106 protein-coding genes (2 of these 106 only partly in view) are annotated in these 115,343 nt (G+C 52.0%); 38 read left to right on the forward strand and 68 right to left on the reverse strand.

The genetic code is table 11. From position 1 onward, the window contains the following. The 3 genes from murU to speD form a co-directional block, all read left to right on the forward strand. A protein-coding gene (gene murU / locus J4377_RS14005) for an N-acetylmuramate alpha-1-phosphate uridylyltransferase MurU (RefSeq protein WP_253486002.1) crosses the window boundary here: on the forward strand, positions 1-278 show its 3' end. It extends 400 nt beyond the left edge of the window; 278 of the gene's 678 nt are visible here — the last part of the coding sequence; the start codon falls outside the window, past its left edge; the stop codon is at positions 276-278. A 70-nt stretch (positions 279-348) separates the two neighbouring features. Then, positions 349-768, forward strand: a complete 420-nt coding sequence (locus J4377_RS14010; RefSeq protein WP_038477634.1) for an OsmC family protein — start codon at positions 349-351, stop codon at positions 766-768. A 234-nt stretch (positions 769-1,002) separates the two neighbouring features. After that, positions 1,003-1,797 (forward strand): adenosylmethionine decarboxylase, encoded by a 795-nt coding sequence (gene speD, locus J4377_RS14015; protein WP_030073826.1) that lies wholly within the window; start codon positions 1,003-1,005, stop codon positions 1,795-1,797. Positions 1,798-1,871: 74 nt separating this feature from the next. Here speD and lpxL read toward each other — a convergent pair whose 3' ends face one another. The 12 genes from lpxL to J4377_RS14075 form a co-directional block, all read right to left on the reverse strand. Beyond that, positions 1,872-2,786 (reverse strand): LpxL/LpxP family Kdo(2)-lipid IV(A) lauroyl/palmitoleoyl acyltransferase, encoded by a 915-nt coding sequence (gene lpxL / locus J4377_RS14020; protein WP_120386441.1) that lies wholly within the window; start codon positions 2,784-2,786, stop codon positions 1,872-1,874. Positions 2,787-2,798: 12 nt separating this feature from the next. Then, positions 2,799-3,899 carry an alanine racemase gene (alr, locus tag J4377_RS14025; protein ID WP_038477645.1) on the reverse strand — a complete coding sequence of 367 codons (1,101 nt, stop codon included), beginning with the start codon at positions 3,897-3,899 and terminating at the stop codon, positions 2,799-2,801. 120 nt (positions 3,900-4,019) lie between these two features. Next, on the reverse strand, positions 4,020-4,991 hold the full coding sequence (gene rpoS, locus J4377_RS14030; protein ID WP_038477648.1) for an RNA polymerase sigma factor RpoS: 972 nt from the start codon (positions 4,989-4,991) through the stop codon (positions 4,020-4,022). Between the two features lie 154 nt (positions 4,992-5,145). Then, on the reverse strand, positions 5,146-6,255 hold the full coding sequence (locus J4377_RS14035; protein ID WP_253486003.1) for a peptidoglycan DD-metalloendopeptidase family protein: 1,110 nt from the start codon (positions 6,253-6,255) through the stop codon (positions 5,146-5,148). Between the two features lie 7 nt (positions 6,256-6,262). After that, positions 6,263-7,234 carry a DUF368 domain-containing protein gene (locus tag J4377_RS14040; protein WP_120386438.1) on the reverse strand — a complete coding sequence of 324 codons (972 nt, stop codon included), beginning with the start codon at positions 7,232-7,234 and terminating at the stop codon, positions 6,263-6,265. Beyond that, on the reverse strand, positions 7,231-7,908 hold the full coding sequence (locus tag J4377_RS14045) for a protein-L-isoaspartate(D-aspartate) O-methyltransferase (protein ID WP_095604000.1): 678 nt from the start codon (positions 7,906-7,908) through the stop codon (positions 7,231-7,233). The genes J4377_RS14040 and J4377_RS14045 overlap by 4 nt, the downstream gene beginning before the upstream one ends. Continuing rightward, positions 7,895-8,641 (reverse strand): 5'/3'-nucleotidase SurE, encoded by a 747-nt coding sequence (surE, locus tag J4377_RS14050; RefSeq protein ID WP_089039633.1) that lies wholly within the window; start codon positions 8,639-8,641, stop codon positions 7,895-7,897. Before surE ends, J4377_RS14045 begins: the two co-directional genes overlap by 14 nt. A 50-nt stretch (positions 8,642-8,691) precedes the next feature. After that, the gene (truD, locus tag J4377_RS14055) at positions 8,692-9,732 is read right to left on the reverse strand and encodes a tRNA pseudouridine(13) synthase TruD (protein ID WP_253486004.1); all 1,041 of its coding nucleotides are present in this window, start codon (positions 9,730-9,732) and stop codon (positions 8,692-8,694) included. Next, positions 9,725-10,213, reverse strand: a complete 489-nt coding sequence (gene ispF, locus J4377_RS14060; protein WP_038477666.1) for a 2-C-methyl-D-erythritol 2,4-cyclodiphosphate synthase — start codon at positions 10,211-10,213, stop codon at positions 9,725-9,727. Before ispF ends, truD begins: the two co-directional genes overlap by 8 nt. Further along, complete coding sequence (ispD, locus tag J4377_RS14065; protein WP_253486005.1) at positions 10,213-10,929, reverse strand: 2-C-methyl-D-erythritol 4-phosphate cytidylyltransferase; 717 nt, start codon at positions 10,927-10,929, stop codon at positions 10,213-10,215. The genes ispF and ispD overlap by 1 nt, the downstream gene beginning before the upstream one ends. Then, positions 10,926-11,279 carry a cell division protein FtsB gene (gene ftsB, locus J4377_RS14070; RefSeq protein ID WP_038477672.1) on the reverse strand — a complete coding sequence of 118 codons (354 nt, stop codon included), beginning with the start codon at positions 11,277-11,279 and terminating at the stop codon, positions 10,926-10,928. Before ftsB ends, ispD begins: the two co-directional genes overlap by 4 nt. 100 nt (positions 11,280-11,379) lie before the next feature. Next, the gene (locus tag J4377_RS14075; protein ID WP_038477675.1) at positions 11,380-12,528 is read right to left on the reverse strand and encodes a GNAT family N-acetyltransferase; all 1,149 of its coding nucleotides are present in this window, start codon (positions 12,526-12,528) and stop codon (positions 11,380-11,382) included. 160 nt (positions 12,529-12,688) lie between these two features. Between J4377_RS14075 and J4377_RS14080 the strand changes: the two genes are divergently transcribed. From J4377_RS14080 to J4377_RS14095, 4 genes are all read left to right on the forward strand, one after another. Continuing rightward, on the forward strand, positions 12,689-14,044 hold the full coding sequence (locus J4377_RS14080; protein ID WP_038477678.1) for an aldehyde dehydrogenase family protein: 1,356 nt from the start codon (positions 12,689-12,691) through the stop codon (positions 14,042-14,044). A 98-nt stretch (positions 14,045-14,142) separates the two neighbouring features. Next, entirely contained in the window at positions 14,143-16,755 is a 2,613-nt protein-coding gene (locus J4377_RS14085) for an ATP-binding protein (RefSeq protein ID WP_038477681.1), read from the forward strand. Continuing rightward, positions 16,752-18,521 carry an EAL domain-containing protein gene (locus tag J4377_RS14090; RefSeq protein ID WP_038477684.1) on the forward strand — a complete coding sequence of 590 codons (1,770 nt, stop codon included), beginning with the start codon at positions 16,752-16,754 and terminating at the stop codon, positions 18,519-18,521. The genes J4377_RS14085 and J4377_RS14090 overlap by 4 nt, the downstream gene beginning before the upstream one ends. Continuing rightward, entirely contained in the window at positions 18,511-19,374 is an 864-nt protein-coding gene (locus J4377_RS14095; RefSeq protein WP_038477687.1) for a MurR/RpiR family transcriptional regulator, read from the forward strand. The genes J4377_RS14090 and J4377_RS14095 overlap by 11 nt, the downstream gene beginning before the upstream one ends. 32 nt (positions 19,375-19,406) lie before the next feature. Here J4377_RS14095 and J4377_RS14100 read toward each other — a convergent pair whose 3' ends face one another. Together J4377_RS14100 and J4377_RS14105 are read right to left on the reverse strand one after the other, a co-directional pair. Then, positions 19,407-19,766, reverse strand: coding sequence for a RidA family protein (locus J4377_RS14100; RefSeq protein ID WP_038477690.1), 360 nt, complete (start codon positions 19,764-19,766; stop codon positions 19,407-19,409). A 71-nt stretch (positions 19,767-19,837) separates the two neighbouring features. Continuing rightward, the gene (locus tag J4377_RS14105) at positions 19,838-20,323 is read right to left on the reverse strand and encodes an Lrp/AsnC family transcriptional regulator (protein WP_038477693.1); all 486 of its coding nucleotides are present in this window, start codon (positions 20,321-20,323) and stop codon (positions 19,838-19,840) included. Between the two features lie 218 nt (positions 20,324-20,541). On the opposite strand from J4377_RS14105, the gene J4377_RS14110 reads away from it, so the two are divergent. Then, complete coding sequence (locus J4377_RS14110; protein ID WP_120386435.1) at positions 20,542-22,233, forward strand: 2-isopropylmalate synthase; 1,692 nt, start codon at positions 20,542-20,544, stop codon at positions 22,231-22,233. A gap of 11 nt (positions 22,234-22,244) precedes the next feature. Here J4377_RS14110 and J4377_RS14115 read toward each other — a convergent pair whose 3' ends face one another. Beyond that, positions 22,245-23,099, reverse strand: a complete 855-nt coding sequence (locus tag J4377_RS14115; protein WP_253486006.1) for a universal stress protein — start codon at positions 23,097-23,099, stop codon at positions 22,245-22,247. A gap of 169 nt (positions 23,100-23,268) precedes the next feature. On the opposite strand from J4377_RS14115, the gene crcB (J4377_RS14120) reads away from it, so the two are divergent. Genes crcB (J4377_RS14120) through J4377_RS14130 form a run of 3 tightly spaced genes read left to right on the forward strand, consistent with a single transcriptional unit; the run spans position 23,269 to position 25,026 of the window. Beyond that, positions 23,269-23,655, forward strand: a complete 387-nt coding sequence (gene crcB, locus J4377_RS14120) for a fluoride efflux transporter CrcB (protein WP_038477702.1) — start codon at positions 23,269-23,271, stop codon at positions 23,653-23,655. After that, entirely contained in the window at positions 23,652-24,038 is a 387-nt protein-coding gene (gene crcB, locus J4377_RS14125) for a fluoride efflux transporter CrcB (RefSeq protein ID WP_120386432.1), read from the forward strand. The genes crcB (J4377_RS14120) and crcB (J4377_RS14125) overlap by 4 nt, the downstream gene beginning before the upstream one ends. 13 nt (positions 24,039-24,051) lie before the next feature. Continuing rightward, the gene (locus J4377_RS14130; RefSeq protein ID WP_253486007.1) at positions 24,052-25,026 is read left to right on the forward strand and encodes an arsenic resistance protein; all 975 of its coding nucleotides are present in this window, start codon (positions 24,052-24,054) and stop codon (positions 25,024-25,026) included. 50 nt (positions 25,027-25,076) lie between these two features. Here J4377_RS14130 and J4377_RS14135 read toward each other — a convergent pair whose 3' ends face one another. Together J4377_RS14135 and J4377_RS14140 are read right to left on the reverse strand one after the other, a co-directional pair. Further along, complete coding sequence (locus tag J4377_RS14135) at positions 25,077-25,934, reverse strand: universal stress protein (protein WP_038477710.1); 858 nt, start codon at positions 25,932-25,934, stop codon at positions 25,077-25,079. A gap of 19 nt (positions 25,935-25,953) precedes the next feature. Next, positions 25,954-27,444, reverse strand: coding sequence for a SulP family inorganic anion transporter (locus tag J4377_RS14140; protein WP_253486008.1), 1,491 nt, complete (start codon positions 27,442-27,444; stop codon positions 25,954-25,956). Between the two features lie 543 nt (positions 27,445-27,987). Here J4377_RS14140 and J4377_RS14145 point away from each other — a divergent pair. The 5 genes from J4377_RS14145 to J4377_RS14165 all read left to right on the forward strand — a co-directional run bounded on the left by J4377_RS14145 (position 27,988) and on the right by J4377_RS14165 (position 31,958). Continuing rightward, positions 27,988-29,001 (forward strand): isocitrate dehydrogenase, encoded by a 1,014-nt coding sequence (locus J4377_RS14145; RefSeq protein WP_038486203.1) that lies wholly within the window; start codon positions 27,988-27,990, stop codon positions 28,999-29,001. 97 nt (positions 29,002-29,098) lie between these two features. Continuing rightward, positions 29,099-29,668 carry a sigma-70 family RNA polymerase sigma factor gene (locus tag J4377_RS14150; protein ID WP_038477716.1) on the forward strand — a complete coding sequence of 190 codons (570 nt, stop codon included), beginning with the start codon at positions 29,099-29,101 and terminating at the stop codon, positions 29,666-29,668. Positions 29,669-29,686: 18 nt separating this feature from the next. After that, entirely contained in the window at positions 29,687-29,896 is a 210-nt protein-coding gene (locus tag J4377_RS14155; protein WP_301271699.1) for a zf-HC2 domain-containing protein, read from the forward strand. Further along, positions 29,883-30,566: a DUF3047 domain-containing protein gene (locus tag J4377_RS14160; RefSeq protein WP_038477722.1), complete on the forward strand. Its 684-nt coding sequence runs from the start codon at positions 29,883-29,885 to the stop codon at positions 30,564-30,566. The genes J4377_RS14155 and J4377_RS14160 overlap by 14 nt, the downstream gene beginning before the upstream one ends. A gap of 123 nt (positions 30,567-30,689) precedes the next feature. Then, the gene (locus tag J4377_RS14165; protein ID WP_038477725.1) at positions 30,690-31,958 is read left to right on the forward strand and encodes a PAS domain-containing methyl-accepting chemotaxis protein; all 1,269 of its coding nucleotides are present in this window, start codon (positions 30,690-30,692) and stop codon (positions 31,956-31,958) included. 63 nt (positions 31,959-32,021) lie between these two features. On the opposite strand, the gene J4377_RS14170 is transcribed toward J4377_RS14165, so the two are convergent. The 5 genes from J4377_RS14170 to dksA all read right to left on the reverse strand — a co-directional run bounded on the left by J4377_RS14170 (position 32,022) and on the right by dksA (position 36,442). Then, the gene (locus J4377_RS14170; protein WP_198348938.1) at positions 32,022-32,672 is read right to left on the reverse strand and encodes a peroxiredoxin; all 651 of its coding nucleotides are present in this window, start codon (positions 32,670-32,672) and stop codon (positions 32,022-32,024) included. Between the two features lie 102 nt (positions 32,673-32,774). Next, the gene (locus J4377_RS14175; RefSeq protein ID WP_253486009.1) at positions 32,775-33,812 is read right to left on the reverse strand and encodes a CNNM domain-containing protein; all 1,038 of its coding nucleotides are present in this window, start codon (positions 33,810-33,812) and stop codon (positions 32,775-32,777) included. 130 nt (positions 33,813-33,942) lie between these two features. Continuing rightward, complete coding sequence (gene folE2, locus J4377_RS14180; RefSeq protein ID WP_253486010.1) at positions 33,943-34,827, reverse strand: GTP cyclohydrolase FolE2; 885 nt, start codon at positions 34,825-34,827, stop codon at positions 33,943-33,945. Further along, entirely contained in the window at positions 34,827-35,957 is a 1,131-nt protein-coding gene (locus J4377_RS14185; protein ID WP_095604017.1) for a GTP-binding protein, read from the reverse strand. Before J4377_RS14185 ends, folE2 begins: the two co-directional genes overlap by 1 nt. After that, positions 35,957-36,442, reverse strand: a complete 486-nt coding sequence (dksA, locus tag J4377_RS14190) for an RNA polymerase-binding protein DksA (RefSeq protein WP_084183588.1) — start codon at positions 36,440-36,442, stop codon at positions 35,957-35,959. The genes J4377_RS14185 and dksA overlap by 1 nt, the downstream gene beginning before the upstream one ends. A gap of 104 nt (positions 36,443-36,546) precedes the next feature. Here dksA and J4377_RS14195 point away from each other — a divergent pair, with 104 nt between their 5' ends. After that, on the forward strand, positions 36,547-37,206 hold the full coding sequence (locus J4377_RS14195) for a DUF1826 domain-containing protein (protein ID WP_253486011.1): 660 nt from the start codon (positions 36,547-36,549) through the stop codon (positions 37,204-37,206). A 76-nt stretch (positions 37,207-37,282) separates the two neighbouring features. Then, positions 37,283-37,990: an inorganic diphosphatase gene (locus tag J4377_RS14200; protein WP_253486012.1), complete on the forward strand. Its 708-nt coding sequence runs from the start codon at positions 37,283-37,285 to the stop codon at positions 37,988-37,990. Between the two features lie 134 nt (positions 37,991-38,124). Here J4377_RS14200 and J4377_RS14205 read toward each other — a convergent pair whose 3' ends face one another. The 13 genes from J4377_RS14205 to doeA all read right to left on the reverse strand — a co-directional run bounded on the left by J4377_RS14205 (position 38,125) and on the right by doeA (position 53,163). Continuing rightward, a complete protein-coding gene (locus J4377_RS14205; protein WP_095604019.1) occupies positions 38,125-38,736 on the reverse strand; it encodes a LysE family translocator in 612 nt (203 codons plus the stop codon). Between the two features lie 137 nt (positions 38,737-38,873). Further along, positions 38,874-39,341, reverse strand: a complete 468-nt coding sequence (locus J4377_RS14210) for an S-ribosylhomocysteine lyase (protein WP_009721376.1) — start codon at positions 39,339-39,341, stop codon at positions 38,874-38,876. A gap of 54 nt (positions 39,342-39,395) precedes the next feature. After that, entirely contained in the window at positions 39,396-39,743 is a 348-nt protein-coding gene (locus J4377_RS14215) for a putative quinol monooxygenase (RefSeq protein WP_009721375.1), read from the reverse strand. 61 nt (positions 39,744-39,804) lie between these two features. Further along, positions 39,805-40,482, reverse strand: coding sequence for a haloacid dehalogenase type II (locus tag J4377_RS14220; protein WP_038477749.1), 678 nt, complete (start codon positions 40,480-40,482; stop codon positions 39,805-39,807). Positions 40,483-40,613: 131 nt separating this feature from the next. Further along, positions 40,614-42,047, reverse strand: coding sequence for an aspartate aminotransferase family protein (locus J4377_RS14225; protein ID WP_089039660.1), 1,434 nt, complete (start codon positions 42,045-42,047; stop codon positions 40,614-40,616). Between the two features lie 70 nt (positions 42,048-42,117). Next, the gene (locus J4377_RS14230) at positions 42,118-43,614 is read right to left on the reverse strand and encodes an NAD-dependent succinate-semialdehyde dehydrogenase (protein WP_038477754.1); all 1,497 of its coding nucleotides are present in this window, start codon (positions 43,612-43,614) and stop codon (positions 42,118-42,120) included. 248 nt (positions 43,615-43,862) lie between these two features. Further along, a complete protein-coding gene (locus J4377_RS14235; protein WP_198348934.1) occupies positions 43,863-46,640 on the reverse strand; it encodes an aminotransferase class I/II-fold pyridoxal phosphate-dependent enzyme in 2,778 nt (925 codons plus the stop codon). Between the two features lie 63 nt (positions 46,641-46,703). Beyond that, positions 46,704-47,687: a C45 family autoproteolytic acyltransferase/hydolase gene (locus J4377_RS14240; protein ID WP_038486210.1), complete on the reverse strand. Its 984-nt coding sequence runs from the start codon at positions 47,685-47,687 to the stop codon at positions 46,704-46,706. Between the two features lie 56 nt (positions 47,688-47,743). Continuing rightward, positions 47,744-49,216: a biotin carboxylase gene (locus J4377_RS14245; RefSeq protein WP_038477759.1), complete on the reverse strand. Its 1,473-nt coding sequence runs from the start codon at positions 49,214-49,216 to the stop codon at positions 47,744-47,746. 154 nt (positions 49,217-49,370) lie between these two features. Beyond that, a complete protein-coding gene (locus tag J4377_RS14250; RefSeq protein WP_038477761.1) occupies positions 49,371-50,240 on the reverse strand; it encodes a carbon-nitrogen hydrolase family protein in 870 nt (289 codons plus the stop codon). Positions 50,241-50,419: 179 nt separating this feature from the next. After that, positions 50,420-50,896, reverse strand: a complete 477-nt coding sequence (locus J4377_RS14255) for an Lrp/AsnC family transcriptional regulator (RefSeq protein ID WP_038477764.1) — start codon at positions 50,894-50,896, stop codon at positions 50,420-50,422. A gap of 8 nt (positions 50,897-50,904) precedes the next feature. Continuing rightward, a complete protein-coding gene (doeB, locus tag J4377_RS14260) occupies positions 50,905-51,936 on the reverse strand; it encodes a N(2)-acetyl-L-2,4-diaminobutanoate deacetylase DoeB (RefSeq protein WP_038477767.1) in 1,032 nt (343 codons plus the stop codon). 27 nt (positions 51,937-51,963) lie between these two features. Further along, positions 51,964-53,163 carry an ectoine hydrolase DoeA gene (gene doeA / locus J4377_RS14265; protein WP_038477771.1) on the reverse strand — a complete coding sequence of 400 codons (1,200 nt, stop codon included), beginning with the start codon at positions 53,161-53,163 and terminating at the stop codon, positions 51,964-51,966. Positions 53,164-53,385: 222 nt separating this feature from the next. Between doeA and J4377_RS14270 the strand changes: the two genes are divergently transcribed. The 5 genes from J4377_RS14270 to J4377_RS14290 all read left to right on the forward strand — a co-directional run bounded on the left by J4377_RS14270 (position 53,386) and on the right by J4377_RS14290 (position 58,800). Next, a complete protein-coding gene (locus J4377_RS14270) occupies positions 53,386-54,321 on the forward strand; it encodes a glyoxylate/hydroxypyruvate reductase A (protein WP_095604021.1) in 936 nt (311 codons plus the stop codon). A gap of 88 nt (positions 54,322-54,409) precedes the next feature. Then, on the forward strand, positions 54,410-55,144 hold the full coding sequence (locus J4377_RS14275; protein ID WP_095604022.1) for a hypothetical protein: 735 nt from the start codon (positions 54,410-54,412) through the stop codon (positions 55,142-55,144). Next, a complete protein-coding gene (locus J4377_RS14280; RefSeq protein WP_253486013.1) occupies positions 55,145-56,077 on the forward strand; it encodes a lysine exporter LysO family protein in 933 nt (310 codons plus the stop codon). It abuts the gene before it with no gap. A 130-nt stretch (positions 56,078-56,207) separates the two neighbouring features. Continuing rightward, a complete protein-coding gene (locus J4377_RS14285) occupies positions 56,208-57,437 on the forward strand; it encodes a nucleoside recognition domain-containing protein (RefSeq protein ID WP_253486014.1) in 1,230 nt (409 codons plus the stop codon). Positions 57,438-57,567: 130 nt separating this feature from the next. Next, positions 57,568-58,800: a DUF3422 domain-containing protein gene (locus J4377_RS14290; protein ID WP_038477785.1), complete on the forward strand. Its 1,233-nt coding sequence runs from the start codon at positions 57,568-57,570 to the stop codon at positions 58,798-58,800. Positions 58,801-58,811: 11 nt separating this feature from the next. On the opposite strand, the gene J4377_RS14295 is transcribed toward J4377_RS14290, so the two are convergent. From J4377_RS14295 to J4377_RS14305, 3 genes are all read right to left on the reverse strand, one after another. Continuing rightward, positions 58,812-59,822 (reverse strand): asparaginase domain-containing protein, encoded by a 1,011-nt coding sequence (locus tag J4377_RS14295; RefSeq protein ID WP_253486015.1) that lies wholly within the window; start codon positions 59,820-59,822, stop codon positions 58,812-58,814. Positions 59,823-59,861: 39 nt separating this feature from the next. After that, positions 59,862-61,325, reverse strand: a complete 1,464-nt coding sequence (locus J4377_RS14300) for a sodium:alanine symporter family protein (protein WP_038477791.1) — start codon at positions 61,323-61,325, stop codon at positions 59,862-59,864. 257 nt (positions 61,326-61,582) lie between these two features. Next, positions 61,583-63,766: an OsmC domain/YcaO domain-containing protein gene (locus J4377_RS14305; protein WP_253486016.1), complete on the reverse strand. Its 2,184-nt coding sequence runs from the start codon at positions 63,764-63,766 to the stop codon at positions 61,583-61,585. Positions 63,767-63,933: 167 nt separating this feature from the next. On the opposite strand from J4377_RS14305, the gene J4377_RS14310 reads away from it, so the two are divergent. Continuing rightward, positions 63,934-64,737: a helix-turn-helix transcriptional regulator gene (locus J4377_RS14310; protein WP_253486017.1), complete on the forward strand. Its 804-nt coding sequence runs from the start codon at positions 63,934-63,936 to the stop codon at positions 64,735-64,737. Here J4377_RS14310 and J4377_RS14315 read toward each other — a convergent pair. Beyond that, positions 64,734-65,342, reverse strand: coding sequence for a TetR/AcrR family transcriptional regulator (locus J4377_RS14315; RefSeq protein WP_038477800.1), 609 nt, complete (start codon positions 65,340-65,342; stop codon positions 64,734-64,736). The genes J4377_RS14310 and J4377_RS14315 overlap by 4 nt on opposite strands. Positions 65,343-65,560: 218 nt before the next feature. Between J4377_RS14315 and J4377_RS14320 the strand changes: the two genes are divergently transcribed. From J4377_RS14320 to J4377_RS14335, 4 genes are read left to right on the forward strand one after another with little or no spacing between them, the layout of a single operon-like run. After that, on the forward strand, positions 65,561-66,763 hold the full coding sequence (locus J4377_RS14320) for an efflux RND transporter periplasmic adaptor subunit (RefSeq protein WP_253486018.1): 1,203 nt from the start codon (positions 65,561-65,563) through the stop codon (positions 66,761-66,763). Beyond that, positions 66,760-69,858 carry an efflux RND transporter permease subunit gene (locus J4377_RS14325; protein ID WP_253486019.1) on the forward strand — a complete coding sequence of 1,033 codons (3,099 nt, stop codon included), beginning with the start codon at positions 66,760-66,762 and terminating at the stop codon, positions 69,856-69,858. The genes J4377_RS14320 and J4377_RS14325 overlap by 4 nt, the downstream gene beginning before the upstream one ends. Further along, positions 69,858-71,282 carry an ATP-binding protein gene (locus J4377_RS14330; RefSeq protein ID WP_038477808.1) on the forward strand — a complete coding sequence of 475 codons (1,425 nt, stop codon included), beginning with the start codon at positions 69,858-69,860 and terminating at the stop codon, positions 71,280-71,282. The genes J4377_RS14325 and J4377_RS14330 overlap by 1 nt, the downstream gene beginning before the upstream one ends. Positions 71,283-71,298: 16 nt before the next feature. Next, positions 71,299-72,018: a response regulator gene (locus tag J4377_RS14335; RefSeq protein WP_038477812.1), complete on the forward strand. Its 720-nt coding sequence runs from the start codon at positions 71,299-71,301 to the stop codon at positions 72,016-72,018. Between the two features lie 6 nt (positions 72,019-72,024). Here the strand turns inward: J4377_RS14335 and J4377_RS14340 are convergent, their stop codons facing one another. Further along, complete coding sequence (locus J4377_RS14340) at positions 72,025-72,957, reverse strand: alpha/beta hydrolase (protein WP_198348923.1); 933 nt, start codon at positions 72,955-72,957, stop codon at positions 72,025-72,027. A 217-nt stretch (positions 72,958-73,174) separates the two neighbouring features. On the opposite strand from J4377_RS14340, the gene J4377_RS14345 reads away from it, so the two are divergent. The 3 genes from J4377_RS14345 to dauA all read left to right on the forward strand — a co-directional run bounded on the left by J4377_RS14345 (position 73,175) and on the right by dauA (position 77,808). Next, positions 73,175-73,603, forward strand: coding sequence for a hypothetical protein (locus tag J4377_RS14345; protein WP_319618655.1), 429 nt, complete (start codon positions 73,175-73,177; stop codon positions 73,601-73,603). Positions 73,604-73,807: 204 nt separating this feature from the next. Further along, complete coding sequence (gene betT, locus J4377_RS14350) at positions 73,808-75,856, forward strand: choline BCCT transporter BetT (protein ID WP_038477818.1); 2,049 nt, start codon at positions 73,808-73,810, stop codon at positions 75,854-75,856. A 200-nt stretch (positions 75,857-76,056) separates the two neighbouring features. Then, positions 76,057-77,808 (forward strand): C4-dicarboxylic acid transporter DauA, encoded by a 1,752-nt coding sequence (dauA, locus tag J4377_RS14355; protein ID WP_253486020.1) that lies wholly within the window; start codon positions 76,057-76,059, stop codon positions 77,806-77,808. Positions 77,809-77,855: 47 nt separating this feature from the next. Here the strand turns inward: dauA and adhP are convergent, their stop codons facing one another. Continuing rightward, positions 77,856-78,884 carry an alcohol dehydrogenase AdhP gene (gene adhP / locus J4377_RS14360; protein WP_174412708.1) on the reverse strand — a complete coding sequence of 343 codons (1,029 nt, stop codon included), beginning with the start codon at positions 78,882-78,884 and terminating at the stop codon, positions 77,856-77,858. Between the two features lie 121 nt (positions 78,885-79,005). Continuing rightward, on the reverse strand, positions 79,006-80,526 hold the full coding sequence (locus J4377_RS14365; RefSeq protein WP_009721344.1) for an aldehyde dehydrogenase family protein: 1,521 nt from the start codon (positions 80,524-80,526) through the stop codon (positions 79,006-79,008). A 119-nt stretch (positions 80,527-80,645) separates the two neighbouring features. Here J4377_RS14365 and J4377_RS14370 point away from each other — a divergent pair, with 119 nt between their 5' ends. Beyond that, positions 80,646-81,329, forward strand: coding sequence for a response regulator transcription factor (locus J4377_RS14370; protein ID WP_089039695.1), 684 nt, complete (start codon positions 80,646-80,648; stop codon positions 81,327-81,329). A gap of 14 nt (positions 81,330-81,343) precedes the next feature. On the opposite strand, the gene J4377_RS14375 is transcribed toward J4377_RS14370, so the two are convergent. The 11 genes from J4377_RS14375 to J4377_RS14425 form a co-directional block, all read right to left on the reverse strand. Further along, positions 81,344-82,756, reverse strand: coding sequence for a hybrid sensor histidine kinase/response regulator (locus J4377_RS14375; protein ID WP_253486021.1), 1,413 nt, complete (start codon positions 82,754-82,756; stop codon positions 81,344-81,346). After that, positions 82,728-83,915, reverse strand: coding sequence for a nitric oxide-sensing protein NosP (nosP, locus tag J4377_RS14380; protein WP_370687189.1), 1,188 nt, complete (start codon positions 83,913-83,915; stop codon positions 82,728-82,730). Before nosP ends, J4377_RS14375 begins: the two co-directional genes overlap by 29 nt. After that, positions 83,869-86,121 (reverse strand): ATP-binding protein, encoded by a 2,253-nt coding sequence (locus tag J4377_RS14385; RefSeq protein ID WP_253486023.1) that lies wholly within the window; start codon positions 86,119-86,121, stop codon positions 83,869-83,871. The genes nosP and J4377_RS14385 overlap by 47 nt, the downstream gene beginning before the upstream one ends. After that, positions 86,111-86,650, reverse strand: coding sequence for a molybdopterin-dependent oxidoreductase (locus tag J4377_RS14390; RefSeq protein WP_370687205.1), 540 nt, complete (start codon positions 86,648-86,650; stop codon positions 86,111-86,113). Before J4377_RS14390 ends, J4377_RS14385 begins: the two co-directional genes overlap by 11 nt. Before the next feature lie 210 nt (positions 86,651-86,860). Then, on the reverse strand, positions 86,861-87,679 hold the full coding sequence (locus tag J4377_RS14395; protein ID WP_198348919.1) for a DUF2189 domain-containing protein: 819 nt from the start codon (positions 87,677-87,679) through the stop codon (positions 86,861-86,863). A 322-nt stretch (positions 87,680-88,001) separates the two neighbouring features. Further along, a complete protein-coding gene (locus J4377_RS14400; protein WP_038477844.1) occupies positions 88,002-88,430 on the reverse strand; it encodes a universal stress protein in 429 nt (142 codons plus the stop codon). An 11-nt stretch (positions 88,431-88,441) separates the two neighbouring features. Further along, positions 88,442-91,036 (reverse strand): TRAP transporter permease, encoded by a 2,595-nt coding sequence (locus J4377_RS14405; RefSeq protein ID WP_095604039.1) that lies wholly within the window; start codon positions 91,034-91,036, stop codon positions 88,442-88,444. Between the two features lie 137 nt (positions 91,037-91,173). Beyond that, positions 91,174-92,148, reverse strand: coding sequence for a TAXI family TRAP transporter solute-binding subunit (locus J4377_RS14410; protein ID WP_038477850.1), 975 nt, complete (start codon positions 92,146-92,148; stop codon positions 91,174-91,176). 425 nt (positions 92,149-92,573) lie between these two features. Next, the gene (locus tag J4377_RS14415) at positions 92,574-93,875 is read right to left on the reverse strand and encodes a TRAP transporter large permease (protein WP_198348917.1); all 1,302 of its coding nucleotides are present in this window, start codon (positions 93,873-93,875) and stop codon (positions 92,574-92,576) included. Beyond that, positions 93,865-94,344 (reverse strand): TRAP transporter small permease, encoded by a 480-nt coding sequence (locus J4377_RS14420; protein WP_038477856.1) that lies wholly within the window; start codon positions 94,342-94,344, stop codon positions 93,865-93,867. Before J4377_RS14420 ends, J4377_RS14415 begins: the two co-directional genes overlap by 11 nt. 64 nt (positions 94,345-94,408) lie before the next feature. Further along, complete coding sequence (locus J4377_RS14425) at positions 94,409-95,419, reverse strand: DctP family TRAP transporter solute-binding subunit (RefSeq protein WP_120386408.1); 1,011 nt, start codon at positions 95,417-95,419, stop codon at positions 94,409-94,411. 249 nt (positions 95,420-95,668) lie between these two features. Here J4377_RS14425 and J4377_RS14430 point away from each other — a divergent pair, with 249 nt between their 5' ends. Beyond that, positions 95,669-96,535: a DMT family transporter gene (locus J4377_RS14430; RefSeq protein ID WP_038477861.1), complete on the forward strand. Its 867-nt coding sequence runs from the start codon at positions 95,669-95,671 to the stop codon at positions 96,533-96,535. An 18-nt stretch (positions 96,536-96,553) separates the two neighbouring features. Here the strand turns inward: J4377_RS14430 and J4377_RS14435 are convergent, their stop codons facing one another. The 9 genes from J4377_RS14435 to puuE all read right to left on the reverse strand — a co-directional run bounded on the left by J4377_RS14435 (position 96,554) and on the right by puuE (position 104,622). After that, entirely contained in the window at positions 96,554-97,078 is a 525-nt protein-coding gene (locus J4377_RS14435) for a DUF192 domain-containing protein (RefSeq protein WP_038477864.1), read from the reverse strand. Continuing rightward, a complete protein-coding gene (locus tag J4377_RS14440) occupies positions 97,075-98,280 on the reverse strand; it encodes an ABC transporter ATP-binding protein (protein WP_253486025.1) in 1,206 nt (401 codons plus the stop codon). The genes J4377_RS14435 and J4377_RS14440 overlap by 4 nt, the downstream gene beginning before the upstream one ends. Further along, positions 98,273-98,941: a molybdate ABC transporter permease subunit gene (modB, locus tag J4377_RS14445; protein WP_253486026.1), complete on the reverse strand. Its 669-nt coding sequence runs from the start codon at positions 98,939-98,941 to the stop codon at positions 98,273-98,275. The genes J4377_RS14440 and modB overlap by 8 nt, the downstream gene beginning before the upstream one ends. After that, positions 98,941-99,708 carry a molybdate ABC transporter substrate-binding protein gene (gene modA, locus J4377_RS14450; protein WP_198348915.1) on the reverse strand — a complete coding sequence of 256 codons (768 nt, stop codon included), beginning with the start codon at positions 99,706-99,708 and terminating at the stop codon, positions 98,941-98,943. The genes modB and modA overlap by 1 nt, the downstream gene beginning before the upstream one ends. A gap of 3 nt (positions 99,709-99,711) precedes the next feature. Continuing rightward, on the reverse strand, positions 99,712-101,196 hold the full coding sequence (gene pyk / locus J4377_RS14455) for a pyruvate kinase (protein WP_253486027.1): 1,485 nt from the start codon (positions 101,194-101,196) through the stop codon (positions 99,712-99,714). Between the two features lie 97 nt (positions 101,197-101,293). Next, entirely contained in the window at positions 101,294-102,142 is an 849-nt protein-coding gene (locus tag J4377_RS14460; RefSeq protein WP_120386404.1) for a glutathione S-transferase N-terminal domain-containing protein, read from the reverse strand. Between the two features lie 92 nt (positions 102,143-102,234). Further along, entirely contained in the window at positions 102,235-102,726 is a 492-nt protein-coding gene (locus tag J4377_RS14465) for an ureidoglycolate lyase (RefSeq protein WP_038477881.1), read from the reverse strand. Positions 102,727-102,838: 112 nt separating this feature from the next. Then, positions 102,839-103,663, reverse strand: a complete 825-nt coding sequence (locus tag J4377_RS14470) for a bifunctional allantoicase/(S)-ureidoglycine aminohydrolase (protein WP_038477883.1) — start codon at positions 103,661-103,663, stop codon at positions 102,839-102,841. Between the two features lie 11 nt (positions 103,664-103,674). Next, positions 103,675-104,622 carry an allantoinase PuuE gene (gene puuE, locus J4377_RS14475; protein ID WP_038477885.1) on the reverse strand — a complete coding sequence of 316 codons (948 nt, stop codon included), beginning with the start codon at positions 104,620-104,622 and terminating at the stop codon, positions 103,675-103,677. 309 nt (positions 104,623-104,931) lie between these two features. Between puuE and J4377_RS14480 the strand changes: the two genes are divergently transcribed. The 3 genes from J4377_RS14480 to J4377_RS14490 all read left to right on the forward strand — a co-directional run bounded on the left by J4377_RS14480 (position 104,932) and on the right by J4377_RS14490 (position 108,784). Next, positions 104,932-105,687, forward strand: a complete 756-nt coding sequence (locus tag J4377_RS14480) for an aspartate/glutamate racemase family protein (protein ID WP_038477886.1) — start codon at positions 104,932-104,934, stop codon at positions 105,685-105,687. Positions 105,688-105,879: 192 nt separating this feature from the next. After that, a complete protein-coding gene (locus J4377_RS14485) occupies positions 105,880-107,250 on the forward strand; it encodes an NCS1 family transporter (protein ID WP_038477887.1) in 1,371 nt (456 codons plus the stop codon). 67 nt (positions 107,251-107,317) lie between these two features. Further along, positions 107,318-108,784, forward strand: coding sequence for an NCS1 family nucleobase:cation symporter-1 (locus J4377_RS14490; RefSeq protein ID WP_038477890.1), 1,467 nt, complete (start codon positions 107,318-107,320; stop codon positions 108,782-108,784). Between the two features lie 95 nt (positions 108,785-108,879). On the opposite strand, the gene J4377_RS14495 is transcribed toward J4377_RS14490, so the two are convergent. From J4377_RS14495 to uraH, 3 genes are all read right to left on the reverse strand, one after another. Next, positions 108,880-109,596: a GntR family transcriptional regulator gene (locus tag J4377_RS14495; protein ID WP_038477893.1), complete on the reverse strand. Its 717-nt coding sequence runs from the start codon at positions 109,594-109,596 to the stop codon at positions 108,880-108,882. A 14-nt stretch (positions 109,597-109,610) separates the two neighbouring features. Continuing rightward, positions 109,611-110,810, reverse strand: a complete 1,200-nt coding sequence (locus J4377_RS14500; RefSeq protein WP_120386402.1) for a urate hydroxylase PuuD — start codon at positions 110,808-110,810, stop codon at positions 109,611-109,613. 82 nt (positions 110,811-110,892) lie between these two features. After that, positions 110,893-111,246 carry a hydroxyisourate hydrolase gene (gene uraH, locus J4377_RS14505; protein ID WP_120386401.1) on the reverse strand — a complete coding sequence of 118 codons (354 nt, stop codon included), beginning with the start codon at positions 111,244-111,246 and terminating at the stop codon, positions 110,893-110,895. A 138-nt stretch (positions 111,247-111,384) separates the two neighbouring features. On the opposite strand from uraH, the gene uraD reads away from it, so the two are divergent. Beyond that, complete coding sequence (gene uraD / locus J4377_RS14510; RefSeq protein ID WP_120386400.1) at positions 111,385-111,927, forward strand: 2-oxo-4-hydroxy-4-carboxy-5-ureidoimidazoline decarboxylase; 543 nt, start codon at positions 111,385-111,387, stop codon at positions 111,925-111,927. Positions 111,928-112,112: 185 nt separating this feature from the next. On the opposite strand, the gene J4377_RS14515 is transcribed toward uraD, so the two are convergent. The 3 genes from J4377_RS14515 to J4377_RS14525 form a co-directional block, all read right to left on the reverse strand. After that, on the reverse strand, positions 112,113-112,469 hold the full coding sequence (locus J4377_RS14515) for a phasin family protein (RefSeq protein ID WP_038477905.1): 357 nt from the start codon (positions 112,467-112,469) through the stop codon (positions 112,113-112,115). A 180-nt stretch (positions 112,470-112,649) separates the two neighbouring features. Then, entirely contained in the window at positions 112,650-113,339 is a 690-nt protein-coding gene (locus tag J4377_RS14520) for a glutathione binding-like protein (RefSeq protein ID WP_038477908.1), read from the reverse strand. Positions 113,340-113,432: 93 nt separating this feature from the next. Next, positions 113,433-114,125, reverse strand: coding sequence for a glutathione S-transferase family protein (locus J4377_RS14525; protein WP_253486028.1), 693 nt, complete (start codon positions 114,123-114,125; stop codon positions 113,433-113,435). Between the two features lie 453 nt (positions 114,126-114,578). Here J4377_RS14525 and J4377_RS14530 point away from each other — a divergent pair, with 453 nt between their 5' ends. Then, positions 114,579-115,343, forward strand: partial view of an L-lactate permease gene (locus J4377_RS14530; protein WP_095604057.1) — the 5' portion only. It continues 927 nt past the right edge of the window; the window shows 765 of its 1,692 coding nt (coding positions 1-765); it begins with the start codon at positions 114,579-114,581; its stop codon lies off the right edge, out of view.

Here is a 115,343-nt window from a genome sequence, read left to right on the forward strand (position 1 = left end):
CCCACCACCCTACAGGTGATTTTTCCCTTATCAACGGGCGCGTTGGAATGGAAGGCCCTCAGCGTCTTACCTTTGCAGGCATTAGCCTGCTGCACCCGGATCTTCTTGCCGATCAGGCGCCTGGGGCATTTGCCCTGGCACCGCTGCTTAAGCAGGCAATGGCAGACAAGCGGGTCAGTGGTGAACACTTTTCAGGCCACTGGGTAGATGTAGGAACTCCAGAGCGCCTTGAGGCTCTTGAACATCACCTTTTGGCGCAACAGATCAGCAAGCGATGAAAAAGTGCGTCTATCGCTAGAAATGTTATGCTTCGCAACTAACTATAGGTGCCTAGATGAGGAGAGCGACGTGAAAGCACGGGTAAAATGGACAGATGGTCGCCAATTTGTAGCAGAGTCCGGTAGTGGGCACAGCGTCGTTATCGACGGCCCTCCTGATCATGGTGGCCGCAACACCGGCCCTCGCCCAATGGAAATGCTGCTGATGGGCATGGGTAGCTGCACCGCCTTTGACATCTTGAATATTCTTGATAAAGCCCGCGCTGATGTCACCGACTGTATCGCGGAGCTTGACGCAGAGCGCGCTGATGAAGTGCCCTCCGTATTTACCAAAATCCACGTACACTTCGTGGTGACTGGCCGCAACTTAAAAGAGAAGCAGGTACAGCGGGCGGTTGAGCTCTCCGCAGAGAAGTACTGCAGCGCATCTATTATGCTGACACAAGGCGGCGTTGAGATTACCCACTCTTTTGAGATTGTCGACGCTTGAACTACTCGGAGCGCCATCCTTCTCATGTATTAACGACATATGTATTAAAAAAAATAGCGCGGCTGGATGCATACCATGCGCTTGGCGGGCATAATACGCTCGCTTGTTTTTACCCCTACTGCGTAGCAAACAGCCGCTTTGCAGAAAGCGACTACAGCATCACGGTGACAAGTTACTATCGGTTCCGGCGCTGGCTCGTCGGGGTGTCTTCATCTGCCATAGGGAGGTTCGGACGTGTCAGATAATCTCCGACTCCACGGGTTTAATAACCTGACTAGCTCGTTGAGCTTTAACATTTACGACATCTGTTACGCCAAAACCGAAGAGCAGCGTGCGGCTTACATTGATTATATCGATGAGCTTTACAACGCCGAACGTTTGACGCAGATCCTAAAAGACGTCACCAATATTATTGGCGCTCATGTGCTCAATATTGCTCGTCAAGACTATGAGCCCCATGGGGCCAGCGTTACGATTCTGATTGCTGAACACGAGCTGGATGAAGCAAACCCAGAGCAAACTGAACCAGGCCCTGGGCCGCTACCTGAAACAGTCGTGGCACATCTTGATAAAAGCCACGTGACAGTGCACAGCTACCCTGAGTCGCATCCTGACAACGGCATTAGCACCTTTCGATTGGATATTGATGTGTCTACCTGTGGACACATCAGTCCATTGAAAGCACTGAACTACCTAATTCACAGTTTCGACTCTGACATTGTCACCATGGATTATCGGGTTCGTGGCTTTACCCGCGATGTCGATGGTAAAAAGCTGTTTATTGATCACGACATTACCTCGATCCAGGACTACTTGGCAGAAGATACCAAGCACGCCTATCAGATGATCGATGTGAATGTTTATCAAGAGAACATGTTCCACACCAAAATGCTGCTGAAAGACTTCGAACTTGATAACTATCTGTTCGGCACATCGCGCCGCGACATTACATTCGAAGAAGCACGGGACATTGAAAGCCGTCTGCGCAAAGAGATGCTAGAGATTTTCTACTCTCGAAACCTGGACTAACGCCTGCTTTCAACGTTAACGAAAAGCCGTTTTGCTACTAAGCAGAACGGCTTTTTTTTTGTTAACGGATGTCGCTAGTAAACGCTTGGCTCACCTTCCGGACGCGTTTTAAAGCGCCGATGAAGCCATAAGTACTGCTCCGGATACTTACGAATAGCTTGTTCGATAAATTCATTTACCCGAGTAGCGTCGGCCATTTCATCACCGCTTGGGAAGTTATCAAGCGCGGGCAGGCAGGTAATGGTATATGTCTGGTCATCAGGATTGCGGTGGAACATCAATGGCACCACTGGCGCGCCCGTCATTCGGGCGATTTTTGCGGTCAGCCTAATCGTAGCGGCTTGCTGGCCGAACAGTGGCGCAAACACGCTAACATCGCGACCAAAATCCTGATCCGGTGAATACCACACTATGTGACCTGCTTTAATCCTGCGCACAACACCACGCAAGTCATGCCGATCGATCGCTTGGCCAAAAATACGTGAGCGGGCACGAGTCATAAAGCGTTCGAATAAGGGGTTGTTGTGCGGGCGATAAACCACATCAGCAGGGAAAAATAGCGAATGCAGCGCCCCCCCTAAATCCAGTGTGGAGAAGTGAATTCCCACCACCAGTACGCCCTTGCCTTGCGCTTTAGCCCGTGCGAGATGCTCTTGGCCATGATAGGCCACCCGGTGCCGTAACCCTTCTGCGTCACGACACCAACCAGTGGCTGTTTCCACTAAGCCAATACCGTTCGCAATAAAAACCTCTTTTACCAAGCGGCGCTGCTCATCGACACTTTTTTCAGAGAAACAGAGTGCAATATTGGTCGCAGTGATATGACGACGACGTTTCGCAAAGCGCCACGCCAACAGGCCAATTATTTTCCCAACCCACAGCTTAAGCCGCCAGGGCAACCAAGCAACGACATACATTGCTCCAATAGCCAGCCACGTTGACCAATAACGGGGATGCGCGAAAGAGCGCGGATACGTACTTTTAGACATACTGATAACCGTTTAAGCGAAGGCCCCATGGTAGCGGCGCGGCGCTCTTGGCAGCACTCCCGTTAACAGGGTATAGCTGATGGTATCGCAATAGCGTGCTACCTCATCAATGGACAACACGGCACCGTTGCTAGCGGCTCCCCACAGCACCACCTCACTACCGATAGCAGCCCCCGACACGTCGGTGACATCTACGGTTAGCATGTCCATTGAGACCTTGCCGGCAATCGCACAGCGCTGGCCATTCACTAACACCGGGGTGCCGTCTATGGCGTGGCGATCATAACCATCACCATAACCTGCCGCAACGACGGCAATTTTAGAACGCCGAGATGCGCGCCAACGGCCACCGTAGCCAACAGGCTCGCCTTCCTCTAGTTCACGAAGGGCAATAATTTCGGAACGTAAGCTCATCACCGGGCGCAGTTGCCGGGTGATCTCATTGGCGTCTTCCAGCGGGTCACTGCCATACAGCATGACACCAGGGCGATTCCAGTCGCCATGGGCGATTGGCCATGCCAGTGTTGCCGGGGAGTTTGCTAAGCATAGGGGCGCATCAAGCGCTTCTGCCAATGTCGTTAAAGCGGCCATTTGCTGATTAAAGTAGCTGCCCTCACGTGCATCTGCTGTCGCAAAGTGGCTCATCAAATGCAGCGCTGTCACCTGTGGTGCGCTAGCTAACCGCTGCCAAACATCAGGTGCCTCGTCTAGAGAAAAGCCTAAACGATGCATACCGGAATCCACTTTCATCCATACCGGAATAGGTTGACGGGGTGAAAAAGCCAATAAGGCCGCTACCTGCCACTCACTGTGAACGCTGATCCAAAAATTGTGCTGATCAACGAGCGCCAGCTCGTCAGCGGTAAAAATACCTTCAAGCAATACAATAGGTTTTTTAATTCCCCCTTCACGCAGGCTAATCGCTTCTTCTATACAAGCAACAGCAAATGCGGGCACATCAGCTTCTAGAGCACGCGCGCACTCAAGCGCACCATGACCATAAGCGTCCGCTTTAATAACGGCTACCGAGCGACTTTGGGGCGCGCAGCGGCACGCTAGTTGATAGTTATGACGCAGGGCGTCTAAATCAATATGGGCCACCAAGGGGCGCATCACGTTTCTCACTTACACAGTCAATAGTTAACGGTTGATCAACCAATGGGCGTCAAAAACAACGCACCGAGCGATGAACTCGGTGCGTTATGGTCGGTATGACACAACAGCTTACCGCGATTAGCTCTCGAAAATAGCGTTAAGGGAAAGGCCCTGTTTTTCCAATGAGCGGCGCAGTTTCTTTAGTGCTTCTACTTGGATTTGCCTAACACGTTCGCGAGTTAAGCCAATTTCTGCACCAACTTCTTCCAACGTGGCGGACTCATGGCCTCGCAAACCAAAGCGGCGTACAACCACCTCTCGCTGCTTATCACTTAGCTCATCCAACCAGTGGTCTACGTGCTCACGCACATCGCCATCCACTAAGCATGCTTCCGGCCCTAGCACGTCGTCGTCGGTTAAGGTGTCGATTAACGGCTTATCGCTTTCGCCACCCATTGGGTAATCTACCGAGGAGACGCGCTCATTAAGCCCAAGCATCTTCTTAACCGTTTCTACTGGCTTATCGAGATGATCTGCGATCTCTTCTGCAGTGGCTTCATGATCAAGCTTTTGGGTCAGTTCACGCGCTGCACGCAGGTAAATATTTAGCTCTTTAACCACATGGATCGGCAAACGAATGGTGCGCGTTTGATTCATTAGCGCACGCTCAATGGTTTGTCGAATCCACCACGTGGCATAGGTAGAAAAGCGGAACCCTCGCTCAGGGTCAAACTTTTCCACCGCTCGGATTAGCCCAAGGTTACCCTCCTCAATCAAATCAAGCAGTGTAAGCCCCCGATTAAGATAACGCCTGGCAATTTTAACGACCAGGCGAAGGTTAGACTCGATCATCCTTGACCGTCCAAGCGGGTCACCTTTACGCGCTAAACGGCCATAGTAGACTTCTTCTTCCGGCGTTAATAACGGCGAAAAACCAATTTCATTGAGATAGATTTGTGTCGCGTCCAAGCTTTGAGTCGATTGACGCTCATCACGGCTCAACGCTTTTTCAAAGGCGTCTTCTTCCGCGGAGACATCATCGACGCTATCCAGCGCCTCTTCAACAGCGTCCAGGTCAACCTCCTGTAGATCCTTCTCCAGCATACTCATGGTAGTATCCCCCGTTATTTCGCCTAACCGCCATTTAGAAAAGTAAAGGTGGCCGCACTCCCTGTGCACTTACACCATTTTTGTTATATGACGCCCTAACTCTAGCTATTCGGGTACCCCAATCACACCAACTTAAAGGTTCGCTTGGCAATGATTAACGGGACGGCAGATAGTCCAAGGGATTTTGAGGCTGCCCATCACGGCGTACTTCAAAGTGCAGTTTGACACTGTCTGCATCGCTATCCCCCATCGTGGCAATCACTTCTCCTGCTTCAACGACATCATTTTCTTTAACGCTTAAGCTATCATTATGCGCATAAGCACTCAGATACTGATCGTTGTGTTTGAGTAGTATTAAGTTACCGTAACCCCGTACGCCGCTACCCGCATAGACAACGATACCAGGGCCTGCCGCCTTGACAGGTTGCCCCTTTTGCCCGCCGATATCAATCCCAGCGGTGATAGAGCCACCCTGACCAAACTCTCCAGTTACCTGGCCTGATGTTGGCCATTGCCAGTTAACATTATCAACAGGTGTAAACGTGCGTGAGGAGCGGTCAACGCGAGCGGTTTGGCTCGGCTGCTCAGCCTCTGCAGGCGGTGTGGTCACTGCTGGCTCAGGTTCTGGAGTTGGTTCAGGTTTGGGCTCTGGCTTAGGCTCAGCCGTTGGTTCCGGCTCACTCGTAGGCTCTGACTGAGACGCCTCAACAGTAGACGTCGCCTCGGTGTTAGCGGCACTTGCGCTATCAGCCACTTGCTGCGCGGCGGCCACCGACGCTTGCTCAGCAGCTTGCTCAGCAGCTTGCTCAGCACGTTCCGCCCGCTCAGCCGTTAAACGCTGGTTACGCTCAATCGCACTCTCATCGGGCAGCAACCAATCTAGCTGCTGATCGTTACTTGCCACGGAAGTCGCTTGAGGGTTCAGTCCTGTTGCGACAGCGCCCGACGCAGGGCGCTCTGGGGCAGAGGAGCCTGCTGACGGGTTACTTGATGCCGCCGCGCCTTCACGCAGCGCAATGGTTTGGCCTGGGTAAATTTGATAAGGCGCATCAATATTGTTGATTTGCGCCAACTGACGATAATCAAGATTGTGCTGCCATGCGATGCCATAAAGGGTATCGCCTGTTTTAACAGTATATTGAGGTGAGTCTGCTACCGCGCGGCGCGCTTCACTTAAATCACGCACTTGTGGGGTGTTTTGCTGCTGATTGGCGCAGCCGCTGACCGCTAACGCCAATACTGACATGATAAAAACCTTACGCATGGAAACCCTACTCCTTTTCAACGTCGCGCGCGTTTCCTATTGATCTATGTCCGGCATAGTGCACTGCGCGACGGTTTAATAACACCACCAATAGTGCGCCAACCACCATTAGTGCCACAACGCCTACCGTTTGTGCAGATGCACCAGACAATACCGCATAGTCACTAGGCAACAGATAACGATGAGCCAACGGGATCATTTGCCCATCAGGGCCAAGCTGATAACGAACCAGCTCTTTCCACGGCCATAACACGGGTAACGAGCCAACAATAAACCCGAGCAAAAGCTGTAGCGTAGAATCATGATGGCGACGCAGAAGCCACGACAGTAGTCGCGAGAATAACGCCAAACCAACAACGCACCCCATGCCAAAGAGTATGATAATACCGATATCAAAGCTTCGAATAGCCCCTAAAATGGTGCCATAAAGCCCCATCGTAAGCAGCAAGAAGCTACCAGACACTCCTGGCAACAGCATGGCGCTAATAGCAATACAGCCAGCTACCATGACTACCAAAGCTTCATTACCAATAAGTAACACCAGCGGCATCATACCTGGCAGCGACTTAGCCAACAGCAGCCCGCCGACCATCGGCAATAAATACCAAAATTTCCAGCCTCTTCCCGCCTTGGCGACAACAAACCCCGACGCGGCCACCAAGCCGAAGAAAAATCCCTCAATCAGCAGCGGCTGCGCTTCCATTAGCCATAGCGCTATATGAGCCACACTGAAAAGGCTAACCGCAACGCCAAGTAGCAGCGGCACTAGAAAGGCCAAATTCAAATGCTGAGCCAGCGCTAGCCAACCACCACGACGCCAAGCGATGAAGGCGCCGGGGCCAAACTGTTTGATGGTATTAATGAGTTCCTCATAAATACCGGTAATAAATGCGATCGTTCCACCTGAAACACCGGGCACCGCATCGGCTGCCCCCATCCCTGCGCCTTTTAAAAACAGCTCTACAAATCGACGCTTCAATCCACCACTCCTTGCAATAGAGGTACAAAGCGTACGGGTTCGAGCCGACGCTTTTCAAAGGCACTACCAATGCGTTTTATTTGGGTGAGCCATTGGCTACCGTCAGGCTCTTCTAATGGAGCAATGAGTACACCATCATGGCTAAGCTGCTCCAATAGAGCTTCTGGCAGCGTTTGAGCACAAGCGGTTAACAAAATCACATCAAAAGGCGCAGCTTCTTGCCACCCTTCACCACCATCAGCCACTGCCAGCGTCGCTGGGGCATCAAGCCGCCAAAGCCGCTCTGCAGCGCGTTGATGTAATGCATAAATACGTTCGACCGAATAAAGCATTGGCACCAGCCGAGACAGTATCAGCGTTTGATAACCCGAACCGGTCCCCACTTCAAGCACGCGCTTTGGATTAGCCCGTAACACCAGCTCGGTCATGCGCGCAACCGTCAAGGGTTGCGATAGTGTCTGACCAAAACCGATAGGCAGCGCGGTGTCTTCATAGGCACGATGCGCCAGCGCTTCATCAACGAACAAGTGCCTTGGCTCACCTGCCATAATATCGAGCACCCGCGCATCCTGAATACCCTGCTGCTCAAGCCGCTCTACCATGCGATCTCGAGTCCGCTGAGAGGTCATGCCTCGTCCGCGCAGCTCGTTGGGCGAAAGCTCAGGCAAAAGCATCCAACCAGTCCTGCACGTCGCTGCGCGCGGGATGGCGCGTTAAGTCAGTTTGTAGTGGAGTAATTGATACATAACCTGCTTCGATAGCAGAGAAGTCGGTATCTTCACCATCATCGGCGTTAGCCGCCACCGGTGCTATCCAGAAGCGCGTACGACCACGCGGATCTTTTACGGGAACAGGTTTCTCTGCTGGTCCGCGATAGCCTAAGCGGGTCACTCTGACGCCTTTAATTTCTTCCCACGGAACATCTGGCACGTTGACATTCAAGAGTGTGCGGGGTGGCAGTGATAGCTGATCGGCAGCACCGATTAAGCTGGCCGCCACTTTCGCAGCCGTCGCGAAATAGCGCTCACCACACAGCGACATAGCAATGGCAGTCATGCCCAAATTGCGCCCTTCCATGGCAGCCGCCACAGTGCCTGAATAGAGTACGTCATCGCCAAGATTGCTGCCGTGATTAATCCCCGAAATCACCAAGTCAGGACGCTCATCCCAGACGCCGTTCACGCCCAGATAAACACAGTCGGCAGGCGTACCGTCTACGCTATAAAAGCCATTATCTAACGCGGTTAAAGAGAGCGGACGAGAAAGCGTCAGCGAGTTACTGGCGCCGCTGCGGTCTCGATCGGGAGCAACCACACGTAAATTCGCATGGGCGACTAGCGCATCATGAAGTGCCCGCAAGCCCGGTGCATGGACACCATCGTCATTGGAAAGCAGCAGTCGCCGCATTAACGTCTCCTTTATAGATGCCTAGCAAAGATAAGCGCAGGTTGGGCGCATTAAGCAAAATCCGGATGAGCAATTAACTCACTCACCACCGCCGTGGCAAAACTTCCCCGTGGTAAGGCAAATGAGAGTACCACGGCATTAGGTAATATCTCGATACTAGGCGAAATTAACCTTGCTCGCAGCGCCCGATGGGAGCGTTTCACACCGCTTTTCACCAATCCCTCGCACAGCATTGGATGGCACGCTAACAGCCGTTTTTCGTAGTCAGCCACTTGATACTCAGCGAGTTCCCCGACACCCCACAGGGCACCGGTTGGATGAATATCAAGCGCAGCGGCACGACCGATCAGGTCGTCGTCAACGGCATCAACGGTAAACACACTGTGTGTGCCATCCAGCATCAGCATATCGCCCGCTAGCGGCTGGCACCACGTTCCATCCGTCAAACGCTCGCTCAGCAACTCGTTAAACAAGAAGCTACGCGCGGTGGAAAGCATCATGCCTTGGCGATCATCTCGCTTGCGCCAACCTTTAGCTAGAAGAGCTTCTGCACGCTGTAAATTCCGCCCTTCAGGACCAAAACGCTGGGGTCCAAAATAGTTAGGCACACCGTGGCGACAAAGCGCCTCCCAGCGGTCAAAAAAATTCGGATGTTGAAGCGCTTCACCACTAAGCCGCAAGGTAAAGTGGTTCGTGCGATGGACACCGCGTTTGAGTTTTCGGGGATGCCTTGCCTGGGCCAACACAGTAATACCCACTGCCGCTAATGATTCGCTCAAATCACTTGGCGCCTCGCGTCCGGGCAAATGCACGCTTAACCACTGCCGCGTCACTGCGACACGATCCTTCATCCCGGAGTAGCCCACATCTCGAAGTGTGACACCACAAAGGCGGCTGACGCTTTTTACCACATCTAACGTGGTTTGATGGCGCTTTTCAAGACGTAACCACAGGTGCTCACCATGATTTTCAGGCGTAAAGTCCAGCTGCTCGTCGACGACAAAATCTTCTGGCTGAACGCGATAGCAACCTGGACTAGGGGCACCGAACTCGGCATCTAAGCAGCGCTGCCAAGCGGGTAAGTTAAGCATTTAACGCCTCTTGGTGTTCAATCAACACCACTGCCTCAGCGGCGATACCCTCGCCTCGCCCGGTAAACCCAAGCCGTTCAGTCGTCGTGGCTTTAACATTGACCTGCCCAAGGCTAATACCTAAATCTTCAGCGATGACAGCGCGCATCGTATCAATATGCGGCGCCATTTTAGGCGCCTGCGCCATTAACGTAGCATCCAGGTTAACCACACAGAAACCCTCTGCGTGAACCAGTTGAACCACGTGGCGCAATAAATGGCGACTATCTGCGCCAGCCCATGCTGGGTCGGTGTCGGGGAAATGCCGCCCGATATCACCGAGCGCACAGGCACCCAACAGTGCGTCACTGATAGCATGCAGCAACACATCGCCATCCGAGTGGGCAACAAAACCATGTTCGAAAGGCAGCTTAACGCCACCAATCATCAAATGGTCGCCAACGCCAAATCGGTGCACGTCAAATCCGTGGCCAATTCGCATTAACAACTCCTTTCAGATTCAGAGGATTGGGCTACTTGCGACGCCATGATAGCGGCAGCAAGGGCAAGGTCATCAGGATGGGTGATCTTGAGATTATCACGACGCCCACTAATCAGCCTGGGCGCCTGACCAAGCGCTTCAACAGCCGAGGCTTCATCCGTGACCACACAGTGATTAGCGACAGCATATTCAAGGGCGCGCCGCAAAAGCGCATAACGAAAAGCTTGAGGTGTTAACGCGTGCCACAGCCGATCCCGAGGCTCTGTCACGGCGCTTAATTGTTCGGCATTGGCCCGTTTCATGGTGTCAGCAACAGGCATCGCCAAGAGTGCGCCACTTGAGTGCTGCTGAGCAGCGTCATAAAGCGCCAGCAAATCAGATGATGTAATGCAGGGGCGCGCGACGTCATGCACCATCACCATATCGTTTTCTTGCGCTTTTATAGCGTGCAGCGCATTTAAAACACTATCCATTCGCTCCGCGCCACCCGCCACCCGTTGCCACTGGGGAAATGGCACCCATTCAGGCTTGAACCAATGATCATCACTATCCAGGCACAGCAAAAGATGCGCAGTGGGGAAGGCTCGGTGTAGTCGACTAAGTGTATGGGCAAGAATGGGCTTTTCGCCCAGTGGCAGGTACTGCTTAGGCTTATCAGCGCCCATTCGCTTACCTTGCCCAGCGGCGGGCACGATTAGCCACAACGAATGACTCATTCGTTTGTGTCCTCGCTAGGCAAGTTTGGCTGAGTCACTAGCCCTGCATTGATGCCCACTAGCTCTGCTTCAATGGCAACACCCGGCACCCAAAAAAACTGCTCATCGCTACGCACCATGCCCATGTCGCTACGAGCACGCTCTTCAATCGCATCCAGGCCGGTTTTTAGGTCGGTAACTTCAGCCGCTAACCGAGCATTGCGCTCTCTCATCGGCACATTGGCAGCCTCTTGAACGGCAACGCGCTCCTCTACCAGCTGCAAATCCTCCCAGCCACCATTACCTAGCCAAAGTTGGTATTGGAGAAGCCCCAATACAGCAAGCAGCGCAACCGTTAGCCATTTATGCATCACCGCATCCCTTTGTTTAGGCCTGAACGAGGCGCATTATGCCATCATGGGCTATTTCCAGCGAGTCACGCTTTATATAGCTGGCTTTATAAAGCGATTTTCATTTGAACGGTAATGCGTCGGCCGCTGCCTCTCGATAGGCGCTGATATGGGCCCCCTCTTCTTGGCAAAATTGGGCGACTCCAGCCGCTAGGCCTGGGTGTACAAGATAGTGCAGCGAACGTACCCGCTGGGGCGCAAAACCACGCACCAGTTTGTGCTCTCCTTGAGTACCGGGGTCGAACAAAGAGAGCCCCTTTTCCAGACAAAATTCAATGCCTTGGTAGTAGCAGGCTTCGAAATGAAGACAGTCGGCAACCACCTCACTTCCCCAATAGCGGCCGTATAAAGTGCTATTGCCACGAAAATAGAGAGCCGCTGCAACAGGCTGGCCATCCAGCAGCGCCTGAACCAATACAAGCGCCTCAGGCATCGCATGACGTAATCGCTCGAAAAAAACGTCATTTAAGTAGGGAGGCCGTCCCCGCTCGTGGTATGTGATCGTGTAGCAGCGAAAGAAGTGTGCCATCGCTTCTTGAGTAATCGCCTCGCCCTCTAAACGCCGTAGCGTAAAGCCTTGCTCGGCGACCAAGCGACGCTCACGTTTAATCATTTTGCGACGCTTCGACGTAAGGCTCGCCAGGAAGCCTTCAAAATCACCAAAGGTGCGATCTCGCCACTGGAACTGAACGCCTTCTCGCGCAATTAACGCTGGAAACTGGCGCTGCCAGGCATCCACTTCGTCATCTTGTGCAAACAGGAGGTGCCAACTCGATAACGCTTGTTCTTCACAATGGGTTTGCCACGTCGCTGCTAATAACCCGCGAACATCCTCCGCGTTGGCATCATCGGCAATTAAAGTACGCGTACCAGGCACCGGGGTAAAAGGAATGGCACTTAATGCCTTGGGGTAATAATGGCCACCTGCTCGCTCCAGTGCATCGGCCCATCCCCAATCAAACACATACTCACCGTAAGAGTGGTGTTTGCGATACATGGGCAACGCGCCCACTAAGCGGCTATCTTGCCATACGCACAGATGGCAAGGCTCCCAGCCGGTCGCCTCGCAGACAGAGCCGCTGCTTTCTAATGCATGCAAAAACGCGTGTCGTAGGAAAGGCTGGTCGCTACTCACCAGTGCGTCCCATTGGGCGGCATCCACTGCGTCGATAGCAGGTAGCATAATGCATGACAGTGAGCGCGAAAGCATGATGCCTCCCGAGGCATATCGTTTAAATGGTGAAAGTGTGACCTTACCACCAACTAGGCTATCAGTACTTTTGTTGATGCTGTCATTTCTATTTGGAGTGAGGTATTCAAGTAGCAGGACAAACGACTATTGTTATTAAGAATTAACCCAAGGAGCTGCCATGAAACGCGATTTAATGCGCCTGTTGCACACTCAGCTTCATGCGTTTGGCCAAGCGCCCTTCCCCTCATTAAGATTGCGACGAGAGCGCTTAGCTCGCCTTGCACGAATGACTAAGCATCACCAGCGGGAGATTATCCAGGCCATTCAAACTGACTTCGGCAAGCGTAGTGAGACAGAGATACGCTTAGCGGAGATTAACGCGGTGCTGCATGCCATTCGTCATACACGGCGAAACCTATGGCATTGGATGCGCCCATACGCTGCCAACATGCCATGGCGCTTATGGCCCGCCCGCGCCCGCATCGCTCCTCAGCCACTTGGCGTGGTGGGTATTATGTCGCCCTGGAACTACCCATGGAGCTTAGCACTGATGCCCGCTATTGATGCTGTCGCAGCGGGTAATAGCGTCATGATCAAGCCCAGCGAGCACGCCCCCAATACCAGCGCCCTGCTGGCTAAGCTAGTACCGCAGTACTTTACCGATGAAGAAGTATGCGTTGTTGAAGGCGGCCCAGAGATAGCAAAAGCATTTAGCGCACTACCTTTTGATCATCTGGTTTTCACCGGCTCGACGGCGGTGGGCCGCCAAGTTGCACTTGCCGCTGCCGAGCAGTTAACCCCGGTGACGCTTGAACTAGGTGGTAAATCACCCGCTATCGTGGCGAGTGACGCTGATCTGGATCGTGCGGCCGCCTCAATTATATTTGGCAAGGGAATGAATGCCGGCCAGACCTGCATTGCGCCGGATTATGTGCTTGTAGAAAGCCGCCACCTGGAAGCACTTATTCAGGCACTAAGTCGAGCTATCGAACAGCAGCGCCCCAGCGATAAAGAGGCCACAGGCTTTGTCAGCCCCCATCATCAGAAACGCAGTGAACGGCTGATAGCACAAGCGAGAGATCACGGCTGCCGCATCATCGATATCGGGCAACACGCACCAGCGCTCGTTATTGATCCAACTCAAAATCTTGAGCTGATGCAAGAGGAAATTTTTGGCCGTGCACTACCGCTTATCAGCGTTAAAAACATCGACGACGCGATTACCTTTGTGAATACCCGGCCTCACCCACTGGCACTTTATGCCTTCACCGACAATAAGTTGCTGCAAACAACCTTGCGTCACACCACTCGCTCTGGTGCGCTGGTATTTAACGAAACGCTGCTTCATCACGCCGTTCCCTCGCTGCCCTTTGGTGGCGTTGGTGAAAGCGGTATGGGGGCTTATCACGGTCGCCATGGTTTTGAACGATTCAGCCATTTACGAGGTGTTTTTTATCAATCAAAACGGGCCTCTAGCGCACTGATAAGGCCGCCTTATAAACGCTGGCTATTAAAATTACTCAGGATTGGCTAAAGCTTCGCCATTAATACCCGATAATTATTACTATTCGCCGATTAGTTAACGACTTAGTTGAGCGCACTTTTTGAATGAACTATTTTTTGGGACGCACAATGCAAGCCGCAGATTTTCCTGAGAATGAATACCAGCGCTTGGCGGCATTGCACGCTCTCCAGGTGCTTGACACACCCGCTGACGAAGCGTTTGACCGAATCACTCAGCTTGCTTGCGGCCTCTTTGACTTACCTATTGCGCTAGTTTCCCTCGTCGATGCAGAACGACAGTGGTTTAAGTCTCACCAAGGATTGACTACCAGCGAAACCTGCCGAGACCTATCGTTTTGTGCCCACGCGGTGGGGCTTAATGACATGCTGGTCGTCGAAAATGCACTCGATGATCTGCGCTTTGCGGACAATCCCCTCGTCACCGGCCCCCCGCACATTCGCTTTTATGCCGGACAGCCATTACAACTGGCCGATGACCTGCCCGTAGGTACGCTATGTTTAATTGATCGTCAGCCGCGCTCGTTTAGTCAGCGAGACCGAGGCATTTTAAAAAGCTTAGCTGGGCAAGTGGAAGAGCTGCTTCGCCAGCATCAAATACGTAGAGCCCTGGCTCAAACGACGCGCCGCTACGAGGCGCTGTTTAACGAAAGTGCCACCGGCATCGTGCGCATTGACCGCTCTGGTAGCGTGTTAAGTATTAATCCTTTTGCACTAACGATGCTGGGCTATCAGCAACACGAAGTAGTCGGTAACAATGTGTCGATGTTTACACCTGCATCGATCAACGCTCATCACGACAGCTTTCTTGCCAACTTTTTGGCGGGCAGCGAACCCAAGGTGATTGGCCGAGGCCGAGAAGTAGAAGCACTCCATAAAGACGGCCACTTGATACCCGTCCATCTTGCCGTCAACGCCATCCATAATGAGCAGGGAGATGTTGCTGAGTTTCTGGGTATTCTGACCAACTTAACTGATGTTTATAACGCCACACAGCAAATTCATAAAGAGCAAAGCCTGCTTAAAGTGCTTCATCAAGGCATTACGGACTATCAGGCACTAATGTCGGTTGAACAGTTGTGGACGTTTTTAATGGAAGCGCTGCGAGAACTCACTGATAGCGACTACGCCTTGATTGGGGAAGTGCTGCCTACCGATACCACCAATGCTCTCAAGATACATGCTATCACTGACCTCTCCTGGAGCGATGAATCCAGACTTCTGATGGAGCGTCTACGCAGCGGAGATATGACGCTAACCAACCCTAACTCACTCTTAGGGCGTGTCTTTGCCCATGGCGATGTCATCATGACTAACGACGTTTATCGCCATACCAAGCGCGGCGGCTTCCCACCAGGTCACCCTCGCTTAGACAACTACTTAGGCGTGCCGATTTTCAGCGGCGATAGCCTTATTGGCATGTTTGCCATCGCAAATAGTAAACAGCCATTAAACCAGACTCTTTTAGACTGGCTTCAACCTTTTACTGATACCTGCGCGCTACTCATTAACCTCTATCGCCAAATGGCCGAGCGCGAGCAAGTTACCTGCGATTTAGCAACCGCTCGTGATCAGGCAGAGCAAGCTAACAAGGCAAAAAGTGAGTTTCTCTCTTCAATGAGCCATGAATTGCGCACCCCTCTTAATGCGATTATCGGCTTTGCCCAACTGTTAGCAAAAGGCCGTCGTGATCCACTGAGTGAGAAGCAGCAACGCCAAGTAGGGCAAATCGAGAAGAGCGGTCAACACCTGTTAAGCCTGATTAATGAAGTACTTGATTTAGCGAGGATCGAAGCAGGACACATGACGCTTTCATTAGAGCCTATGCTAATCGAAAACGTATTGGATGATGCCTGCACAACGCTGGAAGCCAACATCGGAGCAGCCAATATTACGCTAACGCGTGATTCATTAGCGCTACCCTGCATGGTCATGGCGGATTACACGCGGGTTAAGCAAGTACTGCTTAATTTGCTTTCCAACGCGATTAAATACAATAGAGAAAACGGCACCATCCATGTAAATATTGAGCCGATTGGGAGCGAACTAAAAGTGAGCGTTATCGACTCTGGGCATGGTATTGCGCCAGAGCGCCAGCACGAGCTTTTTGAACCGTTTAACCGCCTGGATGCAGAGCACGGACCGATTGAAGGGACAGGCATTGGGTTAGCCATTACGCGTGAACTGGTAGAGCGGATGAAAGGGCGTCTCGGTGTTGATAGCCAACCAAGCAAAGGCTCCACCTTCTGGTTTACGCTGCCCATTACCGAACACCCTGCCGAACATGAAGCACCGCCTCATAGTAGCGTCGTGGGCACCTCAAGCGGTTCTCCCCGCGCATTCAACCTGCTTTATGTAGAAGATAATCCTGCTAATCAGCGGCTTATGGAAGATATTATTGACGACTTCCCGTCAATACAATTACGTGTCGTGGCAAGCGCTGAACTCAGCTTGGAGATAATGCGTCATTCGCCACCTGATCTCGTCCTAATGGATATCCATCTACCCGGAATGAGTGGTTTTCAAGCGCTCGACATTATGCAAAACGACCCCATGCTAAAGCAGATCGATGTCATAGCGTTATCTGCCAATGCGATGGAGCGAGACTTACATTATGGACTGGCGGCTGGGTTTGCGGACTACCTTACCAAGCCTATTGATATTGACAAATTGACCGTATCGCTAAATCGATTTATTACCATCGCACCAAGGACGGCGCTATGAGTCTGCTCCATAAACACCTCCTCGTGGTGGACGACAACAGTATTAACGTGGAGCTGCTATTGGACCTGCTTGACGACCATGGCTTTGAAAACACGCATGGTATAAGCGATCCACGCAAAGTGCTGGCGCACTGTCAGCAAACGTTGCCAGACCTGATCCTGCTTGATATTCGCATGCCTTACTTGGATGGGTACGCGGTTATCAATCAATTGCAAGCAGAGTTTGGTCACCATATCCCCCCAATTATTATACTCACCGCACAGATTGATGATGAAACGCGTCATCGCTCACTGAGCATGGGTGTGCGCGACTTCGTCACGAAACCGTTCAAACATGATGAGGTGCTACAGCGCATCCGCAATACATTAAGCGTTGAGCACCGTTATCAAATCCGCAATCAACAGGCAGACATACTTGAACGCATGGTGGCAAAGCGTACAAAAGAGCTAGATCGCCAGTCTCGTACCGACCCAATCACCCAACTAGCTAATCGCCGCGCACTGACTCAAATGCTTCGTGAAGCAGCAATGCGAGGCACGGGAACAGGGCTTCTCTTCATTGCGCTGGACCACCTAGACGACGTTATTAAGCTACATGGCTATGGCGTCGCTGATAAATTGATGGTTCATATCAGCCGTCAACTTTCGGCTAAACTCAGTCAGCAATGCCAAATAGGTTTGTGGGGAGGCAGTGAGATACTGGTGATTACTGCTCGCGCCGAACTCGAGGCGTTACGCCACTCCGCGGCGCAGCTATTGAGCTGCTTCGATCAAGACCAAGCGCTGGGCGACCTACTACTGCCTCTAAATGCGCGCATTGGCATTAGCTGGGCGGATGCCCATTTCGATATTGAACGCCTTGTGCATATGGCCGCCTTAGCGTTGCCGCAGAACGGTACGCTGCGCGTTCAATGCTATAACGAAACGCTGGAAGCGCAACAACGCCAGCGCCTGAATCTTCAGCAAGCTATTCGTGGTGCGACCGAACGGGGCGAGATGTCCCTGGCATTTCAACCAAAAGTTTCTCTGGCAACACAGCGTGTTATCGGAGCTGAAGCTCTCCTACGCTGGCACCACCCCGAGCTAGGCCATATTTCCCCAGGGGACTTTATTCCCCTTGCGGAAGCAAGTGGTGATATCCTCTCTATTGGTGAGTGGGTGCTTGAGAAAGCAATGCAGCATATCGTCGAATGGCGAATAAAAGGCCTGCTGGATGATGACTTCCATATTGCGGTGAACGTTGCAGCCCGCCAGTTGGCGCGCAAAGACTTTGCTCAGGCATTGCTTTCCAAGCTGGCTGAGCAAGAGATCCCTGAACGTTTTTTTGCACTGGAAGTTACTGAGTCAGGCTTATTAAGCGATATGCACAACGCACGCACGCAGTTGGCTCAGCTTGCTGAGATGAATATTGCCGTTGCGATCGACGATTTTGGCACTGGTCACTCTTCTCTCGCCTATGTTAAAACACTGCCCTTCTCTACCCTGAAAATAGATCGTGCCTTCGTCATGGATTTAGAGCACGACGCAGTAGACCGTCATTTAGCCCTTACCATTACTCAGCTTGCCCATGCCGTTGGGTGCGACGTAGTGGCAGAAGGTATTGAAACATCTGCCCAGGCGGACTACTTACGTTCTATTGGCTGTGAAGCGGCGCAAGGGTATTACTATGCGCGTCCGCTAACCGCCGACGCATTTTTTACGTGGTGCCTCGAATGGGCACCCAACGCCCAAAAAAATATTGCCATGGAGGCTGTTGATGGCGCATGACCTGCTTGACCGCTTACGCGAACGCTTAGAAGAATTAAACCGCTCAGAACGCAAAGTTGCCAATGTCATCCTGGAGGACCCAGCAGTAGCCACCAGCTTGAGCATTGCAAGCCTTGCCCAAGCGGCCAGCGTCAGCGAGCCTACGGTCAACCGGTTCTGCCGCAACTTCGGCGCCAAAGGCTACCCCGATTTTAAAATCAAACTTGCGCAGAGCCTCGCAGGCGGAACGCCCTATGTGACGCGAGCTGTCGAGCCCGGCGATACGGCAACGCAGTATACCCATAAGATTTTTGGCGCGACGATTGCCGCCCTGGACGAAGCCCAGCGTGAGGTCGATATGGCCGCCGTTGAGCGCATGGTTGATTATCTTACTCAAGCAAAACAGATCCATTTCTTTGGCTTAGGTGCCTCAGGTGCCGTCGCTCAGGATGCTCAGCACAAATTCTTTCGCTTTAACTTGCCCGTCATGGCCTATGTAGATGTGCTGATGCAGCGCATGGTGGCTGCCGCTTGTCATACCGGTGACGTAGTGGTGATTATCTCGTACACAGGCCGCACCAGAGAACTGGTCGATATTGCACGCGTTGCTCGCGAAGCAGGCGCCGTGGTGCTGGGGATCACCGCCCCTAACTCCCCGCTTTCTTTGGAATGTACCTCGACTCTCGAAGTCGCCACCCCCGAGGACACCGACCACTATATGCCCATGACCTCGCGGATGATTCAACTAACGCTGATTGATGCCTTAGCCACTGGGGTTACACTCAGGCGCGGCGAAGATTTCCTACCGCACCTGAAGAAAATCAAAGATAGCCTGCGCGATACCCGCTTTCCTGTGGAAAAGGCAGGTAAGTAATCAGTAAGACAGCTATCGCTGATACGGATACCTTAACTGCTGACGGCAGTGGTAACGGTAATTTCTACTTTTAACTCATCCGCAGGCAACGGCGCGCATACACAGGTGCGTGCCGGTGCATAGCCTTCGGGTACCCAGGCATCCCACACCTCGTTCATTGCAGCAAAATCATTGCCGTCTTTAAGGTAGATTGTCGCACTCAGTAGCTGCTCGCGGCTGGAGCCAATTTCTTTTAGCAAGGCATCAACCCGTGCCAGCATACTCTCGGTTTGCTCCTTAATTCCTTCGTGGCGCGCTTCAGGACCGCTTACCTGACCACACAAATAGGCCACACCTTGATGAATAACGGCACGGCTCATACGGGCTTTTGTATCATGGCGCTGAATTGTCATGGTTCAATCTCCTAGGTAAGACAAAAAAAGCAGTGTAAACCGCCACCGCTTCGTTGCCTATGCCTTCTTAATCAAACGCGCTCCGTAGGCACGGGGCGATGCTCAAAGACTCGTCGCAAAACAAAGCTGGTGTGGGCTCCGGTGACGCCTTCAATACGGTTGATCACGTGCAGTAAAAGGTGCTGATAGTCGTCCATATCCCGCACTAGAATCTTGAGCTGAAAATCTGCCGCTTGGCCGGTGATAATCAAACACTCAATCACGTTGGGGATTTTACGAATATGACGTTCGAAGTTATCAAACCGTTCGGGAGTATGTTGATCCATTGAAATGTGCAGCAACACCATCAGTTGATAGCCTAGCTGCCGCGCATCAACATCGGCCCGATATTGGGTAATTAAGCCGTGCTCCTCTAGCGCACGCACCCGGCGCAAGCAAGGTGAAGGGGAAAGCCCGATGCGCTCGGCTAACTCCTGGTTACTAATCCGCCCTTCCTGCTGTAACACATTCAGAATGTGGCGATCAAAACGATCAAGTTCAAGCGGCACGACAGGCATAACAAGCAGCTCCTACCAATAAAAAATAACAATACGACATTTATTGCCAATTATTGGCGATAAAACCACATTTTCGCAATAACCTTTCGCCTTACTTCAAGTAAACTGTATTGACTGTCACAAGCAGCCCCTACACGGTGCCTTACCCAGACACCTGTTAACGCGGCTTACGCCACAAGCGGCCGCCCAACTAACTCACTGCCTTCAGGAAACTCACCATGTCTGCTTTTGATCATCGCAAATACCGCCCTGCTCCGCGTGTTCCCGCCTTCAACCGCCAATGGCCTGACCGCGACCTAACTCAAGCGCCCATTTGGCTAAGTGAAGACCTACGCGATGGCAATCAGGCGCTATTAGAGCCGATGACGGTTGAGCAAAAGCAGCGCTTTTGGCAGCAGATTATTAAAGTGGGTATTAAAGAAGTGATGGTGGGCTTTCCCTCGGCTAGCCAACCAGACTACGACTTTGTCCGCTGGCTAATTGAAGAAGACCAAATTCCAGACGATGTCACTATTGCGGTACTCGTGCAGTGCCGTGAACACTTAATCGAGAAAACCTTTGCATCGCTGACGGGCGTCAAGCGCGCCATTATTCACCTGTATAACTCCACTTCGACCATCCAGCGCGAGCGGGTGTTTGAGATGGATCGAGATGGCATTACCGATATTGCCGTGCAAGGCGCTACCTGGGTGAAGACCTATGCTGCCCAACACCCAGATGCTGACTGGCGTTTCCAATATTCGCCGGAAAGCTTCTCTAGCACTGAAATCGATTTTTCACTGGCCATCTGCGAAGCCGTGATGGATGTCTGGCAGCCAACGCCTGACAACAAATGCATCCTCAACTTGCCCACCACGGTAGAAGTTGCGGGGCCACATCATCATGCTGACCAGATTGAATACTTTTGCCAGCACATTAGCCGTCGCGACAGCGTGATTATTTCGGTACATACCCACAACGACCGCGGCGGCGCAGTCGCCTCAGCAGAATTGGCACTGTTGGCGGGAGCTGACCGCGTCGAAGGCACGTTACTGGGTAACGGCGAGCGCACCGGCAATATGGACATTGTCACCTTGGCGATGAACCTGTACAGCCAAGGCATCGACCCGCAGCTGGATCTTTCTAACCCGGACGAGATCGTTCAGGTGGTGCATGAGTGTACTGGTATTACTATGCATCCGCGCCATCCCTGGGTTGGCGAGATGGTGTATACCGCGTTTTCTGGCAGCCACCAGGATGCTATTCGTAAATCCCTCAAGCATCAAAAGCCCGACGAGCCGTGGCAAGTGGCTTACCTACCCATTGACCCGCATGATATTGGCCGCGACTACCAAGCCGTTATCCGGGTGAATAGCCAGTCTGGCAAAGGTGGCATGGCCTTTTTGTTGGAGCGAGACTACGGCATTAATTTACCGCGTTGGATGATGCTGGCCCTTGCTCCTTACGTGCAACAAGAGAGCGAACGCCGCAACGGCGAGCTTTCTAGTGAAATCATTCGCCAAGTGATGTTTGATAATTTCACTCAGGATGCGCCACTGGCATTGGCCGATTACCGGCTATCAAAAGGCCAGCACGAGGGAATAGAAATAACCCTTTGGCAAGGCGCTGAAACACTGCGCTTGTCAGGTACCGGCAATGGCGCCATGTCATCCTTCACTGATGCTTGGAAGAAGCATTCAGGCAGCAATGTAGCCATTATTGACTACAGTGAGCACTCCTTGGGTGGCGACAGCGAAGCCAATGCGATTGCCTTTGTGCAGCTGAATATTGATGGACAACGACTTTGCGCCGTGGCCGAAGATAGTGACACCGTTAGCGCATCGCTGAAGGCGCTGCTGTCAGGCATTAATATGGCGCAGGCCACCAAGCAGCATCAGCAGGAAGGTGCGGATGTCGAAGTAGAAGCATAATCTTTCACAAGTCAGCGCAGAATCAGCACCGGCAAATGGGCATTGCGTAGCATGGCGGTCGTCGTGCTGCCAATCAGCAAGTGACGAATACGCGAATGCCCATAGGCACCCATGACCAACAGGTCAATACCGTGCTTCTGCTTATAAGCGCGCAAGGTTTCTTCCACTTCGCCAGCGCGAATTGCGCCTTCAGCGTGGTGGCCAGCAGACTCAAGAACATCAATTGCCCACTCAAGCTGTGATCGATTTTCTGCCGTCTCAGCGCCCACGATCACAGCATGGCAGGCAGCACCTTCAAAGAGCGGGCTTTTGGCCAGCATCTCAATGCCTTTGCGAGCCGTTTTGCTGCCATCAAACGCCATCATCACGTTTTTCGGCTGCGTAAACTGCTTAGGCACCATCAATAGTGGGCGATGCATCTCACGCACAACGCGTTCAAGGTTAGAGCCGAGATGGCCACTGGCTTGATGCGCAGTTTCGCCACGCTTGCCTAGTACCAGTAAGCGCATCTCCTTTTCGTTCTCAACCAAGGTCTCTACCAACGTTCCGTTACGCTGAAGGCAGAGTGGATCAACAATACCGGCTTCGATTGCGCGTGCTTTTGCCGCATCGAGCATATAGCGCCCCTGCTCACGGGCAACTTTCGCGCGCTGTTCTTCAATATCAGAAAGCTTTTCAAGCAGATGCTCTCGGGTCCCTAAACCTAAATTACCGGTTAGATCAGGTTCTGCCACCTGGGCGTGGTTATCGAGGGTATGAATAAAGCTTAATGGCGCACCAAGTGCCTTGGCGGCCCAGACAGCATAATCACAGATACTTTCTGAATACTGAGATCCATCAATAGCGGCGAACACGCGATCAGACATAAAAGCGACTCCTTGAGCGGGTGCGTTAAGATTTTTATTATTCTCACTCTTTTTTACACGAACTTATTGACCAGCGACACCTTAACGCGTTCTTTGTGTTCATCCCTATCGTTATGGGGTAGGTGGTACACTTAGCAGCCTATCAACGCGGCCAGTTAAAGGAGTTACGATGGGGCATGGTATCGCGAGCATGCTACTGGTAGCACTTGGCGGCGCATTGGGCGGCATGGGTCGCTATGCCGTTTCTAACCTTATGGCCCACCTGCTGGGCAAAACCTTCCCCTGGGGTACCTTACTGGTGAATGCCAGCGGTGCGTTTATAGCGGGCGGGCTTCTTGGTTACTACGGCGTGCCAAGCGCACAGCCGCTGTGGCTATTTACTGTTGCAGGCTTGCTAGGTGGCTACACCACCGTTTCTTCATTTAGCTTACAAACTATTGAGCTGTGGCAAAGCGGCCAAGCGCTGCGTGCCGCCTTAAATATTGCCGCTACCCTAGTGCTCGGCATGGTGATGGCCATGCTCGGTTGGCTGTTAGCTAAGGGGTTGTTGCTATGAACTGGCGAGCTTACCTAGCCGTCGGGATTGGTAGCGGGCTTGGCAGTGCACTTCGCTACGGGGTATCTCTCATGTCTTTGGCAGCACTTGGTGGCTATTTCCCCTGGGGCACGCTGCTGGTTAACGTGCTGGGTTCTGGAATCATCGGTTGGATTGCCGCTACCGCCTCACGTTTTCCTAACGGCAAGCTTGCGCACTGGCAGCCGCTGTTAGTGGCCGGTTTTTGCGGCGGCTTTACCACGTTTTCACTCTTTAGCCTGGAAACATTGCACCTTATTCAACAGGGGCTTTCTGGGCTAGCGCTGCTTTATGTACTTATCAGCCTACCGCTTTGGTTACTGGCGGCCTGGCTAGGAGAACGCATAGCGCTTTCTCGTCTATAACCGTAGGTATTTCATGCGCGAGCAGTTAGAGCGACAACAGTCTTGGCTTTACCTGGGATTTATCTGCTTAGGGCTTACGTTGGGTCTGATAGCTCCCTTACTAGCGTCATCACTTGAACAGCTGCTATGGCCGCTCCTCGGCATACTGCTCTACGCCACTTTTACTCAAATACCGCTATTACATATCAAGCAAAGCGTTACCGATAAACGCTTTATGGCAGCGCTGCTGATTGGCAACTTCATTATCATTCCTGCACTACTCGGGGTGTTGGTGCTAGGTCTTTTAGTAGTGGGGCTACCACTTCCCCCACCGGTAATGGCTGGTGTTTTGCTAGTGCTACTGATGCCCTGCACAGACTGGTTTATTACCTTCACGCACTTAGGCAAAGGCGATGCCGCCCGCGCGGTTGCGGCAACGCCACTGCTGCTGCTCATCCAAATGGTCGCATTGCCCGTTTATCTGTGGCTATTTTTAGGCGGCGAGTGGTTTCAGTTAACCTTTTCTACCAACCTTCTCAGCGCATTTGCTGGCTTAATTATGCTTCCTTTGGGATTGGCATGGCTGACGGAGTTTGCTGCCCAGCGCTACCATGTCATTAACCAAGCCTCTGGGTATCTTGGCTATCTACCAATACCGCTACTTGCGCTGGTAGTGCTAGTCATTGCCGCGTCGCAGGTGAATAGCGTGCTAGGGCTTAGCCATGTGCTGTGGCAGGTTGTGTTTATCTTTATTGGCTTTTTAGTCATCGCTGGGTTGTTGGGTAAAACGTTAGGCAGCCTATTCAAACTACCGCCTGCCAGCGCCCGAACACTTGCCTTTAGTTTTGGCACGCGCAATTCGTTTGTCATGTTGCCCATTACGCTTACCCTGCCCAATGGATGGCAAGCCGCGGTAGTAGTTATTGTTTTTCAATCGCTAGTGGAGTTATTTGGCATGATAGCGTTGATACGCTGGGTGCCCGGCAAGCTAATTCCGAGCCAGCTATAAAAAACGCCGGCCCCTTAGCGTGGTGACCGGCGTTAAAGCGTACGTATTGATTAACGCAATATTAGTACCGGAATTCGGCTACCGCGTAACATCGCCGTGGTGGTACTGCCGACCAGCAAGTGGCGAATACGCGAGTGGCCATAAGCGCCCATCACTAGAAGGTCGATCGCATGCTCCTTCTCGTACGCTTGCAAGGTGTCGTCTACCTCACCGGAACGGATGGCGCCTTCGGCTTGGTGGCCAGCATCGCGTAGCGTAGTCAACGCCCAATCAAGCTCGCTGCGATGCTCAGCGGTTTCAGCACCCACAATCAGCACATGGCATTCGGTACCGGTAAATAACGGAGAACGCGCCAGCATCTCCACCCCTTTACGGGCAGTTTTGCTACCGTCAAACGCAATCAGCACCCTTTCAGGCTGCTTAAAGGCTTTGGGCACCATGAGAATTGGGCGATGCATTTCACGCACCACACGCTCAAGGTTTGAACCTAAGTGGCCGCTGGCGTGGTGAGCGGTTTCACCACGCTTGCCTACCACCAACAAACGTATGTCTTTCTCTAGCTCTACCAAGGTTTCGACCAGCGTGCCGTTAAGCTGGCGAATAATGGGATCAGCGACCCCATCTTCTACTGCCCGTGCCTTGGCAGCTTCCAGCATAAGCTTGCCTTGCTCACGGTTTACCTTAGCGCGCTGTTCATCAAGCTCAGAAAGCTCTTTCATCAAGCGCTCGCGGGCACCAAATCTTAGGTTACCCGACAAATTTTGCTCTGCTGGCACATCAGAATGATTATCCACCACATGCACAAAGCTAAGCGGCGCATTTAATGCCAAGCTTGCCCAAGCGGCGTAGTCACAGACGCTTTCTGCATATTGGGAGCCGTCAATCGCGGCGAGTACGTGTTCAGTCATATCGCTCTCCTTGCGGTGGTTAGTGGCCGCCCATTAGCTTTTCAACCGCTTCAGGGTCGTTGTGTACCGCGTAGCGGTCGACGACAGTTGCACTGGCTTCGCTCAAGCCAACCAGCTCCACCTCAGTACCTTCACGACGGAACTTAATCACCACGCGGTCCAGAGCTTGAACGGCGGTAATATCCCAGAAGTGGGCGCGGGAAAGGTTGATAGTGACCTTATCGATGCTCTCTTTAAAATCGAAGGCCGCAATAAAACGCTCAGAAGAGGCAAAGAACACTTGGCCAACCACTTGGTATTCACGCTCTTTACCGGGCTCTACTTCTTTCGAGCCGATATACATGATGTTGCCGACTTTATTAGCAAAGAACATCGCCGCCAGCAGTACACCTACAAAGACACCAATCGCTAAATTGTGCGTCCCCACAGTCACCGCCACTGTGGCTAGCATAACGATATTGGTACTCACCGGATGTTTTTTAAGGTCGCGAATCGACTCCCAGCTAAAGGTGCCAATCGATACCATAATCATCACCGCTACCAGCGCTGCCATAGGAATCTGCGAGACCCAATCCGCGAGGAAGACCACCATCAACAACAGAACAACACCAGCGATAAGCGTTGAGAGCCTAGTCCGGCCACCGGACTTTATGTTGATGACTGACTGACCAATCATTGCACAGCCTGCCATACCGCCCAGTAAACCCGATCCGATATTAGCGATACCCTGACCTTTACACTCACGGTTTTTATCGCTGGGTGTATCCGTTAAGTCATCAACAATAGTGGCTGTCATCATAGATTCAAGAAGGCCCACCACCGCCAGCATGATGGCGTAGGGAAAGATGATCATTAGCGTTTCTAAATTAAGTGGCACGCTAGGCCATAAGAACATTGGCAGTGTATCGGGCAGTTCGCCCATATCACCTACCGTGCGTATATCCATGCCGCTTACCATATACACCCCGGTAAGCACCACGATGCATACCAGAGGAGAAGGAACCGACTTTCCAATCGCCGGCAAGTACGGGAAGAGATAGATAATGCCTAAACCTGCTAGCGTCATGGCATACACATGCCACGTCACATTAGTTAACTCGGGCAGTTGCGCCATGAAGATTAATATCGCTAGCGCATTCACGAACCCGGTGACCACCGAACGGGATACAAAACGCATCAGCTCTGCAAGTTTTAAGTAGCCTGCGATAATTTGTAATACCCCAGTCAATAGCGTGGCCGCCAGTAAGTACTCCAGGCCATGTTCACGAACTAAAGTAACCATCAGTAGCGCCATCGCACCGGTAGCTGCTGAAATCATACCTGGGCGACCACCGGTAAAAGCGATCACTACTGCGATACAAAATGAGGCGTATAGGCCCACTTTTGGATCAACACCAGCAATTATCGAAAATGCAATCGCTTCAGGAATCAGTGCAAGCGCCACGACAATCCCCGCAAGGGTGTCGCCCTTGAGGTTTGAGAGCCAAGATTGTTTAAACTTTTCGTACATGCGAAGGGTCCACGGTTAAGGATTTAAGATTGGCCAAAAGCGCGCAGACAACGCCGCCAAGCATTGGCACGCTGAGGCTGTAGCACTTTTTATTGTGAAGATAAGCTGGCGTTTGGTACCTAAAAAGTCACGTACTGCATGAGATGAGCACGGCTAATTTTAAGTACCACAAAGCAATGACAGCGCGATGAATGCACAGCCATTACCTTAAGGAAGGCAGGAAGCTAGGGCGGAGTCATCAGCCCAGAAAAGATGTGAGTAAATTCAGTCATAAGTAATATTCTGTACGGTTGCAATAAGCAAGATGCGACAAAGCGCAGTATTCTAACAGCATCACAGCCGCATTGCATCTCACGCCACTCTGGTAGCCCACACTGTGATACGCGCTAACACGCCCTCACCTCTACTTAGGCAGGGTGACCTCGCGACTGATTGTGGCGTACCATTGCGCCACCAGAAACGATGACAATTGCCAACGTTTTATGTTGAAGCGGCACACATAGTCACGTGCCGAATATGCCCGCCAAAGAGGAGAAATAGATGATGAGTCAGTCAATTGCGGTGATTAAAGGCGACGGTATCGGCCCAGAAATTATGGATGCAACCCTGCGCGTGCTTGATGCGCTGGAGTGCGGTCTGAATTATGAGTTTATCGATGCTGGCCTGGCGGCGCTTGAAAAACACGGTACGCTGATTCCTCAAGAGTCGCTTGATGCCATCGAGAAGTACGGTATTGCCCTGAAAGGCCCGCTGACCACCCCTATTGGCAAAGGTTTCTCCTCCATCAATGTGCAACTGCGTCGTCATTTTGACTTGTACGCTAACGTGCGCCCTGCGATTAGCTTCCCCGGTACGCGTTCGCGTTACAGCGATATCGATATGATTACCGTGCGGGAAAACACCGAAGGCGCCTACCTCTCTGATGGCCAAGAGATGATTGACGATGGCAATACGGGCATTTCAGTCATCAAGGTAACCCGCCAGGGTTCCGAACGCATTGTGCGCTATGCGTTTGAGCTAGCCAAAAATAACGGCCGTAAGAAAGTCACCGCTGTACATAAAGCTAACATCATTAAAACCAGCTCTGGCCTGTTTTTGGATGTCGCTCGGGAAGTCGCCAAAGAGTATCCCGAGATCGAATTCCAGGAAATGATTGTAGATAACGCCTGCATGCAGCTAGTGATGAATCCGCACCAGTTCGATGTCGTTGTCACCACCAACCTGTTTGGCGATATTCTTTCTGACCTATGTGCAGGGCTAGTTGGCGGATTAGGTCTAGCGCCCGGTGCTAACATCGGCGAAAAGGCTGCTATTTTTGAAGCAGTTCACGGTTCAGCACCGGATATTGCCGGACAAAAAATCGCCAACCCTTGCGCCCTGCTACTAGCAGCCGCCCAAATGCTTGACCATTTAGGCATGAACGAAAAAGGCGACGCGATTCGTCACGGAATTCGCGCGGTGTTGGAGACACGCCGCGATATGGTGACACCCGACATGGGCGGCACCGGAACAACCGATACATTTGCCCAAGCGCTCGTAGAGCACTTAACCGCTTAACTGTTTAGGTGCTTCTCCCGTCACCGCAACGCATCTTACGCGGTGATGGGATCCTTGAGCTTTAAGCCTGACCTTTCTTAGCTTAGGGACGCTCATATTGCCTATCTCCTCACAACAAGCTGCCGAACACTTCAGACATATCCGCCCCCGCCTGCTTGCATTTGCACGCTTGCAGCTTAGGGAGAGTGCTGCCGCTGAAGATGCCGTTCAGGAAACCTTGCTCACCGCGTTTGAAAAAACCAGTTCATTTGAAGGGCGCTCAGAATTTGAAACCTGGGTATTTGGCATCTTGAAATTTAAGATACTTGACCATCTGCGCCAGCAGAAAAAACAGGGGCGCTGGCAGCCGCTAAATGACTCAATCGACGAGGACACGTTAGACCGACTATTCAAATCAAATGGGCATTGGCAGCCCAGCGCCCGCCCGCACGACTGGGGAGAACCTGAGCATATTTTAGAGAATCAACGCTTCTGGCAAGTGTTCGATGCTTGTTTAATAGCGCTACCTGACAGTATCGCACGCGTATTTACCTTACGAGAGCTGATGGGATTATCGACACAGGATATTTGTAAGGAACTCGACATAACAGAAACTAACTGTTGGGTTATCTTACACCGAGCACGGCTAAGGTTAAGAGCCTGTTTGGATAACGGCTGGATTCAGTAGGAGCCAATAAAGATGCTAATGTGCCGTGAAGCAACGCGTTTGATGTCACTTAAACAAGATAGAGCACTCACCTTTCGCGAACGTACTGCACTACGCATACATCTCTCTATGTGCAGCGCCTGCCGCGCCTGTGGCCGCCAATTTGACCTGCTTCACAAAATTGGTGAGCACCACCCTGCTGTACCAAAAAACTCAACAGACAGCGGTAGTCATTATGAGCCTCGCTAGCGCTTTCCCCATCAAAGCAACAGTACTAGCGAGCCTGTTTTTTAGCCCGTTATTGCTCACAACCGCTAGCGGGCAAGAGATACGCTTTACACCTAACCAAATCATGACCTGGCCTACCCGAAGCTTCGAAGGCGAAACACGCTATTCCATTGTTGAGAAATCAGGCCAACGAGTGCTTGAAGCCAATGCTCAGGGCCAGGCCTCTGCACGCTACCTGGAACGCGATATTGACTTAAATGAAACGCCCTACCTTCACTGGTGCTGGCAAGTAGACTCAATCTATCCGGGCGTTGATGAAACTACGAAAGCGGGCGATGACTATCCAGCACGGGTTTATGTGGCGCGTAAGACGGGGATTCTTCCCTGGCAGGTCGAATCGGTTAACTATGTCTGGTCCTCTACCCAACCTCAGGGTGCATCGTGGCCAAATGCCTTTACTGACCGAGCACAACTGATGGCGCTGCAAAGTGGCAATAGCGCGGTTGGGGAGTGGGTGGCAGAAGTACGCGATGTCCGTGCTGACTACCAAGCTCTTTTTGGCAACGCTCCTAGCCAAGTCAACGGTATCGCCTTAATGAGTGATGGTGATAATACAGGCGGCAACGCCACTGCGTGGTTTACCCAACTAGGCTTTTCTAGCCTTAGCACTCCCCCTACATGTCCCCAATAGTCAAATAAGGCTAGCATACTACTTATTTGTACAAAACCATTACAAACAGAGTGCCTTTTATCAAGATCTGATCTACTATCACCCTATTCTCGGTGACAACAGACTAGATTTAAGGGACTACCAATGCTCGCATATTTCGCTTCTGACGCCTTACGTAGCGCCCTAACCCAACATACTGCGTGTATCTATTTTTCATCGGAAGGCATTATCCAAGAGGCTAGTGAGCCGTTTTTAGCCTCTATGGGGTACTTATTAGCTGATATTAAGGGGCAGCATCACCGTATTTTTTGTTTTCCTGAAGAAACGTCTAACCGTCAATATGATGATTTTTGGAAATCACTTGCAGCAGGTGTAAGCCAGCAGGGGCGTTTTCGGCGCATGAACGCACTTGGCGAAGAGGTATGGCTTGAGGCCACCTATTTACCGATCAAGAACCGTCGTGGCAACGTTGTACAAATTTTAAAAGTAGCCACTGACGTGACCAAAGAGCACCAAAACGCCGCTAGCGAACGTTTCATTCTTCAAGCCCTAAATAGCTCAATGGCAGTCATTGAATTCACAACTGACGGTTTTATTCTGGATGCCAATACTAATTTTGAACAAGTAATGGGGTATCCTCTGCACAAACTTCGTGGCGAACATCATCGACTGTTCTGCGATAATGATTTTTACCGAGAACACTCAGATTTCTGGCAACGCTTAAGCCAAGGGGAGTATAAGCAGGGTAAGTTCTTACGCCTAAATGCCAAAGGAGGCGCCGTTTGGCTGGAAGCTACTTATAACCCTATCTTTGATGACGAGGGTAAGGTGGTAAAGGTCGTTAAGTTTGCTACCGATATCACTCAAGCAATGCTGGCAACTGAAGCGGCTAAAGCCACCGTAAGCAGCGCTCAAGCATCGTCTAGCCAAACCGAGCGAATTGCTCAAAATGGGTTAACCCACTTGCAAACGGTGCTTTCCGACTCACAACATGCCGCCCATACGCTCAACGAAGCACAGCAACTAATCACTGCACTAAACCAACAAGCGGAACAGATTAACAAAATTACTGCATCAATCGCGCAAATTGCCAGCCAAACAAACTTGCTTTCATTAAATGCCGCGGTGGAAGCCGCAAGAGCAGGTGAACAGGGCCGTGGATTTGCTGTAGTAGCAAATGAAGTACGCCAATTAGCCAAAGGATCAAGTGAAGCGGTGAGCGAAATCACTCGAGTTCTAAAAGAAAATAATGCACTTGTCGCCCGCACCACTCAGGCAATGCAGCAAGTGGTCAAGCAAGGTGAAAGCAGTCAAACGAGTGTTAAAGAAATAGAGTCAATTGTGAGCGAAATTTTGCAAGGCGCGCAGAATGTTTCTCACTCTATCGAACGACTCTCTTTAGCACCTTCATAAGAAGAAAACTCGCCATGTTCATGGCGAGTTTTTTTAGTCTTAAAACAAGGTAGCGTTAACTTATTAGCGCAATTTCGTTTTACGCAGGTACGGCAGAACAGCGTCAAATTCACCGAACTTCTGCTTGGCATCTTCATTAGACACGCTCGGCGGAATAATAACGTCCTGACCAACTGTCCAGTCAGCAGGCGTTGCAACGCCATGTTTTGCCGTGGCTTGCAGTGCATCCAGCGCACGCAGAATTTCTGCGAAATTACGGCCTACCGTCATCGGGTAGGTCATCGATAGTTTCAACTGCTTATCCGGCCCGATAATGAACACCGAGCGTACCGTTGCGCTATCGGCAGGGGTGCGGCCATCTGGCAGATAAGCATCTTCTGGCAGCATATCGAACAGCTTGGAAACCTTTAGGCCTTCATCAGCAATAATGGGGAAGCCAACCGTATTGCCGCAAACTTTCTCGATATCGCTTGCCCAGCGTTTGTGGTCTTCAACGCCATCCACAGAGACGCCAATGACTTTGGTGCCGCGCTTTTCCCATTCGGGGCTCAGCGTTGCCACTGCGCCGAATTCTGTGGTGCAGACCGGGGTGAAATCTTTAGGATGAGAAAAGAGGATCGCCCAGCTATCGCCGATCCAGTCGTGAAAATGAATCGGGCCTTGGCTAGTTTCTGCTTCGAAATCAGGCACTACCGCATTGATACGTAATGACATCGTTCCTCCTCATTAGGGTCAAGTGACCTTAATACCTTATATGACTTTCAACACCTTCACTATAGAACGTTTAGCGCTATAGCAGTGAAACATTTACTATGCTCAATCCAGCGATTTGACGTCTTTCTCTTCCCGCTTGATGCGCTTTACCCAGCGCTGTTTTGCATAGTGGCGCAAGTTCGCCACACTGTCGGTTTCATCGACAATATCTTGACCTAATATCGTCTCAATGATGTCTTCTAGGGTGATAAGGCCCACAAAGGTGCCGTGTTCATCATAAACCACCCGCATGTGCAGGTGATCCTTTAACATTGATGTAAACACCTGCTCGACATTGTTCGATACGTCGACACTGCCAATCGGATGCATCAGCTCACGCATGGTTTTGGCATCATCGGCGTGATACATATCGGCCTTGTGCACATAACCAAATGCCTGCTCGCCGTTATCCATCACAGGGAAACGAGTGAATGGCATTTTGCCATACAGCTCGTCAAACTCCTTAACCGTCATGTTAGGCAATACCGTTTCACACACAGTACGGGGCGTCATCGCTTTATTAACCGCAATTTCATGCAAATTCAACATGTTAATAATGGTGCGTGACTCATCCGCATCCAACACTTTCTCTTCTAAACCTACCCGCGCCAACACTTTAATTTCATCGCGCAGGTCAACATCATGCTCTGACTTCCCTAAACGGCGCGTAATCTGTTCGGACATCCAGATAAACGGCAGCAACCCAATAATCATTGGGTTCAGTAACCGTGGCAACACCGGTGATAGACCTCGCCAATAGGTAGCACCAATCGTTTTGGGAATGATTTCAGAAAGAATTAAAATCAGCATGGTCATGACGGCCGACACAATGGCAATAGAGGCTTCGCCAAACACGACCGCGGCCTGCGCCCCCACTGCCGTTGCACCGACAGTATGCGCAATGGTGTTAAGCGTTAAGATCGCGGCCAACGGCCGATCAATATTGGTTTTTAGCTTCGTCAGCGCCGCATGAAGCTTGGGATTATCTTCTTTTTGCTTGGCGATATAGCTTGGCGTAATAGACAGCAACGCTGCTTCAAGGATAGAGCACAGAAAAGAGAACGCGATTGAAAGGGTAGCAATCGTGATAAGAAGGAACATGGGAGCTCATAGTGATGGATGATGCATCGTATATAAGGTCACGACTGCTTGGTGTCAATGCGTAAACACATCTTTATTTTCTTACAGCCAGCTAACATCATTTCTCATGAACATTTCTCATGAACATTTCTCACCACTGCCATTCGCATCTCGCTACCGCATCGTGGGCGTGCAAACTTTCAGCATGAACCACCTTCAGCTGGAAGCCTGAAATATCAGCCATCCTTCTAAGCGCTCGATCTAGACGTTTGGCTGCATCTTCGCAGAACATCAGATTCTGACCATTGGCGAGCGCAAATGCCTGCTCATCAATACGTTTAACAGCTGTCTGTAACGCTGTCCCCAGGGCGTTCTCAATACGCTCAATAAGCTCAGCAAGCGGAATAACATCGTTTCCTGCCAGCCGTATGGAACAGTGGGCAACACTGCGCTGACTATGTGGAGTGGCGAGTACCCCTTCCTCGCTGCCTAGCCACGCAAGTACAGCCTGCTTGGTTAAGGGGATCTCTTCAAAATCTTCCACAAACGCTTGCTGGATTAGCTGTCTTGCTAATGCCGCTGAGCAAGGGCAAGTTGAGGAGTAACCAACGGATACGTCTAGCTCTACCTTAAAACCTGACGGTGTGAGCTGGCTGTGCAGTGTAAACGGATAGCCTTTCCAACCTGACAAAGGGCTGATCAGCGCGTCACGTTTAAGTAATACCTCCCCACTGAACGTTAGGTAAGCATTTTCTGATAATGCTTGGTGACTCTCTAAAAAAGCCGCAAGAACACGATGAATTAATGTGGGCGTTAGCGGCTGGTGCTCTAATGCATCCAATGCGGTATACAGCCGTGACATGTGGATACCACGAGCACCAGCCTCCTCAAGGCTAACACCAGCTGACACATTGGCATTCACTTGGTACCCCGCCAGCTGTACCGGCAACGCGATGCCTTCCATCCCAACCCAGGAAAGCGTGCCCGGTAAACGGGCAGGTTGTTGGGCAATATCAGGTAAAGTAAAAGCCGTCATTAAATTGCCTCGTTCGTTGATGAGTTAGCTGATGAGTCAGCTGATGAGTTAAAGGGTGTGAAATAACGATAAAGCTGCGCCACAGTAGCAGGCGCGACATTTTGAGTAATGAAGACAAACCGAGAAATGCGGTCATTAACACACTGCATCGGCAGAGGCGTCGGCGGGTGGAAAATGTGCTGGACGCCGTGCAGTGCGAGCGGTTCATCGCGATCGGTAAGGTGCACAATCGCTTTAATGCGTAGCATTTTCTCGCCCATCAACGACATCAATAGATCCAGCCAGTTTTCCAAAGCCTCTGGAGTAATTAATCCCTCAACGCAAAAACAAAACGCATTGATATTCTCCCCATGACGAGTCAACGTTGGCTGGCTAGTGGGCTGCACAAAAGCAGCGTTACTGTCGCCCTGCTGCTCCCCCTCGTGCTTAACATCTTCAGCGTGGATAACGCTGTAACGTGCTGACTTCAGCCATTGCTCTACCTGGTATCGTTGAGAATCCTGACGAAAAAGCCCTGCACCTACCAACAACTCAGGCGAAAGGTTACCGTTCACTACCTGCCACTGCTCTGCTGCCGGATTGATGGACGCCAGTTGGTTAGCCAGTGGTGTTAGGCGGACTTCGTCGACCAGGTCAGTTTTGGTGATGAGTAATCGGTCTGCTATCGCTATCTGGCGCTGTGACTCACGATGCGCCTGCAACGTTGCCTCACCGTTCGCGGCATCAACACAGCACACCACGCTATCCAACTGGAAACGGTGGGCAAGCCAATGATCGGTCATTAACAGCTGTAAAATAGGGGCGGGATCGGCCAGTCCTGTGGTTTCAATCACAACACGGGAAGGTGCTGGTTTTCCCTCTGCCAACAGCGAATCAATAGCCTGCTTTAGCGTACGGCTTAAGTCCCCCCTCAATGTGCAGCACAAACAGCCGCTGCTCATCTCCACCACCGCTTGCTCATCACTCTGGGTAATCAACTGATGATCTAGCCCAATATCACCAAACTCATTAATTACGATCAGCGTGTTTTGCATTGACGCTTGGCGTACCCAACGATTGAGTAACGTTGTCTTACCGCTCCCTAAAAAACCGGTCAGTACGTTAACCGGTGTCAGCGTGGAGAACTGCATCACTCCCCCCGTGCCTTGCGGAAATGGTGCTCTTTACGCTCCTGGCGCTCCTTTGCCTCAATGCAAAGCTTTGCCGTGGGACGAAAAAGTAGTCGTGGGAGACCAATGGGCTCACCAGTTTCTTCACAGAAGCCGTATTCACCATTTTCGATACGCTGTAAGGCTGCATCAATATTATTGATCAACCGACTTTCACGATCTGCTTGGCGAAGTGACAACCGCAGCTCCTCCTCAAACGAGGCCTGATCAGCCTCGTCGCTATCTCTCTCATGGGAGGCGATAGCCGTTTTCACCTCGTTTAAATGCGCCTCAAGCTCCGCACGTTCGTTCAAAAGCCGCTGACGGAAAAACGCAAGCTGTACGGCATTCATGTACTCGTCTGCTGATGAGGCCAACAGCAAAGCCTCCTCAGCTTTTTTTGCATCTAGGAATTCAGCGCCACTGTCTGCTCTGGCAGTTACTGACTGAGTGATATCGGGTTGCAATGTATAGCCTCCTATTGATAAAAACGTTATAACATAACAAATAGAGCTCTGCGACCTAACCTTTCTCAATGCTAATGCACTGCTAAACGTAACAGGAGACCTACATGCCCACCCCACACTCTCATCAAGCAGCATCCTGGCCGCTACCACAACACGCCGCACGGGATACCGACATCAGCGTGCTTCCGCGTATATTTGAAGAGCAGATTAACATCGCTATTCTGCAACGCGCTCTGCCCGCCGATGTGGCGCTTAGCGCAAACGCACAGAGCCAAACATCGCGAGACTGGAAGTATGCATGGCTTGGCAGTCCTACAGATGACTTTAAAAATGACTTGCGTCGAAAGCTCCCAGAGCCCTCAGCAGGAGATGCGTTGATTGACGATATCGCAACCATTGCTGAAGCCATTGCATTCCTGTTTGATACCGACACTGTTGGCATTCGTCTACGCTTATTAACAGCGGCGATGTGCCCACGTTTTCACTGCGACAACTTGCCGGTACGTTTAGTGACCACCTATGTCGGCCCAGGCAGCGAGTGGTTGCCTGAAAATGCGATTAACCGCGCAGGGCTAGGTGCGCCAACGCCTGATCGCCCCGAGATTATCAACAACCCAAATGCCATTCAGCGTTTGCAGGCTGGTGACATCGCGTTGCTAAAAGGCAGCGGTTGGGTGGGCTGTGAAGAACATGGCTTAGTGCACCGCAGCCCCTCTTTGGAGGCAGGTCAAAAGCGGCTATTGCTAACGATAGACCCCGCTTGACCGACTTACCCCTGTCACTAATTCGTCACTCCCACCTGATAGGGTTTACCGAATTAAATCGCTTACGGGAATGGTCATGCATAACAAACTACTGCTTGCAGGTGTCATAAGCATCTCGATGTTAACCTCTACGGCGCATGCTGAGTCATTAGGCAATCTAGCCTTTTCTGAAACAACGCCCTATACCTCAGACATGACCCTAAAAGATGATTTCACCATTGCCGGTGATGTCGATTTAATGGCGATGGATGCCATTAATAGCAATGGTTATGCCAACGCCATTATCGAAATACCCACAGGCACATCTGCCAAATGGGAAGTGAGCAAAGAAGACCCGAACGCGGTTTATTGGGAATACAAAGACGGCGAGCCGCGCGTTGTAAATTACCTGGGTTATCCCGGCAATTATGGCGCCATCCCGGGTACCGCCTTGCCCAAAGAACTAGGCGGTGACGGTGACCCACTAGATGTCATCGTATTAGGCCAAGCACTACCGCGCGGTGAAGTCGTTGATGTACGTGTTATTGGCGTTTTAAAAATGTTAGACGACGGTGAGCAAGACGACAAACTGGTGGCGGTGCTTACCCAGGATTCACCATTTGCCCATATTGAAAGCATGCAGCAACTCGATAGTGAGTTCCCTGGTGTTAGCCAGATTGTTGATATCTGGTTCGCGAATTACAAAGGCCCTGACGGTGGTATGGAAGGTCTAGGGTTTGAAGACGCCGAGTCTGCATTAGCCGTACTAGAAGCAGCTGCCGAGAATTTTCAAGCCACGCAATAACCTGATCAAATAATACCGTCGTGGTTTAAATCGCTTAAACATCACTGCTCGATTGATAGAGCAGTGATGTTCTATTCTTACCTTCTATGCCTTTCCCCATGTTTAACCATTAGCGCTCGCGGCACTTTTACACTTCACGCTCTTAACGGAAGCGCCGCACCAATGGCTACGAAAATCCCTCCGCAAGTGCGATTAAAGCCGCGGCCTACGCGCTTCAACCAGTGGCGAATTCGGTTAGCCATATTGGCAAGCAGGCCTTCAACCATGCATTCAATAGCCACAAAGGTGCCTGCCAGCACAAAAAACTGCAGGATTAAACTACGTTGTGGGTCGATAAACTGGGGCAGAAACGCACTGAAAAACAGTAGTACTTTAGGGTTGGTAATCGAGGATAACGTACCTTGGCGATACAGATGCCACCCGCTTGCGCGACTAGCCGTTACATCAACGTCCCCATTAATAGGCGGTGAGCGCCACAGCTGAATACCCAACCAAACAAGGTAGGCCCCGCCGACCCATTTCAATACGGTTAGCCAAATCACCGATGACTTGAGCAGTGCACCAATGCCAAATAGGCACAAGGCAATAATCAGGATGAACCCAGTAGCACCACCGGCGATGGTAAAGAGCGTTTTACGGCTGCCATGCAACGCACCATGAGTAAGCGCAAGCAGACCGTTCGGCCCTGGCGAAAGCGATAAGCCTATGCAGGCGACTAGGTATAACAGCCACGTATCCAATAGCATTTTAATGCCCCGCCAGCCAGTGAGTGTGCTTGTGGTGCCAGCATGTCACCGTTATTCGGCGTTTTCCATTGGTTAATGGACTAACACTAAAACGCCCCCAATAAGGAGGCGTATTACCGATATTACGTGCTTACCGTTTAAGCAAATACTTCGGTCCACTCACTGCGCTTAGCCAGCAAGCCTTTGGCTAGCTTTTGGGCACCTTCCAGGCTGTGGCTAGCGGCCCAGCCGCACTGCATCTCATTACAGGCAGGTACTTCCGTGGCAGTCAGCACATCGTTGAGCGTTTGCTCGATAATGCTTAGCACGCCGTCATAATCGTCGTGGTTAATCATCGCGATGTAAAAACCGGTTTGGCAACCCATCGGACTAATATCAACCACTTTATCGGTGTGATTACGCGACATTTCAGCCATCAAGTGCTCCAGGGAGTGCAGCGCGGGCATCTCCATGTGCTCTTTGTTGGGCTGGCAAATACGCAAATCATATTTGTGGATACGGTCGCCATTTTGGCCTTCTTTAATATCGGCCAAACGCACGTAAGGTGCTTTTACCTTGGTATGGTCCAAGTTAAAGCTTTCAACGTTCATTTTCTTTTCAGTCATGTTGGCTCCGTCATCTTGGTACAACACTTACTTATCCTACACCGTTACCGCTTTTTACACCTTGGGAGCGTCGAAATTCCACGGCTCGTCGGTATAAACACACACGTTGGCATCTTCAATATCGCCGTCGGGTGATTCGACGTGCTTAGCGAAAAAATCTTGTATCTCTTTGCGCTGACAGTGGGCTTCAAACTCTTCTCGGCTGGCCCAAATTTCATGAAACACGATCGGGTAGCTGGTGCCCTGGGCAAAAGGATTGTCGATTTGCCGAGTCACAGTGTAGTGAATACAAGCATCTTCGCGATGGGTGTTTGGTTCTAATGATTGCAGCGCTTTAAATACCGCTTCTTCTTTTCCAGCTTTGGGCTTAAAGCTGGCGATACAATAAATTTTTTCCGACATGGTCATATCCTAAGCGGTTAAGTTGGCACCATTATGCGGCTTGTCGGTGTGGGTTAACAACCTAACGGCTCATTCGTTCGGCCAGCATTTCCAAATCTGGCACTGTCATATCCGGCTCTCCACCCCAAGGGTCGAACGGCGCATCAGGGTGGCGGCGCACCCAGGCGCTATGTAAACCTGCATGCGTTGCTCCAATCACATCAAAAGGATTGCTGGAAATCAGCCAGGTATGTTCTGGGCGTGCTTCTAAACGTTCGCGTAAGTAGGCGTATACTGCAGGATCAGGCTTGAAGCGCTTAACGTCATCAACACTTACCACCGCATCCATGTGGTTTTCCACGCCTGCGCGGGCCAGTAGCTTAATTACAGCTTCTTGAGTGCCGTTAGAAAATGCCACACAGCGAATTCCAGCATCACGTAGTTGGTCTAGGGCAGGCACCACATCTGGGAATGCAGGTAACTCCGCATAAACCGCCATTAAGTGGTCATGATCGTTATCAGAAAGACCGGTTTGCATCGCACGATCAGTGAACACTAATGCCTCCCGGATGCACTCCGAAAACGGCACATAAGCCCCCATCAAACCATGGCGAAAGCTGTATTCCAGCTGTTTTTCCCGCCAGCGCTTAGCAAAATCCCCAGCTTTGGCTGCGTCACTTAGGCGGCGCTCCAGCTCAACCGTTACCCCTTGGGTATCAATGAGCGTGCCGTATACATCAAAAGCAAGTACCGGTTGCATGATAACTCCTAGCCTGATGGATCGGATAATGGTGGGAGATAGATGATCTCATGCATTTAGCATAGCTGCCCTCTTCAAAAACAAAAACGCCGCTGCGATAGGCAGCGGCGTTTGGGGAGCGTTAAGCGCTATTAAATCGTAAAGGCGGCTTCTTGCTCACCGGTTTTAAGATCACCGGAACGCACCAGTTCATCAGTCACGCGATCAATGGCGCGTTTGGCGCGACCAATCATTTCGTCAACTTCATCACGGTTAATAGTCAGTGGCGGTGCAAAGCCCAGAATATCGCCTTGTGGCATTGCACGGGCGATCAGGTTTTCTTCCATTGCCGCTGCTGCAACACGCGGGCCAACTTTCAACGCCGGGTCGAAATGCAAGCGCTGTTTGGCGTCTGGCGAGAACTCTAGAGCGGCCATTAGGCCAACGCCGCGCACGTCGCCAAGCAACGGGTGACCTTCAAAGGTAGCCTTGAGCTGCTGCTGGAAGTAGCCGCCAGTTTCAGCAGAGTTACCCACTAGGTTTTCGCGTTCGATAATATCCAAATTGGCAAGGCCAGCGGCACAGCCTAGTGCGTGACCTGAATAGGTCCAGCCATGGCCGATGGGACCAAACTCACCAGTACCCTGCTCAAGCACTTTCCATACTTTGTCGCCAACAATCACGCCAGAAAGCGGCTGGTACGCGCTGGTTAGCCCCTTAGCAATGGTGACCAAATCAGGCTTCATGTTGTAGTGGTGGCTACCGAAGTCCGAACCGGTACGGCCAAAGCCACACACGACCTCGTCGGCTATCAATAGCACGTCATACTTGTTCAGCACTGCTTGAATCGCATCCCAATAGCCTTCTGGCGGCGGTACGATACCACCGGTACCCAGCACCGGCTCACCGATAAATGCTGCGACGGTGTCGGGGCCTTCTTCCAGAATCATTGCCTCTAATTTCTCGGCACAGTAGGCAGAAAACTCAAGTTCTGTCATACCGTGCTGTTCTGCCGCGCGCAGATAGTAGTGCGGCGCTTCAGTGTGGCGAATGGTGTCAATTGGCAGGTCAAAATGGTCGTGGAATGCTTTAAGACCAGTTAGCGAACCAGATGCGATGCCGGAACCGTGGTAACCACGCATACGCGAGATCACTTTTTTCTTCTGCGGACGCCCCAACACGTTGTTGTAGTAACGTACTATTTTGAGCTGTGTTTCATTCGCATCAGAGCCTGACATGCCGTAATACACCTTGGACATGTTCATGCCAGCGATTTTCAGAATACGCTCAGAAAGTTCGATCTGCGGCTCGTTCGAGTGGCCTACATAGGTGTGGTAATAAGAAAGCTCTAGCGCTTGCTTATAGATCGCTTCAGCAACTTCAGTGCGGCCATAGCCAATATTGACGCAGTAAAGGCCCGCAAAGCCGTCGATAAACTCACGGCCATCTTTATCTACGATATTAATACCTTTACCGCCAGTGATAACACGACCTGGCAAATCTCCGTGGGCGAAGTCGCGCAGGTGCGTAGAGGCGTGAAAAGTGACTTTACGGTCGCGTTCGATCAGATCCTGATGCAAGCTCATAACGTTCTCTCTATACAGTCCCTCCCCACCGTGTGGGGAGGATGCTTAAATTAATAAAACCGATTAAATATCAACTTCCCGATACTGAACCTAATGCCCCAAGGCAGTAGTACTTCGTTTCTAAATACTCATCGATACCGGTAGCGCCGCCTTCACGACCAAGGCCGGACTGTTTCACGCCACCAAAAGGTACCGGTGGGCCTGTCATTTTCACGGAGTTGACGCTAACCATGCCATACTCCAACGCCCGCATTAGCTTCCAGATACGACGAATATCATGGGTGTAGATATAGGCCGCTAAGCCGTATTCGGTGTCATTGGCCATTTCAATAACTTCGTCATCGGTACTATAAGCGGTAATACCGGCCACCGGGGCAAAGTTCTCTTCACGCCAGACTTTCATTTGCGGTGTTACATTGGTCAACAGCACTGGCATAAAGAAGTTATCGCCCGGTGCTTGGCTCTGGTCACCAGCAATCATAGTGGCACCTTTGGAAATCGCATCATCAACAATCGATGCTGCTTTTTCGACTGCCTGGCGATGAATCAGCGGGCCAAGGTCAACTTCACCGTGCAATCCGTTACCCACGGTAAGTGCCGCCATACGCTCGGTAAATTGCTCAACGAACTCATCATGGATAGATTCGTGAACCAAAATGCGGTTAGCGGCTAGGCAATCTTGCCCAGCCGTTTGAAACTTGGCCGAGACTGCAGCATAGGCTGCCTCTTTGGGATCCATATCCGGACCAACGATAAACGGCGCATTGCCACCTAATTCCAGCGATAGCCGTTTGACCGTATTTGCGCTCTGCTCAATCAGCAAGCGGCCAACACGGGTGGAGCCAGTGAAAGAGAGCGCTCGGATACGCGGCTCGCTGCACAAAATTTTAGAGACTTCTGCAGGATCACCCAGTACGACGTTAAAAATACCTTCCGGAATCCCTGCTCGCTCGGCAAGCTCCGCCAGCGCCAGCGCAGAGAACGGCGTTTCATTGGCAGGCTTGATGATCACCGGACATCCAGCGGCCAACGCCGCTGCGGCCTTGCGGGTAATCATTGCCAGCGGGAAGTTCCACGGCGTAATCATCGCCGCAATGCCTACCGGCTCTTTAATGGTGCCCAGTGATGCATTAGGAATATGGCTTGGAATGGTTTCACCGTAGGTGCGTTTACCCTCTTCAGCGAACCAACGTACAAAACTGGCACCGTACTCTACTTCGCCACGGGCATCCGGCAGCGGCTTGCCCTGCTCCAACGTCATGATGGTGGCTAGGTCTTCACGATTGGCTTGAATCAAATCGTACCAAGCCAGCAAGCGCTCGCAGCGCTCGTCAGCGCGTAGGGCACGCCACTGTACAAAGGCAGTTTCAGCAGCATCCACGGCAGCGGTAATTTGTTCCGCTTCCAGCAAGGGAATGTGGCCAATGGCTTCATTGGTCGCCGGGTCATACACCGCTTCTTCGCGGCCGCCGTCACCGTGGGTCCATTTACCGTCTACGTAGGCGTACTGCCGGAACAGACGCGGATCTTCCAAGCGCTTAGTGAGCGTGGTCGATAGTGTGGTCATGGGCACCTCCCCAGGTTGCAGCCAGTTACGGTGAAGCCAATCGCTGGCGACAAACCGTTGCACAGAAAAATGTTGCTAAAAAATCGCTATACAGCCCAACGTCTCGATGGGCTGTTTCAGTGTGTCTAGCGTAAGGGAGATACCGCACGAAGTGTTTTTGAAAGCGCCGGATAATTCCGGCGCTTTTTTTGTGAAAGCTACCTTTAAAGTGCTTTTTTTTGGCAGCGCCTCTATTTAATCTGCTGCATTTAACCTGCTGCGGGGTTAATCAAGGCTTCCTCGGTAAACACCACTAGCCCTAACTCCGGCCGATAGCCGTGGATCTCAGTGACATCCAGCGCCTGAAGAAACGCTAAAATTTCTTCGCTGATGACCTGCCCTGGTACTAACACCGGAAATCCTGGCGGATAAGGGATGACAAAACTTGCCGATACAACATCGCGACCGGCACGCATCTGCGCCTGCAACTTGCCATTATCGAAGCGTAAGTACTCAGTATTCTCTTCGTCGTAACTTAGAAAGTAAGCGCAACGAATATCGCCCTGGGGCGTATCGGGATTCGGCCGGAAGGCATCGTGGAAACGACTGAAGTCAGGTAGTGGCGGCAAATCATGATTCAGCGAATGCACCTGATTTTCGATGATTTTGCGCTCAGGACGACTACTGTCTTCCAAGCGATATTCGAACTCTTTCGCCAACTTGATCAGCACATCCAGCAGGTAGGCAATAGAGCCCCGTGTCGTGCCGATATTGGTCATAAACAGTACGGTGTTGCGGGAAGTTTTGTTAATTTGAATACCGTACTTATTCATCAGGTATTCATTTTTGAATGTATCGCCATCAACCCCAGTATTGCCGATGGCAATCGTGACACGGGAAGGGTCAACAACAAACTCGTCTCGCGCCCAGGCTTCCTCCATCTTATTCCAACCCGTCACCGGGTCGTAATAGGACTCTACACCCGACTCGCGATAGGCTTCAGGCACCATGTCGCTATTCTTCAATACGCGGAAATATTTCTGCAGTAATGGGTGGGTGTAGAGCTGTTCGCGGAGCGAAAGCGCCGTCTCTACCTGGGCATGTACCAGTTCGAAACCTTCCATTTCCGCCTGCATTCTTCCCACATCCAGCGATGCCACAATCTGATAGTTGGGCGAAGTAGAAGTGTGAGTCATGTAGGCTTCATGGAAAGAAGCCTCCACTTTCTGACGAAAATCTTGATCCCACACGTGAATCATTGAGCCTTGGCGTAATGAAGTCAGCGTTTTGTGGGTTGAGTGAGTAGCATAGGTGCGAATACGTACTTCATCTGGGTCGGGCATCAGTCGCTGGTCAAGCCATGTAGCGTCATCTTCTGGGTCGAGCTTATCGAACTCGGCTTTCCAAGCCGCATACTCTTCCCGATAACTCTCGCTTCGGTAACGATCGCGCAACGTACGTGCCGCATTCATAGCCGTACGTGGCCGATACGTCGGGTTAAAACCAGCGAAAGCAAACCATGCTTCATCCCAAAGAAAAACCAGATCTGGTTTAATCGCCAAACACTCTTCCATCACTCGGCGCACGTTATAGACGATGCCATCGAAGGTGCAGTTGGTCAGCAACAACATCTTAACTTTGTGCAATTGTCCGGAACGCTTGTAGGACAGCAGCGTTTTCTTGATTTCATGCAGCGGCACCGCACCGTACATGGAATAATCATCAAGCGGATAGGAGTCTAAATAACTGACATGTGCACCGGCTAAAACCATGCCGTAATGATGCGACTTGTGGCAGTCACGATCGATCAACACGATGTCTCGCGGCTTAATTAGCGCCTGCACCACAATCTTATTGGCAGTGGACGTACCATTAGTCACAAAGAAGCTACGACGAGCTCCAAAGGCGCGGGCAGCATACTCTTGTGCCTTTTTGATTGGCCCAAACGGTTGCAACAGAGAGTCTAGTCCCCCGGATGTTGCTGATGTTTCTGCCAGAAAAATATTAATGCCGTAGAAGTCGATCATGTGCCCTGCCCAGTGGGACCGAGTCACCGACTTGCCCCTGGAAATGGGCATGGCATGAAATACCCCTGTGGGCTTTCTACTGTATTCACGCAGAGCATCAAAAAACGGTGTGCGATAGCGATTATCAATGGCGCGTAGAATCGTATGATGCTGCTCGATGTAATCCGTTTCGCGGTAGAAGATACGGTTGAAGTGCTTAATATCTCGGCTTGCCGTGGCTTCAACATCACCGCTCGTCACCAGAAATTGATCAATTTCTGGGCGCAACTCATGAATCATCGAACTCAGCAGGATACTGCGATCAGCTTCGCTATGGTGCTCCAGCTCATTTTCTGAGAGACCTTCCAGATAATTACGCAAAGCACTGAGGTTATACTTGGACTTATACGGAAACTCGTAGCGAATCAGACATGCTTGTATATTAGGATTCACCAATATGGCAATCAACGCATCTTCAAAGCTTTTTACCGTTACAACATCGTAAACAAAGCGATCTTCAGATCGGCGCATGTTATGAAATGCTTCACGCACCACATCTTCTTCCTGGTTAGAAAGATTATCTACGATCAGCAGTTCAAAGTAAGGTTGCGCCGAACTATTGGAAGCCGGGTGCCCGCGGCGAAGTTGATTAAGGGCGTCCAGTGCTTCCATGTCTTCAGCACCCGCATCCGTCTCAGAAAGATCTACATGCCGTCGACGATAGGACTCACTGATCAACGCCCTTACCAAACGCTTAACGACTTTATCCAACAGCGCATATTCACCGCGATTAAATAGCGTCCAAAGGTGGCGAAAATCCTCTTTGGATGGAAATGCGTGGTAGTCCTCAATAATCTCTAAGCGTGTCAACTTGATGTCGATAGCTTTAATCAAGTTTTTGGCGCGATCCTCTTCTTTAAGGCGCGTCAAAATACCCAAATCACGTTTAAGCTCATTCCAGGTATCAGCACGAAGTTGGGAAATTTTGTGATAAAAACCCAGGGCGGTGTAGGAAGTTTCGGTTGAATTGTTCTCTTGCATGACGACACCCATCCTTTTTAGGTATTTATCTGGAAAAGACACTTGCCTCAGCAATAGTGCTAATCAGCCATACAGTCCGCGGGAGCCATAACGCACGGTAATCTGCTCCTCTGGAAACTCGTCGAAGTTCAAGTCTAATACTCTGCCGGGCCAACGGAACTGGGTAAGCCTTTCCTTGGTGCGATATACCGCGGTATACACTGTGCCCAGGCCACGCCGATAGTCATGGCGAAACAAAGGAGGAGCGGAAAAAGCCGAAATTAGTCGCTCTTCAGTGGTGGCGTCATCGTCCACCAGAATCGAGAGCTGGCGCTCGCGAATTAGGGTTTCAGAAGCCAGCGCATGGGCATACCATTCGATTTTCTTTTGATGATTAGTAGCCACCGCCACCCGCCGAATGCTGGCGCGGCGATCTGGTGCAATCATCGCCGTGACATAACGTCCCGAAGCATCTGCCACGGTAATGTTGTAGGCCATATGGGTAGGCACTCTCGCAAGTACCGCAGCAGCTTCGGGCACGGTATCGCAGAATTCGAGAATGTAGCGAAGAATAATCGGAGCACCGAAGCCATCCCCCACCACCTTGCGCCCACCAAAGGCCAGAGAAACAGCAAGCCCTGAATCGTTCATCCCGTCTAGCACGCCCCACAGGCAATCAGACATAGCGATAACACGGCGCTGATTCCAGCGGGTGTAAAGAATGGAGCCCTCGCATAGCTCCGGCGGGTAATCATAGTTGCGTGCCAGCACAGTTGATGTCGGCCTTGCTAGTACCGCCTGTGAGCAGCCGGTAATATACGGCGGCGGACGATACAAACTCAGTAGCCGTGACGAAAGATCTCCTCCACCGGCTACTTCGCACAACGTACGGTAAGTAGCCAGCAATTCGGGCATGTGCTTGCGTAAGGCGTTATGACACTCAAGATAAGAGGGACGCTCACGCTCGCCTTCGGCCAGATACCAGGGTTCATAGGCAGGCCAGTGGTAATGGAACAACGACTGCCATTTTGGCCCCGCCACCTCTTCATGCACGGTGCGAAACGTCAAGGCTTTGTCCAGCTCCACACCAGGTGCTCGGCCTGCAGCAAAGTTGCTGTCCATGATTAAAGAATTTTGAAGTTGCCACCGCCGATAGCATGGCTGACGGCAACTTCCTCCACCACTGGATCTTGCAACGCCTGTCCGGTGTACTGACCACGAATGCCGTCTATCCAAGCCTTGGCACGCTCATTCAGCTGGAAGTCATCATCCATTAACCGCCCCCGGGTGATCAAAATACCCAGGTCGGCCCCCTCATACCGGAAGTCTCCTGCGCCACTAATGCGCAGAAAAAAGGCTTCATGCTCGTTCTCTGCCGCGTGGGGGTGATAGCTATAATGATCATAAGCAATTTCGCCCTGAGCATTCATGCGCCATACGCCGGTAGTAGGCGCCTGCGTTAACAGGTCAACGCTTTCATCAGTATGCTTGATAACCAGCTGGCTCCAGCTGTCGACACTTTCAGGATGCGCCCAACGCTCGTTGATATCATTGATGTCCAGGTCAAAATCGACATCCGAAAATTCAAGCAGGTGAAACAGGAACAGTGGAATATCAGAATGAGCAAAAGCCGCCACATTCGTCAGAGAGCTTGCTCCGGTCACACGGGGGTTAAGTTCACCCAGATACACTTCATTGGTATCCATATCAATCAGGAAATCGAGTTCAAAATATCCTCGATAGCCCTCTTCGCGTAGTGCCTCACCAAACTTAAAGGTGTACTCGCGCGCTAAATCACGCACTTCCTGACTAAAGGCGCCGGCAAACATTTCGTTGCCACACCAACCGCCCTTATAAGGAGTCAAGGATTTGAAGCCTACAAGCTCTGTCATCAGCGGGCCTACGACCGTACCGCAACGCGTGGCACAAGCTTCTATCGCCGAGCCGCGACAGTTGATGCGCTTCATGATCTTGACCTCGGGTTCGGCTTCGATCTCTTCAGCATGCTTATAATAGTCTTCTTCACTGGCAATAAAGAAGGTGGTATGACCAGAATCGCCAAACGCGGTCTGTACCACTAAATCGTTACCGAGCGACTCGCTGACCTCTAGAAGCTCCTGATAACTGCCTACCCTGGCCAACACGTTGGGCACGCTGGGCACACCCGCTTTATTGCCAATACGCACCGTCTCAATTTTATTATCCATCCGCTTGCGCAGTTCGGCGGGAGGGAAGGCAACCCGCAGGCCCAACTGCTCACAAATTTCTTCGGTGTGCTCATCAAACATTAAAAACGATGCCACCCCTGCGCTTTCGCCATTGGCTCGTGATTGAATGAAATCAATGACTTCTTTGTGCTCAAGCAGATAGTTATTAATGTCTTCAATGCTCTCGAAGTCGCGGGGAAACTTCTGTTTAGGCACGAAGACATTACGCTGCTTGCCTTCAAAGCAGTCAATATAGTTAATATGACGGAAGCTCCCTACCCAATCACCGATACCCAGAAGATTGAAGTTCGTCGCAGAAATAAAGTAAACCGGCTCTTTATTGTTTAAAAAATATCTACGAACATCTGCAATGGACGTTATTTTATTCATTGTTTTCGCTCCTTGTATGACACGTACTGAAGGCCGTGTTGAACTAGTGCTGCCTAGGAGTTTCGCTAAATATCGCGATATTCGCCTAAATTGATCATCCAGCTTGGCGCGAAATCCGTTCTTCTCGTGATGATGGGTCAAGCCAAATAGGCTCCTAAAAAATGTCTTGGTCGGTACGTACCGGTTTAGCAAGTGGTCCTAAGGTGTCAAGGAAAGGAGAAGATCCGTTTTCGCTACGGTATAGCGAAAAATCGACTTCACGATCACGGAAACTTTTCAGTGGCTGGCCCAAACCGCGTAACCCTGTTTCGCGCTCGCGGCGGACGCGGTTGAGGTCAATTTCGATAGGTATGACTTCTTCACCAATACCCGCTTGATGGATTACATCGCCAGAGGGACCAACGACGATAGAGCGGCCGTTCCCCAACGCGCCAGCGCCATTGATATCGAAGAAGTAACACTGGTTGATCGCCGCATTGGTGCGGGCAATTGACAGCTCAATATCTCGGTCAATGGTATCCGTCATAGTGGGGTGGAGAATGACTTCGGCCCCCATTGAAGCCAGAGTACGAGTCGTTTCGGGAAACCACATGTCATAACAGATAGAAACGCCAAAGCGGCCTATCGTTGGCACATCGAAGACCACAAATTCACTGCCGCCCTCGACGCCGGCTTCGTAAGGCCGGAACGGGAACATCTTGCGATAACGCGTTACAACTTGGCCCAGTGGGTTAATCACTACCAAGGTATTGTAGGTATGCTCGCCTACTTGCTCGAACATTGAGCCCGGAATTAACCAGATGCGATGTTGCGCAGCCAGTTGGCAAAAAAATGCTTCGGTATCGCTGGGCAACGTTTGAGCGTGGAGCGGTGAAGCTCCCATCGGCATTAATTCGCTGAACAGCACCATTTGAACCTGAGGAAAACGATTCATTAGCGCATCGATCCGATGGCGCATAGCCTCGGTATTGTCGCCATGGTGCAGGGCATGCATTTGAACACCGGCAATGGTGAAATATGACATTAGCTTCTCTCTGCGTCAGGCGGTCTGACTGTTTCCGCTTAGCAAATTAACTTCTATGGATGTCTTTCACTAAGCTAGTGGTGAGTGGCATTAACTTTCATGTTAAGCCAATGAAACGCTGAAATATCGTTGATCAAATACAAAGGGAATTTATTAAATCCAATTTGCACAGACCGACATTACAAAAAGTCGTTCGATCCAATACCTGGCTCAGTCCGTTTGACGGACTTGGTCACGATATAGGTGAAGTAACGCTCTATTCCCACGTCCGAGACCAACCAACTATCGATCAAACGTTGATAACTGTCGATGGAAAACACCTCAAACTTCACTAGATAGTCCACGCCACCGCCTACCGCCACACACTCTGTGACATCGGGCGTTTGCATGACTAATGCTTCAAAGCGGGTAAAGCTTTCAGCATTGTGCTGTTTAAGCTCGATCTGCACCCATACGGAGTTGCGCGGCACTAATACATCAGCATTAATGCGCGCGGTATATCCTTCGATAACGCCCGCCTTTTCCAGGCGTTTAACTCGCTCCCAGCAGGGACTCACCGAGAGGTTGATGGCTTCCGCCAGCTTCGACTTAGTGATTCGTCCATCCCGAGAGAGAATATCGAGAATTTTTAAATCATAACGGTCCAATTTCATCATGCTGGTTGTCACGCCTCCAGGCGTTCAACAACATCGGCAATCACCGCCAGGGTGTCCCCCATATTGATTAACGATGGCGCACGGCGAGCCATTAAGATGCCATCACGTTCCGCTTTGTAAGCCACAGGAGCGGTACCGCTGCGGGTCATATCATAAACATAAGCAATGGTTTGGCCTTTTTTCACGCTATCACCCAACGCCACCAACAGCTCTAACACCCCAGAGTGCTGGCTTTGCACGTAGCAGCTGGCATCTGGCATATCGAGGTACATTTGCCCGCCCTCAGGCATTTCCACTTTGCCTTGCACCAAACCGTAATGGATCAAAAAATTGCGCACACCGCGCTCAGCAATCGCAATGCTTTGCGGCGTGGACGTACCGCCGCCGCCAAGTTCAGTGGCCACAAATACTTTACCTTGGCGCTCACAGGCAGTATCGAACAGCTTTTCTGCATCTAGCTCAAACATCACCATCGCGTAGGGAGCGCCGAACGCTTTAGCGCCTTCCAACGCAGCCTGCTGTTGAGACTTATCGTCTAAAACGTGAGAAGCGCCGAACGGCAAAATATCCAGCGTGCGGCCACCAGAGTGCAAATCGAGTACTACATCGCTAATAGGAACCAATACACGGGTAAAATAATCAGCGATTTGCGACGTTACGGTGCCGTTCGGGTCCCCTGGAAAACTACGATTCAAGTTGCCTTTATCCATCGGCGACGTGCGTTTCCCGGCCATAACTGCTGGCGTGTTCATACACGGTACGATAATTACTCGCCCACTCACCTCTTCCGCTTTCAACGTGGAAGAAAGCTTCAACAACGACGTTATGCCTTCGTATTCATCGCCATGATTCCCGCCCGTTAATAACGCTGTGGGGCCTTCGCCATTTTTAACCACGGTAATAGGTATCATCACCGCGCCCCAGGCAGACTCATCGGTGGAAATCGGCAGTTTTAAAAAACCGTGCTGTACGCCATCGGCGTCGAAATCAACGGTGGCGGAAATAGGGCTAGGCCGCAGTTGGTTCGGTTGAAGCGTCATTGTATGTCCCTTGTATTGTATAGACAGCTACTTAACAAACAGCTGGCGCGGAAAATTGGCCAGGGTTTCACAGCCATTTTCAGTAATCAGAATGCTTTCGGTAATTTCCAGCCCCCAGTCTTCTACCCAGAGGCCAGGCATGAAGTGAAATGTCATTCCGGGCTGAAGAATAGTTTCGTCTGAGGGGCGTAAGCTCATCGTGCGCTCGCCCCAATCCGGCGGGTACGAGATACCAATCGGGTAACCACAGCGTGCGCCACCACGGTCAAAACCGTACTTATCCATCGCCGCACCCAGTGCCATGGCAATATCCGCCGTACGATTGCCCGGCTTAGCCACGGCCAAGCCACTCTCAATGCCTTCCAACAAGGCAGATTCAGCACGAATAAAGTCTGTTGGCGGCGTACCTAAAAATACGGTGCGCGACATCGGCGCGTGGTAGCGCTTGAATACACCAGCAATTTCGAAGAACGTGCCTTCGCCTTTGCGAAATGGCGTGTCGTCCCAGGTAAGGTGCGGCGCAGCAGCGTCTTTACCGGTTGGCAACATCGGTACAATGGCAGGATAATCGCCGCCAAACACCTTGCCATTCTCGTCGACAAATCCCTCGATGCCGACGCGGTAAATTTCCGACACCAGCTTACTTTTTGGCAGCCCGGGTTCAATAACTTCCAAAATACGCGTGTGCATACCTTCAACAATTTTTGCTGCCACACGCATATAAGCTATTTCTTGCGGCGACTTAATCGCCCGGCACCAATTCACGAGTGCGTTGGCATCCATGAAACGCGCATGGGGAAGCTCACGTAAAAGGCTTTGATAGGCTTTAGCAGAGAAGTAGTAGTTATCCATCTCCATACCCACCACACCGGTATGCCAACCGCGGTCGGGCATGATCGATTGGGCAAGATACTCCATTGGATGCATATCCGGATTTTGAACATAGTAATCCGGATAGTAGGTAATATTATCGGGGTCTATCCAGCAGGTGCGCAGCGCGCCGTTGGCATCCATACGGCGGCCAAACCATACAGGTTCGCCTTCAAGGCCCACCAATACACATTGATGAACATAAAATGACCAACCGTCGTAGCCGGTCAACCACGCCATGTTGGAGGGGTCACTGACAATCAGCACGTCAATGCCACGGCCAGCCATTTCTGCACGCACCTTCCACAAGCGATTAGCATACTCTTCACGCGTGAAAGGCAGGGAAACCTCAGTCATCGGGCAACTCGCCATCAAAGATCACTAAGAACCAGCGCCATCTATTGTAAGTTAGGTACGCTGGGCCACAGGATCGACCTGGCCACCCCCGCAGTAGGCCTGCCAATGTCGTCTTAGGGCGATACTAGCACCGACCCTTGGTTGCCGGTCAAAGCCTTTATGACAAAAATTGTGGTAAGCCGTGATAGCGTAACCATAGTTAACATGTAGTCAGGAGGAAAAATGAAAGTAGTCATCCATATTGATGATTCAGCCCAATGGCAAGCCGCACTTGAAAAAGCGTTACCCCAGGCCACTGTATTGACAAGTGACGCACCTGAAGATGAACGAAAAAACGCCGACTACCTTGCCGTTTGGAAAGCCCCAGAGCATTTACTGCAGGAGCAAAGCCAGCTCAAAGGCATTATTAACCTGGGTGCGGGTGTTGATTACTTACTGAAAACACCCGGCCTTCCAAGCGATGTTCCTATCGTGAAATTACGTGATGCTGGCATGGGCGAACTCATGGCAGATTACGTGCTATATGGCGTACTGCACTTCTACCGCAGCATGGATCGCTACGCCACTCAACAGCAGAGCGCTACTTGGAAACCCCAAGCCGTGCCTGAAAAAACACAGTGGCCAGTTGGCGTATTAGGCCTTGGCGCAATCGGCAGTTATGTAGCCACTCACTTGTCGCAAGCAGGATTCCCCGTACTTGGCTGGAGCCGCTCACCTAAAGAAATTAGCGGCGTACGCTGCCTGCATGGCGATAAAGGGCTTGATGAACTGCTTGGCCAAGTGCAGAGCTTAGTCACTATTTTGCCAGACACCGCCGCCACTGAAGGCATTCTTAACGCCGAACGGCTAGCGAAATTACCCGAAGGTGCCAGTGTTATTAACCCCGGTCGCGGCAGCCTAATCGATGAACAGGCGTTGCTAGATGCGCTCGGTGAAACGAATAAGCCAGGACATCTGCGTGGTGCCCTGCTAGACGTTTTCTGTGAAGAGCCTCTTCCAACCAACCACCCCCTTTGGCAGCACCCAAGCGTGTTAGTAACGCCTCACATGGCAGCGCCTACACCACTTAATGACGCCATTGATCAAGTCATTGCGTATATTGAGGCATTTGAAGCGGGTGAATCGTTAGCAACGATTAGCCCAGAAGCAGGCTACTGACGCTTAGCCATACGCACGCTATACTGCACGGGGAACCAAGCGCTAGCTAAAGGCTCTTAGGAAAACACTCGAGAAGGAGGAAGGGCCTTTGCGTTATGTTACAAGAGGCATCAGACACCCTAAGTCTGCGAGCGCAATATTGGGCGCTTGCCTGTTTTCCCTGTGCGGCTTAGCAACAGCAGATACTCCACAAGATGAGCAAACTCTGCAGGCCCCACACCCCTTCCAGGCTCAATATCGTTTAGAAATACGCGGCTGGCCCGGCGCAACTATTACCCATACGCTCAGTAATGAAGGGCTTCACTGGTTAAGTGATATGAATTTTGCAGTCGCGATTGCCCGAGGTGAGGAGCGTAGTCGCTTTTCGATAGACGATACCTCGACTCGCTCTTTGCTCTATAACAGCAGTTATTCACTACTGGGTATAGGCGACAGTTACCAACTCAACGAAAGTGATATTAGCTCGCTTGATCGCCAGGCCGCTCTATTTGACCTTTCCCGACGAGCGGGTCATGAAGACTGCATGGTAAGCACCCCCTGTGATATCGAGTTTGTTGATCACCGCGGACGCGACGAACACTTTCAGTACTATGTCGATCAACAGAATATCAACGAGCCCAACACCATTACCATTCCCGCCGGTGAGTTCGAAGCCACGCGCGTCACGCTGATTGATAAAGAAAAGCCCGACCGATATCTACACATTAATTTTCACCCAGATTGGCCAGGACTGATCCTCTCGGCAGAATATCGAAAAGAGGGGCGTCGTCAGACGTATCTCACCATGACTCAATTCAACCCCGCTGGGGGTAACGCACCTTAAATGCTTTCTGGATTACTGATTGTCTTATTGCCTCTCTTGTTAGGCTACTTAGTGCGCGTTCGTTCTACCCGCTTACTGAATCTCATCAATCGAGCCGTTAATGGCTCGGTTTATTTGATTCTATTATTTATGGGGGTCAGCCTTGCGGGTCTTGAAAACCTGGGCAGCCAACTTTCAAGATTAGGCGGTAACGCGCTACTGCTGTTTAGCATTACCACGGTGCTCAACTTAGGCGCCCTATGGTGGCTATCACGTCGAGTGGCTTTGAAGGCCGGTGGTTCACCGGTGGTGGAAAATGCCCCTACCAGCAAACTCGCCGCCATGCAGGGCTCGCTAATGTTGGTAGGCGTGGTGGCAGGTGGTGTAGCGGTTGGGCTACTGCTCGGCCCGCTTATTGGGGAAGCGCTGTTTACCACCGCCGACTGGCTGGCGGAATGGGTGCTATACGCACTATTGATGCTAATTGGCTGCCAGCTACGCAATTCTGGCATGCCACTTAAACAAATTTTGCTCAATAGCCTAGGGCTTGCCATCGCGGTCACCCTTGCACTGAGCTCACTGTTGGCTGGCTTGTTAGCCGCCCCGCTACTCTCACTTAGTTGGAATGAAGGCTTAGCCATGGCATCTGGCTTTGGCTGGTATTCGCTTTCGGCTATTTTGATTGGCGACCAACTTGGTCCGTTAATGGGTGGCGTGGCGTTTTTCAACGACCTAACGCGCGAACTGCTGGCATTTATTCTGATTCCGCTCGTTATCCACCGCCACACCGCGCTAGCCATTGGCTATGGCGGCGCGACGTCGATGGACTTTACCTTGCCGGTGATCCAGCAGCACGGCGGTGTGGCCTGTGTCCCGATTGCAGTGGTCAGCGGATTTATCCTGTCACTACTCTCTCCACCACTGATTCTGTTTTTTCTTTCGCTGTCGGGTTAGCGATTGCAGGCAATCATTGGGTAGGATAAGCAGCGTTATTTGTAACTACGCACCCTTTTGCGCACGCTTAGTTAGGAGTGTACGCGCAGTTAAAACACAACTGCTTCACTGCCCAGGATGACTGCCTACCATGCTAAACGGAATTTGGTTAAGCTTTTTCATTGCTGCGTTTGCAGCGTCTTTATGGCAGTGGTTAGTCGGTGGTGATAGCGAGGTTTTTGCTCGCTTAGTGCAATCGCTGTTCGATATGGCGCGGGTCAGCGTGGACATTATTTTAGTGCTATTAGGCACTATGACGCTTTGGCTGGGCTTTCTTTCGATTGCCGAGAAGGCAGGCATGATTCGCCTACTAGGCCGCGTGCTTGACCCGCTGTTTTCCCGCCTAATGCCAGAAGTGCCCCGGGGCCACCCTGCCATGGGGCTAATTAGCATGAACTTTGCGGCTAACATTCTAGGCTTAGATAACGCTGCCACACCGATTGGCATTAAAGCCATGCAATCGCTTCAAAATCTTAACCCGAGCCGCGATACTGCCAGCAACGCACAAATCCTGTTTTTAGTACTCAATACCTCATCACTGACGCTGCTACCCGTCACGATCTTCATTTATCGTGCTCAGCAAGGCGCGGCAGAGCCCACCCTGGTTTTTCTTCCGATTTTGTTGGCTACCAGCGCCTCCAGCCTGGCAGGGCTACTCGCGGTTGCACTCGTACAGCGCTTAAAGCTCTGGCAACCCGTGGTGCTGGCCTATTTGGTCGCTGCAGCGCTTGCCTTAGGGCTATTAATCACCACGCTGGCGGGCATGTCGGCCCAGGCATTGGCGGCTGCTTCAACACTGGTGGGTAACCTAACGTTATTCACTATTGTCATGATGTTTTTAGTGGTCGGCGCACTGCGTGGTGTCAGGGTGTATGACGCCTTTATTGAAGGGGCAAAAGAAGGTGTCAGTTTTACCGTCACCCTGCTGCCGTATCTTATTGCCATGCTGGTGGCGGTTGGCGTACTGCGTGCCAGCGGCGTTCTGGACGCAGGGCTCAGTGGCATTCGCTGGTTAGTGGAAGGGATTGGCTGGGACACTCGCTTTGTAGATGCGCTGCCTACGGCCTTTGTAAAACCGCTTTCTGGTAGCGGCTCGCGAGCCATGATGATTGAGACAATGAACAACTTTGGCGTCGATAGCTTTCCTGGCCTGCTGGCCGCCACCCTGCAAGGCAGCACCGAGACGACCTTCTACGTGCTAGCGGTCTATTTTGGCGCGGTCGGCGTTACCCGTATTCGCCATGGCCTGGGCTGCGCGCTCATCGCTGACGCTGCGGGCATTATTACTGCCATCACTGTCTGCTATTGGTTCTTTGGCTAACGCCGCTTGGCAACTAGGTTAGCCAACAAACTGGTTATTCATAACAACATTCGTCACAACGCTCTTAACGACACTCTTTACAACTCTCTTTACAACACTCGTAACAACAATAGATCAGGTAATTTGTTTCATGCATGCTCAACACACGGCATTACATAACGAGCTTCACGCGCGGCCTCCCATCTATTTTGAAGGGCCTGCTTGTCTTCATCACTACGCTTTTACGCTTGAAGGCGATGACGTTACGACGTTGCTTAATCGCCTAGCAGAGCTGACAGAGGTCGCTGTCACGCCCGATCAGGTTCAGCAAATAGTCAGTTGCCAGGGTTGCTTAGTAAAGTGGGAGCGGCACACCGAGTTTTTTACGCTGACCATTAAGCACGACAACAACAGCAACCCTCGCATTTGGCCAACACCACCTACTTTTTTAGCCCGTTTGCTCGCGGATGTTGCCGATAAAATAATCAGCGCCAGCGTATTGCGCGTGGAAACGGCTAATCGATGGGCAGGTAGCGTGGAGGCCTATGGATTAGATCAGCCAGCGGGTTCACAGGTAGGCGGCGGAGATGCCACGGTTTGGAGCGACTTCAACCTGGATGATCAACAAAGAAACCGATTGCTAATGGTTAACGATAATCTGGATAGCTATCGACTAGGCAGGATGGCAAGACGCTTATTTGATATTGAGACTTACCGCATAATGGCAATGCTGGCGCTACCGGAAGCCAAAGCACTCAGCCGTGAGCTACAACACTATGAAACGGAGCTGTCTGCGCTCTCTCATCAACACGCCGAACAGCACACCTCACCAGCCGAACCGTTGCTCAACGCCTTGACACTGCTCTCGGCAAAACTCGAACGCTGCGGAGTACAAACACGTCAACGCTTTAGCGCGACCGATGCCTATGCCAACATCGTGTTGGCACGCATCAATGAGCTACGCGAGGAGCGTATCGGTAATTATCCTCGGCTTGGCATGTTTATTTTGCGGCGTTTTGAGCCTGCCGTGCGTTACTGCGATGCCATGAATCGCCGCGTAGAAACGCTGGCCACCAGCGCTACACGCTTAAACGACTTGTTGCGTACCCGCACCCAGGTCGAAATCGAGAGACAAAACTACAAAATTTTGCAGAGTTTAGATGCCCGTGCGAGCAGCCAGCTAAAAATCCAAAAGGCCGTTGAAGGCCTCTCGATCATCGTCATCAGCTACTACATTTTTAGCTTAATGAAATTAGGGCTGGAAAGCTTAAGAGCACTCGGTGTCGATATCGAACCCAACGTTGCTGCCTCCGTTATAGCGCCACTGAGTGCACTTATTATAGCCATCTTAACGTGGCGAATTTGGAAGGTTAAAAAGCACTAGTAGGCAAGTCGTTAGCTGCACTCGCCCCGTAGTGAGCCGCTAAGTGCCCTGCGCAGTGCAGGGCCGCTCATTCCACGACCTAGCAGCACCGTGAGCTTTGCAACGGCGGCCTCTAGGGTGATATCACCTCCTGCAATCACACCGGCTTGGTTCAGCGCCGCGCCGGTAGCGTAGGCTCCCTGTACGACTTCCCCTTGGGCGCACTGAGTCACGTTAAGCAGTGCGACCCCTCGTTCATTTGCAGCCGTTAACGCCGTTAACAGCTCGCCTTCAAAACTAGGTGGGTTGCCCACGCCGTAGCTATGCAGAATCAAGCCCTTTAGGTGTTCATCGGCCAGCAGCGCCTTGGCGCGGCACAGCGACATACCAGGATAGAGTGGCAATATCGCAACCGCCTCATCATCTACCTCAATGGGGGCAAAGTCAGGCCGTCCGCTCAGCAGCGCTGAGGGCTGCGGGTAAGATATGGCGATGCCAAGCTCGGCAAGCCAGGGAAAATTGGGAGAGTCAAAGGCATCTAAGCCCTGAGTGCGTACCTTGCGCGCACGATTACCGCGCAGAAGTCGATCGTGAAAGACCAGACTCACTTCACAAGGTGTCGCGGAGTGAGCCACCAGTTGCAGTGCACTGACGAGATTATTCAGTGCATCGCTACGGGGCTCCCCCAAAGGAATTTGAGCGCCAGTGAAGATCACCGGCTTGTTGAGCGCGCCGAGCATAAACGACAACGCAGCGGCGCTATACGCCATGGTATCGGTACCGTGTAGCACCACAAACCCATCGTATGTTTGCCAGTGGCTTTCTAACTGTGCCACTAAACGGTTCCAGGCGTCGGGCATTAGCTCGGCACTATCAATGAGAGGCTGCATTTCCAGCACATCAAACGATGGTAGCCTGTCGGCATCGCCCATCGCTAAGTGCGCGGTTAAGCGCTCGGCCAGCCCCGCGCAAGGCACATACCCATGTGGCGATGGCTGCATACCAATGGTACCGCCGGTGTAGAGCATGAGTACGCGGGGCATAGTCTCTCCTTATCTAATAGCGTTAGTGCATACGGGGGCTTACTTAGCAGGCGCGCTTTCTAGACGCTGCTTTAACGCTTCGGCCTCTTCAGGCTCTAGCTCCCAGGCTTTCGGATCTAGCTCAAGATCTGGGTGTTGATTGGCATCGAAAATTGGCTGCTTGATGCCCTGGCGACGCTGGCTATCGTAATCGTTAAGAATGCGTAGGCCGCACTTGAACAACAGAATCAGTGCCACGAGGTTAACCACCGCCAGAAGGCCCATGGTGACATCGGCAAATCCGAACACAGTGCCAAGATCTGTGGTCGCGCCCCAGCACACCAGCAACACAATGGCGACCCGGAAAGCGTTAAACAGATTCTGGTTATCGCGGCTAAAGAAGTTGAGGCTGTTCTCGCCTAGGTAGTAGTTGTACAAAATAGTACTGAACGCAAACAACAGCAGCGCGAGGCTAACAAAGGTGCGACCCCATTCGCCTACATGATCGGCAAGCGCCGCTTGGGTGAGGGCGATACCTTCAACGCCAGCACCTGCGGCCGGGTCGTACACACCGCTGAGCAGAATCAAAAACGCCGTGGCCGAGCAGATAATCACGGTATCGATAAACACCGAAAACGCCTGCACGATACCTTGGTTAGCTGGGTGCGGTACGTAAGCAACCGCCGCCACATTAGGCGCACTGCCCAGACCCGCTTCGTTAGAAAACAAGCCACGCTTCAAGCCCATCATAATGGCCGCACCAATACCGCCACCAATCAGCGGCTCAAGGCCGAACGCACTTTTTACGATTAGCGTTATAACGCCGGGAATTTCACCAATGTTCATGGCGATGACCAACAGCGCAATGGCGATATAGCTGACCGCCATAAAAGGCACTAGATACTCTGAGATACGCGCAATACGCTTGATGCCACCAAAAATAATCAGTCCTACCAGCATGGCCAGGGCAATGCCACTGTAAAGCACCGGCACACCGAAGGCGTCGCCAAACGAGGTCGCTACCGCATAAGATTGCAGTGCGGTAAAGGCAAAACCAAAAGTTAACAGCAATAGCACCGAGTAAAACGCTGCCAGCCAACGCCACTGTTTACCTAACCCTTTAACAATGTAGTACGCCGGACCACCGCGATAAGTGCCATCGCCTTCCGCTTCTTTGTAGGTCTGCGCGAGGGTACATTCTAAAAAGCTAGTCGCCATCCCCATCAGCCCCACCAGCCACATCCAGAAAATAGCCCCTGGGCCACCTAGCGTAATCGCGACCGCTACGCCGGCAATATTACCGCCACCCACGCGCCCTGCCACTGATAGAACAAGTGCCTGAAACGAACTTAAGTGGCCGTGTTTATTACGCTTAAAGGCCTGACCCGACCCCAGGATGCGAAACATTTGGCCGAAATAACGAAACTGCACAAAGCGGGAAGCAACGGTAAAACCGATGCCAACGCCTACTAGCAGCACTAGCAGTACCTTTCCCCAGAGGAGCTCATTGAGCATATCAAGCATGTGATTTTCTCCGCGTTCTTGTATTAGCGTTATGTTGGAATTCGCGTCGTTTTATTTCGCGCTTCTTAAAACCGCGCCGCGGAGAACGTTTTACCAAGCATGGGGAGGAATTAAATTTGGCGCAGCGATGCAGTTGTGTGCACTCACTGCATCAGCGGCTGCACCAGAGTGCATCACATAAAAACGGTGCGCGCCTTTTAAGGCTGCGCACCGTTCGTTCAAGTCTATATTGACACACCCCGATAGAGGCTCGCTTGTTACTTAATCGCTTTCGCCGCTCGCGCCGCATGGAGCTTCTTATAGCTTTCGATCAAGCGCTGGTGGCGCTCCAGACCTTCTAACTGCATGTTAGTCGGCGTTAGGCCGTGGAAGCGTACTTCGCCACTTACCGACCCTACGACAGCCGCCATGGTCGCTTCGCCGAACATGCGCTGGAAGTTATGCAGATAATTTTCAAGCTCCAGTTCATCATCCAACACAATTTCCAGCACCGCGTTTACCGCCTGGTAGAACAGGCCGCGCTCGACGGTGTTGTCGTTGTACTGCAGGAACATCTGCACGCAGTCCAGCGCCTCTTCATGGCGTTGCAGCGCGAGGTAAACCAGCAGCTTGAGCTCTAGAATCGTTAGCTGCCCCCACACAGTGTTCTCATCAAACTCGATACCGATCAGCGTGATGATATCGGCGTGGTCATCCATCTGGCTCTCTTCCAGCCGCTCGACTAGGTCGGTGAGCTGGTCGTCATCCAAGCGGTGTAAATTGAGAATATCTTCCCGGTAGTCCAACGCTTTATTGGTGTTATCCCAGATTAAATCTTCAATGGGGTACACCTCGGAGTAACCCGGCACCAGAATGCGACAGACTGGTGCGCCTAGGTCTTCGTGGACCGCCATGTACACTTCAGCGCCCAGCTCCTCAAAAATGCCAAACAGCGTCGCGGCCTCTTCCTCATTGCTGCCAGAGAAATCCCATTCACTGAATTCAAAATCGGGCTTGGCACTAAAGAAGCGCCAGGAAACCACGCCAAAAGAGTCAATAAAGTGCTCAACAAAATTGTTGGGTTCAGAAACGGTTTGCGAGTTAAACGTCGGCAGTGGCAGATCGTTTAATCCTTCGAAACTGCGCCCCTGCAGAAGCTCAGTTAGGCTGCGCTCCAGCGCCACTTCAAAGCTCGGGTGCGCGCCAAATGAAGCAAATACGCCGCCGGTACGCGGGTTCATTAAGGTGACGCACATTACCGGGAATTGCCCGCCCATGGAGGCATCTTTGACCAACACCGGGAACCCTTGGGCTTCCAGGGCGTTAATGCCTTCTACGATACTTGGATACTTGGCTAGCACGTCCTGCGGTACATCCGGCAGAGCTAACTCCTGTTCGAGGATTTCGCGCTTCACCGCCCGTTCGAAAATTTCCGACAGGCACTGCACCTGGGCTTCTACCAGGGTATTGCCCGCGCTCATACCGTTACTGAGGAACAGGTTTTCGATCAGATTGGAGGGGAAGTAGACCGTCTCATTATCGGACTGGCGCACAAAGGGCAACGAGACGATGCCGCGGTCTTCACGTCCCGAGTTGGTATCGATCAGATGCGAGCCACACAGCTCGCCTTCAGGGTTGTAAATATCGCGACAATGGTCGTCGAGAATTTCTACGGGAAGTTCACCGTTCGGCCCCGGCTGAAACCATTTCTCATTGGGGTAGTGAACAAAATCACTGTTGGCAATCTCTTCACCAAAGTACTGATCGTTATAGAAGAAGTTACAGCTTAAGCGCTCAATAAACTCGCCCAGCGCCGAACACAGGGCACTCTCTTTGGTAGCCCCTTTGCCATTGGTGAAACACATCGGTGAAGCCGCATCGCGAATATGCAGTGACCAGACGTGGGGCACGATATTGCGCCAGGAGGCGATCTCGATCTTCATGCCCAGGTCAGCCAGCATCGCGCTCATATTGGCGATGGTTTGTTCTAATGGCAGGTCTTTGCCTGGAATATAAGTAGCACTGCCCTCCGGCGCTCCCATCAGCAGTGCCTGGGCGTCCTCGTCGATGTTTTCTACCGTCTCGATCTGAAAATCAGGGCCGGTTTGGACCACCTTCTTAACCGTGCAGCGATCAATGGAACGCAGAATGCCCTGGCGATCTTTTTCAGAAATATCTTCCGGCAACTCGACCTGGATTTTGAAGATCTGCTTATAGCGGTCTTCCGGGTCAACGATGTTGTTCTGTGACAGGCGAATATTTTCGGTAGGAATATCCCGGGCGTTGCAGTACACCTTTACAAAGTAGGCCGCACACATGGCAGACGACGCCAGGAAGTAGTCAAACGGCCCAGGTGCCGAGCCATCGCCCTTATAGCGAATCGGCTGGTCGGAGATAACCGTAAAATCGTCGAACTTGGCCTCTAAGCGGAGGTTGTCGAGATAGTTAACTTTGATTTCCATGAGAGGGCATCCGGATAGATAAATGTGCTGAAGGTCTTGGGGCCATAGGCTGATGGCGGCCATTATCCAGTTTTTTACCCGCTTCGTCTTGGGAAGCATTGCACTGACAGGCTCGAAGCGTCACATTAGCCGCACCGACGCTTACTGAGAACGCTGAAACCGCCCCCATGCATGATGATTTTGTGGCCAACTTACGCCTGCTATGCAGCTACTATCCGTCTATTGCGGACGTTTGCCGCCGCTTATCCATTAACCGTGCTCAATTCAACCGCTACCTCAGCGGTCGCTATTACCCAAGCCACGCCGCGCTGCAGCGTATTTGTCACTTTTTTGGGGTAACGCCAGAAGATATTGCGCTGCCTCACCACGACTTCCGTGCGCTGGTGCAAACCGGCCAGCTCAACGCAGATAGTTCACCGAACACACTACCCTGGCCTAATGCGTTGATTCAGCGGGGTAGCGAAGGTATGGAGCGTTATCTAGGTCGCTACTTCGAGCTTTACCACTCAATGTCGCGCCCTGGGCATTTGATGCGCACGTTGGTGTGCCTAGAAGCCAGAGAAGGAGGTGTGGTGTACCAGCGCACCGAGCGTATGCAAGTCGCTCTGGGAAAGCGGCCCTGTCATAACCGGTACGTAGGAACTGCCGTTAAACTTGCAGACCGACTATTTTTGGTTGACCACGAGACCCTCAATGGCCATGAAATCACCCAAACTATTCTGTTTCCCAGCTTCCAAAGCCAAGTCACACGCTTAACCGGATTGAAAATGGGGGTTGCTGATAACAGTGAGCGTATGCCCTGTTGTGTGCGAGTGGTCTACCAGCGTTTAGATGAACAGATAAGTTTACGGTCTGCGTTGGCTCAGTGCGGCCTGCTGTCACTGGACGACCCGTCACTCGATGAGTCGCTGCTGGCAGCCGTGTGCAATGATGTGGCTAGCGGAGAGCACCATTTTCGCGCACGTCACTAGCGGCTTGCTTCGCAGGACACTGATGGCGCCAGCACATGGGCAAATAAAATCGACTCAAAGTGCTCCATAGGAGCGACTGACTTAAGCGTTTTAGCGCGCAATATAGCGCCTTCCCAGCCCGACAATATAAAACTAGCCAGGGCTTCTGGAACAATTGCCTTATCGATATCATTCTGATTTTGCGCTTCTTTCAGGCAGACGGCTAAACGCTTCTCCCAGCGCTGGAACACCAAGTTAAGTGCATCACGGAAGGTGTCACTCTGCCCCGAAAGCTCCTGACCCAGGTTACCAATCAAGCAGCCAGTGGTGTGGTCGCAGTCCAACATATGCTCACGCCCTGTGGCGAAGTAACGCCGTATGCGCTCTAACGGCGGCAACGAAGCGTCTTCAAACAGTGTTGCCAAGCGTTCATCATACTGACTGGCAAAGCGCTCGATCACCGCCAGTCCAAAATCTTCTTTGCTGGAAAAGTAGTGGTAAAACGATCCTTTAGGCACACCACAGGTTTTTAAGACGGCATTAATACCCGTCGCATTGTAGCCCTGCTGGGCAATCAGCTCGGCACCGGTTTCAATTAACTTATCGCGAGTGGCGGTGTTTTTCATGACGTCACATTAACCAGTGAATTTAGTGCTTTGCAAAATAATAATGACAGGTATTGTGATGCCCGTCAGCGGTTAAACCGCACGCTGCAGCGATGCTTAACGGGTTGCACGCTATTTGCACATTGTTTACCTAATCATTGCTTGCGTATCGGTGATGCTAGCATGATACGCCATTTTCTCTGGAATTTTCGCCCTCAGCCAACGGATGCCGCGCGGTAATGACCTCCTCTCACTTTCACGCACCTTCTCAACAAGGCCGTATCGGTTTCGGAGCCTTGGCAGCACTACTGGTTTTCGTTGGCGGCTTAACCTTGGCTTGGTGGATTATCAGCCAGCCGCCTCGCGTTGAACGCCGCCCGCCACCGCCCGCCGCGCCACCCTTAGTGGATATCATGACGGCTGAAGAGCGCCTGCAAGCGCCCATGCTTAACGGTTTTGGTCGTGTAGAAGCTGAGAAATCCACCATGTTAGCCAGTCGAGTGGCTGGTCAGCTAGAGCGCTTTGGCGAAGGCGTTCTACCAGGTCAGGTCGTCGAACAAGGAGCGCCGGTTGCTTATATCGATCAGGCCGATTTACGTCTGATTCTCGAAGATGCTGAAGCACAATTAGCCAATGCTCAGGCGCAGTTAGCACTAGAACAAGCGGAGCAACAGCGCGCCCGAAGTGAGTATGAATCTTTTGGCCGCCAACTCAGTGCTGAGCGCCGTGCACTGGTGCTACGTGAACCACAGCTACGCCAAGCTCAAGCTCAACTAACACAAGCACGCGTGGTGCGAGACCAAGCAGCGCTTAATCTTGAGCGTGCCACGTTAGCTGCCCCTTGGCGAGCGATGGTACAAGACCGCTTGGTTGGCGCAGGAACCCTATTAAGCCAGGGTACTGAAGTACTCAGTTTGGTTGGTGTCGAGCAGTTTTGGGTTCGCGCTTCGTTGCCGGGAGATATTTTGAGTTGGCTAACGCCGGGCAGCCGCGTCACGCTTACCAGTCAAGGCTGGCCGGAAGGAGCAAGCAGAGAAGGTAACTTAATTTCTATTCTGCCAAACCTGGAAGAGAACGGCTTACAGGCGCAGCTTTTGATCGCCGTGAATGACCCGCTGTCGCTAGAGCAAGATGGCCCTGCGCTGCGTCTTGGCGATGTTCTACGTGTTGCCTTTCATAGCACAGCTCAGGAGCCGCTCATCGCCTTGCCTTCTTCAGCATTGCGTCCCGGCGAGCAGGTATGGTGGGTAGATGATGAAGATCGCCTACGCAGCACCCATGTCACCCTGGCCTACCGCGGGCAGGAAACGGCGCTGGTACGCAGCGGTTTAGTACCCGGACAGCGGGTGGTTATTGCTGGCTTGGCTCAACCTCGTGAAGGCCAACAAGTCCGCATTCGCCAGCGAGGCGACACGCCAGCCAGTGATGAGGAAAGCCCATGATTCGCCGTGGCCCACTCGCCTGGATGGTCGACCATGGCGTTGCCCCTAACCTGATGATGGTGCTGTTTATCGTCGGCGGTTTAATGGCATCCTTGGCCATCAAGAAAGAGGTTTTCCCGGAATTTGAAACGGAAATCATCCAAGTTAGCATCGGCTATCCCGGTGCCACACCGGAAGATGTTGAGCAAAGTTTGCTGCTACCAGTTGAAGCTGCCATTGCCGATGTGGAAGGCATCGATGAATTAACCGCCAGCGCTGGCGAAGGTAGCGGCGTAGTCAGCGCCACGCTGATCGACGGTGTTGATGTGATGCGGGCCTATCAGGATATCCAGCAAGCCGTGAATGCCATCACCACCTTGCCTAACGCAGCAGATCCACCGCGCTTTACCCTGGCTGGCCGCTCTCGCAGCGTGGTGAGCTTGCAGGTGTATGGCTCAGTGGGCTTAGCCGCACTGCATGACGCCGCTGAGGATGTGCGCGCAGAATTACAGGCTACTAGCGGTATCTCCCGTGCAGAGCTCTCCGGCAACCGGGAACGTGAAATCCAGGTGCTTTTGGATGAAGAAGCCATTGAGCGCTTTGGGTTAGACCATCAACAGCTTGCAAGCCGAATTGCTGAAGAAGCGCTCGACCTCGCCAGTGGCCAGCTAACTACCGCCGAAGGCGAGTGGTTGATTCGCTATCAGGGACGCCGCAACAGTGCGGACGAGTTTGCCGCGCTCCCTATTCTCACCACTGCCCAAGGTTCCCCCGTTGTACTGGGCGATATTGCTCGCGTAAGCGAAGGGTTTGCTGAAACCGATCGCGAGGAGTTCTACAACGGCGAGCAGGGCTTATCGGTAGATATCTATCAAATTGGTGATCAAACGCCGACGAGTATCTCCCAAGCCGTTTACGGTGAGCTGGAGCGGCTGCGCGACAACCTGCCCAACGGGATACGCCTGGATGTTTCCAGAGATAGCTCAGAAATCTATGAAGACCGCCTAAACCTGCTGCTAAAAAACGCCTGGATGGGCTTGGCACTGGTGCTAATTCTGATGGCACTGTTTCTTGAGGCACGATTGGCCTTCTGGGTAACGCTAGGCATCCCGACGGCATTTTTGGGTGCAATGCTGTTTCTGCCATGGGTTGGCGTCTCACTCAATATGATGTCGATGTTCGCCTTTATTATTGCCCTTGGCATCGTCGTGGACGATGCCATTCTGGTCGGTGAGAATATTTACAGCTACCGGGAACAGGGCTACTCACTGCGCGATGCCGCGGTGAAAGGTGCTCAAGAAATCGCCACACCGCTTACCTTTGCGATTCTGTCTAATATTGTTGCGTTCCTGCCACTACTGTTTTTACCCGGCTTTTTAGGGCTTATTTTTGCTACCGTGCCAGTGGTCGTTACCACGGTCTTTATTATTTCTCTGGTGGAAGCTCTGTTTATACTACCCGCCCACCTCGCCCACGCCAGCAAACCCCGCCAGACACCCGTATGGCAACGCCCTATAGAAGCTGTTCGTCTACGCATGCAAAAGGGCTTGCATCACTTTACTTACCAGCAGTTTGAACCGTTTTTACAGCGCGCGCTTACTCAACGCCTGCTGACTGTATCCCTAGGCGTCGCCTTGCTATGTGTCACGCTTGCCTGGGCAATGAGCGGTAGGCTTGGCTTTTCACTTATGCCCAGAGTGGAATCGGACCAAGTACAAGCCAGCGTTACCCTGCCGATTGGCAGTAACATTAGCGTTAGCCGCGAACTAAGCCAACAATTGCTCAATGCCGCCGAGCAACTTAGCGAACGCGAGGCAACCCTCAGCTTTAGCAGTACCCGCAGCAGCCTGGATGGTGAGAACCTGCAAGTGCGCCTGGATATCGCCAGAGAAAGTTTAGATGCCTGGCCTCCATCTCGAATTGCCCAGGAGTGGCGCGACTTAACGGGCGACTTAGTCGGCGCGCAATCAGTGCGCTTTGAGTCAGACTTCGGAGGCCCCGGTAGTGGTGCAGCGTTGAGCCTGCGTTTATCCCACCCAAACACCCAAGTGTTAGAGGCGGCCGCTGCGCAGTTGGCTGAACAACTGGCCGAATATGGGTTAACCGATATCGACAGCGGACTGGGAGACGGCAAACCGCAGCTTGAAATGCGCCTGTCTGCTGAAGGGCGCGCGTTAGGGCTAACGGGGAGCGACCTAGCCCAGGCGCTACGCGGCCCGCTACAGGGTGCCACAGCCATAGAACAATTTATTGGCCGCCGAGAAGTCAGCGTTGAGGTACGCCTGCCAGAACAAGATCGCGATAGCCTCAATGAGCTTTATCGGCTGCCGATCCGGACCCCCGACGGCCTAAGCGTTCCGCTGTCACGCGTTGCAGATATTACGTTAAGCCAAGCTTCTAGCAGTCTTCAGCGTATCGATGGCCGGCGAATCATTACAGTGACCGCAGACTCGGAAGGCGACCAAGCAATTAACCAGGTGCTCGCCACGCTACAAGAGGATGTTTTCCCCACGCTTAGCAATACCTGGGCAGGGCTTGAAGTGAGCATGGGCGGTCGACAGCAAGATACCGCCGACAATTTAGCCACACTTCGCAACGCCATGTGGCTAATGCTGGCCGCGCTATATGCATTATTGGCCATTCCTTTCCGGAGTTACTTTCAGCCACTGCTGGTACTGGCCGCTATTCCGTTTGGTATTGTCGGGGCCGTTGCAGGCCATATGCTAATGGGGTTCGGACTATCGATTATTAGCCTACTTGGTATGCTGGCACTTTCGGGCGTGGTAATTAACGATGCCCTGGTTCTGATTGATTATGCTAACCGTAAGCGTCGCGAGGGCATGGATGCCCGCGAAGCGATTGTCGCCGCGGCGACCCGCCGCCTGCGGCCGATTATGATGACCACACTCACCACGTTTTTAGGCTTGGCACCAATGATTCTAGAAACCTCTCGCCAAGCGCGCTTTATGATACCCATGGCTATTTCACTAGGGTTTGGCATGCTATTCGCCACGGTTATTTTGTTGCTGGTAGTGCCCTGCCTCTATTTGGGTTTAGAAAACCTGCGCGAACGACTCAACAAACCACCCCAACCAAGCCATGAGGGAGCCAGCTAATGAAACTGTTCGCTTCGCTGCGCCAGTGGCGCCCTTCTCGGCTGGGTCTAAAGCTTTTTGTGGCGATTTTAAGCGTCAACGTAGCCATTGCAGCGAGCGTTTTTTTAGCAGTAACTTACAGCATCGATCGCGGCTTTTTAGAATATCTCAATCAAGCCCAAGAGCGACGCGCTACGCTGCTGGCGGATGGGCTAATTACTCGCTGGGAAACCCAAGGCAGTTGGGAGTGGTTGGAGCAATCGCCAGAGCGCTGGCCCTATATTGTGCGCTTTGAGCTTGGCCAGGCACACCGTGATCGCCCTTCTCCTCTCGGCGAAGCTCAGGACTTCGCTTTACGCAATAGCGATGGCCGCTTCGTCGTCCCGCCTGTTGAGAGCGCACGCGGCTCAAACGGTTGGCGGTGGCTCACCCTGTATAGCGACGTGACCTCAAGCGGCAACAATGAAGCGATTGGAGAACTGGGGTTTCGTCCTCCGCAAGATATGATGGAGCGCATGGAAAGTCGCTTCCTAGAGCGCCAGCAGCGCAATTTGGTGCTTATTGTTGTTTCTCTTGGGTTAGCATCGCTGTTACTGGCAGGAGGGCTTTCCTGGTGGCTAGGCCGACGCACCCGAGCATTGGCGGGCGCAACATTGCGCTTAACCGAAGGTGATTATCACACTCGGTTACCAGAACGCGGCCGAGATGAACTTTCCAGTTTGGCACGCGATTTCAACGTATTGGCGGCCACCTTAGAAGCTAGCCGTGACGCCAGAGCACGATGGGTATCAGACACAGCGCACGAACTACGTACCCCGTTGGCAGTCCTGCGTGGTGAAATCGAAGCGATGCAGGATGGGATTCGTCCGCTAAACCAGGAAAATCTTAGCTCACTGGCTCAAGAAGTGTCTCAACTGGAACGGTTAGTCACTGACTTGAGGCTGCTTTCGCAAAGTGATGCAGGCGCATTAGATATTCAGCTAGCGCCAATGAACCTTAGCGAAAGCTTGAAAGGCCGTTTATCCGATGCCGACCGCTGGCTAGAAGAGAGCGGCCTGACACTGTCAAGCCAGCTTACCCCCGGCATCATGATACAAGGGGATGCCCAACGCCTACGCCAGCTCTGGAATAACCTGCTGGATAACAGCTGCGCCTATACACAACCACCAGGAGAGCTACGGGTTTCATTAACCTGCGAGACTAACCATGCTGTGATTACTTGGGAAGACAGTTCCCCAGGCGTGCCTGAAAACGAGCTTTCACGCTTAACTGAACGCCTATACCGCGTGGAAGGCTCACGTAACCGCGCAAGTGGCGGCAGCGGGCTGGGGCTCTCTATTGCTAGCGCGTTAGTCAATGCCCATGGCGGAACACTCTCACCTGGCGTTTCTGAGCTAGGCGGCCTGAAATGGACGCTGCGCTTTCCGCTATTTATTGCCTCTTAATCTAAGCGAGCTGACTATGTCTGAGAATAATTCATCCCAAGACGCCTCACTGCTCATTGTTGAAGACGAGCCTAAAATTGCCCGCTTAATGGCGGACTACCTGGAAAACAATAATTTTGCTCCGACAATAATTGCCAACGGCAACGACGTTATGCCCTGGCTAACCCAGCACGTTCCTGCATTAGTACTGCTAGATGTCATGCTCCCTGGTAAAGATGGACTAGCGCTGTGTCGAGAAATCCGTCAACACTGGCCTAACTTACCCATTATTATGGTGACCGCGAAAGTCGAGGAAGTTGATCGTTTACTGGGCTTGGAGCTAGGTGCAGACGACTATGTTTGCAAACCCTTTAGCCCCCGCGAAGTGGTTGCCCGCGTAAAAGCCGTATTACGCCGCAGCCAAGCCGCGGCGCAAGTCGATGACGCCTCCGACACCACCCCACAAGCACCAGTGACACTCGATGAAGAGGGCTGGCAGGCGCTTGCCAATGGGCACGACCTTGGCCTCACTGCCGTAGAGTTCCAACTATTGCGCGTCATGATGCAGTCCCCGGGACGTATCTTCAGTCGCGAGCAGCTAATGGATCACATGTACAGGGATAATCGCATTGTCTCGGAGCGTACCGTGGACAGCCACATTAAGAAGCTACGCAAAAAAATCCATGAAGCACTCCCCGAGCTAGAGATTATTCGCTCCGTTTACGGGGTTGGATATAAATATCAGCCTGAGGGATAACCCCGTCTATTTGCTCTCTACAATCGGTGGCTGAACTTGGCGATTTAAAAAGGCGATTCCCGCGTCAATGGCGCTACCACGCAGCAGAAAGCTGGCAAAATGACCGTAGCCACGCTGTAAGTAAAGCTCGCTTTCAGTGCCCTGAGCCTGGAGTGCTTGATAGAAGTCAGTAGCGTGATCAACGGGCACTAGCTGATCCCAACTGCCATGAAACAGAAAAAACGGTGGTGCCTGAGGGGTGATTTGCCGCGCAGGTGAAGCCAGCACATAGGCCTCTGGTTTTTCGGCGCGGGTGCCGCCAATAAAGTCGACCACCAAGCGGCCGTCATCAAACTTCAGCAGATCACTGGGTAGACCGCCGACCAACACCGCTGCTAGCTTTGTGTGCTCGCCACCATAGGGGTCGCCAAGCGGGCCTTCATCGCCAGCCAAGGCAAGCAGGCTTATCAAATGTGCGCCAGAAGAAAAGCCAACGCCCACGATGCGGTCAGTATCCACTTGCCAACGCTCAGCGTTACTGTGAATCCAGCTCATCGCCTGTTGCAAATCATGTAGCTGTTCAGGGAATCGGTACTCGGGAGCAAAGCGGTGCTCAATATTCACTGTCACATATCCCTGCTCTGCTAACTGCTCAGCAATCGCCTCCATGTCGTCAGGTCCACGGTTGCGCCAGCCACCGCCATGCACAATGAGTGCAGCTGGTCGACGCTCTGCGTCTGACGCATTCGGCAATAGCACCTGGGCGCTCAATGTTTGTGCCCAATCATCAGGTGTATAACGTTTGGAAGGTAGTCGAGTAAAGGTCTGCGGAGTGTTCAGCATCCCCTGCTCAATGGCAGGTAGGCCCTGGCTGGCTTGATGCGTTGCACCGCAGCCACTCATCAAGAGAGTCAGCGCGCTTACGCCCAGGTATCGACGCATAATACGTAAATCCAGCATGTAAAATTCCTCAATACTCCCCCCTCAATACAGTTTTTAATCACAGGTCTTCTTAAATCCAGTTCTTAAATCCAGTGAGCCCCCACCCAAGTGATTGTGACCGTGTAAGCTAAAATAAGGTCACGGTTGTTGCACACTTTGTGCAAACGTTTTACACCAAGCTCCTAGATACTGACATCGATAAACTGCCACTTTTTAAAACGTTTCGAGGTCTATTATGAACATGACATTACGTCAATTATTTGCTCCTGCACTACTTGCCGTTGCACTTATGCCTTTAGCCGTCAGTGCCAATGCCGGTCACCACAACAGTGCAGGTATTGACCGCGAAGCAATGCAGGAACGCATGGAAGAGTACCGCCAAGAAGCTTATCAACGCGCCGGTTTAAGCGAAGAGCAGCAAACTGCCTTAAACGAAGCACACGCTGAACACCGTGATGCCATGCTGTCGCTGCGCGAAGAGCACCAAGCACAGGTGGCCGAGATCCTAACCGAAGAAGAGCAACAAACTCTGCGCGATGCCATGCGCGAGATGCATGCTGAGAGACATGGCGAGCGTCGCCAGGGTGAAGGAGCTCATGGCAAGCGCGATCATGAGCGTCGTGGACACCACAGCGAACCTGCAGAGGAAAGTGCGGCAGAGTAAGCGTTTATTAAACGTCAAACCCTGCTCTAACGCCCGGCCTAGCCGGGCATTTTTGTTTCTATACTCCTGAAAAGCGCTTTATCCGCGGGTCTGAAAGCTTCCCGTCGACTTGAAGTGAGCACATAAACCGCGTATTTTATTTGAACGTTCATTCAAAAATAACGCTGTTTTTAATTCTTGTCTTAACAACAGGAGTCCGCCTCCATGGCGAAAGACAACCCCAACCTCCCCTCACGCGACCGCCTCAATCCCGTGGTTTTCCACGGGAGTGTGGCGGGAATTCTCCTTTTCTTGATTCTTACCATGCTGTTTACCGAACAGGCCGGTGCTTTCTTCGATGCTGGGCTTGCCTGGGTAAGTAAAACATTCGGCTGGTACTACATGCTGGCGATTGTGGCTTATCTGGTATTTGTGGTGATTATTGGCATGTCGCGCTTTGGCAGCATTCGCCTTGGCCCAGATCACTCTCGGCCTGAGTTTTCGTTGCTATCGTGGTCAGCCATGCTGTTTGCTGCAGGTATCGGTATTGACTTGCTGTTTTTCAGCGTTGCTGAACCGGTCGCCCACTATCTGGCACCACCTGATCTAGCGCCTGAAAGCCAAGAGGCCATGCGTCAGGCCGTCGTTCAAACCTATCTGCACTGGGGGCTTTCCGGCTGGGGGCTGTACGTGTTGATGGGTATGGCGCTGGCCTACTTTAGTTACCGCCATCGCTTGCCACTGGCGATCCGTAGCGCTCTCTATCCAATTTTAGGCAAGCGTATCCACGGGCCAATCGGTAACGCCGTAGACATTACCGCTGTTGTCTCCACTGTATTCGGTATCGCCACTAGCCTGGGTATTGGGGTGATGCAGCTCAATTACGGCCTTACCTACATGTTTGGTGTGCCTGAAACCCTCACCGTGCAAGTGATTTTGATCGTCCTGGTCGTGGTGTTGGCAACCATTTCTGTGGTGACTGGCGTCGAGAAAGGCATTCGCCGTCTTTCTGAGTTCAACATGCTACTCGCGCTAGCCCTGATGCTATTTGTACTCTTTTCAGGCGATACCCTGGTCCTACTAGATAAAGTGGTCAATAACGCCGGTGACTACCTTTCTGGGTTTGTGGGTGCCAGCTTTGACACCTACGCGTTTGCCGATGAAGGCGCCCAAGAGTGGAAAATGTGGTGGACGATCTTCTTCTGGGGCTGGTGGATTGCCTGGACACCGTTTGTCGGCCTTTTCTTGGCACGTATTTCACGTGGCCGTACCATCCGCGAATTTGTTGCTGGAGCGTTGTTTATTCCGCTGGCCTTTATGATGGTCTGGATGTCGGTGTTCGGTAACAGCGGCATTGAGCTGGTGGCCAACCAAGGTGTGGTCGAGCTGGGTGAGCAGGCACTCAACACTCCGCAAACCACGCTTTATACACTGCTTGAGTACTATCCTTACGCAGGTCTTACTGCAGCCATAGTAACAGTGCTAGGCATTGTGTTCTTTATTACCTCTGCGGACTCCGGTGCGCTGGTACTGGCCAACTTCACTTCTATTTTGAGTGACGTTAACCATGATGCGCCGATCCGTCTGCGTATTTTCTGGTCGGCAGTGATTGGCTTGATCACCATCGCCCTGTTAATGGCTGGCGGCTTAAACGCTCTGCAAAGTGCCGTGGTGATTACCGCCCTGCCTTTCTCATTGGTGATTTTCGCCGTCATGGTGGGAATGTATAAAGCCCTAAAACTGGAAGGCAGCAAAGCCGACGCACGTCGCATGATTGCCGGTGGCGCACCCGGCGGCGACTGGCGCGAGCGTTTGGATCGTGCGCTGGATACCTCTAACCGTGCGGGTGCCGCGGCAACCATTCAACACTCTATTCGCCCAGCGATGACGCAATTTGCCCAAGAACTTGAAAGCAGAGGCCAAACCGCCAACGTTACCGAAGAGCATCTTGATGGCGAGTCGCTTCCCAATCTGACGCTGCAGGTTGACCTGGGCGATGCCACTAGCTTTGTCTATCAAGTATGTCCGCACCGTATGCGTACACCCAGCTTTATACCTGCGGATGATGACTTCTATGTCCGCTTGGACGTGTACTTAGCTGAAGGCGGTCAAGATAAAGACTTGAACGGCTATACCCGTGGTCAAGTGATTGGTGATCTCGTGGCAGAGTACGAACGCCATCTACACTTCCTTACTCTGGCAGGTCAACAGATGGGCCATGTGCAAGCAATGCCCGGCACCATCGGCGAACCGCCCGAAGATTCCCAGATGTAATGGCGTAAGTCTTTAAGTGAAAAGAGAAATCCCAGCTACGTGCTGGGATTTTTTTATGCCCGAAAAACGCCCTGATGACGCCCCTCACAACTAACGCCATATTGTGAGAATCACTGGGCAGGCGTAACGTAAAACTTTGTTTTCCCACTTGCTTGTTTTCCCACTTGCTTGTTTTTCAACTTTATTAGGAGACTTGCCTGATGGCCCGCGCTCACCGACCTTCGGGATACGCCTTTCCAGTGCCGGGCAGTGCACTACTTAGCGCTTGGCGCGAAGGATACACGCTTGCCAAATTGAAACGTGATGTCATGGCGGGGCTAACGATTGGTGTGGTAGCCGTCCCACTTTCTATGGCGCTGGCGATTGCCACTGGCGTGCCGCCCCAACACGGGCTTTATACTGCGATTGTCGCGGGCGCAGTGATCGCTTTGACGGGTGGCTCGCGTTTTAACATTTCCGGCCCCACCGCCGCTTTTGTGGTAATTCTATTTCCTATTGTCGCCAACCATGGCCTGGGCGGACTGCTGATCGCCACACTGATGGCGGGTGCTATTTTGGTCGCACTGGGGCTTTCTCGGTTAGGCAGTCTGATTCAGTACGTGCCCTACCCGGTTATCCTCGGCTTTACGGCGGGCATCGGGGTAGTCATTGCGCTCCTACAACTACCTGACTTTCTTGGCTTGGCCGGAGTAGAGCTAGGCGATAGTACCCTGCATAACCTAGTACTGATTGGCCAAGCGCTACCCACTCTTTCCCCCGCAGAAATCAGCGTGGGAGTTGTTACCTTGGCAACGCTGTTAATCTGGCCCAGATTGAATACCCCGATACCTGCGCCACTAGTTGGCTTGGCGGTAGGTACCCTGGCTGCCGCACTACTAGTAATGAGTGGCGTTGAAGTCGACACGATCGCCTCACGGTTTAGCTGGGAGTTCCAAGGTGAAAGCGGTAGCGGCATTCCACCCTTTGCACCTAGCGTTGCTGCACCCTGGCACTTTCCTGGCGCTGACGGCGCACCGCTTGAGATTAACTTCGCGCTAATTCAAGCGCTGCTTGGCCCAGCGCTAGCCATCGCGTTACTGGCGGCCATTGAATCACTGCTCTGCGCCGTCGTGGCAGATGGCCTAACCCGCACTCGACATGATCCTAATGCTGAACTGATTGGTCAGGGGCTGGGCAACTTAATCGTGCCCTTCTTTGGCGGCATTACTGCCACAGCAGCGCTTGCCCGCACGGCGACCAACATCAAAAGCGGCGCCTTCTCACCTCTCGCCGCAGTAGTTCATTCGCTGGTGGTGCTACTCGCGGTAGTCGCGCTGGCAGGCGTTCTGGGACATGTGCCTATGGCGGCCCTGGCTGCGCTACTATTTATCATCGCCTGGAATATGAGCGAGGCACGACACTTTGTGCATACACTGAAAAGTGCCCCCGCTAGCGATGTGTGGGTGCTGGTGATCTGCTTTGGGCTAACGGTACTTTTCGATATGGTGATTGCGGTGGCTGTCGGTATTGGCTTGGCCGCCGCCTTGTTTATTCGCCGCATGGCACAGTTGACCCACACTCAACGCTTAGACACACCCGATAAAGACGCGCACTTCCCACCGGAAGTCGCCCTTTACAAAATTCACGGCCCACTATTTTTCGGCGCCGCAGAAAAGGCGATTGCCACGCTACGAGTAATTGATCACAGCGTGCGAATTATCGTTCTGGATATGCGCGCAGTTCCCAGTCTGGATACCACGGCCATGGTGGCGTTAGATACGTTGCGCCGTGAGCTTAGCGAACAAGGCGTAGGAGTGATGTTTGTTGGGCTGCAGCCGCGCCTGGCACTCAAAATTAAACGCGCGGGCATTAAGCGTGAAGTGGGCAAATTAGCGGTCGTGAGCAATCTTGCCCATGCCGAGCGTATGGCACAACGCTGGTTGGAAAAGAAAGATTCAGTGGGTATTGAATAGACGGCAGGGAATAAAAGGGGGAGCTATCGTCTCCCCCACTTGCTCGCTCAGCTCGCCATATCCAGCACAATACGGCCTTCTATCTTGCCGTCGATCATACGTTGGAAGACGTCGTTGATATTGTCTAGCGTGTCGGTCGCCACGGTCGCTTTGACTTTGCCTTCGGCGGCGAAATCCAGCGCTTCTTGAAGGTCACTGCGCGTCCCCACGATAGAGCCACGAATGGTAATACCGTTAAGCACCGTGCTGAAGATCGGCAGTGGGAAGTCACCCGGAGGCAAGCCATTGAGCACCAGAGTGCCACCACGGCGCAGCATGTTTTGCGCTTGATCAAACGCCTTCGGCGATACCGCTGTGACCAGTGCCCCATGGGCACCACCAATGGTTTTCTTCAGATACGCCGCCGGGTCGGTTTTCATCGCGTTAACCGTTACAGTGGCACCTAGCCGTTCGGCTAGGGCTAATTTACCGTCGTCAATATCAACAGCCGCGACGTTCAGCCCCATCGCTTTCGCGTACTGCACCGCCATGTGCCCCAGGCCGCCGACGCCTGAAATAACCACCCACTGGCCGGGGCGGGTATCGGTCATTTTCAAGCCTTTATAAACCGTCACTCCCGCACACAGAACCGGGGCTATTTCAATGAAATCAACGGCGTCCGGCAGACGCCCTACATAGCCCGCATCCGCCAAGGTATAGTCGGCAAACCCACCGTTGACCGAATAACCGGTATTTTGCTGGGATTCACACAGGGTTTCCCAGCCGCCTAAACAGTGTTCACAGTAACCACAGGCTGAGTACAGCCAGGGCACGCCAATACGATCGCCCTCTTTGACATGGGTAACGCCGTCACCCACCGCCACGATATGCCCAACGCCTTCGTGCCCTGGAATAAACGGTGGCGAGGGTTTTACCGGCCAATCGCCGTGTGCTGCATGTAAATCGGTGTGGCAAACGCCAGAGGCCGCCACCTTCATCAGCACCTCACCCCGCTTGGGACGAGGCACGTTTACTTCTTCTATCTCTAGTGGCTGGCCGAATTCGCGTACGACTGCCGCCCGCATTGTGTTATCCATGATGCAACTCCTGATGGTTGTCGATGTGGCAACTTGTGGTTGCTCTTATCGTTACAGTAAGCGTCAGAGGAGTAGCAAAACGCCCGGCAATGGCCGGGCGGTATCACTGCAGAATAGTGTATTAGAAGAAACCTAGCGGGTTAATATCGTAACTCACTAGCAGGTTCTTAGTTTGCTGATAGTGCTCAAGCGCCACTTTATGAGTTTCGCGACCTACGCCTGATTTCTTATAACCGCCAAACGCAGCATGGGCAGGGTACTGGTGATAGCAGTTGGTCCATACGCGACCTGCTTGAATGCCACGCCCCATACGGAAGGCGACATTGATGTCACGGCTCCATACGCCGGCACCCAGGCCGAACTCGGTATCGTTGGCAATGGCGAGCGCTTCTTCTTCATCTTTGAAGGTGGTAACAGCAACCACAGGACCAAAAATCTCTTCTTGGAAGACGCGCATCTTGTTGTTGCCTTTGAGCAGTGTCGGCTGGATGTAGTAGCCGCCATTGATGCTGTCATCCAGGCTCTCTTTATCACCGCCAGCAAGGAATTCAGCGCCTTCGTCACGCGCGATATCCATGTATGACATGATTTTATCGAACTGCTCTTGTGACGCCTGAGCGCCTACTTGCACGTCGGTATCCAGCGGGTTACCACGCTTGATTGTTTTAGTCCGCTCAACCACCTTGGCCATAAACTCGTCGTACATGCTCTCTTGAATCAACGCACGAGAAGGACAGGTACATACTTCGCCTTGGTTGAAGAATGCTAGCACTAAGCCTTCGACGGCTTTATCAATAAACGTCGGCTCTGCGTTCATGATGTCAGCGAAATAGATATTGGGCGATTTACCACCCAGCTCCACTGTCGAAGGAATAATATTTTCTGCGGCACATTTAAGAATATGCGAGCCAACCGGCGTCGAACCGGTAAAGGCAATTTTGGCAATACGCTTGCTGGTGGCGAGTGCTTGGCCTGCTTCTGCGCCAAATCCATTAACGACGTTTAGCACGCCGGGAGGCAGCAGGTCGCCAATAACCTCCATAACTTTCAATATCGAGGCAGGAGTTTGCTCAGCTGGCTTCAGTATGACGCAGTTACCCGCGGCAAGGGCAGGGCCAAGTTTCCAAGCAGCCATTAGAATCGGGAAGTTCCAGGGAATAATTTGACCAACAACGCCCAGCGGCTCATGGAAGTGGTAGGCAACAGTGTTAGCATCGATATCCGCAGCCGTACCTTCTTGTGAGCGCAGGCAGCCAGCAAAGTAACGGAAGTGGTCAACAGCAAGCGGAATATCCGCATTCAGGGTTTCACGAACCGCTTTTCCGTTATCCCACGTTTCTGCGACAGCCAGCATTTCAAGGTTTTGCTCGAGGCGGTCGGCAATCTTAAGTAGGATGTTACTGCGCTCTTGAACGGAGGTTTTACCCCAGGCAGGCGCTGCTTTGTGAGCTGCATCTAGCGCTTTCTCAATGTCTTCAGCGCTAGAGCGGGGAATTTCGCAGAATACTTGGCCGTTAACAGGACTGATATTATCAAAGTACTGGCCGTTGACCGGGGGAACAAACTCACCGCCGATATAGTTGCCAAAGCGTTTTTCAAAGGACACAACGGAACCAGCATCACCCGGGTTGGCGTAGATCATGGTAAAGCTCCTGAGTATTATGATTATTAAATAAGGTGCCTACCCAGTGTTAGCTACACACGCCATTTACGATATAGCCCGATGGCAGGACGCACCCTCATCCCTTGGTAGGAGACGCCATGTACTCGTTGCTAGTGGCAGATGACCATCCGCTGTTTCGCGAAGCACTACACGCGGTGATTAGCGCTGGTTTAACAGATACTCAACTGCTGGAGTCGGACAGTTTGGCGGCGGCTATTCACACGATAGGCACCCACGATGAGCTTGATCTGCTGTTGCTCGATTTAAGCCTGCCCGATGCCGATGGACTAGAGGGTCTGACAATACTTCGAGAAAGATTCCCATGGCTCCCCGTCGCTATTGTTTCGGCACATCAGGAGCGCCAGTTGGTGTTAGATGCCATTACCCAAGGTGCCGTAGGCTATATTCCGAAATCAACTCCCCGAGAGCAGCTGTTAGCAGCACTCAACCAAATTCTTCAGGGGCAACTTTATCTGCCTGCAGATATTATGCGCCAGCCGCCCCCACGCATGGAGTCATCAGCGTTGACGCCTTCGTCGGAGGTATCCCGCGAACGGCTAATACGCTTAACCGACAAGCAGTTAGATGTATTGGGTTGCATGGCTCAGGGGATGTCCAACAAACAGATCGCACGAGAACTGTTCATCGCTGAAACTACCGTTAAAACGCATGTCTCGGCTATTTTACGCAAGCTAGGTGCAACAAGTAGAGTGCATGCCATCGTCATCGCAGGTGAAGAGGAGCTAGGCGCTTATCTTGCCAAACGAACCTCTTCCACCTAACTGCCGACTTCCCGTTAAGTGGAATTCTCTAAGAGCGTTCCCAGTAGCATCTTTAAACGAAGAGGCTTAAGCGGCTTTAACAAACAGTGCATACCTGCTTCCCGGGTGGCCCGCTTCAAGGCTGCCTCATGGTTGGCAGTGATGACTACGGTGGCCAACCCTGGGTAGCGTCGACGCAATCTTGCCGCCAGATCGATCCCATTTTCGCGGTGATCCCCCAGGTGATAATCCACCAACAGCACAGCCGGGCGCTCACCGTCACTCGCTGCTTCCAGCGCACTCACCGTAGCGGCTGCCCTCACCCGACACCCCCAACTGCCCAGCAACGCCTGCATCCCTTCTATAATCGCGGGATCATCATCAATCACCCATATGACACAGCCTTGTAGCGGATCGTGCTGCCAACGATCAGATCCAGGCAACGCTTTTGGCGCATACGCAACGGGCGATGCGCCCGCGCTTGGGGCTGCATTAGGTGCTGGCACAGAAAAAGGGACCAGCACAGAAAAAAGCGAGCCACGCCCAAGCTGTGAAGTAAGCGACACCGGGTGCTCTAACATAGTGCTGATACGATCTACGATTGCCAGTCCCAATCCAAGCCCTCGGCTGTGGCCACTTTGGGACTGGTTGGCGCGGCGAAATTCTAGAAAAATCGCCTTACGCTGTGGCTCTGGTATACCCGGCCCAGTATCGCCCACCATAATTTCAAGACCGTTGGCGCGTCGTCGACAGCCAAGCAGTAAGTGACCATGTTCGGTATAGCGCACAGCATTGCTGAGGAAGTTGCGCACGACACGCGCCAGCAGCGCTAGATCAGATTCGACCACGACACTCGACGGTACATAGTGAAGCGTCAGCCCACGTACGGCGGCCACTTGCCGATACTCTTCGGCCAAGGCATCTAACAGCGTGCTTACCGCAAACGGTGCTTTATCCGCGTGAAGCACGCCGGCATCCAGGCGGGAAATATCCACCAATGTACCTAAAAGCCCTTCAACATCTTTTAACGAACGCCCTATGTGGCCTACCAAAGCCTGGGAGGCCTCGGGGAGCGCATGCGTTTCTAAGGCACTGGCGAATAACCGTGCGGCGTTTAACGGCTGAAGCAGGTCATGACTGACCGCCGCTAAAAATTTCGTTTTGGAAAGATTGGCCGCCTCTGCTTCGGCATTCGCCGCCAGCAGTCGTGCATTTACTTGGCTAAGTTCATCTAATGTGCGATGAAGTGCGTCGGTGCGTTCGCGTACTTGCTCTGCCAGCAGCACCGAGCGCTCAAACGCTGCATAAGGGGCGCTGTTAGGGCTTGCTCCGGACTCCACACGCTCCATCAGCGCCTGGCAAACCTTACGCAAACGGCGGTTTTCCTCGCGCAGCGTGGCATTATCCGCCGCAGTATCGCTATCCGCCGCTAGTTGGAAGAGCGCCAAAAGCCACCCCCGTAAAGGTTTGATTTACGTGCATGCCATGATGATGTTCGCCGTAGGTATTAAACCCCACCACTCGTGCCTGACGAAGCAGCGCTGACGCCTGATCCAACTGCTGCAAGGACTCAAGCGCCATACGCCTTAAGAAACAATCACAGCCTATAATCGAAGGTGTTGCACCCAGGCGTTGTTGCACGCGCTGTAGCATCACCTCTAGATCTAAGAGTAACGGCGCAGGCCGCATCGCGGTGAGCACAATGCCCGTTTCTACCGCACAGTAAAACGTTAGGCTAGCATCTTCATTCACGCGTTGTATTGAACGAATATAGTGTTGGCCGCCGATATAAACTGCCAGCGGGTGCTGGGCAAAAATGGATGGCGATAGCGCATCAACAGAACAGCCGACTAACGCTGCATACACGTCAGCAGCAGGTAATCCGTTGAGTTCTAGCACTCGGCGCTGCTCCCGGTCAGCCTCTGTTACCACCAATTTATGGGCAAGCGGCTCAAGATGGTGGGTAGAAAACACCTCAAACGGGAGCCGCGTGTTAAGCATTACCACCACGGCCGCGCGGGTATGAAAATGCCCATTCGCATAAACATGGGTATGGCTAAGGTGATTATCATCACCGGCCGAGCCGCCAAAGCTGGGAATACGTCCAAGAGCAGCATCTAAGGTTGCTAACACCTGTTCTTCACGGCTGGACAAACCATCTAGTAACGTGAGGGCAAAGCTATGCTCGTTCACGGGTGCAACCGCCTGCTGTCGGCAACGCTCCAGCAAAGTGTCGACGAGCGGTTGTGCGCGGCTAAGGTCAAAGTGTTCAAGGTCGTCTACCAGTGCGGTTTCGATTGCAAACACGCGACTATCAAAACCTATCGCAACCACAGAGCCTCGGTCATAGCCTAGCGGTGTAATCTCGCCCGCCGTCGTGCAACCACTCATCGGCACCTTATCAAACGCACCGCCAAGGGCAGCTGCTAGTTCCTCTAACGGATACTCTGCACTGCAAAAAAACAGCACAAAACCTAAGTGCTCATGGCCTAGCTGCTGAGCCAGTTCACCGGCGGCTTGAAAGGGATTTAGCTGGTTGCTGGCAGCGATCTGAATACCGCTATTCTTCGGTGCTATCGTCACGGCGCCATTTCTCCAACGCTGCATGAGTTCGCGAAGCGGTTTGCCTCAACAGATTCATGGTTTCAGTAAAATCTTGCGGTGAAGACGCGCTGTTACTAGCGATTATTTCGAGCCGTTTAGCCTCAGCGGCCAAACGCTCTGCCCCCACACCGAGCGATTCGCCGCGCAGCTGATGTGCTAAGCGCGCCACTTGCTTGGCTTGCTCCGTTGTCAGAAATTCCGCGTTCCTTAGGTAAGCAGCCAACTGCGCAGAGTAATCACTCACTTGCTGGTAATAAAGCATGATGAGCTGATCGACACTTTCAGCTCCCAGTGACATAACCAGGGACTCTAGTGTTGCATGGTTAAGGAGTGGCTGTAACTCTTGCTGCTCCTGATCTAAAGGCAACGCCGACAAGGAATCTGGGCGCGAAGCCGTAAATAGCTGCAGTGACAGCACATTGCTAAGGGAAAGTAGTGATAGTGGTTTGGTAATGTAATCGTTCATTCCTGCTGCTAGACAGCGCTGACGAACATCTTCCACGCCGCCAGCCGTCATGGCCACAATCGGCACGTTAGCCAGCCAACCGCCTTGAGATCGAAGCCTTTTGGTCACGGTGATGCCGTCAATATCCGGTAGCTGGATATCCATAAAGATAAGGTGCACCTGCTGAGCCTGCACCATGTCCAGTGCATCTTGGCCATTTTCAGCACAGACGACATCACATCCAAGGCGCGACAGCAGCCCAGTGGCAACTTTACGATTGACGGCATTGTCTTCCACAAGTAGTAGGGAGGTGCCTGTAAAATCCTGCGTTGGTTCGGGCGGCAATGGAGCGGTGACGGGGCTGGCTTCTACCAGGGGCAATTCGCACCAAAATGTGCTGCCCTGCCCAGGAGTGCTACGAACCCCTAATCGTCCTTGCATGGCTTCGCTTAAGCGTTTACAAATCGCCAAACCTAGTCCAGTACCACCGAATCTGCGCGCAACAGACTCATCCGCTTGTTGAAATGGCTCAAACAGTGACGCCTGTTGCTCCTCATTTAAGCCACAACCGGTATCACAAACTTCAAATAACAGGCTCTTTACCGTGGAATAAATACGTATATTGACTCTACCATGGTCAGTAAATTTAATAGCGTTTGTGATGAGGTTAAGCAAAATCTGGCGCAATCGGCTGGCATCGATCATTACCCATGCCGGTACTAAAGGATCAACATCTAACGCTAACTGCAGGCCTTTTTCCTTAGCGCGAGGCTCAAAAAGCGATATAACGCTGTCGACTAATGGTTTAAGGGCGGTGGGCGAAGTTTCAAGCGTTAGGTGCCCCGCTTCAATCTTTGAAAAATCAAGAATTTCATTGATCATCGCTAACAACTGATTAGCGCTGTCATGAATCGTACGAGCATAGTCTTCTACTTGCGCAAGGCTAGATGGTTCACGCAGCAACTCACTCATACCAATAACGCCGTTGAGCGGCGTGCGAATTTCATGACTAACCATTGCTAAAAAGTCAGATTTAGCGTGATTCGCGGCCTGTGCCTGCGTGGCAGTGATTTCTAGTTGATGGCTAAGTTGCTCTTGCTCACGACGAGCGGAGGCGCTTTCTCGCATTTCACGCACCAGAAACACAATTACCAGCAATACAGCGAAACTCATTCCCACCAATAACGACATTAAAAGCTTATATAAAATATTTAATAGCGCGCGCTCTTCAGTAGCAGACTTCGCTAGATAACCATTAATAGCGATAACAAATCGCTCTGTCAGTCGAGTTAGCACCAACAGCTCTTCCTCTAGCTCAGCAATCGGCAGCTGAGGCAAAGATGCATGAGGTTCAAACATGGGATCTAGCGTATCTAGCTGCTGCTGAATTTGAACTAATAACGCTTTTGCCATACTGATGTTGTCTAGCAGCAGGCTCACCTCGCCCTCTTGTAACAGCGTTATTCGACTATAGAGCAGTTCGAAGTGCAGGTTCAGATCGTCCTGATCGGAAGGTGAAATCGGGCCACGGGTGGCCGCAAGCAAGTGGTTGAATAGCTGAATCGCATCGCGATCAAGCTTATAAACAACCCAAGCCGTATCTTCTCTCAAACTTTGTGTCAAATTATCCTGACGCCAAGCCGCTAACGCTGCCACTACCAAAGCTGCCGCGAACAGCAGGACGGTAATCATAGCAACCACTTTAAAGCGACGCGGATAACGCAGCAGGCGGGGAGCCCGAGAAAGAGATCGGCTAACGGACATTTATCTGCATAACTTGCCAAACAGCTCTAAAACGCATTTTTTCACTCAAAAGAGCCTCATCTTGGCTGAAAGGATAGAGCACCCACAAAGGGCCATACTCACGGATAGGAATGCTTTGCCCGTTCCGCTCTAATGCTAGGATCACATCGTACTCATAAAAGTCACTGATCGGAATTTCTGCTTCGAACCCGTTTAATGCAGAGACATAAACGCTATTTTCAGAGCTATTTCCAGAGCTATTTCCAGAGCTATTTCCAGAGCTATTTTCAGAACCAGGCAGCCCGACATGCTCTAATAATGTTCGCATCAGCGGTCCGCTATAAGTACTACTACCTTCGGTCCACGGCGTGCCCGTTTCAAAGGAGTGCTGTGGCAAAGCTTGTAACATATCACGATCAAAGCGCGCGCCCTGGGTTGCGTTGAAATGCGTGATGTCACCGCTGATTGTGAGAATAACAGGCCCTTCGGGCATATCAAGGGAGGCATCTGTCCGCGCATGGCCCGTCACGGGAATACTGAGCGCCAGCATAATCCACCCCAGTAAAAACGCTTTCACAACGCTTACCTCACGACACAATGTCTTGAAAATAGAACCGCTTCTGTCAACTATCAAGACAGGCAGGACTCTGGATAAAAAAGAGATAGCGCAAAGGTTACGCTATCTCTTTTACATAGTCAGGTTAAGTATGTTTTTACTTAACAGCTAGATTGAGGCCCACATTTCAGTGCTCTCTAACCGCTAGGTCTCAAGTTTTTCGACTGGTTCGAAGCGCACCAAGTCTTCATAAGCATGCCATGTTGCGTGGCCTAAAACGGGTAAAATGAGGGCCAAGCCAATGTAAAACGTAAGCACACCGATAAGAACGCAACCTGTCAAAATAGCGGCCCACAGCAGCATGGGACGGAAGTTTTTGGCAACACAGCGCACGCTAGCTTCGATACCCTCCATAAAGGTAAGATCCTGATCCATTAGCGTTGGGATAGCCACTGAGCTAATCGCAAACGCACCGAAAGCGAGAATACCGCCCGCTACTGAACCTACTGCAATCATGCCTAAGCCTTCAGGCGTGGTAAGGAGTGATGTGTAAAGGGTTGCTGGACTAGGTACTTCAAAGCCAAAGAACAACGCGAACAGCAGCGTTGCAAGGCGAATCCAGGCGAGGAAGAAAATCATCATCATCACGCCCATCATCGCCAACTGGCCTGCGTGCGGACGCCAACTGCCGAAGGCATCGCCAAGGTTAGGAACCCTTCCCCGCTCAAGAGCAAGACTAATGCCATAGGAGCCTACCGCCACCAGTGGCCCAATAAACATAAACCCAGCGATCATAGGTAATAACCAGTACCAATAGCCGAGTGTTATTGCCCCCGCCGTAATGGCTATGCTTAATCCCACCCAAAACATACCGTAGGTTAAACTGATAGCAGTTGCGCGACGAAAGTCCTCAAACCCCGCGGCAAGCCATGCACGCGGCCGATCCATTCCCACCTTATTAATAGTGATTTTCACATTAGGCATATCTGCTCGGCCGTGCGTTTTTGTTGTAGCTGCATTCATAGCATGACTCCTTAGATTTACCCCAATGCAGTGGTGGCTTTTAAACCCCATTCAGATTGAGATCGAACTTGCCCAATACCCTGAAAAAGTTGCCACATGCATGAGTTCGTTAACCATGGGTTAATGGCTTAACGTATCTTTAATGTAGCTGAGCAATGACAAGGTGGGGCTGTCTAGCTGCATCGCGTACAAAAAATCCTGCTTTCATGCTATTAACGCCAATTTATTCGATGCGTTAGCCAGCGTTAATATAACCTCACAAACAAAAACTCCAGGCCAAATGGCCTGGAGTTCGCTTAACAAGCAACTCGGTACTAAAACGTCAGCGCACGATCATTACCGATACCTTGGAGTGATGAACCACATGTTCAGCGTTAGGGCCCAAAACGTAATCTACAAATTTACGCTTGGTATGTGATGCCATAACGATAAGATCCACATCCAGTTTTTTACCAGCCTTGATAATCCCCTCCCATGGGGATCCATTCACAATGACACTTTGCACCTGAATGTCCTCAGGCACTTTCTCCTTAATGAAGTCATGAAGTGCATCGGTTATCGCTGCATGCGCCTTTTTAGCGAAGTCCTTGGGAAAATAGGAACCCACCATAGGCATACGGTAATCCGGCAGTACCGTAACCACATGTAGCGAAGCACCAAAAGTACGACATAACGTCAGGGCTGTAGGCAACGCCTTTGACCAAGAAGCTTCCTCATTCAAGTCCACCGGCAACATGATCTTGCTGTACATGGCATTCTCCTTCATGCGGTAGCAGTAGCTGACGTGTTATTACGACGCCGACGCTGCATCAATACAATCAGCCCAAAGACCAGGAACGCAGGAATCCACATCAGCTCTTTGATCCAACGGTCAACTGGGGCCAGCACCTCGATGATTTCTTGATCGAAGTCCAGGCCAAGGTCCGCTGCCGTACTGCCGAAGGCCACCATGTCGACCACTGCCCTCTCATCTTCGATCAGCAGCTCAAGCCCCAAGTTCTCCAGGCGTTCCTCACCCGTCTGCCCTTCAGGCACAGGCAGGATCATGTAAGTGGTAAGCGGGTCACCGAAGTCATCTTCACCGCGGATCTGCAGTCGCAGCGTGCTCTCCTCGTCGACAGCACCCAGCGTCTGGACGAATTGTGATGGCGGCACCGACTCATAGGGATCATGGATCATGTCCATCCAGAACCCCGGGCGGAACAGCGTAAACGCAACCAGCAGCATCAGGATCGATTCATACCAGCGGTTACGCACGATCATGAACCCTTGGGTGCCAGCTGCGAAGATCAGCATCGCGATCGTCGATATAATGAAGATCAGGATGCCCTGCAGGAAGCTCACATCGATCAGCAGCAGGTCGGTGTTGAAGATGAACAGGAACGGTAGCGCCGCGGTCCGCAAGCTGTAATAGAAGGCCTGGAAACCGGTCCGTATCGGGTCTCCCCCCGAGACCGCCGCTGCCGCGAAGGAGGCAAGCCCCACCGGTGGTGTCACATCGGCCATAATGCCGAAATAGAACACGAACAGGTGAACGGCGATCAGCGGCACCAGCAGACCGTTCTGTTCACCGAGCTGCACGATCACCGGGGCGAGTAGTGCCGACACCACGATGTAGTTGGCGGTGGTGGGCAGCCCCATGCCAAGGATCAGGCTGAGCACTGCTGTCAGCAGCAGGATCAGCATCAGGTTCCCCATAGAGAGGATCTCCACCACATCGGCCAGCACTAGACCCACACCAGTCTGGGAAACCGCGCCAACGATGATGCCGGCTGTCGCGGTGGCAATGCCGATGCCGATCATGTTGCGAGCACCAGTCACTAGGCCACTCCACAGATCAAGGACACCCGCACGGATATCCTCGGCCAACTCGCTCTGTCCGCGGAAGATTGCCGTGATGGGGCGCTGGGTCAGGATAATGAAAACCATGAACACCGTGGCCCAGAATGCTGACAGCCCAGGCGACAAGCGCTCCACCATCAGACACCAAACCAACACGATCACCGGCAGAATGAACTGCAGCCCGACCATCACTGTTGGTCGCGTCTGGGGCAATTTGAAGATCGGCTCATCCGGATCATCGAGTTCGAGCTCTGGGTAGCCTGCAGCCACCTTGAGCAGTGCGATGTAGATCACCGCCAGGGCCACACTCACCACCCAAGGCGTGGCGGAGCCCAGAACGGGTTTTAACCACCCCAGGCCGTAGTAGACTACCAGCGCCGTCACCATCATCAGCAACAAACCGCCCAAAAAGCCGATCACCTTACGCACCAACGGCTTGGGAGGGTTGCTGGTTGGCAGACCCTGTAGGTTGGCCTTCATGGCCTCGAGATGAACGATATAGATCAAGGCGATGTAGGAAATCAGTGCCGGCAGAAAGGCATGCTTGATGACCTCCACATAGGAGATGCCGACATATTCGACCATGAGGAAAGCTGCGGCCCCCATCACAGGGGGCATGATCTGCCCGTTAACAGAGGAGGCTACCTCGACGGCACCCGCCTTTTCGGCGGAAAAACCGACGCGTTTCATCATCGGCACGGTGAAGGTACCTGTAGTCACCACATTGGCAATCGAGGAGCCCGAGATCAGGCCGGTCATGCCCGATGCCACCACAGCGGCCTTGGCCGGCCCCCCCTTGTAGTGGCCCAGCAACGAGAACGCCACCTTGATGAAATAGTTGCCGGCACCCGCCTTATCGAGCAGGGCACCGAAAAGCACAAACAAGAATACGAAACTAGTCGATACCCCAAGGGCGATACCGAATACCCCCTGGGTAGTCAGCCATTGGTGATTAACCAGACCAAAGATACTGACGCCACGATGGGAAAGAATGCCTGGCATGTAGGGCCCGGCAAGGGAATAGATAATGAAGATCGAGGCAATGATCATCAGCGGTGGCCCAAGCGCTCGACGCGTTGCCTCAAGCAGCAACAGGAGCCCCGCCACCCCAATGATCACATCCTGTAGGATCGGTGCCCCCGGTCGTTGAGATAACTGTTCATAAAACATGAACATATAGGCACCACAGAAGGCAGCAGCCGAGGCCAATACCCAATCCTGAATGGGAATGCGGTCGCGCGGTGAACGCTTTAGCGCTGGATAGGCCATATAGGCCAGAAACAGTGCAAAAGCTAAGTGGATAGAGCGAGCTTCAGTGGCATTAAAAACACCAAACCCCAAAATGAAGGGCACTGGAGAAGCGATCCACAATTGAAATAGAGACCACGCCGCTGCAATGCTTACAAGAAGCTTACCGGGCATGCCGCTCGGTTTACGGGCTCCCGTGTCACTGGAGGCTACCATATCCTCCAAGTCTACTCCGGCTCCCGAAGGTCTATTCTTATCTTCAGTCATATGCCTGCCCTTCTCCGAGACGATTGACGCATAATTGCCATATCGAAATGCCCTATAAACATTCTAAACTAAAATGCGCGGTACCCTGGGGTAGCCGCGCATTTCTTACCAAGGTAACAGTACGTCAAGCTATACGGTTACTCGATCCAGCCCTGTTCACGGTAGTAACGGGCGGCACCTTCATGCAGTGGCGCCGACAGACCAGAGGTCACCATGTCTTCGGGGTCGAGGTTCTCGAAGGCCGGGTGCAGGCGCTTAAAGCGATCGAAGTTATCGAATACCGCCTTGACGGTCTGGTAGATGATGTCTTCATCGGTCTCAGCGGTGGTCACGAAGGTCGCTGCGACGCCGAAAGTTTCGACGTCTTCGTCATTACCTTTGTACAATCCACCTGGAATGACTGACATGGAATAGTACGGGAACTCGTCAACGATTCCCTGAACCGTCTCATCGTTGAGAGGTACCAGATGCGAATCAACGGTGGTGGTCGCTTCCTGGATGGCTCCATTGGGGTGACCCACGACATAGGCCATAGCGTCGATGTTGTTGTCAGCAAGCGCGGCAGCCATTTCGGCGGCATCAAGTTGAGACGCTAACGAGAAAGAGTCCTCGGTCCAACCTTTCGCCCTCATCACCACTTCCATGGTGTTGCGCTGCCCAGAGCCTGGGTTGCCGATATTGACGCGCTTACCTTCCAGGTCATCGAGTGTTTCGATTCCCGAGTCAGCACGCGCAAGCAGAGTCAAAGGCTCACCGTGTACACGGAATACCGCGCGCAGGTCTTCATAGGCCTCGCCTTCGAAATTGCCGGTGCCATTGTAAGCTTGGTACTGAACATCCGACTGAGCGACACCCATATCCAATTCGCCGGATTTGATACCATTGATATTGGCGACTGAGCCACCAGTAGAAGGTGCATTACATTTGATGTCTGCGTCTTCCAGACGGTTCACCAATCGACAGATCGACTGACCGACTACGTAGTACACACCTGTTTGGCCACCGGTACCGATAGTGATGAAGCGTTCCTGTGCAACCGCAGGAGATGCAAACGTAGCGGCCGCAATCAGCGCGCCGGAGAAGGCGGCAGTGGAAAATACATGGCGTTTCATGGACACACCTCTTTATCTTGATGTTGTGAGCGTTATTCGCTTTAACTCCACCTGCTGAACGGTTCCCTCAGGTGTTTTTCTGCCAAAACGTTTTCAAGACAATCTGTTATCAACGCCGACTAATACAGCCGACACTTACTACTTTAGCGAAAAAAAACATACTTGGCGAAATACACGGCAAGTCATTACCGATATAACGCCCATACACATCCTAGTGCTTGCAATTAAGTCCTACTGTTCAACAGATAAACTTAATGCTTAGAGGCAATGCACACGGTAGATGGCATTGCCTACCACAAGCAGCTCAGACAACATACTTAGATTACCGATGAATTACGTTTAGTTACCGTTAATAGCCATGCCGTATTCGCATAGCGTATATCGGATTGAACATCTTATGACGAATGACGTCAGGCATAGGTGTGTTAGACGTTATAACCAAGTACAGATGGCAACCACAGCGCAATACTTGGAAAAATGGCCACAAGAGCAAGCGCACATCCCATCGCCACAACAAATAGCAATGCCCACCCTAAAGTCTCTTCCAAACGGATTTTGGCAACCTCTGTGGTTACCATTAAATTCACCGCAACCGGCGGGGTAAATTGACCAATTGCAATGTTCATAGCTAGCAGAATGCCGAACCAAACCGGGTTCCATTCAAAGTGCTGCATGACGGGTATCAGCACTGGCATCATGATGAGATAGATAGAAATAGCGTCAAGCAGCATGCCAGCGACTAATACTGCTAGCATGACCAGCACCAACAGCAAAACACCGTTGTCCGTTAAGCCAATAATCCACTCTGCCAAATGACGAAAAGTCCCCAGCATTGTACCAGCCCAAGCAAAAATTCCCGCTAGAGCGATAATCAACATCACCACTCCAGAAATAATCGCGGCCTCTCCTAACAATTCCCATAGGTCACGTAACGAAAGTTCTTTCGTCAAAAACAACCCCACGATGGTGCCATAGGCAACCGCTACAACGGCGGCTTCTGTTGGAGTAAATAAGCCTGAGCGCAGCCCCCCTAAAATAAGCACTGGAGCAAACAAAGCGGGCAACGCTTGCCTAAACGTCGTACGCACGGTCAAGGTTTCAGCACCTGCTACCGGTGTTCCTTCCCAGCCGTAACGCTTAGCAACGATCATCGCAGGCACCAGCAGCGCTAGCCCTGCCAAAATGCCTGGAAAAAGTCCTGCGGCAAATAACGCGCGCAGATCGACACCGGGCACCACAATCGAGTAAAGAATTAGCGCCACGGAAGGCGGGATTAGAATAGCGGTGGATGCCGATGCGGCAATAAGGGTTGCGGAAAATGGCTTTGGATAGCCCGCTTTTGTCATGCTTGGCAGCATTACCATAGCCACTGCCGCCGCATCCGCCGGGCCTGACCCACTCATGCCCCCCATAATCATGCACACCAGCACCGCGACCAGCGCCAGACCGCCATGACGAGGCCCAATAAGTGCCTGAGCAAAGCGTACCAAGCGTAACGCCACACCAGAGCGCTCAAAAATCAGTCCTGTCAGTATGAATAGCGGTATCGCGATTAAAGGGTACTTGGCAATGCTGTTATAGGTATTGGTGCCTAGCGTCGCCAACATATCTGGCGAAAGCCCAGCCACAATACCTACCGAGCCAGCTAACGCGAGCGAAAATGCCACGGGCACACCCGATATCAAAAATCCGGCAAAGGCAAGAATCATCCAAATATCAGGCGTCATTATCCAGCCCTCCGTTTAGTCGATCTCGGGTTTGCTGAACGAGACGCCATACCATGGCAAAGGATAATATCGGAAGCCATACTAAGTACCACCACTGAGGCAACCCTAACCCCGGCGATAGCGACTCCCATTGGTACTCTTGCCAGGCTAGCTTTCCACCATACCAAGTGATCAAGCCCAGAACGGTTACCCCACATAGCGCTTGAAATAGAATAAGTGCGCTGCGCCAGCGCCCAGGTAGCGCCCGCTCCAAAAAACCAATACGAATATGACGGTTTCGCCTAAGCGCCACCGATGCCCCTGCGAAGGTAAGCACCACCAGCAAAAATACGGAAAATTCTTCGGTAAACGAGAATGAGCCGCCAGTCAGGTAACGTGTGACCACATTTCCCAAACTAATCAACGAAATAATAATAAGTGACAGCGCGCCCAGCCAACGTTCAGGGCGTGCATCGGGAAAGCCTTTCATGGCAGCCTCACAATAGAAAAAACTACCGGCCCTGTAGGCCGGCAGTTAAAACACTAAGGAGTTATTAACGTGCGTCGATAGCCGACCGAGCCGCGTTAACCACATCTTCACCAATGCGCGGGGCCCATTTTTCGTAAACGGACTGGGTGGCTTCCACAAAGGCTTGGTACTGTTCATCGGTTAACTCAGTAACCGTCACACCACGCTCTTGAATAGCCGCCAAGCGCTCGCTTTCTTCCTCCCGCGTCATCGCGATTTCCCACTCCCCCGCTTCAATGGCCGTTTCACGCAACAGCACTTGCTGTTCTTCATCAAGCGACTGCCATACCTGCTGGTTAACCGCAAAAATCAGCGGATCATTCATGTAGTTCCAAAGCGTTAAGTGCTCCTGACCCACCTGATCAATACGTGCGACATCAAATACTGAAAGCGGATTCTCCTGCCCGTCAACCGCGCCAGTGGTTAACGCTGGCTGAGCATCTGTCCAACTCATTTGCGTCGGATCTGCGTTAAGGGCAGAGAAGGTATCCTGGAACAGCGGTGAGCCAACCACGCGGATTTTCAGACCATCCAAATCCTCTGGCTGACTAATCGGCCCACGGGAGTTTGACACTTGGCGGAAGCCATTTTCGCCCCAGGCCAGCGGCATAACACCGCGAGACTCAATCGCTGCAAAGACCAACTCACCCGCTTCTCCGCCAGTAACCGCATCCACAGCAGCCTCATCGGGAATAAAGAATGGTAAAGAGAATAAATTCAGTTCAGGAACCTGAGGCGACCAGTTAATCGTCGAGCCTACCGCAGCATCGATTAGCCCCGAACGCATGGCCGAAAACTCACGAGTTTGGTCACCGGAAACCAACTGAGAGTTCGGGTAAACCCGCAGCGTTAGTTCTCCACCACTGCGCTCTTCCACCAACTCCGCCCACTTTTCCGCCGCCTGCCCCCATGGGAAAGCATCAGACAAAACAGTGGAAACTGAGAGTTCACGTGCTTGTGTAGAGAAAGAAGCCGAGAGTAAGGCCGCACCAGCTAAACCTACCGTTAAACGAGCCATAGAGCGTGTCAGCGTCATTATTGTCGATCCTTTTTTATCAGTTGGTATCCAGCGATATCTATTATCTACCCACAGTGTGCTGCTGTTTGCTACAAAATAAGCGCTAAAGCAGGCAACGCTCTATTGTAGGCACTCATGAGTTTAAAGGAAGCCGGTCGTTAGCATTTCGCCGTTAACTGCAGATGGATGAACACCGTGCCATTACGCTGCAGTAGCGCTTACTGATATGCTAAAGCCACTGTTAAATCGTTACCAACGGATATCAACGTGCCACTACGCGACCTGTTGTTAGGCCTATTCGTCATCGCCATTTGGGCGCTGAATATCATTGTCATAAAGGTGGGCGTGGCGGAGCTACCGCCACTACTAATGACGACCCTGCGCTTTGTGCTGGTCGCTGCTCTATTAGTGCCTTTCTACCCTGTCGCTCGAGCTCAGTTGCCTTTTTTGCTCTTACTCTCCTTCACATTTGGCAGCCTACATTTTGCGCTGCTGTTTATCGGCTTAGGCCAAGCAGAAGCAGGCACTGGAGCACTGCTGGTGCAGATGGGCACGCCTTTTGCCACGCTACTGGCGGTGGTGTTTCTTAAAGAAAAACTGGGGGCAAAACGCATCGCGGGGCTGCTGTTCTCTTTCGCTGGCGTTATTGTGCTCGCTGGAGGACCAACGCTGCCCTCACCACTGCCGCTGACTATTCTTTTGTTAAGCGCCTTTGGCTGGGCAGTTTCCCAACTGTTGATTAAGCGCGGTCCGCCTATCGCTCCCTTAGCACTGGCGGGTTGGGTAGCGCTGTTTGCGATTCCTCAGGTCGCGTTAGGGTCTTGGCTATTTGAAACTGGCCAGTGGCAGGCCATTCAGCAAGCGAGTTGGCGCGGGTGGGGAGCGATGACTTACACCGCGGTAATGTCATCAATTGTTGCTTACGGCATTTGGTATGCCTTACTACGCCGCCATCCTGTCAATCGCGTGGTGCCAATGACCTTGCTGGTGCCAGTACTTGCTGTTGGCTTGGGCGCGCTGTTGATGGGCGACAGCCTAGGTATTCATAAGCTGGTAGGCGGGGGGCTTGTGGTAGCCGGTATTGCCCTGATCGTACTCAACGTTGGTAAGCGTCGCCCAGCAAAGCCACTGTAGTACGCCGGTATCGGCACACTATGCATCAGGGCGGCAAAACCCTGCCAAAGCAGGGACTGATACGCAGTCGCCCACCTGGATACCGCGCTCAGCGAAGTAGCCTGCGTTAACCTCCAGCGCGGCATGGTAAGACGCACCGGCTGGGTAAGCGGGGCACTCACGGGGGGTATCAGACGCACAGGGTTGCATGGTGTTGATCGCCACAATGCGCCCTTCTCCGTTAATAAAAGCAATATCCAACGGGATTAACGTGCGGTACATCCAAAAGGCGTTGCCAGCGGGCTGTTCGCTCTCAAACCGAAATAGCATGCCACGCGCTTCAGGCAGGTGCTCGCGCTCCATTAAGCCGCGCTGTCGCTGAGCGGCGGTCTCGGCCACTTCAACGTCTAATCGATGCGGGCCTTCCTGGCTGTGAATCGCCAGCGGCAATGTCGAGGCTTGGCGAGATTCATCAGCCCAAGCGCTCAACAGCGGCAACGGTAAACTCGCCGCTAGTGAAACACCCAAAGACGTCTTCAGTAGCTGACGGCGAGTAACAGTCATGACAAGTTCCTTTTTTGATGAGAGGACATATTAGTAGAAGACTGGCTATTTGAAGACAGGTTATTTGAGGACATATGGCGTGACGACATAGCAACATGTTTTCCTGACATAATATGAATGCCTTCAGCCAGCAGTGACACATATACCTGCTCTCCCAGTGCTAGCTGGTTGCGCCTAGCGGCATGGGTGGCAATATCGAAACGTAGCATATCGCCATGCAAAACACGCAGCGAGATTGAAGTGATACCGCCAAGAACGACCATTTCATGCACAGTAGCGGCCACAGGGTTTTCACGCTCACCCTGTGAAGGTCGACCACGGCGATGCAGCACAATATCGGAAGGCGGTAAGTACCAGGTTACTCTCTCACCCTGCGGCAGATCAGAAAGGCCTAAGGCAACCTCTAAGTAGCGATCCCCCCACTGCAGCCGTTTCTGGCCATTAACACTGGTCACTTCACCCTCGAAAATATTGTGGCGATCTAAAAGCCTTGCCACCAGCGGCGAGGCAGGCCGCCGAAATAGTGCTTCGGGGCTCCCCTGCTGAAGACTTACGCCGTTATGCAGCACGCAGATTTGATCTGCTAGTGCAGTGGCTTCTTCTAAATCGTGGGTAACCAAGATAATGGGAATCGATATTTGCTGACGCAACAGCGCCAGTTCTCGCTGCAACCGGCGTCGGGTCACCTGATCAACAGCTGAGAAGGGTTCATCTAGCAATAATACCTGCGGCTCACGCGCTAAGGCGCGTGCCAGCGCCACGCGTTGGCGCTGGCCGCCAGAAAGTTCGCTGGGAAAGCGCTTTTCCAGCCCCTCCAAACGCACATTGGCAAGCCACTGCTTCGCACGGAGCGTACGTTCAGAGTGGGGAAGATGTCCCAGGGCAAGCTGGACATTCGCTAGTGCAGTAAGATGGGGAAACAGTGCATAATCTTGAAACACTATGCCGATTTTTCGCTGCTGGGGGGTAAGCGAGTAGCGCCGTTCAGTTGCTAACCAAGTGCTGCCCAAACATGCCACATGGCCCTGCCCTGGTTGATATAGGCCAGCGATAGTACGCAGTAACGTGGTTTTGCCACTACCGGACGGGCCCACCAGCGCTAGAAGCTCGCCCGCTGGGCAGCTAAATGCCGCGTCCAGTGGTATCGGACTACGCTGCTTGGCCATTACCTCCAGTCCGCTACCAGTGATCACTTTAGCCACGAACCCACCTGCGCCTGCCTGCAAGCCCGTAGACCAGACCTAGGGTTGTTAACGACACCAATAGCAGCAGCGCTGACATACGTGCGGCCCCCTGCTCATCAAACGCCTGTACCCGATCATAAATAGCAATCGCTAACGTGCGGGTTTCCCCATCAATCGCACCACCGACCATTAAAATCACCCCAAACTCTCCCAATGTATGGGCAAATGTTAATGCGATAGCGGAAAGAATGCCTGGCCATACCAGCGGTAGTTCAATGCGCAAAAAGGTCTGCCAAGGGCTCAGCCCGCTGCACCAAGCCGCTTCACGCAGATTAGTGGGCACATTCTCAAACGCCCGCTGAATAGGCTGAATTGCAAAAGGTAAATTAGCGATTAATGAGGCTAGCAAGATACCGCTAAAAGTGAAGTTGAGCCCGCCCCCTGTGAACGAGGCCCAAACGCTGCCCAAGGGTGCGTCGCGGCCAAATTGCTGTAGCAAATAAAAGCCGAGCACGGTGGGTGGCAACACTAACGGCAACGCCACTAGCGCTTCGCACAGCCCTTTGCCGCGAAAATGTGCGGTAGCCAATGCACGGCCTAACCACACCCCAACGGGCAGCAAAAAGAGGCAGGTCAAGCCTGCTAAGTGCAGCGATACCGAGAGCGCCGTCCAGTCCATCAATCTGTATTAAAACCGTACTGTTGCAAAATAGCCTGCGCGTCTGCTTGCTGAAGCCATGCATAGAAAGCCTGTGCCACCTCTCCTGCCTGAGGTGTAAGTACCATACGTTGACGCAACGGCGTGTGCCACGCTTCGGGAATCAAGACAAACTCACTTCGCTCGCTGAGTGTTGAAGCCAGCACCAAAGAGTTCGCCACTAACCCACCACGGGCATCATCCGACAGGGCAAACTGCAGCGTTTGCGACACATTTTCACCTTGAATACGCAATGGCTCGGTAGTTTCCCACAACCCAGCCTTTTGCAATACCTCTTGGGCAGCAACTCCGTAAGGCGCATGTTCTGGGCTGGCAATCGCGATACGCTGACGCTGCCCCTCCTCAAGTGCGGCAATCGCCTCATGAACACCAGCAAGCGGCGTGTGTGCATCGGGGGGTGGGTACTTTCCTTTAGGCTGCGCCCACGCCAGCCGACCACGGGCATAAATAACGCCCTCGTTATCGACGTGGCCTTCTTGATAAAGCGCTTGTACAAAGGCTTCGTTCGCCGAGAGAAACAACTCAAAGGGGGCTCCTTGAGCAATTTGGCGGCGAAAATTTCCGGAGGAACCAAAATTGAGGCGCAGAGCATGACCCGTTTGCTGAGTAAAGCGTTGCGCAGCCTCTTCCAACGCAAACTGCAGATTAGAAGCAGCCGCAATGATAGGTGCGCCTGCAAACACAGGCGCAGTAACAAACAGTAAACACGTTAATAGCAGGATTCGCATCAATCAGCGCTGCGCTTGCTCAATATGCTGCTCGGTAATTGCCATGATCTTCATGGTGTTGGTGCCGCCATGAGCATTCATATGATCACCTCGAGTCAGTATCACATGATCGCCAAGCTTAACAACACCCTGTTTGACCAGCAGCGTCAGTGCTTCGTCATTCAACTCTGTGGCACTCATAGCTGAGGTATCAAACGGCAGTGATACCACACCACGATAAAGCGCCATACGGCGTTGAGCAATGGGGGTGTGGGCAAGTCCTACAATAGGCAAGCCTGAACGAATACGCGAGGCAATTAGCGGTGTATAACCCGAGGAGGTCATACAGGCAATCGCAGTAACGCCTTTCATATGATTGGCAGCATACATTGCCGAAAGTGCAATGGTTTCGTCTGGCCGCGAGAAGCCTTCATGAATACGGTGTCCTGACTCTTGGGCAGTTTTCTCACGTTCGGCGCCTAAGCATACTCGTGCCATCGCCTCAACGGTTTCCAGTGGGTAATCACCTGCAGCCGTTTCGGCGGAAAGCATTACCGCATCACTGCCATCCAGTACTGCGTTGGCAACGTCGAATACCTCTGCGCGGGTAGGCAGAGGCGCAGAAATCATGCTTTCCATCATTTGCGTGGCGGTAATCACAGCGCGGTTAAGCGAACGCGCGCGCTTGATCATGCGCTTCTGCACGCCGACCAACTTGGCATCGCCAATCTCAACCCCTAAATCGCCACGCGCCACCATGACCGCTTCTGATGCTTCAATAATGCCGTCAAGGGTTGCCTCATCCGCTACGGCTTCAGCACGCTCTACCTTGGCAACTAAGCCAATATCTTTACCTGCTTCACCGAGTAGACGGCGCGCCTCTAACATATCTTCCGCATGCCGGGGGAATGAGATAGCAAGGTAGTCGACACCAATTTCAACAGCGGTTTTTAGGTCAACTTTATCTTTCTCGGTCAACGCGGGAGCAGAAAGTCCACCGCCCTGTTTGTTAATACCCTTGTGGTTGGAGAGCTTACCGCCCACAACCACGTCGGTGTGTACCTGTTGGCCATCTACTCGTGTGACATCCAGTACCACACGACCATCATCTAGCAGTAGGCGGTCACCGGTCGTCACATCTTGCGCCAAGGTTTTGTAGTCGCAGCCCACTTGGTGCACATCGCCCGCATCACCATCAAGCGCCATATCGAGAATAAACGGCTGGCCCTCTTGAAGAACCACAGCGCCCTCTTTGAAACGCGCGATGCGAATTTTAGGGCCTTGAAGGTCACCCAGCGCCGCGACACTTCGGCCCAGCTGAGCAGCAATTTCGCGCACGCGCATTAAGCGTCGACGATGATCATCCGCGGTGCCATGCGAGAAATTTAAACGCACCACATCAACACCCGCCGCTAACATGGCTTCTAAGACACCTTCCCGGTCGCTGGCGGGGCCCAGGGTGGCGACAATTTTAGTACGACGGATCGAAGAGAAGTGCAGTGCGTTCATAATTTTCCTAATTATTAATAGAATGAGAATAAAAACTTAATAAACGTTCATCAGCGTGGGGACAACTACCTCTGGCGCGTCACCATTTACAGGGCAACTACTGTGCCAATGCCTGCTGGATGAACATCTCGCAATGCTGTCGTGCAGGACGGTTTTGCATCCCCGCCCAGTAGTGTTCGAATTCAGGACGGCGTGGAAGGGTTCCAAACTGCATTCCCCATCCAATGTGGGAACCGACATAAACATCGGCGGCGCTAAAAGCATCACCAGCGATGTAGCGGCGTCCATTGACGGCCGCAGCCAGAGCCTCAATCACCGTCGCAAAGTCGCCAGAACCTAGCCGCATCCGCTGCTCTGCATTAGGTTGGAAGCCCAAGCTATTAAGCGAGGCAGCAGCTTCTAGCGGCCCAGCAGCGAAGAATAGCCAGCGATAATAGTCGTCTCTTGCTGAAAGCGGCGGTGCCAAACCCGCCTCGGGGAAGGCATCGGCAAGATAAGCACAGATAGCGGCAGCCTCCGTGACCACTCGCTCACCGTGGCGAATAGCCGGCACCTTGCCCATCGGGTTGATGGCTAAATAGTCTGGCGAATGCATTGTGGCCCCGTACTCCAGGACCACTAAGCGATAAGGCACACCAAGCTCTTCAAGCATCCAGTGCACAATGCCTCCCCGCGAAAGGGGATGCGTATAGAAAACCAGTTCGTCAGACCGTTCGGCGGCTGGCTCGCAAAGCGTTGGGGGAGGTAATTGAGCGCTAGGCGGGAGCACATAGCCTTGGCCTGGTTCACTAACAATCTCGACCCCAACGGCTCTAAGCACAGCAATATCTTTGTAGAGAACACTCAGCGGTATACCTAGCGCTTCAGACAAATCCGCACCGCTGACTGGATCGTCGTAGTGACGCAGCATTTTGAGTAGTTTTGGCAAACGGTGGGCTTGTGACATGCTGGTCTCCTACGCGCAATGTGCGCTCTATTTTTCTCGTTCAGTCAAAAGCTAACCTGAGCAAGATGACAACCGTATGCTGTTAGCGCAAGTTATTCGCCTAGAGTAACGGTAATATCAAGCGAGTACTCATCGCAGTTATTGCCATCACCTCCCCTATCTACCACTAAAAACTCGCCCTCACGCTCAAGCACCGACTGAATAGCATGCCAGGTGCCTGCCCGATAATTGACGCCCTGACGGCCATCAGTAACAAACGCGCGTACATCTGCAGCGTTAATAGTGTCGCCAGGGGGGGCTACCACCACAATAAAGCGCTCTTGATGCAGCGGCATAAAGGCCTGGCTACCCTGAGGGTGGCGCTCTAAGAAAGTTAATTCCAACGGTAACGTAATCGGCTGGCTGACAAAAATATTAATCAGCGTATGGGCGTTGTCACCTAGCGTTTCTACACGTGCTAGGTCGTGGTGACGCTGGGTACGACCTGCATTAATGGGAAACGACGCCGACGTACGGGCATCTATCACATCGCCGAAAGGCGCAAACGCCTCAGCTGTTAGCGGTTCGGCTATCAATTTAATCATTATAAAATCCTAAAATAGGCTGCTTCTCCGGATAACAACACAGCGAAGCAGCCAACGCCGGAACTTATATACCAGAACTTATATACCAGAACTTAACCGCCTGAGCTCAATGCTAGAGCTTGAGTGCGGCGTGGCGGTTGACATCTTTGTACAGTAAGTAGCGGAATGGCCCTGGGCCGCCGGCGTAACACGCTTGAGGGCAGAATGCGCGAAGCCACATAAAGTCGCCAGCCTCTACCTCAACCCACTGCTGGTTAAGGTGATACACCGCCTTCCCTTCCAACACATAAAGCCCATGCTCCATCACGTGAGTTTCATCAAAAGGAATCACGCCACCTGGCTGAAAAGTCACGATATTGACGTGCATGTCATGGCGCACATCAGCAGGATCAACAAAGCGCGTGGTTGCCCAGCGACCTTCGGTTCCCGGCATTTCGAGGGGAGCAATGTCTTGCTCATTGGTGACAAAAGCCTTCGGTACGTCTAGCCCCTCCACAAACTGATACGCTTTACGCACCCAGTGAAAACGTACGGGAGCAGATGACTCATTGCGCACTTGCCAGTGGCTACCTGGGGGAAGAAACGCATAGCCACCGGGGCGCATCGTGTGGCGCTCACCCGCCAGAGTAAGCGTTAACTCACCTTCCACAATGAACAGTACGCCTTCGGCCTGGGGGTCTAGCTCCGGCTTTTCACTGCCGCCCTCAGGCTGTACTTCCATAATGTATTGAGAGAACGTTTCAGCAAAGCCTGAAAGCGGACGCGCCAGCACCCATAACCGAGTGCCTTCCCAGAAAGGCAAGTTGCTGGTGACGATATCGCGCATCACGCCTTTGGGAATCAACGCATACGCTTCTGTGAACACGGCACGGTCAGCGGTTAGCTGTGTTTGTGGCGGATGCCCCCCCGTAGGGGCGTAGTAAGGAGACTTATTCATTATTTTGCCTTTTAGCGGGTTGGAGCGGGATGATGTTCTGCCCAGTGACGAGCAATATCCACACGGCGTGCTACCCATACGCGATCATGGGCCTCGATATGGTCTAAAAAACGCTGCAGCGCGCGGAAGCGTCCAGGACGCCCTAATAGCCTGCAGTGCATACCAATAGAGAGCATTTTTGGCGAATCATCGCCCTCCGCGTAAAGCACATCAAAGGCGTCACGCAGATAGGTAAAGAAGTGATCCGCGGTATTAAAGCCTTGCGGGGCAGCAAAGCGCATATCATTAGTATCTAAGGTATAGGGCACAACAAGGTGATTATGCTCACTACCCTGACTATCGGTCACAGAGGTCCAGAATGGCAGATCGTCACCGTAATAGTCGCTATCGTAAAGGAAACCGCCTTCGTCTAGCACTAAGCGCCGGGTATTGGGGCTATCGCGCCCGGTGTACCAGCCTTGTGGCTTCTCACCGTAAAGACGCTGGAAAATCTCCATGGCTTTCTGCATGTGCTCTCGCTCAACGTGCTCGGGCACTTCCTGATAGTGAATCCAGCGGTAGCCGTGACAGGCAATCTCGTGACCTAACTCTTGAAATGCCTGGGCGACATCAGGGTTACGCTCCAGCGCCATGGCAACGCCAAACACCGTGAGAGGCAAATCACGCTTTTCAAATTCACGCAGAATGCGCCACACCCCGGCGCGGGAGCCGTACTCGTAGATAGACTCCATGCTCAAGTGGCGATCCGGATAAGCCGGTGCACCGATGATTTCCGACAGGAACTGTTCGGAGCCTGAGTCGCCGTGAAGGACGCAATTCTCCCCGCCCTCTTCATAATTAAGCACAAACTGAACAGCAATTTTCGCCTTGCCTGGCCAATTAGCATGAGGGGGGGTACGACCATATCCCACCAGATCGCGAGAGTAAGCATTCGATGGTCGATTAGATGAATGAGGCATTCAACGGCTCCTTTTATACGATTGTAGATAGCGGGTTGCAGAGCATTTTATTGAAATTAAAGATCTACAATACAGAAAATAATTGTATACAAAATAGCGACTTTATAGAACAACCGCAATCCAATAACCGCTTAATTAGCTGAGATGGTTAGCATTTTATAGTAGGCAAGTCGCTAACCTGTTGAAACCTGAACATTTGGTCAAGCAATGCTGGTACTTAAACCGCATAAAAAGGCTTGCGATCCACGCAAAACCGCCCTATTTTCGTATACAAGATGCTCAATTTTGTCTACCAGCGAGCGATTCAACATGCATATACGCATTATCAATCCAAACACAACAGCCTCAATGACGGCTGCCATTCATCAAGCCGCCCAGCGGCAGGCAGCGGCATCAACAACGGTTACCGCCACCCAGCCTGATGCGGGACCGGTGTCCATCGAGAGTCATTTTGACGAGGCCATTAGCGCGGTAGGCGTTGCCGAAGAAGTTCTTAAAGGAGAGCGTGAAGGCGGCATCGATGCTTACGTGGTGGCCTGCTTTGGCGATCCTGGTTTACTCGCAGCCCGAGAGTTAACCCGCGCGCCTGTCATCGGCATTGCGGAAGCTGCCTTTCATTTAGCCACGCTGGTCAGCACCCGCTTTTCGATTGTAACGACGTTAGGACGCACTGGTATTATTGCAGAACACTTACTTGAGCAGTATGGGTTCCGCCACCACTGTCGCCGCATACGCGCTGCAGAAATTCCGGTTCTCGATCTTGAACATCACCCTGATGCCGCCTTTACCCGCATTGTCGAAGAGTGCTGCCGCGCCCGCGATGAAGACGGCATTGGTGCCATCGTTTTAGGGTGTGGCGGAATGGCCAATTTAACGGAAGAGATCACCCGCGAGGTTGGCTTACCGGTGATAGAGGGCGTTAGTGCCGCATTAAAGCTTGCAGAATCGTTGGTTAGCCTAGGTCTCCACACCAGCAAACATGGCGACCTGGACTACCCGCGCCCGAAAGCATTTACCGGCAAGTTCTCTGCACTCTCCGACCTTCACCTCCCCTTACCCAGGTAAATATCACTAAAAAACACGTAGTAGCCATGACTTAAAAGAATGACCTTAAAAGCAGATCCTAAAAACAGATCTTAAAAACAATAACTTCAAAAATAACTGTACTCCCGTTAGCACGCCATGCCGCAAGCATCGCTTGGGCGCGTAATGCGCTCAAGCTGCCAATAACACCGACAATCTTGCGAGGACGGAAACATGAGCAACTCCAACCCTGCTCTTACGTCAGAAGAACCTCCCGTTGCGAACACCGCAATAGCTGACAAAGCCATCGGCGCAGAAAGCCTAGCACCGCAAAGCACGCGAATCATGGGGCGAACGTCCTACTTTTTAGCCTGGTTTGGTGGATGCGTCTCAATTGGTACCTTTGCCATGGGTTCAAGCGTGGTGGGCACCTTAAACCTACTACAGGCAACACTCGCTATAGCGATTGGCTGCTTTGTAATCGGTATTGCGCTGGCAGTTAATGGCGCAGCTGGCTACAAATATGGCATTCCCTTTATGGTGCAGGCGCGTAGCGCCTTTGGCTTTACCGGCACCCGCATTCCTGGCTTGGTAAGGGCTGTGCCAGCGGTGGTGTGGTACGGCTTTCAAAGCTGGATAGGCGCAGGCGCGCTCAATATGGTGTCTGCCACATTGTTCGGTTTCGATAATCTGATTTTCTACTTTATTACCTTCCAATTTTTGCAGATTGGTTTGTCAGTACTGGGCTTTCAGGGGATTAAATGGCTTGAGAATATAGGCAGCGTCTTTATTTTGCTTTCGCTGATGTATATGTTCTACGCCACGGTGCAACGCTACGGCGATGAGCTGTCGGCCAGCATTTTGACCATGGAAGGCTCTTGGGGCTTGCCGTTCTGGAGCGCTACCATGCTGTTTCTGGGCATTTATAGCACCATGATGCTGAATGTTAGCGACTATTCACGAGAGCACAAGAAAGGCACCCGCCAAAGCTTATTAACAACGATCTATGCCATGTCTATTCTGCCCTGTACGCTGTTTATGGGCTTGATTGGCTACATGGTGTCAGAGGCGACAGGCACAGCAGACCCCATTCAGGTATTTGCTAACGCTGTAGACAACACGCCCCTGCTAATGACCACACTGCTATTCATCGCCTTTGCACAGGTAACCACGAATGTACTGAATAATGTGGTGCCCCCCACCTACGTATTAATGGACGTATTCAAACTTAAGTTTCCGGTCGCCACCGTTATTGTAGGCCTACTGGCATTTGCCACTTTCCCATGGAAACTTGTTCAGCCTGAGTCGGCTGCTGGTCTGCAGCTATTCGTACAAACGTACTCTGCGTTTCTTGGGCCTATCTTTGCCATTCTCGTCGTCGATTACTACATCATCCGCCGTCGCACACTGGACATTAGTAAACTATACGACCCTTCTGGCCCCTATCAAGGCGTCAACAAAGCCGCCTTAATTGCCACGGTAGTCGGCATTGTGGCCGCGCTGACATTCTCTTCGGTCTCATGGTACGCCAGCCTTATTCCTGCCGGGTTGACCTATTACCTACTGATGAAGCATTGGCCTGCCTGCCAACGTTTTACCCAGTAACCATGATGCGTGTCTGCCTGCTCGCTGTGCGTAGCAGGCAAACGTTTCCGACAAGAGAGCGTTAACCATGAATAAGCAGCCGTCCAGCAGTGATCTCGATATAAAGCAAATTGATCCCACTCTTTACAATGAAGATCTTGCGCCCTTAAAGCCCCAAGACCGTAACTGGGGCGCGTTTGAAATCTTCAACGTGTGGTCGAATGATATTCAAAGCCTGTTTGGCTACACCTTAGCGGCATCGCTGTTTCTGTCCTACGGCCTGAATGGCTGGGCAGTGATGGCAGCCATCATTCTTGCCGGGGTCATTGTCATGTTCCTGGTCAACCTAACCGGCAAACCAAGCGTCAAATATGGCATCCCTTTTCCTGTTATGGTTCGCGCCAGCATGGGGGTACGGGGGGCTAACCTGCCAGCGTTGTTACGCGCTATCGTTGGTATTTTTTGGTACGGCGTACAGACTTACTTTGCCTCAACGGCAGTGGCGCTGCTCATCACAGCCCTGTTTGGGGCTGACAATGGCAGCACTTTTCTGGGCCTTTCTGGGGTCGCTTGGCTGTCTTTCGTGATTGTTTGGTTATTTCAAATTGCCATTTTCTGGCAGGGCATTGAGCGTATCAAACACTTTCTAAACTGGGCTGGGCCGCTGGTTTATGTGGTGATGGTCGTACTGATGATCATTGTATGGTTCCAGGCCGGAAGTGAACTGCTACCCGCAGTGAGCACTATTTTTAGCGGTAGCGGTGAGCAAAGTGGCAGTAGTCTTGGGGCGTTTCTAGCAATTGTTGGCACCATGGTGGCCTACTTTGCAGCGGTAGTGATTAACTTTGGCGATTTCACTCGCTTTGTCAAAACCGAGCGCCAAATGAAACTTGGCAACTTGCTGGGCTTGCCACTAAACGTCGCATTTTTCTCGTTTATTGCGCTAATCATTACGGCTGGCACATTGGTACTGTTTGGGGATGCGCTGACCAATCCCGCCGACATTGTTGAGCGTGTTGATTCACTACCATTGACCATTGTGGCTGCCCTCACCTTCTTCGCGGCCACTGTAGGCATCAACCTGGTCGCTAACTTTATTCCACCGGCTTACGACTTGGCCAACCTGTTTCCCAGCAAAATCAGTTTTAAAATAGGTGGCCTGATTACCGCAGTGATTGCCTTCTTTGTCGGTGCGCTATGGATTTCGGTGATTAGCCAAATCGGCGTACCCGGCTTCGTTAACGCCTTAGGTGCCATAGTAGCGCCGTTTTACGGCATCATTGTGGTGGATTACTACCTGATCAAACGCCAACACCTCAATATGCAAGAGCTATTCTCTTCAGCGCCCAGCAGCGCCTACTACTACGTTAATGGCTGGAATAGCCGCGCCTTGATTGCTTTCGGCGGTGCAGCGTTATTCTCGCTCTCTACGGTCATCGTGCCCGCGTTCGAAAGCCTTGGCGGCTTTGGTTGGCTGATTGGCGCAGGGTTAGGTGGGCTGTTCTATTATGGTTTAATGCGCCAGTTTAAGGCCGTCCCAGCACCTGCGATGTAAGCACTCACACAGCATTAAACTTCCTACCTTCACAAAAAAGCCCAGGCCTAAAGGCCTGGGCTTTTTCACTGCTTATATATGACTACTTAACCTGCTTAACCACCAAAAATCTGCTGCAGGTCTGGCACATTCTCTTCTTCTTCAACCATCGAAAGTGAGGCTTCAATCGCTTTGAGATGGCGGCTCATAAACGCTTTCGCACGCTCGCCATTGCCCGCTTCTAGATAGCCGATCAAATCATCGTGATCGTGGGATTCGCAGCCTAAGTGGCCACGATGACCGTAAACCGCCAGAATCAACGACGAGCGTGAGCACAGACGCTCAACAAACTCAGCAAGCGTTGCGTTACCCGAAAGCTGGGCAAGGCGCACGTGAAAGTCAGCAGACAGGCGGATAGCGATGCTCTGTTGGCCATTGCGCAGCGCTTGACGCTCCTGACGAGCCATTTCCCGTAGTTCAGCGGCTTCTTTCTCTCCAATCCGCTTTGCTACATCAGGCATTAGCCCACACTCAATCATCTGGCGTGCGTCGAACACATCCTTGGCCTCTTCGGCGGTAGGCCGTGTTACGCTGGCTCCCCGACGTGGCGTGAGCGTTACCAACTGTTCTAATGCTAAGCGTTGCAAGATTTTACGAATACCGGTACGGCTGATACCAAAGACGTCTGACAAGGCGTCTTCGCGCAGCCGAGCCCCCGGTTTTAGCCGCTGCTCTACAATGGCATCGCTAACCGCGCGATAGATTGACTCGTGACGCTCCTCGCCTTCTTTTTCTGCGGGTCTTTGCTTTAACGCCGCCTGCGCATCACTCATAGGATCTCCTTTAATCACTCCTCCCACGCGGCAATAATATCGCGCTCTTCATCACTCATGTTGGTGATGTTGCCAAGTGGCATATATCGACTCGCGACAACTTGCTTAATTTGCGCTTGATGTCCCAGGATTTCATCCCAAGTATCAAACGCGTAGCCTGCAGGCGGCGCTGAAAAACCGGCATGCTCAGGGTTGCGAGCATGGCATTGACTACAATGCTGATCAATTAACCCTGAAATTTGGGCTTGGCTGGGCGCACCAGACGCGCTCACATTACCAGCACCTGGGCTCGGTGCGGCTACCCAAAACGCTAATAGAATAAGCCCTATCCCAACCGCAGGATAGGCTGGCTGCGTTTTTCCTGCGTGCATTAATACAAAGAATTGCCTGATAAGGGCACCGGCAAAAATAAACAGTACCATGACCACCCAGGAAAGCTCATGGGAGTAGATGAAAGAGTAGTGGTTACTCACCATCAACAGTACTACCGGCAACGTAAAGTAGGTGTTATGTACCGAACGCTGCTTGCCCCGCTTGCCATCTAATGGATTAGGCGCCTCACCTGCCTTCATGGCTTTCACCATACGGCGTTGACCGGGAATAATCCAAAAGAACACGTTAGCTGACATGGCGGTGGCCATCACAGCCCCGGTTAATAGGAAGGCGGCACGTCCTGTGAACATCTGAGTGCTTAAATAGGCGACCACTATCATCATCACCGCAACGGCAACGCTGAGAAGACCGTCGCGGTCCATATTAGGACTTATGCGTTTACAGAGTTCGTTATAAACCACCCAACCGCCGAGCAAGAAGGCCAGCGCCAGTAGATTGGCCTGCCAGCCTGTCATACTCGCCGCCCACGCCCAGTTGCTGTTGGGGTTAACTAGATAGAAGCCCGGGTTTGCCATATAGAGAATAACGAACAAGGCAAAACCCGATAGCCATGTCGTATAGGCTTTCCAGAACGACCAATGAAGGTCATTCGGCAGTTTGGCAGGCGCAGTAGCATACTTTTGATTATGGTAGAAACCACCGCCATGCACGGCCCACATCTCTCCAAAAACGCCTTTTTCACGATCTTCGGCTGCTTTCGGCGTTCTTAAGCCATTATCCAACATGACAAAATAGATCGACTCACCGATCCAGGCTATGGCTGCTATAACGTGCAACCAGCGTAACAATAAGTTAGCAAAATCAATAATATATGCTTGCATAAACAAGTCCTAGCAGGTTTACCTGGTAACTCAGCGAGCGAATGTCAGGCTAGGCAAAAAGCGGCAAAAAGATAGCCAAGCTCTAGCTACCGCGATAGGTAGAGTAACTATAAGGGGATAGCAGTAACGGCACATGGTAGTGCTGGCTGGCATCTGCAACGCCAAAACGTAAAGGAATCACGTCCAAAAAGCGCGGCTCTTGAGAGGCGATGCCTTGGGCGCGCAAGTAGTCACCCGCGTAGAAAACCAGCTCGTACTCGCCTACCGTGAGGGCATCACCCTCTAAGATAGGCGCATCACAACGACCGTCGCTGTTGGTAATCACACTGCACAAGTGTTCGCGCGTGGTGCCTGCTAGGCGGAACACGTCAATGGTAATCCCCTGGCCGGGCTGTCCTTTAGCGGTATCGAGTACGTGAGTCGTTAACCGTCCCATAGCAACTCCTTAATAATCACAGTTGTTGTTTACTGTTGTTGATAACAGCTGACCGACTTAACCTATCGGTCAAAGAGTACCGTTGATACCATTTATTGTATACAGTATTCCCATTATTAAACATACTGGAGAAATTTAGTGGCTACCTCAACATCACTGACCCTTTCGCCCGCTCCTAGTACATGCAGCTTAGAAAGCTTTACCCAACATTACGGCGATGTATATGAGCACTCCCCCTGGGTGGCGGAAGCAGCCTGGAAGGAAGGGTTAAGCAATGCGCATGACGCACCTGACGCGCTAGCTGACCTGATGGGACTTATGCTGCAGCGGGCAACACCTGAACAGCAAATCGCTGTTATTCAGGCCCACCCTGACTTAGCAGGCAAAGCGGCGATGTCGGGTGAGCTGACCCAAGACTCTACACGCGAGCAAGCAGGCGCTGGGCTAGATCAATGTACGCCTGAAGAGTTTGCCCGCTTCGAACAACTTAACGCTGCTTACAAACAAAAATTTGGCTTCCCCTTCGTCATTGCGGTGAAGGGGCTTGATCGCCACGCCATTTTGGCAGCGTTTGAAGCACGCTTACACAATGGTTTAGCTGAAGAGCGTGAAACAGCAATTAAGGAGATCATTCGTATCGCCCGTTTCAGGTTGAACGTACGGGCTGAACAGCCGTTGTAACGGGCATATCACCACGCAAAGCCCACCGCATGCAGCCACTCTTTTTTGCTTGCAGAAATAACATCTTACAACGCGTTAAAATGCATATAGACAAAAAAATGCCGCACCTGACGGTGCGGCATTTCATCGATCAATCAATAGCATCTGATCGCTTACTATCAGGCATTTACCTAATGAAAAATAGGTTACTGCTTAGCGGTTTCCACTGCTTTCTTAGTGGTCTCTTCCGCCATTTTCTGACTCTCTTGCATAAAGTTTTGGCTAATCGAGGTGACTTTTTCAGAGTCTCCTTTCATACGCTCCATTAGGTCAGAAGCTGTTTTTTGCTGACTTTCCATAGCTTTTTTAAAGCTGTCGGCATCTTTAACGTCTAACCATGTGCGTGCCTGAGCAACCGTCATGTCAGAGTATGCACGTGCTGCATCCATTTGCGCGCTGACGACTTGCTGATAATAATCAAGCGCTGCCAGGGTATAAGAACGCATTGGCGATACAAAGACAGACTCAAACTGCTGGGTGGATTTCTCTGCGGCCTTGTTCATCACATAATCTCCTTAAGTGAGCTAGCGATTCGACACGCATCGATAAGCGGTCGATGATCAGGCGGTTGCCTTTACTAACAACAAAGCTAGCAGTGCCTTTTGTGCAGCGCAACATTATTTTTTAACAACATTGCTGCTAGCGATTGAAGGCAGCAACCTCATCAACCAAGTAGTGACTACTTAGCGATTGCCAAACAAGTATTTACGTGCCTGCTCATCTATTTCTCCCCCCGCCTGTGGATTGACGTCTTCGATCAAAGAATAAGCTTTTCGAACAGCTGGGCGCTGTGCTACTTCATCAAACCAACGCTCTAGGTCAGGAAACTCCTCTAACGTTTGGCACTGCTTTTCCCATGGCACAATCCATGGATAAATCGCCATATCAGCGATGGAGTAACGATCACCACCCACATAATGCTGCTGAGATAGTCGTTGATCTAGCACGCTGTACAAGCGATACGTCTCGCGAACGTAACGCCCGATAGCATATTCGATTTTCTGCGGTGCATAGTGGCAAAAATGGTGGTTTTGACCCGCCATCGGCCCCAACCCGCCCACTTGCCAATGAAGCCATTGCAGCACAACATAACGCTCTCGCCCTTCAGCGGGCAGAAATTGTCCGCACTTATCAGCTAGGTATTCCAAAATAGCCCCTGACTCAAACAGTGCCAGGGGCTGACCACCGTCTTGAGGTGCATGATCAACAATAGCGGGAATACGATTATTCGGCGCAATGGTTAAGAATTCAGGGTCAAACTGCTCGCCACGCCCTATGTTGATAGGTTTTACTCGGTAAAGCAGTTTTGCTTCTTCAAGCATGATGGAGATTTTGTGGCCATTGGGAGTTGTCCAGTAATACAGATCAATCATTGCCATCTCCTCTCACACATACGACATAAGCCGTTTGTGTGGCTTTCCTCGTACATACGATGGATACAGGCGGCATTATTGCCGCCTGACACATTATAGATCACGAATAGTAATGGCCTTACCCGCGACCGCTTCGTGCACCTCCAGCATACGCTTAAACCACTCATCAACCGGATCATTAGCGTCAACTAATGGCTCAAGTGACACTGTATATGCCCACATCATGCTGCCAAATAGGAGGTAATCTGCTCCACTGGGTGCTTCGCCATCTAAAAATGGGCTACTGCGAAGCTGATCACGCACAGGAGCCAACATTTTTTTCAGCTGTGCTCGCCCCTGCTCTGGATTATTGACGTCCTCTAAACGCATACCAAAACGGGCTTCGCGGGTCTCTCTGAAGTAGGCGCGGTCGTCAGGATGTATGGCCGCTAATAAATCCAGCGCGACCGTTCGAAAAAGTGCCGGAGTCACGCTACGCTCAATATAGAGCTTAAAAAAGTGGACTCGCTGATAGCTCACTCCTTCTCCCAATACTGGATTGGCAGGATAGGCCTTATCTAAGTAGCGCATGATCTCGAAGCTATCAGTGACAACCGTGTCACCATCGGTTAACACCGGCACTTTGTCGTAGTTGGCAAAGGCAAGTGCCTCTTTATCAAGAAAACGCCAAGGAACAGTCGTATATTCCAACCCTTTGTGTGCCAGTGCCATACGAACGCGCCAGCAATAGGGAGAAAAGCGTAAGCGCTCATCGTGCCCGCATAAGTCATAAAGAGTTATTGCCACTGTGACGGCCTCCTTGTAATTAGAAACGTGGTTAAAATCAAACACACGCTGACAACAATGGGCTCAAGCCACCAATGACGCAAGTAACGGGTTTTACTTGTTCTGAACCTACCCCAAAGGTCTTCATATCAGCTAAGTAAGCAAGCGACTTTTTCTCCATTCACTTGCCCTGTACTGCCCTCTTAGATGGAAACTGTACTGTCTATTAGTCTAATGGGTTGCAGGCAGCCCTACTGCATTGTGGAAATTGAAAAGCAAATAAAAACAATTCGTTAAATTTAAAAGAGTGGTTCAAAGTCTATACATACAACCGCCCTTAATTGGTCTTACCAATTATCCAATATAGCCATTTTTTCTACCTAACCGTATCTTTCGCACTGATCCAACCAGCATTGCCACGACCGCTGGCATCTGCCGAGCACACCAAATCAATAACAAGGGGCCATTCCTAAAATGAATGAAACTACACTTGCACTTCTGGCATTTCTGCCGCTGCTGCTTGCCGGTATTTTGCTCATTGGTTTTAAAATACCCGCAAAAATAGCGATGCCGATTGTTTTCCTGACCGCAGCCGTCATTGGTCTGACCGCTTGGGATATGTCGTTTAGCCGCGTTGCCGCGTCTACCATTCAAGGGCTGATTCAAACAGCAGGCCTTTTATGGATAATTTTTGGCGCCATCTTGCTGCTAAATACGCTTAAGCATTCTGGCGGCATCACTGCGATTCGTAACGGTTTTTCAGGCATTAGCCCTGACCGTCGCGTTCAGGCGCTAATTGTTGCTTGGTTATTCGGCTGCTTCATTGAAGGGGCTTCTGGCTTTGGTACGCCCGCAGCAGTCGCTGCACCGCTCATGGTAGCGCTTGGCTTCCCTGCACTGGCAGCCGTTGTTGTCGGCATGATGATTCAGTCCACTCCGGTCTCTTTTGGCGCCGTTGGCACCCCAGTTGTAGTGGGTGTCGGTAGCGGGCTTGATCGCGCTGGCATCACAGCCCAGTTGGAAGCTAGCGGCTCTACGTGGGACGTTTTTTTCCAGCAAATTACTAGCTCTGTGGCCATCACGCACGGCATCGTAGGCATATTGATGCCTCTGATTTTGGTATTGATCATGGTGCGCTTCTTCGGTGCGAATCGCTCCTGGAAAGAAGGCCTATCCATTGCACCCTTTGCAATCTTTACTGGCATTTCGTTCGTCGTACCTTACATGCTGGTCGGCGTT

The sequence above is a fragment of the Halomonas sp. XH26 genome (assembly GCF_024138895.1).
GTDB lineage: Bacteria > Pseudomonadota > Gammaproteobacteria > Pseudomonadales > Halomonadaceae > Vreelandella > Vreelandella alkaliphila.

What these genes read in the sequence shown, in the direction of transcription:
- J4377_RS14410 (WP_038477850.1), bottom strand. Translation starts at nt 92,148, where the DNA reads ATGAAACGCCATGTATTTTCCACTGCCGCCTTCTCCGGCGCGCTGATT.
- J4377_RS14245 (WP_038477759.1), bottom strand. Translation starts at nt 49,216, where the DNA reads ATGAATAAAATAACGTCCATTGCAGATGTTCGTAGATATTTTTTAAAC.
- J4377_RS14300 (WP_038477791.1), bottom strand. Translation starts at nt 61,325, where the DNA reads ATGCTTGATATGCTCAATGAGCTCCTCTGGGGAAAGGTACTGCTAGTG.
- adhP (WP_174412708.1), bottom strand. Translation starts at nt 78,884, where the DNA reads ATGGATAACACAATGCGGGCGGCAGTCGTACGCGAATTCGGCCAGCCA.
- alr (WP_038477645.1), bottom strand. Translation starts at nt 3,899, where the DNA reads ATGCGCCCCTTGGTGGCCCATATTGATTTAGACGCCCTGCGTCATAAC.
- J4377_RS14090 (WP_038477684.1), top strand. Translation starts at nt 16,752, where the DNA reads ATGAGTCTGCTCCATAAACACCTCCTCGTGGTGGACGACAACAGTATT.
- J4377_RS14155 (WP_301271699.1), top strand. Translation starts at nt 29,687, where the DNA reads ATGTGCCGTGAAGCAACGCGTTTGATGTCACTTAAACAAGATAGAGCA.
- J4377_RS14105 (WP_038477693.1), bottom strand. Translation starts at nt 20,323, where the DNA reads ATGCCTGTCGTGCCGCTTGAACTTGATCGTTTTGATCGCCACATTCTG.
- J4377_RS14515 (WP_038477905.1), bottom strand. Translation starts at nt 112,469, where the DNA reads ATGAACAAGGCCGCAGAGAAATCCACCCAGCAGTTTGAGTCTGTCTTT.
- J4377_RS14330 (WP_038477808.1), top strand. Translation starts at nt 69,858, where the DNA reads ATGAAACTGTTCGCTTCGCTGCGCCAGTGGCGCCCTTCTCGGCTGGGT.
- surE (WP_089039633.1), bottom strand. Translation starts at nt 8,641, where the DNA reads ATGCGGCGACTGCTGCTTTCCAATGACGATGGTGTCCATGCACCGGGC.
- J4377_RS14390 (WP_370687205.1), bottom strand. Translation starts at nt 86,650, where the DNA reads ATGCTGGCGCTCAGTATTCCCGTGACGGGCCATGCGCGGACAGATGCC.
- J4377_RS14465 (WP_038477881.1), bottom strand. Translation starts at nt 102,726, where the DNA reads ATGATTAAATTGATAGCCGAACCGCTAACAGCTGAGGCGTTTGCGCCT.
- J4377_RS14340 (WP_198348923.1), bottom strand. Translation starts at nt 72,957, where the DNA reads ATGCTGGATTTACGTATTATGCGTCGATACCTGGGCGTAAGCGCGCTG.
- J4377_RS14460 (WP_120386404.1), bottom strand. Translation starts at nt 102,142, where the DNA reads ATGTCACAAGCCCACCGTTTGCCAAAACTACTCAAAATGCTGCGTCAC.
- J4377_RS14270 (WP_095604021.1), top strand. Translation starts at nt 53,386, where the DNA reads ATGAAAGTAGTCATCCATATTGATGATTCAGCCCAATGGCAAGCCGCA.
- J4377_RS14315 (WP_038477800.1), bottom strand. Translation starts at nt 65,342, where the DNA reads ATGAAAAACACCGCCACTCGCGATAAGTTAATTGAAACCGGTGCCGAG.
- J4377_RS14425 (WP_120386408.1), bottom strand. Translation starts at nt 95,419, where the DNA reads ATGACGCTGACACGCTCTATGGCTCGTTTAACGGTAGGTTTAGCTGGT.
- J4377_RS14285 (WP_253486014.1), top strand. Translation starts at nt 56,208, where the DNA reads ATGCTAAACGGAATTTGGTTAAGCTTTTTCATTGCTGCGTTTGCAGCG.
- J4377_RS14500 (WP_120386402.1), bottom strand. Translation starts at nt 110,810, where the DNA reads ATGCAAGCATATATTATTGATTTTGCTAACTTATTGTTACGCTGGTTG.
- J4377_RS14395 (WP_198348919.1), bottom strand. Translation starts at nt 87,679, where the DNA reads ATGAATGCAGCTACAACAAAAACGCACGGCCGAGCAGATATGCCTAAT.
- J4377_RS14170 (WP_198348938.1), bottom strand. Translation starts at nt 32,672, where the DNA reads ATGTCATTACGTATCAATGCGGTAGTGCCTGATTTCGAAGCAGAAACT.
- J4377_RS14200 (WP_253486012.1), top strand. Translation starts at nt 37,283, where the DNA reads ATGCATAACAAACTACTGCTTGCAGGTGTCATAAGCATCTCGATGTTA.
- J4377_RS14145 (WP_038486203.1), top strand. Translation starts at nt 27,988, where the DNA reads ATGAGTCAGTCAATTGCGGTGATTAAAGGCGACGGTATCGGCCCAGAA.
- J4377_RS14280 (WP_253486013.1), top strand. Translation starts at nt 55,145, where the DNA reads ATGCTTTCTGGATTACTGATTGTCTTATTGCCTCTCTTGTTAGGCTAC.
- folE2 (WP_253486010.1), bottom strand. Translation starts at nt 34,827, where the DNA reads ATGACGGCTTTTACTTTACCTGATATTGCCCAACAACCTGCCCGTTTA.
- J4377_RS14305 (WP_253486016.1), bottom strand. Translation starts at nt 63,766, where the DNA reads ATGGAAATCAAAGTTAACTATCTCGACAACCTCCGCTTAGAGGCCAAG.
- J4377_RS14235 (WP_198348934.1), bottom strand. Translation starts at nt 46,640, where the DNA reads ATGCAAGAGAACAATTCAACCGAAACTTCCTACACCGCCCTGGGTTTT.
- J4377_RS14195 (WP_253486011.1), top strand. Translation starts at nt 36,547, where the DNA reads ATGCCCACCCCACACTCTCATCAAGCAGCATCCTGGCCGCTACCACAA.
- J4377_RS14405 (WP_095604039.1), bottom strand. Translation starts at nt 91,036, where the DNA reads ATGACTGAAGATAAGAATAGACCTTCGGGAGCCGGAGTAGACTTGGAG.
- pyk (WP_253486027.1), bottom strand. Translation starts at nt 101,196, where the DNA reads ATGAACGCACTGCACTTCTCTTCGATCCGTCGTACTAAAATTGTCGCC.
- betT (WP_038477818.1), top strand. Translation starts at nt 73,808, where the DNA reads ATGGCGAAAGACAACCCCAACCTCCCCTCACGCGACCGCCTCAATCCC.
- J4377_RS14215 (WP_009721375.1), bottom strand. Translation starts at nt 39,743, where the DNA reads ATGTCGGAAAAAATTTATTGTATCGCCAGCTTTAAGCCCAAAGCTGGA.
- J4377_RS14470 (WP_038477883.1), bottom strand. Translation starts at nt 103,663, where the DNA reads ATGAATAAGTCTCCTTACTACGCCCCTACGGGGGGGCATCCGCCACAA.
- J4377_RS14385 (WP_253486023.1), bottom strand. Translation starts at nt 86,121, where the DNA reads ATGTCCGTTAGCCGATCTCTTTCTCGGGCTCCCCGCCTGCTGCGTTAT.
- J4377_RS14335 (WP_038477812.1), top strand. Translation starts at nt 71,299, where the DNA reads ATGTCTGAGAATAATTCATCCCAAGACGCCTCACTGCTCATTGTTGAA.
- J4377_RS14140 (WP_253486008.1), bottom strand. Translation starts at nt 27,444, where the DNA reads ATGTACGAAAAGTTTAAACAATCTTGGCTCTCAAACCTCAAGGGCGAC.
- J4377_RS14095 (WP_038477687.1), top strand. Translation starts at nt 18,511, where the DNA reads ATGGCGCATGACCTGCTTGACCGCTTACGCGAACGCTTAGAAGAATTA.
- J4377_RS14370 (WP_089039695.1), top strand. Translation starts at nt 80,646, where the DNA reads ATGTACTCGTTGCTAGTGGCAGATGACCATCCGCTGTTTCGCGAAGCA.
- J4377_RS14325 (WP_253486019.1), top strand. Translation starts at nt 66,760, where the DNA reads ATGATTCGCCGTGGCCCACTCGCCTGGATGGTCGACCATGGCGTTGCC.
- modA (WP_198348915.1), bottom strand. Translation starts at nt 99,708, where the DNA reads ATGCGAATCCTGCTATTAACGTGTTTACTGTTTGTTACTGCGCCTGTG.
- J4377_RS14295 (WP_253486015.1), bottom strand. Translation starts at nt 59,822, where the DNA reads ATGCCCCGCGTACTCATGCTCTACACCGGCGGTACCATTGGTATGCAG.
- J4377_RS14110 (WP_120386435.1), top strand. Translation starts at nt 20,542, where the DNA reads ATGTCTGCTTTTGATCATCGCAAATACCGCCCTGCTCCGCGTGTTCCC.
- J4377_RS14420 (WP_038477856.1), bottom strand. Translation starts at nt 94,344, where the DNA reads ATGAAAGGCTTTCCCGATGCACGCCCTGAACGTTGGCTGGGCGCGCTG.
- J4377_RS14135 (WP_038477710.1), bottom strand. Translation starts at nt 25,934, where the DNA reads ATGACTGAACACGTACTCGCCGCGATTGACGGCTCCCAATATGCAGAA.
- J4377_RS14230 (WP_038477754.1), bottom strand. Translation starts at nt 43,614, where the DNA reads ATGACCACACTATCGACCACGCTCACTAAGCGCTTGGAAGATCCGCGT.
- ispF (WP_038477666.1), bottom strand. Translation starts at nt 10,213, where the DNA reads ATGCGAATTGGCCACGGATTTGACGTGCACCGATTTGGCGTTGGCGAC.
- J4377_RS14490 (WP_038477890.1), top strand. Translation starts at nt 107,318, where the DNA reads ATGAATAAGCAGCCGTCCAGCAGTGATCTCGATATAAAGCAAATTGAT.
- J4377_RS14400 (WP_038477844.1), bottom strand. Translation starts at nt 88,430, where the DNA reads ATGTACAGCAAGATCATGTTGCCGGTGGACTTGAATGAGGAAGCTTCT.
- ftsB (WP_038477672.1), bottom strand. Translation starts at nt 11,279, where the DNA reads ATGCATAAATGGCTAACGGTTGCGCTGCTTGCTGTATTGGGGCTTCTC.
- J4377_RS14115 (WP_253486006.1), bottom strand. Translation starts at nt 23,099, where the DNA reads ATGTCTGATCGCGTGTTCGCCGCTATTGATGGATCTCAGTATTCAGAA.
- J4377_RS14225 (WP_089039660.1), bottom strand. Translation starts at nt 42,047, where the DNA reads ATGAGCTTGCATCAGGATCTGATCGAACGCGACCGTAAAGTCACTTTT.
- J4377_RS14255 (WP_038477764.1), bottom strand. Translation starts at nt 50,896, where the DNA reads ATGATGAAATTGGACCGTTATGATTTAAAAATTCTCGATATTCTCTCT.
- crcB (WP_120386432.1), top strand. Translation starts at nt 23,652, where the DNA reads ATGAACTGGCGAGCTTACCTAGCCGTCGGGATTGGTAGCGGGCTTGGC.
- J4377_RS14075 (WP_038477675.1), bottom strand. Translation starts at nt 12,528, where the DNA reads ATGCTTTCGCGCTCACTGTCATGCATTATGCTACCTGCTATCGACGCA.
- J4377_RS14045 (WP_095604000.1), bottom strand. Translation starts at nt 7,908, where the DNA reads ATGCTTTTGCCTGAGCTTTCGCCCAACGAGCTGCGCGGACGAGGCATG.
- J4377_RS14085 (WP_038477681.1), top strand. Translation starts at nt 14,143, where the DNA reads ATGCAAGCCGCAGATTTTCCTGAGAATGAATACCAGCGCTTGGCGGCA.
- J4377_RS14495 (WP_038477893.1), bottom strand. Translation starts at nt 109,596, where the DNA reads ATGAGTGATGCGCAGGCGGCGTTAAAGCAAAGACCCGCAGAAAAAGAA.
- J4377_RS14220 (WP_038477749.1), bottom strand. Translation starts at nt 40,482, where the DNA reads ATGCAACCGGTACTTGCTTTTGATGTATACGGCACGCTCATTGATACC.
- J4377_RS14310 (WP_253486017.1), top strand. Translation starts at nt 63,934, where the DNA reads ATGCATGATGATTTTGTGGCCAACTTACGCCTGCTATGCAGCTACTAT.
- truD (WP_253486004.1), bottom strand. Translation starts at nt 9,732, where the DNA reads ATGCTTAACTTACCCGCTTGGCAGCGCTGCTTAGATGCCGAGTTCGGT.
- J4377_RS14185 (WP_095604017.1), bottom strand. Translation starts at nt 35,957, where the DNA reads ATGCAGTTCTCCACGCTGACACCGGTTAACGTACTGACCGGTTTTTTA.
- J4377_RS14035 (WP_253486003.1), bottom strand. Translation starts at nt 6,255, where the DNA reads ATGCGTAAGGTTTTTATCATGTCAGTATTGGCGTTAGCGGTCAGCGGC.
- crcB (WP_038477702.1), top strand. Translation starts at nt 23,269, where the DNA reads ATGGGGCATGGTATCGCGAGCATGCTACTGGTAGCACTTGGCGGCGCA.
- lpxL (WP_120386441.1), bottom strand. Translation starts at nt 2,786, where the DNA reads ATGTCTAAAAGTACGTATCCGCGCTCTTTCGCGCATCCCCGTTATTGG.
- J4377_RS14100 (WP_038477690.1), bottom strand. Translation starts at nt 19,766, where the DNA reads ATGACAATTCAGCGCCATGATACAAAAGCCCGTATGAGCCGTGCCGTT.
- J4377_RS14210 (WP_009721376.1), bottom strand. Translation starts at nt 39,341, where the DNA reads ATGACTGAAAAGAAAATGAACGTTGAAAGCTTTAACTTGGACCATACC.
- J4377_RS14080 (WP_038477678.1), top strand. Translation starts at nt 12,689, where the DNA reads ATGAAACGCGATTTAATGCGCCTGTTGCACACTCAGCTTCATGCGTTT.
- J4377_RS14160 (WP_038477722.1), top strand. Translation starts at nt 29,883, where the DNA reads ATGAGCCTCGCTAGCGCTTTCCCCATCAAAGCAACAGTACTAGCGAGC.
- rpoS (WP_038477648.1), bottom strand. Translation starts at nt 4,991, where the DNA reads ATGAGTATGCTGGAGAAGGATCTACAGGAGGTTGACCTGGACGCTGTT.
- doeA (WP_038477771.1), bottom strand. Translation starts at nt 53,163, where the DNA reads ATGACTGAGGTTTCCCTGCCTTTCACGCGTGAAGAGTATGCTAATCGC.
- ispD (WP_253486005.1), bottom strand. Translation starts at nt 10,929, where the DNA reads ATGAGTCATTCGTTGTGGCTAATCGTGCCCGCCGCTGGGCAAGGTAAG.
- J4377_RS14415 (WP_198348917.1), bottom strand. Translation starts at nt 93,875, where the DNA reads ATGACGCCTGATATTTGGATGATTCTTGCCTTTGCCGGATTTTTGATA.
- J4377_RS14175 (WP_253486009.1), bottom strand. Translation starts at nt 33,812, where the DNA reads ATGTTCCTTCTTATCACGATTGCTACCCTTTCAATCGCGTTCTCTTTT.
- J4377_RS14320 (WP_253486018.1), top strand. Translation starts at nt 65,561, where the DNA reads ATGACCTCCTCTCACTTTCACGCACCTTCTCAACAAGGCCGTATCGGT.
- J4377_RS14365 (WP_009721344.1), bottom strand. Translation starts at nt 80,526, where the DNA reads ATGATCTACGCCAACCCGGGTGATGCTGGTTCCGTTGTGTCCTTTGAA.
- J4377_RS14205 (WP_095604019.1), bottom strand. Translation starts at nt 38,736, where the DNA reads ATGCTATTGGATACGTGGCTGTTATACCTAGTCGCCTGCATAGGCTTA.
- puuE (WP_038477885.1), bottom strand. Translation starts at nt 104,622, where the DNA reads ATGCCTCATTCATCTAATCGACCATCGAATGCTTACTCTCGCGATCTG.
- J4377_RS14165 (WP_038477725.1), top strand. Translation starts at nt 30,690, where the DNA reads ATGCTCGCATATTTCGCTTCTGACGCCTTACGTAGCGCCCTAACCCAA.
- J4377_RS14345 (WP_319618655.1), top strand. Translation starts at nt 73,175, where the DNA reads ATGAACATGACATTACGTCAATTATTTGCTCCTGCACTACTTGCCGTT.
- dauA (WP_253486020.1), top strand. Translation starts at nt 76,057, where the DNA reads ATGGCCCGCGCTCACCGACCTTCGGGATACGCCTTTCCAGTGCCGGGC.
- J4377_RS14435 (WP_038477864.1), bottom strand. Translation starts at nt 97,078, where the DNA reads ATGACTGTTACTCGCCGTCAGCTACTGAAGACGTCTTTGGGTGTTTCA.
- J4377_RS14485 (WP_038477887.1), top strand. Translation starts at nt 105,880, where the DNA reads ATGAGCAACTCCAACCCTGCTCTTACGTCAGAAGAACCTCCCGTTGCG.
- J4377_RS14130 (WP_253486007.1), top strand. Translation starts at nt 24,052, where the DNA reads ATGCGCGAGCAGTTAGAGCGACAACAGTCTTGGCTTTACCTGGGATTT.
- J4377_RS14520 (WP_038477908.1), bottom strand. Translation starts at nt 113,339, where the DNA reads ATGATTGATCTGTATTACTGGACAACTCCCAATGGCCACAAAATCTCC.
- J4377_RS14480 (WP_038477886.1), top strand. Translation starts at nt 104,932, where the DNA reads ATGCATATACGCATTATCAATCCAAACACAACAGCCTCAATGACGGCT.
- uraH (WP_120386401.1), bottom strand. Translation starts at nt 111,246, where the DNA reads ATGGGACGGTTAACGACTCACGTACTCGATACCGCTAAAGGACAGCCC.
- modB (WP_253486026.1), bottom strand. Translation starts at nt 98,941, where the DNA reads ATGGACTGGACGGCGCTCTCGGTATCGCTGCACTTAGCAGGCTTGACC.
- J4377_RS14290 (WP_038477785.1), top strand. Translation starts at nt 57,568, where the DNA reads ATGCATGCTCAACACACGGCATTACATAACGAGCTTCACGCGCGGCCT.
- doeB (WP_038477767.1), bottom strand. Translation starts at nt 51,936, where the DNA reads ATGACGCTTCAACCGAACCAACTGCGGCCTAGCCCTATTTCCGCCACC.
- nosP (WP_370687189.1), bottom strand. Translation starts at nt 83,915, where the DNA reads ATGCAGCGTTGGAGAAATGGCGCCGTGACGATAGCACCGAAGAATAGC.
- J4377_RS14250 (WP_038477761.1), bottom strand. Translation starts at nt 50,240, where the DNA reads ATGTCATATTTCACCATTGCCGGTGTTCAAATGCATGCCCTGCACCAT.